Origin of the sequence: Rhodoferax mekongensis (assembly GCF_032191775.1) — a bacterium.
Lineage (GTDB): Bacteria > Pseudomonadota > Gammaproteobacteria > Burkholderiales > Burkholderiaceae_C > Allorhodoferax > Allorhodoferax mekongensis.
The window spans coordinates 1,098,469-1,213,482 of record NZ_CP132507.1 but is presented as its reverse complement, the minus strand read 5'-3'; the positions used below and the strand labels follow the sequence as shown (position 1 = coordinate 1,213,482).

The following is a 115,014-nucleotide window of genomic DNA, read 5'->3' as shown; positions in this document are numbered from 1 at the left end:
GAAAGATCCGCCCTCTGGGGAGCAGCACCGAGGAGGCTGTGGATGTGCGATTGGTCAGCGCCACCCACAAAGATTTGGCAGCAGAAGTGGCAGCCAACACGTTCCGCCAGGATCTTTATTACAGACTCAATGTCATCGACATCCATTTGCCTCCTTTGCGGGAGCGCAAAGACGATCTCGAAGCCCTGTGCGGTGCCATACTTCAACGCATATGCGCTGAAACCGGAAGCCCCATCCCGGTGATATCAGCATCCATGCTGGAGCAACTAAAGAAGCACCCACTCAAAGGCAATGTCAGAGAGCTGGAGAACCTGCTACACAGGGCCATGGCGCTGTCGGATGGTCAAGCCCTCGAAATGGATGCCGCATATGCAGACACAGGACCTGCTTCGCTGTCCGCCACCTCAGAGATGCCATCTGTGGATACTGTGATGCCTGATATCAACGAGCAAGCAGAGGCCCGCGCAGAGCAGTCTTTGCCGCCTGCACCACCGGCTATACCCAGTGACCTACAAAGCCACCTGGACGCCCAGGAGCGGGACATTCTGGTTCGCGTGCTAACAGAAACACGTTTCAACCGCACTGCGGCTGCTCAACGCTTGGGGATCAGCCTGCGCCAGATTCGTTATCGCATGGAGCGCTTGCGCATCGACGTGCCAGGGGAAGACCGTGACAAAACAGACTGATAAATCACCGTCTCACGCGACCGAATGGAGCGCAGGTTGGTGGCACGAAGCCCAGCGCGTAACGTCCCCCAACTTCGGCCCCAGACCCCCGGGGACCATCGTAGATTTGGTGGTTATCCATTCGATATCGCTGCCTCCGGGGGTATATGGAGGCCCTGAAGTGCAGCAACTTTTCACCAACACCCTCGACTGGGATGCGCACCCATACTTCCAAAGCATACGAGGCATGGAAGTTTCCAGCCACTTCTATCTACAGAGAACGGGAGCAATCCTTCAATTTGTCAGCTGTAACGATCGGGCATGGCATGCAGGTAGATCTCACTACCTGGGTCGGGACAATTGCAACGACGACTCGATCGGTATTGAACTGGAGGGAACGGACGAAGACAGGTTCACTGCATCTCAATACGAAAGCCTCCACCGTTTGTGCAGGGCGATTTCAGGGAGTTACCAGATCCGACACATTGCCGGCCATGAACACATTGCACCGGGCCGAAAAACCGACCCAGGGCCTGCATTTGAGTGGTCCGCTCTGTCCAAATGGCCCGAGATTTCAGGATGGCGCTTTCCCAGTTGAGTGCTATTGAACGACAACACTCGACCTGACATGGCAGGTTACAAAAAAAATTTCCAGCCCCCGGGGGTGCACCTGAACAGTGCGCATGCAGAACCGGCGCGCGATTCCCGTTGAAATGCGCTCGCGAAGCGCGTCAATACTCGCTAAGCAGCCCCAGATCAACAGAAATCAAGGCTCTGCCGTACCGTGAAAGCATGGGATCATCCGCGCCCTCGGGTTTGCGCGGACCCGAAGCCCGCACAAGGGCAGATACACTACCGGTAGTGGCTTGTCACCACCTCAGACCCCAGATATAGTGTGCCTTGATTGTTGCGCATGGACATATGGCGTCACCGTGACAACCATGACTGCCACCAGATCACCACAAAAAAACACCGATTTAGACGAGGAAATCATGCAATCCATCTCTACTGCAATACCCAGCACTGCAGCTCCCCTGTTGTCTCCCGTCCCGGGCACTGAAACATCCCCGACGAACACGTTCGCGCATTACCAGATCATTCGCCGCAATGGCGCGGTGGTGCCTTTTGAGCCCAACAAAATTGCTGTCGCGATGATGAAAGCGTTTCTTGCTGTACACGGTACACAAGGTGCTGCATCCGCCAGCGTGCGGGAAACCGTGGATGGCCTGACCCAGCAAGTCATCCGTGCCTTGGTCCGTTCACGCCCCGGCGGCGGAACTTTCCATATTGAGGACGTACAAGACCAGGTCGAGTTGGGCCTGATGCGCGGCGGCCACCATGAAATTGCACGCGCATATGTGCTTTACCGTGAACGCCGCACCCAAGAGCGTGCCAAACAAGTGGCTACAGAGGCTCCTGCAGCGCCCGTCATTCACGTCATTGACAACGGCCAGCGAGTGCCCTTGGATCTGGCGCAACTCCAATCCCGCATCGAGACCGCATGCAGCGGTCTGGGAGCCGACGTCAAGGCGGCCCCCATCCTGGCAGAAACCATGCGTAATTTGTACGACGGCGTGCCCTTGGATGAGGTCTACAAGGCGGCTATCTTGGCAGCCCGCACCCTGATCGAAAAAGATCCGGATTACACCTACGCCACTGCGCGTTTGCTGTTCCACACAATCTCCCGTGAAGTGTTGGGCCGCGATGTTGCACAAGCGGATATGCAAGAGGCCTACGCGGACTACTTCCCCGGCTTTATCAAACGAGGCATCGCTGCGGAACTTCTGGACGAGAAGCTCCAGCAATTCGATCTGAAGCGCTTGGGCAATGCGCTTAAGGCCAGCCGCGATTTGCAATTCGACTACCTGGGTCTGCAAACCTTGTATGACCGCTACTTCCTGCACGAAGGCAAGACCCGCATCGAGTTGCCCCAAGCGTTCTTCATGCGCGTGGCAATGGGCTTGTCCCTGAACGAAATTGACCGTGAAGCCCGCGCGATCGAGTTTTACGAAGTGCTGTCCAGCTTTGACTTTATGTCCAGCACACCGACCCTTTTTAACAGCGGTACTTTGCGCTCACAACTGTCCAGCTGCTACCTGACTACGGTGCCTGATGATCTGGATGGCATCTACGAATCCATCAAGGAAAACGCACTCTTGTCCAAGTTTGCGGGCGGCCTGGGAAATGACTGGACACGCGTACGTGCACTGGGCTCCCACATCAAGGGAACCAATGGCGAATCTCAAGGGGTGGTACCGTTCCTGAAAGTGGTGAACGACACTGCCGTGGCTGTGAACCAAGGTGGCAAGCGCAAAGGTGCTGTTTGTACTTACCTCGAAACATGGCACTTGGACATCGAAGAGTTCCTGGAGCTGCGCAAGAACACCGGTGATGACCGCCGTCGTACCCACGACATGAACACTGCCAACTGGATCCCGGACTTGTTCATGCGTCGTGTGATGGAAAAGGGTACCTGGACGCTGTTCTCTCCATCCAATGTGCCCGACTTGCACGACTTGTTTGGTGCGGAGTTTGAAAAAGCTTACGTGGCTTACGAGGAGAAGGCTGCCCGCGGCGAGATCAAGCCCTCCCGTACCGTTCAAGCCAGTGACCTGTGGCGCAAGATGCTGACCATGCTGTTCGAAACCGGTCACCCATGGATCACTTTCAAGGATGCATGCAACGTGCGCTCCCCGCAACAGCATGCCGGCGTGGTGCACTCATCCAACCTGTGCACAGAAATCACGCTGAACACATCTGACACAGAGACAGCGGTATGCAATTTGGGCTCTGTGAATCTGCTGCAGCATTTGAAGGATGGCGCCCTCGACCACGAGAAGCTCAAGCGCACCATCTCCACCGCCATGCGCATGCTGGACAACGTGATCGACATCAACTACTACGCGGTGAAAAAGGCGCGTGACTCCAACATGCGCCACCGCCCTGTCGGCCTGGGCCTGATGGCGTTCCAGGACAGCTTGTATGAGCTGCGCATCCCTTACGCGAGTGAGGCTGCCGTTGAATTCGCAGATCGCTCCATGGAAGCGATCAGCTACTACGCTTACTGGGCCTCTACGGATTTGGCGCGTGAGCGCGGCAAGTACCACAGCTATAAGGGCAGTCTGTGGGACAAAGGCGTGTTGCCACCGGACACCTTGGACATGCTGGCAAGCGCCCGTGGCGGCTATGTGGAAGTTGACCGCTCGTCCACACTGGACTGGGATGCTCTGCGCAACAAGATCGCGATGGATGGCATGCGGAACTCCAATTGCGTGGCGATTGCACCCACTGCAACGATTTCCAACATCATTGGTGTGGACGCTTCCATCGAGCCCTGCTTCGGTAACTTGTCGGTCAAGTCCAACCTGTCCGGTGAGTTCACCGTAATCAACAGCTACCTGGTACGCGACCTCAAGCGCTTGGGCTTGTGGGACGATGTCATGGTCATGGACCTGAAGCATTTCGACGGATCCCTCGCTCCAATCGATCGCGTGCCGCAAGAAATCAAGCAGCTTTATGCCACGGCATTCGAAGTGGAGACACGGTGGTTGGTCGAAGCGGCAGCCCGTCGCCAAAAGTGGATAGACCAAGCCCAGTCTCTCAACATCTACATGGCTGGCGCATCTGGCAAAAAGCTGGACGAGACCTACAAACTGGCTTGGCTGCGTGGACTGAAAACCACCTATTACCTCCGCACCATGTCAGCGACGCACGCAGAAAAATCAACCGTCTCTGCGGGACGCTTGAATGCCGTGTCTTCCGGCAACGATGCGCCTGGCTCGACCAAAATGTCCAGTGCTCTGGAAGCTGCTGCAGCTGCGGCACAAGCCCAGATGGAGTTGGCCAGTAATGCTGCAACAGACATCAAATTCTGTGGCGTTGATGACCCGACCTGCGAGTCCTGTCAGTGATTTCAATAGCGTCGCGATACAAATTGCGATGCTATTGAACAACACAAATATTCAGTGAATTGCGTGATTACTTTTCAATTCAATTCACTGCTCACATAATCTGCAAATTGGAATCACCTATGTTGTCCTGGGACGAAGAAGTCAAGCCCGCATCGCCGTTGAATTACGCGCGCAATCCGTCTTTGAATGACGCACTAGCGCAAGTACCGGTGTCTTCTGTTTTTGTTGCTCAAGCACCTCAGACTACGCCGATGGAAGCATCACCGGTGACCAAGGCCATCGCGAGCGGCCACCGGGTCAAGGCATCCGACAAACGCATCATCAATGGACAAACTGACGTAAACCAACTGGTTCCGTTCAAGTACAAATGGGCTTGGGAAAAGTACCTCGCCACTTGTGCCAATCATTGGATGCCCCAAGAAGTCAACATGACGCGTGACATCGCGTTGTGGAAGGATCCCAATGGTCTCACCGAGGATGAGCGTCGCATCGTTAAGCGCAACCTCGGGTTCTTTGTAACTGCAGACTCTTTGGCTGCCAACAACATCGTGTTGGGCACCTACAGACACATCACCGCACCGGAATGCCGCCAGTTCCTGTTGCGTCAGGCTTTTGAAGAAGCGATTCATACCCACGCATACCAATACATCGTAGAGTCCTTGGGCCTGGACGAGAGTGAGATTTTCAACGCGTACAACGAAGTTCAATCCATCCGTGACAAGGATGAGTTTTTGATTCCCTTCATTGAAGCGATCATGGACCCGAACTTCCATACGGGCACCCCTGAGACGGATCAAAAGCTTTTGAAGTCCTTGATCGTTTTCGCGTGCTTGATGGAAGGCCTCTTCTTTTATGTAGGCTTCACCCAGATTCTTGCTCTCGGGCGGCAAAACAAAATGACCGGGGCTGCAGAACAGTACCAGTACATCTTGCGTGACGAGTCGATGCACTGCAATTTTGGTATCGACCTGATCAATCAGCTCAAGTTGGAGAATCCGCACCTCTGGACACCGGACTTCAAAGCCGAAATCAAAGCCCTCTTCGAAAAGGCGGTCGAACTCGAATACCGTTACGCCGAGGACACCATGCCGCGTGGCGTGCTGGGCATGAATGCCTCAATGTTCAAAGGCTATTTGCGCTACATCGCGAATCGCCGCGCCACACAAATTGGCCTGGAGCCGCTTTTCCCTAACGAGGAAAACCCGTTTCCGTGGATGAGTGAAATGATTGACTTGAAGAAGGAACGCAACTTCTTCGAAACGCGTGTTATCGAGTACCAGTCCGGCGGCGCGCTGTCCTGGGATTAAACCACTCGTCATGCCGATCCAGTTTTCGCCCCTGTTCTGCTGCTGTTCAATCAGTGCGATGGGTGTGCGACCCCGAGTTCATGCCGCTGGGAATGCGCCCAGCGGCATGAATCACTTTCTGCCAGATACGCAGCGGAAAGTGCTCTTTGCACCTTGATCAAGGAGAACATGATGGCAACTGCAAAAAAACCGGCCGCTAAGAAGGCCGCTCCCGCGAAGAAAGCTGCTCCTGCCAAAAAGGCCGTAGCAGCGAAGAAAGCCGCTCCCGCCAAAAAGGCTGCAGCTCCTGCTAAAAAAGCAGCAGCTCCTGCCAAAAAGGCCGTAGCAGCGAAGAAAGCCGCTCCCGCCAAAAAGGCCGCAGCTCCTGCTAAAAAAGCAGCAGCTCCTGCCAAAAAGGCCGTAGCAGCGAAGAAAGCCGCTCCCGCCAAAAAGGCTGCAGCTCCTGCTAAAAAAGCAGCAGCTCCTGCCAAAAAGGCCGTAGCAGCGAAGAAAGCCGCTCCCGCCAAAAAGGCTGCAGCTCCTGCTAAAAAAGCAGCAGCTCCTGCCAAAAAGGCCGTAGCAGCGAAGAAAGCCGCTCCCGCCAAAAAGGCTGCAGCCGCGAAAAAGGCCGCTCCTGCCAAAAAAGCTGCCCCAGCCGCCAAGAAGCCTGCTGCCAAGAAGGCTGCAAAAGCACCCGCTGCCAAGCCTGCCGCTGCCCCTGCAGCACAGACCACGTTGAATCCTCAAGCTGCGTGGCCTTTCCCTACTTCCAGCAAGCCTTAATCGGCCTGTCTGAAGTAGAAAAGCCCGGCGCTCACGCTCCGGGCTTTTTTATTTGCGCAATCAACAGATCAGGGATAGAAAGCAAGCAGCCTGTATCCTGAGACCCGTTCTGCCGGATTGCCTGTTTTCAGAGCAATCGGAAGCACTGCCGAAAACTCTGCGCCGGGCTCCAAGGTTGCGGATTTGAATCCGATATCTTGCGGCTTCAAGACACGGCGTATCAGGCTTTGGTCCTGCATATCTGTGAGTGTTAACTCCAATGCTGGGGGCGCCACAGGTACAGGACCAATATTTTTCAAAGCGACATTCAGCCGGTAAACATCGGTACGGACCTTCGTAAACGATGAACTATCAATAACCACCGCCTCGATATTGCGCAATGGGCTCACATTACACTCCGCCACCTCACACAAGACATCGAGTGCGGGGCGCATGGATGGTTCGTAAGCAGCCCATCGGTCCCGCTCATGGATGGCAATCTGCACAGCCCAGCCTGCGATCAAGGTCACGCCCGAAATTCCAAGAAGAACACGCACACCCGTCTTGTGCCAAATGCTGCCCCCGCGCCCTTTGTGCATGAATGAAGGTTGTTTGACTTCATCCCTGTCTGCGACTTTCACCTGGGCTTGCGTGTAACGGGGCGCAGGACCAGACAACGTTTCAAGCGGGAGGGCCGCAGGCGCGTCTAGTGGCGGCGTCTCGTGATCCTCACCCGGGGTCTGCGCAAGGACTTTGGGACTTTGCGACAGAAAATCATCGAATCCCCGGTCAGACGACTCAATGCTGATAGTGTCGGCCGGTGCAGCGTCTTCAGGATGCACGGGGTCATGAACTGTTACGCCGGTCGGTTCAGGAGTAATCGACACATCGGTAGCAAGCGCCTCTGTCGCCCCGGGGGATTCCTCAGACGCGAATCGCAAAGATGCCGCCCAGTCAGGATCCGGGCTGGTGGTGGCTACAGCTGCGCGCGGCTGCTCCGGCTCCAGAGATACTGGAACAGGCTCTGAATGGAGGTTTGCATTCGCGTCAAAGACTTCATCACACTGACCGCAACGAACCCAACCATCGGATATACGCAACTGGTCCGGCACGACTTTGAACATCGTGGAGCATGCCGGGCATTGGGTAATCAGACTCATTGCGTCACATTGTAGGGGGCGCAATCACCTCAATCAGACTGAGGCGGTCATCAAGATCCAGCCGTCCTCGGTGTCTGCGACAGACAGTGTGCAGTACGGCGCATAAGCCGCCTTGAGCTCGTCTGCCTGCCGCTCCAGAATCCCGGCAAGCACGAGATGGCCACCTGCCTTCACATGCGCACATAGCAGCGGAGCAAGCACTTTCAAGGGCGTGGCCAAGATGTTGGCGAGCACCACATCGAATACCCCCTGAGCTGCCTCAGGCAGTCCGGACACCAATGTGACGTGATTTGCTTCGGCATTCAAGACTGTGGAATCCACAGCGGCCTGATCAATGTCAACAGCAATCACCTCCGTAGCGCCGAATTTGGCTGCACCTATGGCCAGAATGCCTGATCCGCAACCATAGTCCAGCACCCGACCGGAACCGCCATTACGCGCAATCCATCGCAAGCACATGCGGGTAGTGGGGTGCGTACCCGTGCCGAACGCCAATCCCGGATCCAGACGAATCACCTCTTTGGCCTGCTCAGGCGGCTCGTGCCAGGTCGGCACGATCCAGAACTCGGGGGTGATCTCTACCGGCGCAAACTGCGACTGCGTCAAACGCACCCAGTCTTGGTCCTCAAGCACCTCGATACCCAAGATACGGCACCCCACAAAGAAGTCTTGGGCCGACAACAGCTGGGCCGCTTCATCCGCTTGGGCACGATCCGAAAACAATGCAATCACACGGGAACGCTGCCACCCGTCTTTGGGGGGCGGCATTCCGGGTTCACCGAACAAGGCTTGCTCGGCATCCGTTTGGGCATCAGCATCTTCCACACTGACACTCAGCGCATCCAACGCGTCCAGGGCATCACTCAGGTTTTCGACCCGGTCTTCGGGACACATCAAACGCAATTCAAACATGCAAAGCCTTATCGCTTGTGTTGTTCCAGCCAATGCTCAAGATAGTGGATATTGGTACCACCGTCCATAAACTTGGCGTCCACCATCAACTCGCGGTGCAAAGGGATGTTGGTACTGATACCTTCGACAACAGTCTCGGCCAGTGCGGTACGCATGCGTGCCATCGCCTGCTCACGGGTATCGCCATGAACAATGATCTTGCCAACCATGGAGTCGTAGTTCGGAGGCACGAAATAGTTGGTGTACACATGGGAGTCCACACGCACGCCGGGACCGCCGGGTGCATGCCACATGGTGACGCGCCCTGGGGACGGAATGAACTTGTAAGGATCTTCCGCATTCACACGGCATTCGATGGCGTGACCACGCACTTCGATTTGACGCTGGGTGAATGGCAGTTTTTCGCCGGCCGCCACCATGATCTGGGTTTTGACGATGTCAATGCCCGTCACCATCTCCGTCACCGGGTGCTCCACTTGCACACGGGTATTCATTTCAATGAAATAGAACTCGCCGTCTTCATAGAGGAACTCAAACGTGCCCGCACCGCGGTAGCCGATCTTCTTGCAGGCAGCCACGCAACGCTCGCCGATACGCTCAATCAGCTTGCGATTGATGCCAGGCGCGGGAGACTCTTCGAGCACTTTCTGGTGGCGACGTTGCATGGAGCAATCGCGCTCACCCAGGTACACCGCGTTCTTGTGCTTGTCTGCCAGGATCTGGATTTCAATGTGCCGCGGGTTCTGGAGAAACTTCTCCATGTACACCGCCGGGTTGTTGAACGCCGCGCCCGCTTCGGCCTTGGTCATCTGCACCGCATTCACCAGCGCCGCCTCGGTGTGCACCACTCGCATGCCGCGACCGCCACCACCGCCGGCAGCCTTGATGATCACCGGGTAGCCAATGGCCTTGGCAATGCGCTTCATCGCCACCGGATCATCGGGCAGCTCGCCTTCAGAGCCGGGCACGCAGGGCACGCCCGCGCGGATCATGGCCTGCTTGGCAGACACCTTGTCCCCCATGATGCGGATGGACTCGGGTGTAGGACCGATGAACTGGAAACCGCTCTTCTCGACGCGCTCAGCAAAGTCCGCGTTTTCACTCAAAAAGCCGTAGCCGGGGTGAATGGCTTCCGCGTCGGTCACTTCCGCGGCCGAAATGATGGCCGGCATATTGAGGTAGCTCAAACCTGACGGCGCCGGACCGATACACACCGCTTCTTCCGCCAATTTGACGTACTTGGCTTCGCGGTCCGCCTCGGAGTAGACCATGACCGCCTTCACACCCAACTCGCGACAGGCGCGCTGAATACGCAACGCAATCTCGCCCCGGTTGGCGACCAGTATTTTCTTGAACATGGGTACTGCGTCTTATTCGATGATGAACAAGGGCTGACCGTATTCCACCGCCTGGCCGTTGTCGCTCAAGATCTTGGTGACCGTACCCGACTTGTCCGCCTCGATCTCATTGAGAATCTTCATCGCCTCAATAATGCAGATGGTGTCGCCTTCCTTGATGGAGTCACCCACCTCCACGAACGGCTTGGCGCCCGGGGCTGAAGAACGGTAGAAGGTACCTACCATCGGAGACTTTACGGTGTGGCCGGCGGGCGCAGCGGCTTCTGCAGGAGCAGAAGCTGCGACGGCAGCGGGAGCAGCTGCAGGTGCGGCAGCCGGAGCAGGTGCTGCATACACGGGAGCGGGCGCATAGCCCTGAACCACTGCACCACCACCCTTGACGATACGGACCTTGCCTTCGGCTTCGGTAATTTCCAGTTCCGACACATTGGAATCAGACACCAGATCGATCAGGGTTTTGAGTTTGCGTAAATCCATGGAATCTCCAACAACCGACATTAGTAAAGCGGCGAATTTACAGCAAATTGCCGCCAAAAAACCATATCTCCGCCCAAAACAAGGGAAAAGATCAGAAAAATGTCTAGATAAAAATGCCCCGAAGGGGCTTGAGACAGTGGATTCAGACCGAATCCGCTAGGTAGGAGCCTCTATTTTACCGCAACCCAAGCAGCGAGGTCCGACTCGGTCACCCGCCCCATTTTCCGCTGCGCAATGGATCCATCCGAAGCCACCAACACCGAGAACGGCAAACCACCTGTGATGTTGCCCAAGGCCCGCCCGAGATCTGCACCTGACAAACCGGCCATGGCGACCGGAAAACTCAAAGGCAGCTTCTTGAGAAATGGCACCACCGCTTCCTTGCGATCGATGGCCAACCCCAGCACCTGTATACCGCGGCTGCCTTGCTCCCTGTAAAAACTGTCCAAAAGAGGCAACTCATCCACGCAAGGCGGGCACCAGGTCGCCCAGAAGTTAATCAAGACTGGCCGCCCCTTGAGTTCAGCCATGGCCAACGTAGTGTCATGCGGGGTTTGCCACTGCTGCGCCCAGAAGCCCGGCACAGGGTCGACCACAGCCAAAGCGGCGTCTTTGGCATGGCGCAGCGACAACCCGATCCCCGCAGCCCCCGCCAAGCCTGCAGCAACACCCCAGAGAACCGTGCGCCTGCGAGAAGAGGAGGATTGCGCCAAATTCTTACTATCTGTCACGAACTTCTCCCAACAACTTTTGAACTGCAGCCAAATTTCCACGCGGCGCCCTGCCCTTTCCATCCGGCTGCAAGGCACCCCGCACGTCATCCAGGTCGTTGATCAACAAATGCACACCCACATGCTCACCCAAGGGCTGGCACACGGCGTGAATACTCAGGGCGTCCACCATATCCCCTTGCAAACCAGGCACAGAGCGCACCTCAAAGCGAACGCCCTTGTCAATCAGGCTGATCTCCGCCGATTTGGGGTCATCACAAAACAATTGCAGATAAATGTCGGACCGCCGTGTGGCCGTTCCGCGCCACACGGCACCGCCCAGGTGGGGCCGGAAGGCTTCCAGCCGCAGCATCCATTGCACGGCAAGCTCACGCAGGGCCTGCAACTCCTCTGCCTGGCTCTCGGCACAGAAGATCGCAATGTATTCCTCAACCGCAGTCTCTACCTGATCGTTATCCGGCAGCGCAGAACGCGGTGGCACACCCAGCTGTTTGACCGCGCGGCGCTTGGCCGGACCGTATTCCAGCCCCTCTTCCACTACCAAACGCGCCGCCGTGGCTGCGATTTCTTCTTTCAAATCATCCATCACCAGATTGTGCCTGCCCGCTGAAAGCCCTGCTACGCGCCTATTTGCTACGTTATTGATAGCTGTCCGCGCACATTCCACGTGCGCCAGAGCCATAAATCAAGCCAAATCACGATAGGTAGAGTGCCCCGTAGAATACCTGCCATGCATATTCATATCTTGGGCATTTGCGGCACCTTCATGGGAGGCCTGGCCGCGCTGGCACGTGAAGCCGGCCACAAAGTGACCGGCTGCGATGCCGGCGTCTACCCCCCCATGAGTGACCAGCTCCGGGCCTTGGGTATCGAACTGATCGAAGGTTTTGGCGCTGAACAAATGGCCTTGCAGCCTGACATGTTCGTCATCGGCAACGTCGTCAGCCGCGCGCGGCTCGCCGACGGAACCCCAAAGTTTCCACTGATGGAAGCCATTCTGGACGCGGGCGCGCCCTACACCAGTGGCCCGCAATGGCTGGCTGAACATGTGCTCCAAGGCCGCCATGTGCTGGCCGTCGCCGGCACCCACGGAAAAACCACCACCACCAGCATGGTGGCTTGGGTGCTGGAATACGCCGGACTGCAACCCGGCTTCCTGGTAGGCGGCGTCCCACTGAATTTCGGAGTATCGGCAAGACTGGGCGGAGGGGCGTCTGCGCCCTCTGTGCAGGTCAAGGAGGAGCCCGCAAAGCGGGCGGGGGATACGGAGCAGAGGGCGCAGACGCCCCTCCGCCCCGCCTCCGAAGCGAAACTCTTCGTGATCGAGGCCGACGAATACGACACCGCCTTCTTCGACAAGCGCAGCAAATTCGTGCACTACCGCCCGCGCACCGCCATTCTGAATAACCTGGAATTCGACCACGCCGACATCTTTGACGACCTGGCCGCCATCGAGCGGCAGTTCCACCACCTGGTGCGCACCGTGCCCGGTACCGGGCGCGTGGTGGTGAATGGACTAGAAGAAAGCCTGACGCGCGTGTTGCACCAGGGCTGCTGGAGCGAAGTGCGGAGCTTTGGCGCAGCGGTCAGCGACTTCTCAGCCGTCGGCGAGCCCCACGACTTTACAGTCCAACACCACGGCCGCGAAGTCGCACGGGTGCAATGGGCCTTGGGCGGGGTGCACAACCAACTCAATGCGCTGGCCGCCATCGCCGCCGCAGAGCATGTGGGCGTGTCGCCCGCCGTCGCCGCAGAAGCCTTGGGCCAGTTCGTGAACGTCAAGCGCCGCATGGAAGTGCGTGCCACCGCTCCATTGGCTGGACAACCGGGCAGCGCCCCCGTCACCATTTACGACGACTTTGCGCACCACCCCACCGCCATCCGCACCACCGTCAACGGCCTGCGCCGCCAAGTCGGGACCGGGCGCATTCTGGCCGTGTTCGAGCCGCGCTCCAACACCATGAAACTCGGCGCCATGAAAGCCCAGCTGCCCTGGAGCCTGGAAGAAGCCGACCTCGCCTTCTGCCACAGCGGCGGTTTGGGCTGGGACGCAGCTGAAGCGCTGGCCCCCATGGGCGCACGGGCGCAGGTGGGCGACACCATTGATGCCGTGCTGGCCCAAGTGGCCGCCGCCCTGCAGCCGGGCGACCACGTGCTGTGCATGAGCAATGGAGGCTTCGGCGGCATCCACGCCAAACTCGCCAACTTGCTACAAACTTCATAGCTGCTCGCGCACTATCTATCGGCGCCAACAGCATATTCGACCCACAACCCCATGCAAACCGATCCGAACTTTCAACTCCGCCTGCCCGAAGGCGCCCAATTCACCGACCTGAAGCTGCGCCGTTGCGACGCCGAAGCCATCGACATGGACATGGACCTCATCGAGCGCATCTGCCAACTCAACCAGTGGGATGTAGCCAAGGTCCGCGAGAACCCCGGCCCGGTGATCAGCACCATCCTGAGCGTCTGGTACAAAACCCACTTGGCTGCTGGCGGCACGCCGGACGCGGTGATGGAGTCCCTGCGGGCCCCTGCTCCGCTGCAGTAAGGCACAAAAAAGCGGACACAGAGGTCCGCTTGGGTAATGCAAGCCGGAGTGATCACTCCGGCTTTTTTCATGGCGCTATCAAGCAGCGCGGCGCGCCTTGACGGCGGCAGACAGCACTTCCAGCGACTCCACCGAATCGTCCCAGCCCAGGCAGGCGTCGGTGATGCTCTTGCCGTATTCCAAGGCAGATGCATCGTCCTTGCCGGGGGTGAACTTCTGGGCACCGGCGTTCAGGTGGCTTTCCACCATTACACCGAAAATGCTCTTGGAGCCGCCGCTGATCTGGCCGGCAATGTCTTTGGCCACGTCGAGCTGCTTTTCGTGCTGCTTGCTACTGTTGGCGTGGCTGCAGTCCACCATCAGGGTTTGGGGCAGCTTAGCCTTGGCGAGGTCCGCACAGGCGGCGGCCACGTTGGCTGCGTCATAGTTGGGCGCCTTGCCACCGCGCAGGATGACGTGGCAGTCCGGGTTACCGTTGGTTTGCACAATCGCCACCTGGCCGTTTTTGTGCACCGACAAGAAGTGGTGGCCACCGGCTGCAGCTTGAATAGCGTCCGTTGCGATCTTGATGTTGCCGTCCGTGCCGTTCTTGAAGCCAATGGGCGCGGAGATGCCGGAGGCCAACTCGCGGTGCACCTGGCTCTCGGTGGTGCGCGCACCGATGGCGCCCCAGGAAATCAAGTCGCCCAGGTACTGGGGCGAAATGACGTCCAGGAACTCGCTGCCGGCGGGCATGCCCAAGCGGTTGATCTCGATCAGCAGCTGGCGGGCGATGCGCAGGCCTTCGTCGATGCGGTAGCTTTCGTCCAAGTAAGGGTCATTGATCAGGCCCTTCCAGCCCACGGTGGTGCGGGGCTTCTCGAAGTAGACGCGCATCACGATTTCCAGCGTGTCTTTGTACTTCTCACGCTCCACTTTCAGGCGGCGGGCGTAGTCCAGCGCAGCGGCGGGATCATGGATGGAGCAGGGTCCGATGATGACCAGCAGACGATCGTCCTTGCCGGCCATGATGTTGTGGATGGTGCTGCGGGTGTCGGAAATCAGAGTCTCCACCGCGGATCCACGGATAGGGAAAAAACGGATAAGGTGCTCTGGAGGGGGCAACACGGTGATGTCCTTGATGCGTTCGTCGTCGGTTTTGCTGGTGCGGTCGGCGGGCTGGGCTTGTCCGTACCACTCACCGGTTGCAGAGGCTTTAGCGTTCATGTCAGGTCTCCAGAGTCCAAGTTGCGAAAAACAGGTTGAAAAAGGCATAAAAAAACCGCCGGGGGTGCCGGCGGTTTTTGGGAAGATTCAGGACGTTTCTTTTGGGTACGTTCAGATCTCTCGACCGCCGGATGCGCGTGAGAACCAAAAGTAGCTAAAAAAGAAACGTGCGGAATGCATGGGGTTCAATGTAGCACAGGTTTCTGACAGCGGCTTACGCTTGCCACTAGGCAGTTCCACCTACGGTCAAACCATCGATGCGCAGCGTAGGCTGACCCACACCCACAGGCACGCTCTGGCCCTCTTTGCCGCAGGTGCCCACGCCGGGGTCCAGCTTCATGTCGCTGCCGATCATGGAGACGCGCTTCAGGCACTCAGGGCCGCTGCCGACAAGCGTCGCGCCTTTGACGGGGTATTGGATCTTGCCGTTTTCCACCCAATAGGCTTCGCTGGCAGAAAACACAAACTTGCCGCTGGTGATGTCCACCTGGCCGCCACCGAAGTTGGGGGCGTACAAGCCCTTTTTGATACTGGCGATGATTTCTTCCGGCGCCTTGTCGCCGCCCAGCATGTAGGTGTTGGTCATGCGGGGCATGGGCAGGTGGGCGTAGCTCTCGCGGCGGCCGTTGCCGGTGGGCTTCACGCCCATCAGGCGGGCGTTCATGCTGTCCTGGATGTAGCCCTTCAAGATGCCGTCTTCAATCAGTACGTTGCGCTGGCTGGGGTTGCCTTCGTCATCCACGTTGAGCGAGCCGCGGCGGTCGGCAATGGTGCCGTCATCCAGCACCGTCACGCCTTTGGCGGCGACGCGTTGGCCGATGCGGCCGCTGAAGGCACTGCTGCCCTTGCGGTTGAAGTCGCCTTCCAGCCCGTGACCTATGGCTTCGTGCAACAGAATGCCGGGCCATCCGGCCCCCAGCACCACGGTCATTTCACCAGCAGGGGCAGGACGGGCATCGAGGTTGGTCAACGCGGCGTGCACGGCCTGGTCCACATAGTCTTCAAGCTGCGCATCGGTGAAATACGCCAGCCCGAAGCGGCCACCGCCGCCACTGGAGCCTACTTCGCGGCGGCCTTTTTGCTCGGCAATCACCGTCACGCTCAGGCGCACCAGCGGGCGCACATCGGCGGCCAGCGTGCCGTCCGCGCGGGCGACGAGCACCACGTCGTATTCAGCAGCCAGACCGGCCATCACCTGGATGATGCGCGGGTCTTTGGCACGGGCCAGCTTCTCCACCTTGCCCAGCAGCTCTACCTTGGCGGTGCTGTCCAGGGTGGCAATCGGGTCCAGGCCGGCGTAGAGCTTGCGGCCACCTGCTATCTTTGGTGTAGCAGCTTTCGCACGCTTGTTCTGGGCCGCAGTCGAAATGGTGCGCACGGTGCGGGCCGCATCCAGCAGGCTGGCCTCGGAAATATCGTCGGAATACGCAAAGGCGGTTTTCTCACCGCTGACCGCACGTACGCCCACGCCCTGGTCAATGCTGAAGGAACCAGTTTTGACGATGCCTTCTTCCAGACTCCAGCCCTCGGAGCGGGTGTACTGGAAGTACAGGTCCGCCTCGTCCACCTGGTGCGCCTTGATTTCGTTCAGCGCGCGGGTGAGATGACTCTCATCCAGGTCGAAAGGCGTGAGCAACAGGGATTTGGCCGTGGCCAAGCGTTCGATAGTGGGTTCGCGGGAGATCATCCGGCCATTTTAGGCCGCTGCAGAAACTCCAGCAGAGCCGCATCGTCCAGCCCTTCCAAACCTGCGGCTACTGCGGCTGCAAACAAGGCAGAAGCATGGACACCCAGGGGGCCGGAAAAGCCAACTTGCGATGCCGCGTCCAAGGCGAGTTGCGTGTCTTTGGCCAGCAAGGTCATGTGGGCGCGCGGAGCCAGATCGCCCGCAATGGCGCGACGCATGCGGTCGCTGCCGATCCAGCTTTGACCACTGGACTGTTCAATGACATCCAGCGTGCGCCTCTGGTCCAGCCCCAAACGGGCGGCCAGCGCCATGACCTCGGCTGCCCCCACGAGGTTGATACCCGCCAACAGGTTGTTGACCAGCTTGGTCCGTGCGCCATCACCCGGCCGGTCGCTGATATGAAACAACTTGGCCGACAGCGCTTGGAGCAACGGTAGGCAGCGTTCCCACGCCGCCGCAGGGCCGGCCACCATCAGGCTCATGCTGCCCTCCCTCGCACGGGCAGGGCCGCCTGACATAGGGGCATCCAGCGTGAGTACACCGGTGGTCGCCAGCTGCGCTGCAATGTCTTCCGCATCCTGCGGTCCAATGGTCGGGCACAGGATCACCACATGCCCGGCAGGCAGATGCGGAGCCAGCCCTCCGGGGCCGAACAGCACTTCACGGGTCTGGTTGGCATCGACCACGCATATGATGGTTGCTATGGATTCAGTAGCTGCCCGCGCAATATCCGCAAGCGCTAGAGCCCCGAAATGCACCACACCCTGCACCTTGCTCGCATCGATGTCGTGCACCCATGGGGTCCAGCCCAGTGCGCAAAGGCGTTGCGCCATGGCGCCGCCCATATTGCCGACGCCGATCACGGTCACCGGCAAAGGCGCACTCATGACTGGACCAGGCGCTTGGAGTTGGAGATTGACATCAGGATGCCCAGCGCCAGCCCCAATGTCACCATGGCTGTCCCGCCGTAGCTGATGAAGGGCAGAGGCACACCCACCACCGGCAGAATGCCACTGACCATGCCCATGTTCACAAACGCGTAGGTGAAAAAGATCATGGTGGCTGCACCTGCCAACAGTCGGGAAAACAGGGTCGGCGCCTCCAGCGCAATGGCCAAGCCGCGCAGAATCAGGAAGATGAAGGCGCAGATCAGGAAGGTGGTGCCGATCAGGCCGAACTCCTCCGAATAGGCTGCGAAGATAAAGTCAGTCGTCCGCTCGGGAATGAACTCCAGGTGCGTCTGCGTGCCCTTCATGAAACCCATGCCGGTCACACCGCCCGAGCCGATGGCGATCATCCCCTGAATGATGTGGAAGCCTTTGCCCAGTGGGTCGCGAGTAGGGTCCAGCAAGGTGCAGATGCGTTGCTGCTGGTAGTCGTGCAGCACCGGCCAGCGTACGCCGTCAGCACACAACTGCGGCTCAAAGACCACGATCAGGAAGATACCGATCACTCCGATCGCCAGGGGCGGAATCACCAGTTTCCAGCTCATGCCGGCAAAAAAGATCACCGCCATGCCGGCCGCAAGCACCAACAACGAAGTACCCAAATCCGGCTGCTTCATGATCAGGCCCACAGGAACGGCCAGCAGCACTCCAGCCACCACAAAGTCAAGCGGTCGCAACTGGCCTTCGCGTTTCTGGAACCACCAGGCCAACATCAGCGGCATGGCGATCTTGAGAATTTCACTCGGCTGAATCACCACGCCGACATTGATCCAGCGTTTGGCGCCCTTTTTGGTGATTCCGAAAATGGCAACCGCTATCAGCAAGGCCACGCCCACGGTGTACAGCGGAACTGCAACGAGCATCAAGCGCTGGGGTGGAACTTGGGCCACCACAAACATGATGGTGCCCGCGATGAGCATGTTACGGGCATGGTCCTCAAACCGGGTGCCATGGTCAAAGCCGGATGAATACATGGTCAGCAGCCCGGCACAGGCCAGAATGAAGACTGCAAAGGCTAACGGCCCGTCAAACCCCGAAAACCAGGGCGCAATGCGCTGGCGCAGGGGGACTTTTCCAAATTGGTACGACATGGGGGTGATTATCCCCAAGCTACTGCGATCTCCACCGAGGTTTCACCCGGCCGGCTGCGCAATTGCAGTTGCGCCCCCAAGGATTGGGCGCGTTGGCGCAGAGTCTGCAGCCCGCGTTGGCCTCCGGATTCGACGTCAAACCCACGGCCGTTATCAATGATGGTGACGACCGCGAGTGCCGCCTCCTGGTGAGCTCGGATACGGATCTCTGAAGCCTGCGCGTGTTGCAGCACATTCGAAATGCACTCGTACACCATGAACTGCAACTGCCGTGTGGCTTTTTCATCCCAGCGACTGATCAATGGTAGCCAGTCCACATCCCAAGCCACGCTGATGCCTGAGGACACCAGACGCGGCTCCATCCGGTATCGCACATTGGCTAGCACCGAATTGATATCACCCGCCGGCAGATGCATGGAATCTATGGAAAGTTTGAGCTGATCCATGGACTCCTGCAATGTCTGCAACACGTCCTCCTTGGGGGACAGGCCACCTTCCAGCTGGCGGATCGCTGCACTGATGTGGGAACCCACACCATCGTGCATGTCCCTGAGGATTCGGGTCCGCTCGGCAACCCTCGCTTGCTCTTTGGATTGTTCGGTCAACTGGGCGTAACTGGCACTCAATTCGGCCTCTTTGTCCCGGACGCGCTGCTCCAAAGTCTGCAGCAGCTCCCGTGCTCGGGCACTGGCACTGCGAAAGCGTGCGATCACGATGTAGCCAATCACCATGCCGAACAACATGGAGGAGTAATAAAGCGCCGACACATCCCCCGTGCCTGCACTGGTTCGCAAACGCACCAGATCGGCAATGCCCACCGCCGCGTTCAGCAGAACCGCCCCAGCCAATAAACGGCCCGCCAGCGTGCCACCCCGTCCGAAGCTGCGCTTGGTAAACACCATGCTGAAGACCAGAAAGGTTAAGCCAGTCAGGGCGTACCACACTGTCACCAACGCAGGCACGCCCCACACCAATCCCCAGGTCACCATCACCACCCCGGCCAGCATCAGGCAAGCCATCCAAGCGCGCAAGGCCGGTGCCCACCGGGCGTTCCGCCATCGCACCACCTCCATGCAAAAAAGCGCCGTCAGGCAACCCCAGGCACCCAAAGCTAGGACAGGTACTGTGCCCCATACCGGCCAGGGCAAAGGGGGAGTAGCGATCAATGAATCTGAAACACGCAGCGCCCAACAAAATTCAGCCAAAGCGCTGAGCAGGTACAAGGGGTCGCGCCGCTCCTCCATCCCACCCAAATAGCCGGGTTGCGTCAGCCACAGTGCAAAGCAAAGGGTTCCGATCAAGAGGTTGAAGATGACGACGGCGATCAGGCCCAGCGTACGGAACCGCCAGTATTGCCAATACTGAGCCTGCGTCTCCGTCCATCCGCCAAGGACCACTGTACTTACCCCCGCTTTTCGGCCACTATCAGCACGCACGCGGATGTTCAGAACATTGTGGGACCTGACGAGCTCGTCGGGCACAGCAATCAGGCGCGGGCCTTTCCCAGTGTCCTCGCCACCATACTGTTCCATGCTACCGTCGTGGTCAATGACGGCACCATTGAGTGTGACTACGTAAGCGGTGCCAATCTTCGGCAAGTACAAGCCCCAGGGCGCCGGCGGCAACTGAGCCTTCATGAATTCAAACTCCAGATTGGCGTGGCCGGCATGCCCGGGATATTGCAAGTCCCAGCGAAACGGCAAAGTCACCACGTCCCTCGCTGTAACGCCCTCCATCATCGTGGTAATTGTCGCGTTGTCAAAACGTACTTCCTGCGCACGTACAGAGTGCAGCAAAAGTACGCACGCCAGAAACGCCCATTTGCATGCCCGAATGAATGCCGTTTTTGTCACAGCAAGCCCATCCGGGTTGCTTCAAACACAGCCGCATTCTTGGAATTCACACTCAATTTTGCATAGAGCTTTTTGATATGCGTTTGCACGGTGTGTACGCTGGTACCGCGCAAACGGGCGATTTCTGCGTACGAAAACCCGCGGGCGATCAGGCCCAAAACTTCCTGTTCGCTGGGGGTCAATATCACCTCATCCGCTATCTTTTCAGGAGCTGCTTGCGCAGATGTAACCGGCGACAAGACCGGATTGGGCACCAAAGACGAAGCGTTGCCCCGGAAACGCGCCAGCACACGGCGAGCGATCATGGGTGAAATCGGAGACGCTCCCGCGCGCATGTCCAGAATCGTCTGGGCTACGTCCGCGGGAGCTGAGTCTTTGTGGATATACCCAAGAGCACCGGCCTCAATGCTGGCCAATACATTGTCTTCATCACCGAACATGGAAATCACCAGAGGTTCACAGGCCGGGTTCAGGGTGCGTACCAGACGTATCACCTCCAAGCCGCTTCCATCGGGTAGGCCCAAGTCCGTCAAGAGCACATCGATGGAGGGCGAATGAGCTACCAGCCACTCCCTAGCCTGAGCGACCGAGGCCAAGGCAGCCGCCAAGCGCAACTCCGGGCAGGCGACGACACTCCGCGCAAAGAAGTCACGGGTTGACGGGTCGTCTTCAACGATCAGAACACGCCACACGGGTCGTACGCTCCAGCAAGCCAAACGGAGGCTTGAGCATAGCGCGATGCAGGCGTCGCTGGAATCACATATTCATGGGATATCAAAAAGCAGCAGAAGCCGGAAAACTCAAAGCTACCGATTTCAACCACGGAGCTTCCATGTCCCGACTTTTTCGATCGAAAGTATTTGCATTGAACCTACTGAGCGCCCTTGTATTGGCGGCATGTGGTGGAGGTGGGAGTGGTAGTGGTAGTGGTAGTGGAGGTAGCTCTACCTCTAGCAGTACATTGACAGGTACGGCGGCAGTCGGCGCAGCCATTTCCGGAACGGTTTACGCGATCGACGTGAACGGGAAAATCTCACCAGCTGCAACGACAAGCGGCACGGGGGCATTCACAGTGGATGTGTCCGGGATGGCTGCTCCGTTTATCTTGAGTATCACGGGCACATCAGGGGGCAAGCAGATTGTCCTAACCTCCGTGGCGACTTCAGTGGGCCAAACCGTCAACATCACTCCGCTCACAGACCTTATTGTTTCCACCGCCGCAGGTCGCCCGGCAGGTAGCACCTTGAGCGACCTTTGTACGCCCGTCTCACCATCAACCACAGCGCCTGCGGCCTGTCTGACGGCACTGAGTGACGCGGCAAACAGCAGCAAGCTGAACGCCGCCGTGAGCGATGTGATGAACATGATCAGCACCATCAACCCGGGAAACGCAAACCCCCTCACGGGCGCCTTCACCGCTAACGGCACGGGCATGGACAAAGTGCTGGACCAGATTTCCGTGACTCCTGCCACCGCACAGTCGGACATGGCGACCGTCACCCTGATTGCAACCAACACCCAAATTGGAAGCGTCACCTTACCAGCAACTGCCGGGGCTACGGCGACCACAGCTCCAACGCCGGCCTCTTCCACCGAGGCAACTGCAGCGGATGCCGCCAATACCGCACTTTCTGAAATCAAGACCTGCTTTTCAGCCTTTAACGCTTTGTATGCAGCGCCCCTCTCTGCGCCATCGCTCAGCAGGGTGACCGAATTTTTGGATGCTACCTTTACGCATGCGCAATTGACACAATCAAGCTTTGCGTCTGCCTTTTCTGATGGCGGCTCACAGGTCATCGAGGGGTTCAAACTGGACGTCGCCGGGTTTGCGCCCAAAGACATGTCGCCCTTCAGCGCAGGCGAAATCAGCCAGATTGACACCAGTAACAACAATGCCAATTTCGGAAGCTCTCAGCGGACCATCTTTAACAGCCGCAGCACTACCGCCTATGACAGTGCCAGTGGCTCGGCGTGGATCAAGGTCCGGGCATCAGGGGATGCGGGTACTTGGCTCATGAAGATGATCAAGGGTAGTGCTTATTCAGGATGCGCGGGTGGTTGGAAAATGGCGGGCAGCCAGAGTCAAGCCGCTCCGCACATGAACGCACGCATCAACCGCAACGCGAATGGCACCTACACACGCAGTTGGCCGTTCCATATGGAAAAAGCCAAAGCCATCGCTGTGGGAGGTGCCAACGCGTTTGTGACAGTGCGTGGGGCAGGACTGGCTGTTTATAGCGGCAACGCCAGCACCCCGGTAGGTGCATCGACCCGGGTCAAACTGGTTCAGAATCCCAACACCGCTGCTTTGGTTCTGGCAGAGGGGCAGGCTTACTATGGGACTGGAAGTGATGCCATAGAAAGTTGTCAGGATTTGGCCGCTTTGACAACACCACCAGCCGCAGGCACACCTTGCATAGACGAAACGCAGACCGCTCCGGGAAAAATATACCTCTGGACCGTATCCAGCAACTCGACCACTGTCGTGAGCGTTTTCCCGTTCCAGACAAGCGCAGTCCCCATTTCGAAGACGTTTGCGCAAAGCAATGCCAGCAATATCTTCGCCACGTTGGGAGCAACCACCCCGTCTAGTTTTGCCAGCGTGCAGGCATTGCACGACACAGACCTTACCGGGCAAATCACCTTCAATTACACACAGGGAAGCGCATATGGCTCACGCGTGGAACATTGCGGGATTCAGGTATGGAATGGCAACACCCCCATCCTGGGGGCAGAACAACCTCCCATCGGAGCCAGCAGGGAGACCACATGTACCTTCAACGCACCTGAATCTATTGCATCCAACTTTGGCAACAACGGGTTTGGATACTCTGGATCTGCCACAGCGGCATACATCCGGGTAGTAACGACGGCACTCGGCAATCAGGCGGTTTGGACCAAGCAACTCCCCTGACACGCGGCGCCCACCCCACAAGTACCGGCCCCGCAGCTGCGGGGCTTTTTTTCGCCCTTACCATCTCGGGCATGTCCACTGCGTCCGTCACCCACCTCCTCTACCTTCACGGTTTCCGCTCGTCGCCTCATTCGCACAAAGCACAGGCCATGGCGGCGTACATGGCGCAGCAGCACCCGCAGGTGCATTGGTGGTGCCCGCAGCTGCCCCCCTCACCAAGGGCAGCGATGGAGCTGTTGTTGAACGGTATTGCGGATTGGCCGCGCGACAGCATGGCGGTCGTCGGCTCCTCGCTGGGTGGCTTCTATGCCACCCACATAGCCGAGGCCACAGAATGTCGGGCCATGCTGATCAACCCGGCAGTGGACCCTGCACGGGATTTGGGCAAATACATAGGCGAGAACCGCCAATGGCATGCCCCTGAGGAAAGCTTTTTCTTTTTGCCCGAATATGTAGACGAGCTGCGCACCCTGCAGGTCGGCGAATTGCAGCACCCACAGCGCTACCGCGCCCTCCTGGCCAAAGGGGATGAGGTACTGGACTGGCGCGAAATGCATGCCCGCTACGGCCACACGCAGGTCACGCTGCTGGAAGGCGGGGACCATGCCCTGACCGGTTTTGAGGAATACCTGCCGGATTTCGCCCGGTTTATGGGGCTGCCCCCGAACAAATGAGGGGTGCAAGCCCCTGCATCCGGAGCGGGTAGTTTTGCGGGGACAATCTCCCCCTATGTTTGTACTGTTTGAAGAAGCCGGAAAATTCATGGCCGGCCGTGTCCTGTCCGAGGCGGAAGCCTCTGCGCAGGTGGAGCTGGATTCCGGCAAGCGCGTCAAAGTCAAGGGCGCCAACATCCTGATCAAGTTTGAAAAGCCCGCTCCGGCGGAGTTCGTTGCGGCCGCCCAAGCGCAGGCAGCCGGCATCGAGCTGGATATGGCCTACGAGTTCGCGCCCGACGAAGAGTTCGGCTTCGCGGACCTGGCCAAAGACTACTTTTCCGCCCAAGCCAGCCAGGCGGAGCAGGCGGGCATGCTGTTCAAGCTGTTCGACACCCCGCACTACTTCCGCCGTGCTGGCAAAGGTCGCTTCAAAAAGGCGCCTGCCGAAATCATTGCCCAGGCTTTGGCTGCGATTGAGAAAAAGCGCCTGATTGCCGAGCAAATCAACCATTGGGCCCAAGAGCTGGCTGCGGGCAGCTGCCCGCAGGCTATCAAGGACCAGCTGTACAAGATCCTGTTCAAGCCGGACAAGAACGCCCCTGAGTACAAGGCCGTGGTCGAGGCCAGCCGGACCACCCACATTGCGCCTCTTGATCTGCTGCAAAAGGCCGGTGCGATTGCTTCGCCCTACCTGTTCCACTGGAAACGCTTTTTGCTGGAGAACTTCCCCAAGGGCACCGGCTTTCCCGCCATTAGCGCACCCGCCATTGCCGACGAGTTGCCGGTGGCGGCCTTACAGGCCTTTTCGATTGACGATTCCCAGACCACTGAAATTGACGACGCCCTGAGCGTGCAAGGCCTGGGCTCCGGCACCGTGACCGTGGGCATCCACATCGCCGCGCCCGGCCTGGCCGTGCAGCCCGGCAGCCCGGTGGACGTGCTGGGCCGCGCCCGCCTGTCCACGGTGTACATGCCGGGCTACAAGGTCACCATGTTGCCCGACGAGGTAGTGCAGACCTACACCCTGATGGAAGGGAGGGATTGCCCGTCCGTCTCGCTCTATGTCACCTTCAACGAGGAGACGCTGGAGATCACCAACAGCGAGACCAAGCTGGAACGTGTGCCGATTGCCCACAATCTGCGCCACGACCAGCTCGACAGCGTGGTCACCGAGCAGTGGCTGACCGACGCGTCGTTTAACCATGACAATGACGTCCAGCCCGCAGCAGGTCTGCGCGAGCAGCTATCATTTTTGCACCGCTTGGCGCGCGACCTGAAAGCCAAGCGCGAGATCGTGCGCGGCAAACCCGAGACCTTCAACCGCCCGGACTACAACTTCCGCCTGCAAGGCAACGACGGCGCTGAGCCGCAAGGCGACGAGACGGTGCTCATCAGCATCCGCCAGCGCGGCGCCCCGCTGGACCTGATCGTGGCCGAAGCCATGATTCTGGCCAACAGCACCTGGGGCAGCTGGCTCGCCGAGATGGGCGTGCCCGGCATCTACCGAAGCCAGGCATCGCTGGCACCCGGCGTCAAGGTACGCATGGGCACCAAGGCCTTGCCGCATGCGGGTATCGGCGTCAAAGCGTATTCGTGGGCGACCTCGCCACTGCGCCGCTACACCGACCTGGTCAACCAGTGGCAGATCATTGCCTGTGCCCGCCATGGCAAGACGGCGGCTTTGGTCGCCCCCTTTAAGCCTAAGGACGCGGAGCTGTTCGCCATCATCTCGTCGTTTGATGCGGCCTACAGCGCCTACAACGGCTATCAGGGCGCCATGGAGCGGTTCTGGACCATGCGTTACGCGCAGCAGCACGGCATCACCGAGCTCACCGCCAGCCTGTTCAAAGACGGCATGGTGCGCGCGGACGACATTCCGCTGGTGCTGCCCGTCCTGGGTGCGCAGGGACTGCCCCGCCACGCCAAGGTGCGCGTCAAGCTGGGGGAGATGGACCTCATCACCCTGGATGTGCAAGGCACGGTGCTGGAACGTCTGGATGCTCCGGTGGAAGCCGACAACCAGGACGAAGAGGACGACGGCGACGACGAGGTGGCCGGCCCGATCGCGATTGCGGTGGATGTGAACGAAGCGCCTGAAGCCGGCGGCGATAATCCCACCCCGTGACGCTCCCCAAACTCACCACACTTCAATGGGCCCTGGGTGTATCCATCGCGATACACGGAGTGCTGCTGACAGTGCGCTTTGTGGATCCGGAGGCTTTCAACCGCGTGTTTGAAGACAAGCCGCTGGAAGTCATCCTGGTCAATGCCAAGAGCAACGAGAAACCGGACAAAGCGCAGGCCATCGCCCAGACCAATATGGCCGGCGGCGGCGATGTGGAAAAAGGCCGCGCGACCAGCCCGCTGCCCCCGTCCGCGCTGACGGATATCGGCGACTCGCTGGAAGAAGAAAGCGCCCGCAAGCTCCAAAGCCTGCAGGAGCAGCAGAACCTGTTGCTCGCGCAGGTCAAAAACCAGCTCGCCGCCCTGCCCCCACCCGACCCCAGCAAGCTGGCCGACAAGGCAGAGGCCGCCGAGCGGGAAGAAAAGCGCAAACAGCTCATCAAGCTGCTGGCCGAGATTGAGCGGCGCATCAACATGGAAAATTCACGGCCCAAAAAGCGGTATGTGAGCCCAGCCGTGCGTGAAGAGGTGTATGCGGTGTACTACGACCAGCTGCGCCAGTCCATTGAAGAAAAAGGCACCGAGAACTTTCCGCAAAGCGGCGGCAAAAAGCTCTACGGCGAGCTGACCATGATCGTCACCATCAACTTCGATGGGCGCGTACTCGACACCGAAGTCGTGCAGAGCTCCGGCAATCCGGTGCTCGACAAGCGGGCGCAGGCTATTGCGCGGTCTGCAGGCCCCTTCGGGAACTTCAATGCAGCCATGCGCCGCCAGGCCGACCAGATTCTGGTGGTGTCCCGCTTTAAATTCACCCGCGAAGAGACGCTGGAAGCAAAGGTCTCGTCCTCAACCTCACAATGAAGCAGGTGCTGCGTTTGGTCGTGCTGTGCGCGCTGGCTTTTGTAGCGCTGCAGTTGTACTTCGTGGGCCGCATTGCCACCATGGTGGTCTTAGACCCGCAGTCCACCGCCTTTGAGCGCTCCGAGGCGTACCGGGTCACGACCGAAACCGGCGCCTTGCGATGGCGGCAGGAATGGATGCCTTATGACCGCATCTCTGACAACCTGAAGCGCGCCGTCATTGCCTCTGAAGACGATGGTTTCAGCCAGCATGATGGCGTCGACTGGGATGCCCTGGAGAAGGCCTGGGCCAAAAACGCCAAGGCGGAACAGCGTGCCGAGCAGCGCAAAACGACCAAGCCGCCCAAGATTGTGGGCGGCTCCACCATCACCCAGCAGCTGGCCAAGAACCTGTTTTTGTCGGGTGAGCGGACACTGCTTCGTAAGGGGCAGGAGTTTGTGCTCACCATGTTGCTGGAGCATTTGCTGAGCAAGCAGCGCATCCTGGAGATTTACCTCAACAGCGTGGAATGGGGTGAAGGCGTATTCGGTGCAGAAGCTGCAGCCCAGCACTATTTCCGCAAGCCCGCCAGCAAGCTCAGCGCCTACGAGGCGGCCCGTTTGGCCGTGATGTTGCCACGCCCCAAATTTTTCGAGAAGACACCCAACTCGGGCTACCTGAGCAGCCGCGCCGGCACCATCGTGGCGCGGATGAAGGACGCGCAGTTGCCCTAAGTCTTGTTTGACCTGAGGTGCTGTTGCACATGCCCGCAGCGGAACAGGGGTGAGCCCCGCCGCTCGTGTCCCCCGGCCTTCGGCCTCCGCCTTGACCTCGCTGTGGGACTCCCCCCTGTTCCACTGCTGGAATCGAATGCGAACCTGCATTTAATGCCCGACTCTGTCCAGACCATCGGAAGCTGTGGGCGGGGTGTTCTGCATAGTGAGGTCAAGGAGGAGCGCGCAGCGCGGGGGACACGAACGGCGCAGAGCATCCCGCCCACAGCTTCCAGCGCCAACCAACCATTCTCGCTTGACAGTCACACCAAGCACCAGAAGCGACACATCCGCTCTGTATCATCCCCGCCATGCTTGCCAAGTTGATGAGTTACTTTCTGTTGGGCCTGATCCGCTTCCTCACCGGCGCGCAAGCGCGCTGGCACGGATGCCCTCCCAAGGCCGAACAGCGCATCTATTTCGCCAACCACCAGAGCCATGCCGATCTGGTCATGATCTGGGCTGCACTTCCCAAAGAGCTGCGTCACATCACCCGCGCCATTGCCGCGAAAGACTATTGGACCAAGTCGCCCTTCAAAAAATGGCTCACCACTGAGGTCTTCCACGTGATCTACGTCTCCCGCGACCGCAGCTCTGAGGAAGACCCCTTGGAACCGCTGATCGAGGCGCTGGCCAATGGTGATTCCATCATCCTGTTCCCCGAAGGCACCCGCGGCCACACCGGCGAACCACAGCCCTTCAAGGCCGGACTCTACAACCTGGCCACCCGCTTCCCGAACGTGGTGCTGGTCCCCGCGTGGATCAACAATGTGCAACACGTGCTGCCCAAGGGCGAGGTGGTGCCGGTGCCGGTGCTCTGCTCGGTCACCTTTGGCGCGCCCATGCAAGTCGGAGAAGGCGAAGAGCGCCGAGCCTTTCTGGACAGAGCGCGCAGCGCAGTCGTAGCCCTGCGGGACGTGTAAAACAGCTATGTATTTCTATCTCAAGAATCTCGGCCCCACACAGCAGGTCGGAGCCCTCTTCATCATCGTTTTCGGTTTGCTGCTGCTGGCCAGCATCGTGGCCTTCGTCATGTCGCTGCGCGAATACGGGGATGATGAAGCCGGCGACCGCCGCCGCGGTGAGCTGAAAAATCTGGACGGCATCATCCGCACCAGTTGGTTCATGGTGTTTGTGTTCTGGATCGGCTGGCTCAGCGGCCCGCTGGTCGCACTCACCCTGTTTGGCGGCGTATCGTTCTTTGCGCTGCGCGAGTTCATGACGCTGTCGCCCACCCGGCTGGGCGACCATCGCAGTCTGGTGCTGGCATTTTTTGTCGTGCTGCCGCTGCAGTACTGGCTGGTGGCTACCGAACATTTCGACATGTTTGCAGTGTTCATTCCGGTCTATGTATTCCTGGCCTTGCCGGTCGCCAGCGCACTGGCCAATGACCCGCTGCGCTTTCTGGAGCGCAATGCCAAGCTGCAGTGGGGCATCATGGTGTGCATCTACGGCATGAGCCATGTGCCTGCGCTCTTGATGCTCAAGTTCCCTGGCTACGACCACAAGAACGCATTCATGGTCTTCTTCCTGGTGCTGGTGGTGCAGTTCTGCATGGCAGTGCAGCACCTTGTGTCCCGCAAGCTCAAGCTGCCACCGGCAGCACCTGCCATCAGCCAGAGCTTCAACTGGCCCAGTTGGTGGATAGGCGTGTTTGTGGCAAGCCTTTTCGGGGCGCTGTTGGCCGGCATCACGCCTTGGGTACCTGGTACCGCATTTGCGTTTTCCTTCATCGCCTGCGTGGCGGGTTCCATGGGGCATTTTGTAATGAAGGCCCTGAAGCGCGACCGCGGCATTCCCAGCTGGGGCGGGCCGGTGCGCTCTGTCACAGGTGCCGGTGGACTGCTGGACCGGGTGGATGCCCTGTGCTTCGCGGCACCGGTTTTCTTCCACTCCGCCAGATGGTATTTTGACCTCTAGCGCACGTATATATTGCGCGAGCAGCTCCTGATTTCATAGCATGCGAATCCTTGGCATTGACCCCGGCTTGCGCACCACCGGCTTCGGCGTGGTGGACGTGGTGGGCGCCGATGTGCGCTATGTGGCCAGCGGGACCATACGCACTGAGCACTTGGATACGCGAGCACTGCCGGCGCGTCTGAAGATTCTGTTTGACGGCATCGGCGAAGTCGTGGAGCGCTACCAGCCCACCTGTGCCTCAGTGGAAATTGTGTTCGTCAACGTGAACCCGCAGTCCACCCTGCTGTTAGGCCAGGCCCGTGGCGCGTTGGTGACCGCACTGGTGTGCGCAAACCTGCCCGTTGCGGAGTACACCGCGCTGCAGATGAAACAAGCCGTGGCTGGACACGGACGCGCGCACAAGGACCAGATTCAGGAAATGGTGAAGCGCCTGCTGCACTTGCCCGGACTGCCCGGCCCTGATGCCGCGGATGCGCTGGGCCTCGCCATTACGCACGCCCATGCCGGAAAGTCCATGGCCTTGTTGGCGGGAGCCAACGGTGTGGGGGGCAACGGAAAAATCCGCTACCGGGATGGTCGTAGCCAATAGAATTTCCGGATCAGGCACCTTTACAGATTACGGTCCATGCAGCTCACAGCGCTCTTACGTCGGATTGCCTCCACTGCACTGTGGGCATTGGCAGCGATGGGGGGCTTGCAAGCCCAGACACTCACCGGCTACACCGAGCAGTGGCCACCCTACAACTTTGAGGAGTCTGGCGAAGTCAAGGGCATTGCCAGTGATGTGCTCAGAGCGGTCTGTGCAGATGCCAAGCTGACTTGCAAGCTCAATCTCGTACCGTGGGCTCGCGCTTACAAGATCGTGAGCAATCTGCCGGACACGGTACTTTTCACTACGGCGCGCAAGGCGTCACGTGAGAAAGAGTTTCTCTGGGTCGGCCCCCTGCTCCCGCGCAGCACCTGGGTGTATGTCAAAACCGTGCCGGACAAAGGAAGCGTCGCCAACCGGGAGATCAGCCAGCTCCGTTTTGGCGTCGTGCGGGATGAGGCCGCCCGCCAGGACCTGATTCAAGCCGGGGTACCCGCAAGCTCCATGATTGAGGACAGCTCCAACGCGGCGGTGCTGCGCCTGCTGTTGGCCGATGCAGTAGACGCCATGGTGGATACCGAAGTGGGAATGGCTTGGAGCCTGCGCAGTGCCAACCTGCCGCCCGGCACTATCACCAGACTCTCCAAACTCAGTGAAGACGGTGCTTACTACTTCGCCCTGAACCTGCAAACCGACCCGGCCGTGGTGCAGCGCTTACAGGCATCACTGGACAAGCTGCGGCGCAGCGGGCGCCTGGACGCGATTACCCGCCAGTATTCCAGCGGCCTTTGAGAGGGTTTAGACCTTGGTGTCCAGCAGGGCGCCAGCCATTTTGTCTTGGGTCTTGAATACCGCCAGATTGGCGATAAAGCTGTTTTTGGCTTGCAACTGGGTCACCACGTCCTGCTCCAAGGCATTCCCTGCGGTACTGGCCTCTCGCACGCTGGTAGTCACTCCACCGCCGCTCTGTGCGGTTTGCACGGTTTCCTGGCGCTTGAAGCCTTCGGTCGCGAGATTGGCCACGTTATGGGCGCTCGCATTCAAGCTGGTTTGGGCCGCATTCAAACCGGACAAAGCGATAGAGGAAATGGAATTCATGGGCAACTGCCTCGGGCTATTTCCCGCGGGAATCAGGATGTCCCATTATCGGCAGCGGATGAGCGCAGGCAAGCGCTGACCGGATAAACGGCAGGGTTACCAGGCGCGCGCGGGCTGGGCAAAGCCCTGCGGGGCCTGCTTGACGTCTTCAAACGTCACGACCTCCCAGGCTTCCGGGTGGGCCTGGAGTTCGCGCAACAGCTTGTTGTTCAAGGCGTGGCCGGAGCGGCGTGCGCTGTAGGCGGCCAACAGGGGTTTGCCCACGATGTACAGGTCGCCGATGGCGTCCAGAATCTTGTGCTTCACAAACTCGTCGTCGTATCGCAGGCCGTCGGCATTGAGGACCTTGTAGTCGTCCATCACGATGGCGTTGTCCAAGCCGCCCCCCAGGGCCAAGCCGTTGGATCGCATCATTTCGACATCTTTGGTAAATCCGAAGGTGCGTGCACGGGCAATGTCGCGCGAGTAGCTGTCGGTGCTGAGATCAAACTCTACCTTCTGGCCGGTGGAATCCACGGCGGGATGGTTGAAGTCGATCTCGAAACTCAGTTTGTAGCCGTGGTACGGGTCCAAGCGGGCCCACTTTTCATTGGCACCTTCGCCCTCGCGGACTTCGACCGGGCGGGTCAAGCGGATGAAACGTCGTGGGGCGTTCTGCAACTCGATGCCCGCGCTTTGCAGCAGAAACACGAACGATGCCGCAGAGCCGTCAAGGATGGGCACTTCTTCGGCCGTGATGTCGACGAACAGGTTGTCCACGCCCAGACCGGCGCAAGCCGACATCAAATGCTCCACGGTATGCACTTTGGCGTTGCCGCAGGACAGGGTGGAGGCCAGGCGCGTATCCGTCACCGACTCCGCTGACACCACGATGTCCGGTGCATTCGGCAAGTCCACCCGTCTGAACACGATGCCCGTATCCGGAGCAGCAGGGCGCAAGGTGATCTCGACACGTTGGCCGCTATGCAGGCCCACGCCGACGGCGCGGGTCAGGGATTTGAGTGTTCGTTGTTTCAGCACAGGTCTATTGTAAAAGTAGCGCAAATAACCTCCGGAGCGCGTGCCTCAGCCCAGAAACACCGTGGAACCGGCTCAGCCGGGCCACAGGTGTTGCCCCCTGCAAGGGGGGAGCGGCCACACGCAGTGGGCAAGCCGGGGGGTGTGCCCCATTTCCCCGCCGGGCCGTCCCAAGGGGAAACGCGCCCCCATGGGGGGCAGCGACCCGCTCAGCAGCGGAGCGTGGGGGCAGTATCAATCCGCCTGCTTGCGCAAGAAAGCAGGGATCTCGTAGTCATCCATGCCGCCGCTGGAGAGCGCATCCACCTTGGCTGCCGCCTGCGTGCGGTTGGTACGCCACACGCTGGGGGTTGCCATGCTGCCGTAGTCAGGTTGTGCCACGGCTGCACCGGCGTTGCCCATCGAAGCGGTAGTTCCAGCGGGGCTGGCAATCGTATTCAGGGTCGGCACATGGAAGGGCACATTGTCGGTACCGGTACGCAGCACTTGCAGCGGAGGCGCGGTGCGGCGGGCACCGCCTTGGCGGCTCAGTCCGGTAGCGATCACGGTCACGCGAATCTCGTCGCCCAACTTCTCGTCGTTGGCAGTGCCGTAAATGACATGCGCGTCCGGAGATGCGCAGGCACGGATGGTCTCCATGGCCATCTTGGACTCCTTCAGCTTCAAGGAACCCTTGCACGCAGAGATCAGCACCAGCACGCCCTTTGCGCCGGACAAGTCCACGCCTTCCAGCAGTGGGCACGCCACGGCTTGCTCAGCAGCAATGCGGGCACGGTCCGGGCCACTGGCCGTCGCGGTACCCATCATGGCCTTACCGGGCTCGCCCATCACGGTGCGCACGTCTTCAAAGTCGGCGTTGATTTCACCCTTGACGTTGATAATTTCCGCAATGCCGCCCACGGCGTTCTTCAGCACGTCGTTGGCATGGGCAAAGGCTTCGTCCTGGGAGACATCGTCGTCCAGCACTTCCAGCAGCTTTTCGTTGAGCACCACGATCAGGGAGTCCACATTGGCTTCCAGCTCGGCCAGACCGGAGTCAGCGTTGCTCATGCGGCGGCCGCCTTCAAAATCGAAAGGCTTGGTCACCACGCCCACGGTCAGGATGCCCATTTCCTTGGCCACTTTGGCGATCACAGGTGCTGCGCCGGTACCAGTGCCGCCGCCCATGCCTGCAGTGATGAAGAGCATGTGTGCGCCTTCGATCGCTTGGCGGATGTCGGCCTCTGCCTGCACAGCGGCTTCGCGGCCCTTGTCGGGCTTGCTGCCGGCGCCCAGGCCGGTTCCGCCAAGCTGAATGGTTTTGTGAGCAGAGCTGCGGCTCAGAGCCTGCGCGTCGGTGTTGGCGCAAATGAATTCCACACCGCCCACCGAGGTGGTGATCATGTGCTCCACAGCGTTACCGCCGCCGCCGCCCACGCCGATGACCTTGATTTGGGTGCCTTGGTTGAAGGCTTCTTCTTCGATCATTTCGATGCTCATGTTGTTACTCCTGAAAACTTTTTAGAAACTGTTTGAATTGGTATACGGGTCAAAAGGCAAGTGTTCATTTACGAAGGCGGCCCCCCTCTTGCTGACCACCATGAACCTTCTGTGCGGGCGTGCGCACACGCGTTGTGCAGTTGCAGATACTTCATGGTCAAAAGTTCCCCACAAACCAGTCCTTGACAGAACTGAACGCTGACTTCATGGTGCCGGACTTCTGCGCGACCTTGTAGCCGCGCATGCGGGCAATGCGGGCTTCTTCGAGAAGGCCCATCACCGTGGCCGCACGGGGCTGCGCCACCATGTCGGCCAACGCACTGTTGTATTTGGGGATGCCGCGGCGCACGGGCTTGAGGAAGATGTCCTCTCCCAGCTCCACCATGCCGGGCATGATGCAGCTGCCGCCGGTTAGCACTATGCCGCTGGACAGCACTTCTTCATAGCCGGACTCGCGCATCACCTGATTTACCAGGGAGAAGATTTCCTCCACCCGCGGTTCAATCACACCGGCCAGGGCCTGACGGCTCAGCATGCGGGGGCCACGGTCCCCCAGACCGGGCACTTCCACCTGCGTCTCGGGGTCCACCAGCAACTGCTTGGCGTGGCCGGACTCCACCTTGATGTCTTCTGCGTCCTTGGTGGGCGTGCGCAGGGCCATGGCAATGTCACTGGTAATCAGGTCACCCGCAATCGGGATCACAGCGGTGTGACGGATCGCCCCATTGGTGAAGATGGCCACATCGGTGGTGCCGGCGCCAATGTCCACCAAGGCCACACCCAACTCGCGCTCGTCTTCGGTCAATACCGACAGGCTGCTGGCCAGCGGGTTGAGCATGAGCTGCTCGACTTCCAGGCCGCATCGGCGCACGCACTTGATGATGTTTTCGGCCGCACTCTGCGCACCGGTCACGATATGCACTTTGGCTTCGAGGCGGATGCCGCTCATGCCGATGGGCTCGCGCACATCCTGGCCGTCGATGATGAATTCCTGAGGCTCGACCAGCAGCAGGCGCTGGTCGGTCGAGATGTTGATGGCCTTGGCCGTTTCGACCACACGGGCCACGTCGGCCTGCGTCACTTCGCGGTCCTTCACCGCTACCATGCCGCTGCTGTTGATGCCGCGGATGTGGCTGCCGGTGATGCCGGTGTACACCCGGGTGATCTTGCAGTCGGCCATCAGCTCGGCCTCTTTGAGCGCCTGCTGGATGCTGGCGACAGTGGCATCAATGTTGACCACCACACCGCGCTTGAGCCCATTGCTCGGCGCCACGCCGAAACCGGCCAGCTTGAGCTCACCACCGGGCATTACTTCAGCGACCACCGCCATCACCTTGGCAGTGCCGATGTCCAGCCCGACGACAAGATCTTTGTATTCTTTAGCCATAGTTGTACCCTGCTTCGTTTCCGCTATTTCTTGGTGCTGTCCGCTGCCAGCGTGGTAACGCCGCGCAGCTTGACCGCATATCCGTTGGCATGCCGCAAGTCCGCCGATTCGACCGAAGCCGGGGCCCGGCCGTAGCGGGTGGTGACCTGCGTCAGCGTTCTCAAAAACCGTTGGAGGCGCTCAGTGACTTCCTCTGGCGTTCCGCGCCCGAGCTCGATCATGGCGCCCCCGTCCAGACGGGCGCGCCAACTGCCACGACCTGACAAATCCAGCTGCTCCAGCGGCAGCTCCATACCGGCAAACAGAGGGGTCAACGTGCGGTACATCGCCAAGACCTCACCGCTCTGGCCGTCGGGCCCACTGAGCTTGGGCAGTACGTCCTGCTCCACTTCGCCCACGTTGGCTTCAAACACTTCGCCATAGCTGTTGAGTAAGCGCAGTTCCGGCTCGGCACCCCAGTAGGCCACCGCCACATGCTCCTGCAAATCCACCCGCAAGCGGTTCGGAAACTCGCGGCGCACCACCGCGTGGCGCACCCATGGCACCGCCTCAAAAGCGGAGCGCACACGCGCCAGGTCGACCGTGAAAAAAGTGCCATTCAAGCCGGGAGCCACATTGGCCCGCAACGTAAGCGGGCTGTTGTGGTTCATGTCGCCGGTTACCGTGATGCCCTGGATGGAAAACATCGGCAAACGCCCCAGCCAGCGGCCACCGGTCACCACTGCGAGAACGACAAAAGTCATGAACAGGAGCACAGCGGTCCCGTTCATGAGCTTGACGTCCAGCGGAGTGGCGACAGTGGAATTCACGCGTCGGCCTTCCCATCTGTGGCGGTGCTTTGCAGCAGGCGCACACACAGTTCTTCGTAGCTGATGCCGGCTGCACGGGCAGACATGGGCACCAGGGAGTGGCCGGTCATGCCCGGTGAGGTGTTGATTTCCAGCAGGTAGGGTGTGCGGGTCTTGGCATCAATCATGACGTCAGCCCGTGCCCAGCCGCGGCAGCCCAGCACCTGGTAGGCCTTGCACACCAGCGCCTGGATGGCTTCCTCTTCGCCGGCAGGCAAGCCAGCGGGGACCAGGTATTGGGTGGTGTCAGTGAAGTACTTGTTCTGGTAGTCGTAGTTACCTTCGGGCGCCACGATGCGGATCACCGGCAGCGCCTCAGGCGCAGAGCTCGGACCCCACACCGGGCAGGTCACTTCATCACCCGCAATGAACTGCTCGCACAGCACATGGCTGTCGTGTTTGGAGGCCAGTGCATATGCGGCATCGCACTGGTCCGCGCTCATCACCTTGGTGAATCCGATGGAAGAGCCTTCACGTGCGGGCTTCACGATCATGGGTGCGCCCAGCGCCGCAAACGCTGCCTGGGTTTCCGCGGCACTTTTGACCTGCTGCCATGCAGGGGTGGACAAGCCTTCAAAGCGCCAGATGCGCTTGGTCATGACCTTGTCCATGGAGATGCTGGAGGCCATCACGCCGGAGCCGGTGTAAGGAATACCCAGCAATTCGAGCGCGCCCTGCACGGTGCCGTCTTCGCCGAAGCGGCCGTGTAGCGCGATGAAGCAGCGATCAAAGCCCTCGCGCTTGAGTTCATCAAGCGCACGCTCAGAGGGGTCGAAGGCATGGGCGTCCACGCCTTGCGAACGCAGTGCCTTGAGCACGCCACTTCCCGACATCAGCGACACCTCGCGCTCTGCCGAGGCGCCGCCCATCAGCACAGCCACCTTCCCGAGATTCAGATTATTTTGGCTCATAGCGCCCGTCCCTGCTGCGCGAGCAGCTCCTGATTTTGTAGCAATTCAACAATTTTTCCGGGCACGGCGCCAATCGATCCGGCACCCATGCACATCAGCACATCGCCATCGCGCGCGTTGTCGATGGCGGCTTGAGGCATGGCGGCGATGTCGTCCACAAACAGGGGCTCCACCTTGCCGCCAATGCGCAGAGCACGCGCGAGGGACCGGCCGTCTGCCGCCACGATGGGCGCTTCACCGGCGGCATACACCTCGGCCAGCAGCACCGCGTCGGCACCGGCGCCAATGACTTTCACAAAGTCTTCAAAGCAATCGCGCGTGCGGGTGTAACGGTGTGGCTGGAAAGCCAGGACCAGACGCCGCCCGGGGAAGGCGCCGCGTGCGGCTGCCAGCGTGGCGGCCATCTCGACGGGGTGGTGACCGTAGTCATCAATCACCGTGACCGTGCCACCCTGGGGTAAAGCGAGGTCTCCATAGCGCTGGAAGCGGCGTCCCACGCCTTTGAACTCGGCCAGCGCCTTGACGACGGCCGCATCTGGAATGTTCAGCTCCACGGCTACTGCAATGGCCGACAGCGCGTTGAGCACGTTGTGCAGGCCGGGCAAATTCAGCACTACCTCCATATCGGGCAGGACTACACCGTTGCGGCGTTGCACGGTGAAGTGCATCTGGCCGCCCACCGCACGCACATTCACAGCGCGCACTTCAGCGTCTTCGTTGAAGCCATAGCTGGTGATCGGGCAGGTGACCTGCTCGCAGATGTCGCGCACTGCGGGGTCGTCGGTGCACAGAATAGCGGCGCCGTAGAAAGGCATGCGGTGCAGGAAATCGACAAAGGCTTTCTTGAGCTTGCCGAAATCATGCCCGTAGGTTTCCATGTGGTCGGCGTCGATGTTGGTTACCACCGCCATCACGGGAAGGAGGTTCAGGAAGGAGGCATCCGATTCATCGGCCTCGACCACAATGTGGTCGCCGCTGCCCAGTCGCGCATTCGCGCCTGCGCTGTTGAGGCGGCCACCGATCACAAACGTAGGGTCCAAACCGGCTTCTGCCAGCACGCTCGCCACCAGGCTGGTAGTGGTGGTTTTGCCGTGGGTACCGGCGATCGCAATCCCCTGCTTCAGGCGCATGAGCTCAGCGAGCATCAGCGCACGGGGCACGATGGGGATTTTCATCTCGCGGGCGCGGAGAACTTCGGGGTTGTCAGACTGCACCGCCGTGGAAGTGACCACGGCGTCCGCACCGGTCACGTTCTCTGCCGCGTGGCCCACGTAGGTCTTGATGCCCAAAGCGGCCAGGCGGCGGGTGGTGGCGTTATCAGCCAGGTCGGAGCCGGAGATCTCGTAGCCGAGGTTGCTCAGCACTTCGGCTATGCCGGACATACCGGCGCCGCCCACGCCGACGAAATGAATGTGTTTGACTGCGTGCTTCATGTCGCAAGCTCCTCGCAGGCGGCCACCACGGCTTCGGTGGCGTGTAGTTTTTGCATCTTTTTGGCTCCCAGCGCCCGCTGCATCAGCGCGGACCGCTCTGTTTTCAATAGCATCTCAGCCAACACTTCGGGGCTCAGGGTGGCTTGCGGCAACAGCCAGCCACCGCCCTGGTCGACCAGAAAGCGGGCATTGAAGGTCTGGTGGTCATCCACCGCAGCCGGAAACGGCACAAACGCCGCAGCCGCGCCCACGGCGGCCAACTCGGTCACCGTGCTGGCGCCAGCCCGGCAAATGACCAGATCGGCATCGGCAAAAGCCTGCGCGGTGTTGTCAATGAAAGGGGTGATAGTGACCCCCACGCTTGTCGCTTCGCGTACTACGCTGCCCCCATTACCGGAGGGGTCGCTGCGCACCGGGACCTTCGCGTCTTGGGGCTTCCCGGCGACGCTCATGTGGACCGCAATACCAGCCGCTGCATAGTTGGCCCGCAACTCGTCAATCTGTTTTTCGCCAGCCTGGTGCGTCACCACGGGGCGCTGGGCTTCGGGAATCAGCGCCAGGGCTTGGGGGACCACGGTATTGAGTGCACGGGCACCCAGGCTGCCACCCACCACCAGCACCTTGAGCGGGCCGCTGCGGCCGGCAAAGCGCACTTCAGGCGCAGGCAGGTTCAAGAACTCAGCGCGCAAAGGGTTACCTACCCATTCCGCCTTGGGCATGGCGTTCGGGAAGGCCGAGAACACGCGGTCTGCCACACCGGCCAACACCTTGTTGGCCATGCCGGCCACCGAGTTCTGCTCATGCAGCACCAAAGGTTTGCCGCACAGCACGCCCATCATGCCGCCGGGGAAGGTGATGTAGCCGCCCAGGCCCACCAGCACGTCAGGCTTCACACGGCGCACCACCAGCAGGCTTTGCCAGAAGGCGCGCAGCAGCTTGAGCGGCAGCAGTGCCAATGTCTTGATGCCTTTGCCGCGCACGCCACCAAACTCCACCAACTCCAGCGGAATGCCGCGGATCGGCACGATGCGGCTTTCCATGCTGCCGGGGGCACCCAGCCAGTGCACGCGCCAGCCTTTGTCCCGCAGCGCTTGGGCCACGGCCAGCCCCGGGAAAATGTGCCCACCCGTACCGCCGGCCATGATGAGAGCGACTTTTTGCGTCATACCCGCCCCCCATGCATCAACCATGTCGCATTCGCGCCCTGCAACGCTTGCGCGTTGTGCCGGTTTTGCCGAATCAGACAACTCATACACGGCCTCCGTGCATGAGTTGTCTGTTTTCATAGTCCACACGCAAGACCACGGCGATGGCGACGAGATTGATCAGGATGGCGGAGCCGCCATAGCTCATGAGTGGCAGGGTCAGGCCTTTGGTGGGTAGAGCACCCAGATTCACGCCCATGTTGATGAAGGCCTGAAAGCCCATCCACACGCCCACACCTTGGGCCACCAGACCGGCAAAGACGCGGTCCAGCGCGATGGCCTGGCGGCCGATATGCATGATGCGGCGGGTCATCCACAAGAACATTCCAATCACGGCGACCACCCCGACCAAGCCGAACTCCTCGCCGATCACGGCCAGTAAAAAGTCGGTATGCGCCTCGGGCAGCCAGTGCAGTTTTTCCACACTACCACCCAGACCGACACCGAAGATTTCGCCCCGACCGATGGCGATCAGGGAGTGGGAGAGCTGGTAGCCCTTGCCCATGGAGTACTTGTCGTTCCATGGGTCGAGATAGGCAAAGATGCGCTCCCGGCGCCATTCCGAGAAGGCGATCATCAGCCCGAAAGCCACCACGATCACCGCCGCAATCAGGAAGAACATGCGGGCGTTTACGCCGCCCAAAAAGAGGATGCCCATGGCGATGACGGCAATCACCATGAAGGCGCCCATGTCAGGCTCTGCCAACAGCAGCAAACCGATGACCGCGACTGCCACGGCCATGGGTGCCACCGCGCGGAAGAAGTGCTCTTTCACTTCCATCTTGCGGACCATGTAGTCCGACGCATAGAGCAGCACCGCGAACTTGGCGAGCTCAGAAGGCTGGAAGTTCATCACCCCCAGCGAGATCCAGCGCTTGGCGCCGTTCACACCGCGGCCCACGCCCAGCACCAGAATCAGCAGCACCAGGGAGACCACAAACAACCAGGGCGCAAGGCGCTCCCAGGTCTGGACTGGCACCTGGAAGGCAATCAGTGCCGCCACAAAGGCCACCATCATGGACATGGCGTGACGGGTCACGAAATGGGTGTGGGAATAGAAGGTGAACTTGGGGTTGTCCGGCATAGCGATGGATGCGGAATACACCATCACCAGCCCCCAGAGCAGCAAAGCCACCGTGACCCAGACCAACGGCTGGTCGAAACCCTTGACCTGCGCCGGAGTGGTACTGGCAGAGAACGAGCCACGTCCGCCCAGACGCACAGGAAGGGCACCGGCAGCCTCAGCTTCCTTGGGCGCAAACCAACCCGCGACGAAGTTGGGCATGAACTTCATGGAAGCTGCTCCAACTCAGTGCCGTTGGACAGGGCCAGTTCTTTCACTGCGTCGCAGAACACCTGCGCGCGGTGCTCGTAGTTCTTGAACATGTCAAAGCTGGCACAGGCGGGGGACATGAGCACAGCGTCGCCCGCGTGGGCTTTGGCATTGGCCAGCGTGACGGCGGAAGCCATGCTGTCAGCATCCACCAAAGGAATGCCGGTCAGTTCCAGGGCTGCGCGGATCAGGGGGGCGTCCCGGCCGATCAGCACCACGGCGCGCACATAGCGCTCCACCGGGGCAGCCAAAGGCGCGAAGTCCTGACCTTTACCCTCACCGCCCAGAATGACGACGATGCGGCGGTCAGCGCCCAGGCCCTGCAACGCTGCCACGGTGGCGCCCACGTTCGTACCCTTGCTATCGTCAAAAAACTCGACGTCATTGATGATGCCGACAGGCTCCACGCGATGCGGCTCACCGCGGTACTCGCGCAGACCGTACAAAATGGGGGCCAGCGCACAACCGGCGGAGGCGCACAGTGCCAAAGCTGCCAAGGCATTGCTGGCGTTGTGGCGCCCGCGGATGCGCAAGGCGTCCGCCGGCATCAGGCGCTGGATGTGGATCTCTTCCTCTTCATCCTTGCGGCGCTTGCGCGTTTCGTCTGCTTCCAGCGCACGCACCAGCCACACCATGCCGTTGACGTCTTCGATGCCGAAATCGCCTGGACGTTGGGGCATGTCGGTGCCGAAGGAAATGTAAGCGCGCTCTTGCGGCTTTTGCAGACGCACACGCACAGGCTCCGGACGCATGGCCATGACGGTGGCGTCTTCGCGGTTCAGCACCATCATGCCGCGCTGGCCGAAGATGCGGGCCTTGGCCCCCGCGTAGGCTTGCATGCTGCCGTGCCAATCGAGGTGGTCTTGCGTCACATTGAGCACCACGGCAGCCGTAGGCTCGAAACTCCCTGCAGCATCCAGCTGGAAGCTGGAGAGCTCCAGCACCCAGACGTCTGGCAGGGTGTCTGCTTGCAAATGCTGCGTCAGCGTGTCCAACAACGTGGGGCCGATGTTGCCGGCTACCGCAACGGTTTTGCCCGCATGGGCGATCAGTTGCCCGGTCAGCGAGGTGACAGTCGTCTTTCCGTTGGTGCCGGTAATGGCCAACACCGCGGGCTGGTAAGCACGCACAGTACGCAGCGCGTCCAAGGCCATGGAATACAAGCTCAACTCGCCGCCAACGCTTATGGAATATGCGCTAGCAGCTCCTAAAACAGGAGCAATTTCTTCAGGACTCAAACCTGGCGACCGGTACACGGCGTTCAGGTCGCGCCCTTCCACCAAGGACTCAGAAAACGGACCGGCTACAAATTGCACTTGGGGCAGCTCCTGCTGCAACACGGCCAACTGAGGCGGGGTTTCGCGGGTATCGGCCACCGTCACTTGCGCCGCACCCGTTAACACGCACCAACGGGCCATGGCCAGACCCGAGGCACCCAGTCCCAGAATCAACACTTTGTGACCGGCCAGCGGCGCAAAGACGTGCTCGGCTGCGGGCACTTCTTCTGCCACCGCTTGGTCAACGCTGACCTCCACCACCGTCGACTCTGCCTCTGCAGCCTCTGTTTTTTCCGCCTCGGTTTCCGCGAAGATGCGGGCCACAAACTCGGCAGCCTCTTTGGCAGCGGTCAAGGTCGTGGGCAAGGCCTTGGGGCCGGCGGACGCTGGTGCAGCAGGCAGGTTCTCCACATCCACTGCAGGCACCACCGGCTGAACCTCTTGCGCCATAGGGGCGTGTTGCACCACACCAGCGTCATCGGCCGGTGTCTGCAGGTTTTCAGGCGAAAGGTGCTGCTCGGGCGTAGTCATCGCAATTTCAGGGTGGACAGGCCGACCAGGCAGAGCAGCATGGTGATGATCCAGAAGCGGACCACGACCTGGGTCTCTTTCCAGCCGGACTTCTCGAAGTGGTGATGCAGCGGCGCCATCTTGAGCAGGCGGCGGCCTTCACCGAATTTCTTTTTGGTGTACTTGAACCAGGTGACCTGCAGCATGACCGACAAGGCCTCAGCCACAAAGATGCCCCCCATGATGGCCAACACGATTTCCTGGCGAACGATGACGGCGATGGTGCCCAAAGCGCCCCCCAGTGCCAAGGCACCGACGTCGCCCATGAACACCTGCGCAGGATGGGTGTTGAACCACAGGAAGGCCAGGCCTGCTCCGGCCATGGCGGAGCAGAAAATCAACAACTCGCCTGAGCCGGGAATGTAGGGGAAGAACAGGTACTTGGAGAACACCGAGCTGCCTGTTACGTAAGCAAACACACCCAGCGCGGAACCCACCATTACGACCGGCATGATGGCAAGGCCGTCCAGTCCATCAGTCAGGTTCACCGCATTGCTGGAACCCACAATGACCAGATACGTCATGAGCACAAAGCCCAACACGCCCAGGGGATAGCTCACCTCTTTGATAAAGGGCAGCAACAGGCCGGCTTTGGGGGGCAGGTTCACATCAAAGCCCGAGCGCACCCAATTGAAAAACAGCTCCAGCACCCGCAGGTTGGAACTCTCGGAGATGCTGAACACCAGGTACAGCGCGGCCAGCAGGCCGATCAGGCTTTGCCAGAAATATTTTTCACGGGAGCGCATGCCCTCAGGGTCTTTGTGCACCACCTTGCGCCAATCGTCGACCCAGCCGATCGCACCGAAGCCCAGGGTCACAATGAGCACAATCCAGACAAAGCGGTTGGAAAGATCTGCCCACAGCATCGTGGAGGTGGCAATGCACAAGAGGATGAGTACGCCACCCATGGTGGGCGTACCGCTCTTGGCCAAGTGGGTTTCCATGCCGTAACCACGGATGGGCTGGCCGATCTTCAGGGCGCGCAGACGACGGATCACGGCAGGACCGGCAGCCAGACCGATCAGGAGTGCGGTCAGCGCAGCCATCACGGCACGGAAGGTGAGGTACTGAAATACCCGGAACACGCCGAACTCGGGCGACAAACTTTGCAGCCATTGGGCCAGGCTCAGCAGCATGAAATTTCTCCAAACAAATTAGGCATGACCCGCCACCTCCTGCGCGGGGCGGGCCGACAGGGCCTCCACCACACGTTCCATGCGCATGAAGCGCGAGCCTTTGACGAGCACGCTAGCCACCGCAGGCGCCAAGGCCAAGGCAGCAGCGTTCAGGTCGGCCACATCCTTGAAATGCCGGGCACCCGGCATCTCTTGCACGGCATGGGCACTGGAATCCCCCAGAGCCAACACATGCTCAATGCCTGCATCACGCGCATAGCGACCCGCTTCCGCGTGGAAGGCAGGACCCTGCTCGCCTACTTCACCCATGTCACCCATCACCAACAAGCGCGGGACGGGCAAATCCGCCAGCACATCGATGGCAGCGCGCATGGAATCCGGATTGGCGTTGTAGGTGTCATCCACCAAGGTGAAGTCCAGCGCGCCTTGGCGCACTTGCATGGCGCGGCAGCGGCCCTTGACGGGCACAAAGGCCTCCAGCCCACGTGCCACCGTGATAGCAGGCACGCCAGCGGCCAGCGCGCAAGCCGCTGCGGCCAAGGAATTCTTCACGTTGTGGCGACCTGCTATGGCCAAGCGGTAACGCAGCTCGCCTTGGGGCGTGCCGGCCACGACCTGCCAGGCACCATCCCGCCAGCTTGCGCTGCGCACCACGCAATTTGCGCCAGCGTCACCGCCGGCAAAAGTCGCGACAACACGGCCGGCAGACAGCTCGTGCCATAGAGGGGCGTAATCATCATCCGCAGGAAACACCGCGGTGCCTGTTTCAGGCAAAGAAGACAGTACGCTGCCGTTTTCACGCGCCACCGCTTCAATGGTGTGCATGAACTCCAGGTGCTCACGCTGCGCGTTATTCACCAACGCGACGGTGGGTTGGGCCATGGCCGCCAGCACGGCGATCTCGCCGGGATGGTTCATACCCAGCTCCACCACCGCGATGCGATGCGTTGCACGCATGCGCAAAAGCGTCAATGGTACGCCGATGTCGTTATTGAAGTTACCCACTGTTGCAAGCGCAGCGCCATCGGGCGCGTGTGCATGCAAGATGCTGGCAATCATTTGCGTGACGGTGGTTTTGCCATTGCTGCCGGTCACGGCAATGACGGGCAGATCGAATTGGGCGCGCCAACCTGTGGCCAGGGCCGCCAAGGCCAACTTGCTGTTGTTTACTTCGATACGCGGCAAGCCAGCGGGATAAGCGTTGGCCGTCAGACCTGCATGGCACAGCACGGCGGCTGCGCCCTTGGCCAAGGCTTCATGCAACATGTCGTTGGCATCGAAGCGCTCGCCTTGGAGCGCCACAAACAGGTCGCCAGGTTCAATCGTCCGGGTGTCGGTGTGTACGCGGTGAATGGACGTAGATCCATCGCCTACCAACGTAGCGCCCGGTATCAACTTGAGCGCGTGAGACAGGGTCATCATGGCGCTCATCGCATGGTCTCCTCATTGGGACTGCGCAAGGCCAGAGCGGCCCGGGCGTGCGCCATGTCGGAGAACGGGGTTTTCACACCGGCGATTTCCTGGGTTTCTTCATGACCTTTGCCGGCCAGCAGAATGACGTCTTGTGCATCGGCGCTGCAGATGGCGTCGGCAATCGCCACGGCGCGATCCACCTGCACATCCACATGGGGGCACTCCACCATGCCCAAGAGAATTTGCGCCACGATGGCTTCCGGCTTTTCGCTGCGAGGGTTGTCGCTGGTCACGACCGTATGTTCCGACTGGGCTGCGGCGACGGCTCCCATCAGGGGGCGCTTGGACGCATCGCGGTCACCCCCGCAACCGAACACGCACCAGAGTTTTCCTCCGCGGGCTTGGGCCACCGGCTGCAATGCGCGCAAGGCTTGCGCCAGGGCATCCGGCGTATGGGCATAGTCCACCGCCACCAGGGGAGCAGACTCTCCGCCTATGCACTCCATACGACCCGGTACCGGCAACAGGGTTGCGCAGGCTTGCACCGCAGACTGCAGGGGGATGCCCACCGTGCGCATGGCTGCAATCACCCCCAACAAGTTGGACACGTTGTAGCTACCGATAACGTGCGACTGCAGACGGACAGTCTCTCCGCCTTCCACGACATCGAATGCCAGGCCTTGCGCCGAATGGGTGATGCTGCGAGCCATCAAGCGCGCGTCACCTTGCACGGCGACTGTCCATACATTCAGGGAAGTATCCGCAAGCTCTGCCGCCAATTCGGCGCCCTTGTCGTCATCCACATTCACCACAGCGGCCTTCAATCCATCCCAAGAGAACAGCGCTCGCTTGGCGGCCCAGTAAGCCGCCATGCTGCCGTGGTAGTCCAGATGGTCTTGCGTGAAATTGGTGAAGATGGCGGTGTGGATGACCGTGCCGGTCATGCGCAGCTCTTCAATGCCGATGGATGAAGCCTCCATCGCGCATGCCTTGAGCCCTTGCTGGACGAAAGCGCGCAGGGTCTTCTGCAAGAGAACCGGATCTGGCGTCGTGAAGCCAGTGGCCTTCAATGCAGGCGGGCGACCAACGCCCAGCGTGCCAATGACGCCACACGGCATAGCCTCTTTGCCCCCCACTTGGGCCAATGCTTGGGCGAGCCACCAGGCCGTACTGGTTTTTCCGTTGGTGCCGGTCACCGCCATCACGGCCAACTCGCGGGAAGGCATGCCGTAAAACGCTGCTGCTATCGGCCCGGAACCGGCCTTGAGTCCGGAGTAAAAGCCCGTGCGATCGGAATCCAATTCGAAAGCCTCTGCACCCGACTGCTCCGCGAGGCAGGCGAGAGCGCCTTTCGCCAGTGCGGGCGCAACAAAGCGCCGTGGATCGGTCGCGGCACCCGGCCAGGCAATGAATGCATCCACGCTGGTGGCTTCGCGACTGTCTGTCGTAAGGCCCTGAACGCCGCAGGAGCGCAGCCATTCCACGGCCTGCACGGGGGTGGTGAAGGTGGCCATCAGAAGCTCTCCTCCACCGCATCCGCGACGATATGCGGCTGCACGGCCATGTCAGGCTGAACCCCCAACATGCGCAGGGTTTGTTGCACCGTCTCACTGAATACAGGCGCGGCAACTTCACCGCCGTAGTACTTGCCGGCACTGGGCTCATCGAGCATGACGCCCACAATGATGCGCGGCTGCTCGATGGGCGCCATGCCCACAAACCAGCTGCGGTACTTGCGGTTTCCGTCGCTCCCGTAGCCCTTGCCGATTTGCTTGTAGGCGGTTCCGGACTTTCCACCCACCGAGTAGCCGATGGTCTGGGCCTTGGGTGCCGTGCCTCCCGGTCCAGCGGCCATTTTCAGCATATGGCGGACCTTGGCAGCGGTCTGCGCGGAGAACACCTGCACACCGACGGCCGGCTGGCTGGTTTTCAACAGCGTGGCAGGAATGATCTGCCCATCATGAGAAAACACGGTATACGAGCGCACCATCTGAAACAGGGATGCAGACATGCCATAGCCATAAGAAATGGTGGCCTGTTCGATGGGGCGCCAGGATTTGTAGGGCCGCAGTCGCCCCGACACTGCGCCGGGAAACTCGATTTGCGGTTTTTGGCCGAAGCCCGCTTGCGAAAAGGTTTGCCACATTTCGCTGGCCGGCATCTGCATGGCCAGCTTGGTCGTACCTACATTGCTGGAGACCTGAATGACCTGCTCTACCGTCAGGGCGCCATGAGGGTGCGAGTCGCGGATAGTGGCCCCCGTGATGGTGATGGAGCCCGGGGCGGTATCGATCACGGTAGACGGCTTGGCACGACCAGATTCCAGCGCAAGGCCCACTGTGAATGGCTTCATCACAGAACCGGGCTCAAAAGTATCTGTCAGGGCCCGATTGCGTAACTGCTCACCGGTGAGGTTGTGGCGCTTGTCCGGTACGTAGCTGGGGTAGTTGGCCAGTGCCAGCACCTCGCCAGTGATGGCGTCGAGCACCACGACGCTACCTGCTTTGGCTTTGTGGGTGACTACCGCGTCACGCAGCTTTTGGTATGCAAAAAACTGCACCTTGCTGTCGATGCTGAGCTGCAAGTCGCGCCCCGGGACGGGAGGTACCATCTCACCCACGTCTTCCACCGCGCGGCCCAATCGGTCCTTGATCACATGGCGCATGCCCGGACGTCCGAGCAGCTCCTTGTTGAACATCAACTCCACGCCTTCCTGACCGTTGTCTTCGACGTTGGTAAAGCCCACGATGTGCGCAGCCGCTTCGCCTTCCGGATACTGGCGCTTGTATTCCTTGCGCTGATAGATGCCTTTGATGTTCATCTCGGCAATCTTTTTGGCAATGTCCGCATTGACCTGGCGCTTGATCCAGACAAAAGATTTGTCTTCGTCCTGAAGCTTCTTTGCAATGTCGGCCGCTGGCATTTCCAGTAACTTGGCCAGCTGCGCCAGCTGTGTCTTGTCCAATTCCACGTCTTCAGGAATGGCCCAGATACTGGGCGCGGGGACACTGGAGCCCAGTATCAAGCCATTGCGGTCCAGGATGCGCCCACGATCCGCAGGCAAATCAATCGTCCGCGCAAAGCGCACTTCGCCCTGGCGTTGGAAGAAATCATTGGCATACACCTGGATATAGGCGGCACGCGCCACCAAACCTGTAAACCCGAGGGCAATCGCGCCCACCACAAACTTGCTGCGCCATACCGGCGTGCGGCTGGCCAGCAAAGGACTGGAGGTGTACTGAATACCCCGACGTGTCACTGGGCGCCTTTCCTTGCTGCAGATGCGCCGGCTTGAGGCATAGGTGCGCTGTAGGTGACATAGCTGGTGATGGCGGGCGTCACTTGGCGCATTTGGAGCTTTTCACGTGCGAGCTGCTCCACGCGGGCAGACGTCGCCTGTTCGCGCTTGGCAACCTGCAAGCGGCCGAACTCTGTTTCCAGCCGGCGGGAATCGGCGCGCGCCTTGTCCAACTCAGTAAACACGCGGCGCGACTCGTACTGAATCCCCACCAGATATAGCGCACTGCAGACCACCGCCACCAAGAGAACCAAGTTAATGCGCATCATGCCGGCATCCTTTGCGCCACACGCAGAATCGCACTGCGTGAGCGAGGGTTGGCTGCCACTTCTTCTGCGCTTGGCTTGATGCGCCCCAATGCCTTGAGCTTCATGACCTTGGGAGCCGCAAAGGGCGCGCGGCGGTCGTACTCCTCCTTGGAATGCTTGGCGATGAACTGCTTGACGATGCGGTCTTCCAGAGAGTGGAAGCTGATCACAGCCAGACGCCCGCCGGGCTGGAGGACTTCCAGACTGGCGTCTAGCGCCTGTTGCAACTCCTCAAGCTCGGCGTTGATGAAAATCCGAAAAGCCTGAAATGTGCGCGTTGCAGGGTTCTGGCCCGGCTCGCGGGTTTTGACCGTGTCAGCCACGAGTTGGGCCAACTCGGAGGTGGTTGAAATTGGGCCCCGTTCCTGTCGGCGAGCAACAATCGCCTTTGCAATTGACCCAGCAAACCGTTCTTCACCATATTCACGTATCACCTCCGCGATTTGATTGATCTCGGCCGTTTCCAGCCACTGGGCCACACTCTCACCGCGCGTGGTGTCCATGCGCATATCCAACGGGCCGTCGAAGCGGAAGCTGAAGCCCCGCTCCGGGCTATCGATCTGTGGGGAACTCACACCGAGGTCCATCAGCACGCCACCCACGCTGCCAGACGGCAAGACGCCGAGGTTCGAGAAACCTTCGTGGCGAATGGAAAAGCGGGGATCCGTAATGAGCGCTGCCTGGGCCACGGCCTCAGGATCGCGGTCAAAGGCGATCAGCCGGCCGGAAGGATCCAGGCGCGAGAGAATGCTGCGAGAGTGGCCGCCCCGGCCGAAAGTCGCATCCACGTAGGTGGCTTGCGCAGCTGCGTCAAAGGGGGTGCCGCCATCACTGAACAAGGCATCTACCGCTTCGTTCAACAATACGGTGGTATGGGTCCGAGGAGCTTCCACCGTGTGGCCTTAAAAAGAGAAGTCCTTGAAGACGTCGGGCATTTCACCCTGCATGGCCTTCGCCTCTTGCTCGTCGTACGTGGCCTTGTCCCACAGTTCAAAGTGGTTGCCCATGCCCAGCAGCATGGTGTCTTTGGCGATGCCGGCAGACTCACGCAATTCCGGTGAAATCAGCACACGGCCGGTGCCATCCATCTCCACGTCCATGGCATTGCCCAGAAAAATCCGTTTCCACCACTGGGCGGACATGGGCAAAGCCGCAATCCGTTCACGGAATTTTTCCCACTCAGGGCGCGGGAACACCATCAAGCAACCATGGGGGTGCTTGGTAATCGTGAGCTGTCCGGCAGCCGTCGCACTCAAGACGTCACGATGCCGTGTCGGCACCGACAGGCGACCCTTGGCATCAAGACTGAGAGACGAAGCCCCTTGGAACACGAAAAAACACCTTTTTGCTGCAGCAGTGTTGAAACAGCAATTTGGCGGCACTTTTCACCACTAAATTGCACTTTTTTGCACTGTATCAGCAAATCGAACGCTCGCAACAGGGCTTGCGCGAAAATTTTCCAATGAAATCAACGACTTAGACGCGTTTTCGAAGGCTTCACTAGCTTAAAAAGCGTTCTAAATTAAGCACTTAGCAGAGGCTCTGAAAGTGATGCTTGAAGCAGCTACCGTTTATCCGGTCCTTGCGCGCTTACAGGATGAATCGTGACAAATCTTCGTCTTGACTCAGGGCTGCCAAACGCTGGTCGACATAGGCTGCGTCTATATGAACCGTTTGCCCGACCAATGAAGTGGCGTCAAAGCTCACCTCATCGAGCAGGCGCTCCATGACGGTGGACAAGCGGCGGGCTCCAATATTCTCCGTACGCTCGTTCACATCGAAGGCGATCTGGGCCAAGCGGGTAATGCCGTCATCGGCGAAATGCAGTTGCACGCTTTCTGTCGCCAATAGCGCCTGGTATTGCTTGATCAGGGAAGCATGGGTTTGGGTCAGGATGGCCTCGAAGTCTTGAACCGAGAGCGACTGCAACTCCACCCGAATGGGAAAGCGCCCTTGAAGCTCAGGAATCAGATCGCTGGGCTTGCTCAGATGGAACGCACCGGATGCCACAAAGAGAATGTGATCCGTCTTTACCATTCCGTATTTTGTGGACACCGTGGTGCCCTCCACCAGAGGCAAAAGGTCCCGCTGGACACCCTGACGGGAAACCTCTGCGCCACTGCCTTCACTGCGCGAGGTGACCTTGTCGATCTCGTCAATAAAGACAATGCCGTTCTGCTCAAGCATTTGGATGGCCTGAGTCTTGACGTTTTCCTCATTGACCAACTTGGCAGCCTCTTCATCGGCGAGCAGCTTGGCGGCATCCTCAATACGGAGCTTGCGGGTTTGCTTCTTGCCCTGCCCCATTTGACCGAACAAACCGCGAATCTGTTCGGTCATCTCCTCCATTCCGGCTGGCCCCATCACGTCCAGGCTGGGCGCGGGCGCAGCCACTTCCAACTCTATCTCGCGGTCTGCCAATTGCCCCTCACGCAGCTTCTTGCGAAAAGCCTGGCGTGTAGCATTTTCTGGAGTCTCAGCCGTAGAGAGAGAACCGAAGTCTGCCCGCGGCGTTGGAATCAGGATATCCAGGATGCGGTCTTCAGCAGCATCTTCGGCCCGCGCGCGGACCTTGGCTTTTTCTGACTCGCGCGTCTGTTTGACTGCAATCTCTGCAAGATCGCGGATGATGGCGTCTACGTCCTTGCCCACGTAGCCGACTTCGGTGAACTTCGTCGCTTCCACCTTGATGAAGGGTGCGTCGGCCAAACGGGCCAAGCGTCTGGCAATCTCGGTCTTACCCACGCCAGTAGGACCAATCATCAGAATGTTTTTGGGCGTGATTTCCGTGCGGAGAGTGCCCTCCACCATCTGCCTGCGCCACCGGTTGCGTAACGCAATGGCGACGGCGCGCTTGGCTTGCGCCTGCCCGACAATGTGTTTATCCAATTCGGCAACAATGCCTTGAGGCGTAAGTGTTTGCATAAAAATTGAAAGCGGCAACCCTGCTTAGAGGGTTTCAATGGTGTGGTTCATGTTCGTGTAAATGCACAACTCGCCGGCAATTTCCAGGGAGCGCTTCACAATGTCGGCAGCCGACAATTCCGAGTGGTTAAGCAAGGCCACGGCCGCTGCTTGCGCATAAGCGCCACCGGAACCAATTGTCACAATCCCGTTTTCAGGCTCCAGCACATCCCCGTTGCCGGTAATGATGAGCGACGCATCTTTGTCTGCCACCGCCAGCATCGCCTCCAGCTTGCGCAAGACGCGGTCAGTGCGCCAATCCTTGGTGAGTTCAATGGCCGCACGCACCAAGTGCCCTTGGTGCTTTTCAAGCTTGGCTTCAAAACGTTCAAACAAGGTGAATGCGTCAGCCGTGGCACCCGCAAATCCCGCCAAGACCTTGCCGTGGTAAAGCTTGCGTACTTTACGGGCCGTACCCTTGATCACAATATTGCCAAGCGTCACTTGCCCGTCGCCACCGATGGCCACTTGCATACCGGTTGGGGTCTGACGACGCACACTGATGATGGTCGTTCCGTGAAATTGTTCCATGGCGGATAAATGAGGATGGTTGCAAGAAAAGCAAGCCGGGCACTCGCCGGCTTGCTGCGTTCGCCTTAGAGCGAACGGGGAATGACGCGTGCGTGCTCGCTGATACCGATCACGTTGAAGAACGCGGCTACAAGCCGGTGTACATCCTGGAATTGCACCATGCAGCCCTCGGCTTGGCGCATGGCAACCCAATTGAGAATGCTGCCGGCAGCAGAAAAATCGACCCGCACAAGGTAGCGGCAGGACACGGCAATGCTGTTGGACGCATCACGCGCGCCATCGATGCCCGCCAGAACGGTCATGGCATCCCCAAGCACTTCGCCACGAAGTTCCTGACTGGAAATCGTGACCGAATCCAACCCCATGGGTACCGTGGCAATAAAGTCCGATGTCGACCGTGCGACAGAGGGCGCAGCCCATACCGCGTAGTTGCATTTGGCAGGCTCACATGCGGGCGGCGAAACCTCATAGGTCACACAGTAGTCAAGTGCCACCAATTCAAACTCATCGAGCAACTGCATGGCACGCAAGGCATTGAGGCGAACCGTCCACCACGCAGAATCCACCGCTCGGTCACCGGATGGAGTCAGGTTGCGCAAGGCCTGCAGGAGCTTCTCAGCACCGCCAAAGCGCAAGGACACCGGTTCGTCACACAAACTCGCAAAGAGCCCTGAGAGCAAAGGCATGGCTTCGGATTCGATGCGCTGTAGCCGCCCCCACGTCAATGTCCACGGCATGGGATTGCTGGACAAGACCATGCGCAGGGACTCCATGCCATCCACGGTCAAGACCGAAGGACTATCCCACATGGCGGCCGCAGGTCCGAACTCACCCTCTACAGGCTCAGGGACAAACGGTGCCGCAGCGGTCGTATCCATGCCTTGATTGGCGTCAAGCTGCAATACCTCCCAACCCGGCACCCGACCATTCCAAAGATGCGCATATTCCACGGTGGCCCAATCAAACCGGTCCCGATTCTGGGTGGCGCGGTACAGGTCCATAAGCGCAGCGGCCCAATTGAAAGCGACCTCTGCATCCGGATGACCTCGGCCCAGCGCTTGTATGAGACCAGCTTCTGCACCAGCGTCATCTCCATTGGCGAAGCGTATGGCCGCTTCTTCCAACTCCGGATCAGTGGTCATATCCGCCACGTCCATGGCAAAAAGCTTGGAGGTGGAAAAGCTCAATTCGGAAGGATCTGCCGTGATATGGGTTACTGGGCCCTTCACCACCGGCACCAAGGGAACATGGGAAGACATGGGCGGCATGCCGGAGCCCATCTCAGTTGGGGCATATTCGGTGGAGGGCGCCGGATCTCGGACGGTGTTCAACACCCTCAAACCAGTGGATTCTGTCGACTCAAACACAGAAGGAATTGAGATCGGTGCATCCACAGACGTATGCGATCCCGGGCTAGAATCTGACGGGAAGGAAGTCGGGATGCTTTGTGGTGCTGTCGGTCCTGCGCCCTGCATAGCCGCAGCCTCTTGCTTGCCTTTCCACCACTGCTTGGACATCTGGGCTTCGATTTCATCAATCTTCTTCAGCGTCACCGCACGTCCATCGGGGTCGGTCGGGATACTACTCTGGAAGAATGACGGACGAGCCAGATTGGCCGCCGCAGAGGGGTCGCGATTACGCAGCTTTCGCAGTTGATCGAACTCTCGCTTGCGGACGAAATCATTTTGCCGCTTGCGCTCAATCATGGCCTTCAAGGCCTGTTTGTCATAGCTGCTATCCGGCTCGGTTTCCGTACGGGACAACTCCGACCAGTCTTTGGTCGGATTGCGAACGAACATCGCCACCTTGGAAAGTAAGCCTGGTCGTTCGTCTTTGGTTGCCATAGCGGATAAGGATGTGCGCAGTAATCGGGACTTCAGTCCCCGAACATCTTCTGCTTGAGCTCTCGGCGCTGCTGCGCCTCCAGCGACAAGGTCGCCGTGGGACGTGCCAACAAGCGGCCTACGCCGATGGGCTCACCGGTTTCATCGCAATAACCGTAATCGCCTGCATCAATGCGTGCAATCGATTGTTCGATCTTCTTCAGCAACTTGCGTTCACGGTCGCGGGTACGCAACTCCAGAGCATGCTCTTCTTCAATGGTGGCGCGGTCTGCAGGATCTGGGACCACAGAGGTATCTTCCCGCAGGTGTTCCGTGGTTTCGCCAGCGCTGGTCAGGATGTCGCGCTTGAGGTTGGAGAGCTTCAGGCGGAAATACGCAAGTTGCACCTCATTCATGTATTCCGAGTCAGGCATCGCCAACAACTCGGCGTCCGACAATTCGGCAACCGTTTTGCTTTTCCAGTTGTTGGCTAATTTGGCGTCTTTTTTCACGATGGCAGGTATCACAGGAGCAATGACTGGGGAAGACATGGTTTGGTTATAACTCGCTTTTGCAGCTGTGGAAGCTACAGTTTGCGCCATCGACGGGACCGTCAGCTGGGCCAGACGGGATGAAGGCCGTCCTGCTTTGGCTGGAACTGTTGAGACGGCAGCCACCGCGGGCGCAGCACGCACGGGAGTTGCGGGCAATTCTTTGGTCACTTCGACGGACTTCGCCACCGACTTAGCTGTCGCAAGCTTGATTTTACTTGTCGCAGCGACGGGCGCTTTTTCCAATGCTTTAGCGGTGGACTTGGCGACTGCAGGAGCGGTCTTGGAGGGCGCTTTGGCAGCGGCTTTGGCGGGAGTTTTCACAGGGGCAGAAACCACGGTTTTGACAGCGGCTTTGCTGCTCGATTTGGTAGCGATAGGGGCTTTTGCAGCTGCTTTTACAGCTGGTTTGGCAGGAGTTTTGGCTGCAGCAGCCTTGGTGGCAGCTTTGGCAGTGGCAGCCTTTTTCGCAACAGGTTTAGCTTTGCTGGGGGCTGGTTTCACCTTGCTATCTTTCCCGGATTTCGCGTTCACTTCTTGTCTCCTGGCAGGTTCGGCCTGCACATGGTCGCTGGTGGCTGCAGTCGCTTTGCGCCCTTTGAGGGGCTTGTCAGAGCGGGTTTCTTCGGCGCGCGAGTGTACAGGCTTACCCATGGGAAAACCCATTAGTTGCAAAAGCGAGACAAACATAAGGCGCCCTACCCTCTCGACTTTGAGCCGTTACACCAAGGATTGCTCCATGCCTTGCAAGAAGATGTCTTTGGGCAAGTCGATGCCGATAAACACCATCTTGCTCATTCGGGCCTCCCCCTCCGCCCAGGCGGGTCCCAGATCGCTGCCCATCAATTGGTGTACGCCCTGGAAAATTACCTTGCGCTCGGTACCCTTCATATAGAGCACGCCTTTGTAGCGGAGCATGCGCGGGCCATAGATGTTGACGATGGCCCCCAGAAAATCTTCCAGCTTGGCGGGGTCAAACGGACGATCCGACTTGAACACAAAGCTCTTCACATCGTCTTCATGATGGTGGTGGTGCCCGTGGGCCGCGTGGTCGTGAGCGTGGGAAGGGTGATCACAGTGCTCGCCATGTTCATGGTCATGGTGGTGGTCGTCATCCTTCAGGAAATCCGGATCGATGTCGAGCTTGGCGTTCAGATTGAAGCCGCGCAGATCAAACACCTCTTTGATGGCCACCTCGCCGAAGTGCACCGCTTTTTGCGGAGCACGCGGGTTCATATGCTTGATGCGGTGCATCAGGGCATCCAGCTCCTCTTTGGACACCAGATCCGACTTGCTGATGAATATCTGGTCCGCAAAACCGATCTGGCGGCGCGCTTCCTGGCGGTCATTGAGCTGCTGCACGGCATGCTTGGCGTCTACCAGCGTCAGAATGGAGTCCAGCAGATAAGTCTCCGCGATCTCGTCATCCATAAAAAAGGTCTGGGCGACCGGGCCGGGATCGGCCACGCCAGTGGTTTCAATCACGACGCGCTCGAAGTCCAGCTCACCCTTGCGCTTTTTTTCAGCGAGGTCTTTCAGCGTGGTTCGCAAGTCTTCGCGGATGGTGCAGCACACACAGCCATTGCTCATCTGGATGATCTGCTCGTTGGTGTCACTCACCAGAATGTCACTGTCGATGTTCTCTTCACCGAACTCGTTTTCGATGACGGCGATCTTCTGACCGTGGGCCTCAGCCAGCACGCGCTTGAGCAAAGTGGTTTTACCGGAACCCAGAAAACCGGTCAGGATGGTGGCGGGAATCAAGCTCATCGTTCAATTTCCAAAAATGGTGCAGCGCAAAAGAAGCAACTGGGGAGTGTAGTCAGCAATTCAAGACTTGTCGGTGTCAGGCTTGTCGCCGCATCACGACCAAGCCCTTAAGGTACTCGCCTTCCGGGAAGGCGATGGTCATCGGATGGTCCGGAGCTCCGCCCATGCGCTCAGTGATAAAGCCGTCCACACCCGCGTCGGAGCCTGCCCCGGCAATGATTTTGTGGAACAAGTCCGCACTGATGCCTCCCGAACAGCTGTAAGTGAACAGCACGCCGCCCGGCTCCAGCAGCTTGAAGGCCAGCCGATTGATGTCCTTGTACGCCCGTGCCGCACGCTCAGCATGCGCCACGGTCGGCGCAAACTTGGGCGGATCCAGAATGATGGCGTCAAAGGTGCGCCCCTCGGCCGCAAAAGCGCGCAGTGAGGCATTCACATCCGCATCCATAAAAGTGGTACGCGCCGCATCAAAGCCATTCAGTGCGACGTTGGCCTTGGCTTTTTCGATGGCCGGGCCACTGGAATCGATCGAGGTCACGTGCCCGGCGCCGCCTGCCAGAGCCGCCACCGAGAATCCGCCGGTGTAGCAGTAGCAGTTCAGCACCCGCTGGAAACCGAGGCGGCGGGTGTACTGGGCAAATTTGTGCCGGCTGTCGCGCTGGTCCAGATAAAAGCCGGTTTTGTGGCCTTCGGCGATGCTCAGGGCCAACTTCCAGTCATGCTCGCGCAACACCAGGTCCGTCGCCCCTTCGCCACGCAACCAGCCGGTAGCCTCGGGCAGGCCCTCCAGGGCGCGGCTGCTGGCATCCGAGCGCTCGTAGAGCTTGGTCAGCCCGGTGGCACTGAGCAAGGCATCCGCAATGGCGGGCTTCCACTTCTCCACACCGGCCGAGGTGAACTGCGCCACCAGCGTGTCACCGTAACGGTCCACGATCAAACCAGGCAATCCATCCGACTCGCCGTGGATCAGGCGCACGCCGTCGCTTTGTATGTCAAATCGGGCTCTGGCGCTGATGGCTTGTGCACAAGCAGCTATAAAAAAGCTAGCATCAATGCGCTGCTTTTCATCAAAACTCCAAACACGCGCCCGGATCTTGGACTGAGGACTGAACGCCGCCCACCCCAGAAAAGCCCCCTCAGCCGACTCGACGCGAACCGTCTCCCCGCTATCTCCGCCGCCTTTGGCGATGGCGGATTCAAAAATCCAAGGGTGGCGGCGCAACAAGGAGCGCTCTTTACCGGCGCGCAATCGAATGGTTTTCATGGGGGCTATTGTCGCTTGGAGGTGCGGGCGGGTCTTGCTCTTGGACAGACTGGCCCGGAAAACAAAAAAGGCCAGCAAACTGCTGACCTTTTTTGAAACCCCTGAGGGTGAATTTGGAGCGGGAAAAGAGTCTCGAACTCTCGACCTCAACCTTGGCAAGGTTGCGCTCTACCAACTGAGCTATTCCCGCGTTACAAGCCCATGATTATATACCGCGTTTTGGCAACTTTCAAGAAACCGAAAACTTTTTAAGAAAAAGAGGTAGCCGCTCATGCTCCACATCAGGGCTGCCGCTTGAGTTTGGCGCGCGGATGCGCAGCGTCGTAGGCCTTGGCCAGATGCTGAAAGTCCAAACGGGTATAGACCTGCGTGGTGGTGATATTGGCGTGACCCAGCAGCTCCTGCACGCCGCGCAAGTCGCCACTGCTTTGCAACACGTGGCTGGCAAACGAGTGGCGCAGCATGTGCGGGTGCACCGGCACATTCAGGCCCGCCAGCTGGCTGCGCCGCTTGAGCCGCTGCCACACACTTTGTGCAGTCAAGCGCGTGCCGTTGCGACCGATGAAGAGCGCGGAGGCTGCATGGGAGCCTGCTGCATCTACAGGGGCCGCGGTGGCGGTACCCGAAGGGCCACGCAACTCCAACCAACGCTGCAAGGCCTGCATGGCCGTGGCACCCACCGGCACACTGCGGCGCTTGGAACCTTTCCCCAGCACATGGGCCTCTGCGGCCTGCATGTCGATCCAGCCCTTGGCATCTTTGCCGGCTACTACATCCAGCCCTACCAACTCTCCGACGCGCAGGCCGCTTCCATAGAGCAGTTCGACGATGGCGGCATCGCGGGCTTCCAGCCACGCGTTGTCATCACTTTCAAAATCTGCAAACTGCACCGCGTCATCCACCGCCAGCGCTTTGGGCAATGGTTTGGGCGCCTTGGGCGAGCGCACATCCTGCACCGGGTTGCTGCTCACCAAGCCTTCGCGGCCCAGCCAGGCATAAAAGCCGCGCCATCCCGACAGAATGAGTGCGATGCCTCGCCCGCTGCGCCCGGCGCTGTGCATCTGGGCAACCCAGCGGCGGATGTGGTGATTTCTGACGTCTCTCAAGGCTACGCCGGCCCGCGTGGCCTGCTCAGACAGCCGCCCCAGATCCAGCGAATACAACTCCACCGTGCGCGCGGCCAAGCGCTTTTCGACGCGGACGAACTCCAGGTATTTCTCCACCAGTGCCGAGTCGTCCGCAGTCATGGCGGGTTGGGAATGGCTTAACGCAGGCGGGACAGCGCAGCGCTGGCGATTTCGCCGATGCGGGCCAGGAAGTCCGTGCCCATGCCGCTGTTGAAACGCTGCGCGTCGCCCGAGGCCAGCACCAGCATTCCGAAGGCGGGCGCCTGACTGCCGGCCATGCCACTGCGCAGAGGGATCAGCGCCAGCGAGCTGACAGTACCCGGCTCTTCCAGCCAGCTCACGGCCTCGAAACCGGTATTCAGGCCGCAGAAAGGTTCATTCAAAGAAGTGGCGAATACCTTGGCATCTTCACTGACCTCCTGGGCCGCCGGCAAAGCAGCAAAGCCCTCAGCCACGCCCCAGACACGCAAGCCCACTTGCGGGACGGCGAACTGGTCCTTGATTTCGCGCACGATCTCCACGGGCAACTCGGCCGGGTTGATGGTGAGGAACAGCGAGCGCGCCCAGCGCAGGATCTTGTCGGACAGCATCACGTTCTCGTTGCCGTGGCGGATCATTTCCATGATGCGCTGCTCCAGCAATTTGATCTTCTCGCGCAGCATCTCGGCCTGGCGCTCCTGCAAGCTCACTGCGCGGTGGCTGTGCGGGCTGGTGAACTGCACCGTGGCCAGCAACTCCGCGTGGCGCTGGAAGAAGTCGGGGTTGTTCACCAAATAGTTGGCAATGTCGTCTTCGGTGATGGGATTGCCCAAGGCTTGGTTCAGAGGTGGAGTCATGGTCTGCGGGTTCAGGTTATTCGGGTAAATCAATTTCGCCACGGAAAACCGTGGTGGCGGGGCCGGTCATGAAAACAGAGGCGCCCATGCCGTCCCAGGCAATGGTCAGCATGCCGCCACGGGTCTGCACATCCACACGTGCGTCCAGCAGGCCGAGACGGATACCGGCCACCACGGCCGCGCAGGCGCCCGTGCCACAGGCCAGCGTCTCGCCCACACCGCGCTCGTACACGCGCAAGCGCACCTGGCTGCGGCTCACCACCTGCAAAAAGCCTACGTTCACACCTTGGGTAAAGCGCGGGTTGGCCTGCACCTGCGGGCCCAGTGTGGCGACAGGTGCAGCATCCACATCAGCCACCAGCGTGACCGCATGGGGGTTGCCCATAGATACCGTTGCTACCAAAAGAGGAGCTGCTTGCGCAGATTCGACGGGCGCCAGAGGCCAATTTCCCCATGAACCCATGGCTTGCAGACTCAGGCCACTTTCGTCAAAAGGAATGTCAGCCGGGTTGAACACTGGTTCGCCCATGTCCACCGTCACGCGGCCATCGGGGGTGAGCAAGGGTTCGATCACGCCCTTCATGGTTTTGACGCGGATGCGGTCTTTGCCGGTCAGGCCTTGGTCGCGCACAAAGCGGGCGAAGCAGCGGGAGCCATTGCCGCACTGTTCAACCTCGTTGCCATCGGCGTTGTGAATCACGTATTCGAAGTCGATGCCCTCAGCGGGCGAAGGGCGCACCGTGAGAATCTGGTCGGCCCCCACGCCGAAGTGGCGATCGCCCAGAAAGCGGTAATGCGCAGAGGTCAGGCCCAAGCGACCCTTGGTTTCGTCGAGCACCACGAAGTCGTTGCCCGCGCCCTGCATTTTGGTGAACTGGATTCGCATCCGTTCATTATCCCCGTTTGGCTGCACAATCCGCCGCATGGCCAGACCCACCCACCTTCTGCCCGGCGAACTCTCGCCGGCCGCCGCCTCGCTCCTTGATGCCTGGCAAACCGACAGACCCGTGCCCCTGATGCGCCATGTAATGCGCCTCACCGCCCCCAACCCCGGCGTGATGACAGGCCCCGGCACCAACAGCTACCTGGTGGGCGAACCCGCCACCGGCTACACCGTCATTGACCCCGGCCCCGCCGACGCCGACCACCTGCAGCGCCTGTGGCAGGCGGCTGCGTTTGAAGACGGCAGTGGCGGCAACATCCTGCGCATTGTGTGCACCCATTCGCACCCCGACCACTCGCCCGGCGCGGCTCCGCTACAGGCCCTGTGCCAGGGCGGCCCGCCGATTCTGGGCCTGCCCTCAGCACCCACCGCACGCGCCGCCAGTGCATTCACCCCGGACCGACCGCTATTAAATCAGGAGCTGCTCGCACATATGCTGCCTGCGCCAGAGGTCGAAACCGCACTCAAATCTGTGCATACCCTGCAGGTGATTTACACCCCCGGCCATGCTGCCAATCACGTCTGCCTGCTGCTGGAGGAGGACGGCCTGCTCTTCAGTGGTGACCACATCTTGAATGGCAGCACCACGGTCATCGACCCGCCGGACGGCAACATGCGGGACTATCTGGATTCACTGGACGCACTGGCCGCTGCCTGCCGCGACTACCAGGCGCAATACATCCTGCCGGCCCACGGCCATGTCATTGACGGAGCGGGCGAGGCCATTGCCAAGCTCAAGGCGCACCGCCTGGCGCGCGAAGCCAAAATTGCCGCTGTCATGCAAGCCAACCCCCAAGGCAGCCTGGACGACTGGCTGCCCCTGGCCTACGACGATGTAGACCCGCGCATCTGGCCGGTGGCCAAACGCTCCCTGCTGGCCCATGTGGAACGCATTTACGCACTGGATAACGAAAAAGGCCGGCCATGACCCGCACCACACTGAAGCTCAAACCGGCCGCCAAGACAGTGCGCAAGGCACCGACTCCACGGCCGCCCCCCTCTGCCGCACGCGCACCTGCCGCCACGGCCCGCACAGGCGCCTCCCGCCCTGCAAGCCCACCCCGAGCAGGAGCACCGCGACCCAGTGCTGCGCGCCCGGCAGGTACCCACACGCCGAACGCCCGACCCGCGCGCTCCGGTGAGGGACCGGTACCACGCCCGCGCACGCCCCCCAAGCCCTTGCCGGATACGGGCGAGCGCCTGTCCAAAAAAGTCATGCAACTCAAAGACTGTTCCCGCAAGGAAGCCGAGCAATACATTGAAGGCGGCTGGGTGCAGGTCAATGGTGTGGTGGTGGAAGAACCCCAGCACCGAGTAGACAGGGAAACCATCACCCTGGACCCCAACGCCAGCCTGATGGAACTCACACCGGTCACCCTGTTGCTGAACAAGCCGGCCGGCCACACCGACGGACTGGAAGAACTAACTCCGCTGAACGCCGGCAGCCCGGCACGCACGGGCGCACCGGGACGCAAAGTGCCTCCGGCAAATGCCCGTGCGCTGCTGACCCCTGCCAACCATTGGGAAGGTGACCCGACTGACACCCGCGTGCTCAAGCGTCACTTCCACCACCTTGAAGCAGATGTGGAGTTGGAGACCGGCGCTACCGGCCTGGTGGTCTTCACCCAGGACTGGCGGACCACCCGCAAGCTCACCGAGGACATGTCCACCATGGAACACGAATTCCTGGTCGAGGTGAAGGGGGAGGTGCAGCCTGATGCGCTCAAGCCTATCGGCTACGCGCTCAAAGATGAGCGTTTGGACCTGCCTCAGGTGAAAGTCAGTGTGAACAGCACCACCCCGGAGTCCAGCCGCCTGCGCTTTGCCATTAAGGGCTCACACCCAGGACTGATTGCCTTTCTGTGCGAAAAAGCCGGGCTGCAGATTCTGGGAATGAAACGCATCCGGCTGGGGCGCGTTGCGCTGTCCGACCTGCCGGTCGGGCAATGGCGGTACCTCGCGGGCTGGGAGAAGTTTTAAGAGCGCGTCAGCTCGCGATGTAGCTCTGCAGCTGGCTGATCGTCTGTTCGTGGTCCTTGATGATGTCATCCATCAAGTCACGGATAGAGATCATGCCCAGCACCTTGGTGCCGTCGACTACCGGCAAGTGGCGGATCTTTTTCTGGCTCATCAAGGCCATGCACTCCTGGGTGCGCGTCTTGGGGCCGACCACCATGACCTGCGAGGTCATGATGTCTCTCACCTTGGTGTCTTTGGAAGATCGGCCAGCCAGTGCGATTTTTCGGGTGTAGTCCCGCTCCGAGAAAATGCCGACCAACTTGTCGCCATCCATCACCATGAGCGCGCCAACATTGCAGTCGGCCAGCATTTCGAGCGCCTGGTAGACGCTGTCATCCGGGTTCAGGCTCCAGACTGAGCCCCCGTGTTTCTCCAACAGTTCCAGAATCGGTCGCATAAAGCCTCCGCCAAAAACACTGTGAAGACTCGACCATACAACAAATAAAGTGTGAAGCCCACCGATAAGCCGGATTCTGTGCATGGGGTTTCCCCCACGTGACCACCATTACTCTGGGCCGCCGGTCACCCGGACGGCTCGATGCTACCTACCCGCACACTCCGGGGGCCCCGTCAACGTGTGCCTACTTGGTATTGCTGCGCGTAGAGATTGCCCGTTTCACCCGAACTGAATCGGCTCGTCTCTGTTGCTCTAATCCTCACCTTAGGGCCTTCCACTTGCGTGGCCGACTTGTCGGTGGACAGCCGTTAGCTGCTACGCTGCCCTATGCAGTCCGGACGTTCCTCCAGTGCTCTGTTTCCAGAATTGCACCAGCGGTGGTCTGGCGGGCTTCACCCCCCGATTATCGGTCCTGCCGGAGCAGGAATATCGATATGCACAAACTGTCGCAAGGAATTCCGCACTTTGCTTCAGAATATTTGGGTTCATACCCCATCACGGAGACACACCATGGCATTCGATAACGTCCTGCAAACCATTGGCAACACGCCCCACATCCGCATCAACAAGCTGTTCGGCAACAGCCACAAGGTGTATGTAAAAAGCGAGCGCACCAACCCGGGCGGCTCCATCAAGGACCGCATCGCCCTGGCCATGATCGAAGACGCAGAACGCAGCGGCGCGCTGCAGCCCGGCGCCACCATCATTGAACCCACCTCCGGCAACACCGGCGTGGGCCTGGCCCTGGTCGCAGCGGTCAAGGGCTACAAACTGATTCTGGTCATGCCCGACAGCATGTCGATTGAGCGCCGCCGCCTGATGCTGGCCTACGGCGCCAGCTTCGACCTGACCCCGCGCGAGAAAGGCATGAAGGGCGCCATCGCCCGCGCCGAAGAACTCAAGGCCCAGACCCCCGGCGCCTGGATTCCCCAGCAGTTTGAGAACCCCGCCAACATCGACGTACACGTGCGCACCACCGCGCTCGAAATCGCCAACGACTTCCCCCAAGGCGTGGACTACATCATCACCGGCGTGGGCACCGGCGGACACCTGAGTGGTGTGGCCCAAGTGCTCAAAGCCAAATGGCCGCAGCTCAAGGTGTTTGCCGTGGAGCCAACTGCCTCCCCCGTGATCAGCGGTGGTGCACCCGCACCCCACCCGATTCAAGGCATTGGCGCAGGCTTTATCCCAAAAAACCTGAAGACGGATCTGCTGGATGGCGTGATTCAGGTCGAAGCCGAAACAGCCCGTGAGTACGGCCGCCGTAGCGCGCGTGAAGAAGGATTGCTGGTCGGCATTTCCAGCGGCGCCACTTTGGCCGCGATTGCGCAGAAACTGCCCGAGATCCCCGCAGGCAGCACCGTGCTGGGCTTCAACTACGACACCGGCGAGCGCTACCTGTCTGTCGAAGGCTATTTGCCCGCCTGACCTTACGCAAAGGGCTGCGGCTTATTTCAGCAGGAAGTTGCCGTGGCCTGCGTTCAGGGCAGTGGCCGCTGTGGCGGTCTCATCTTTGAGCTCCACCCCGGAGAGCTGGCGCTGACGGGATTCGGTGAGCAGAAAGTGCAACTTGTAGGCTGCCTCTCCATACGCCAATCCGGCTGGCCGCACATTGGAAATGCAATTGCGGCTCGCGTCCGTCAGCCCTACGCGGGGCATCCAGGTCAGATACAGGCCCATGCTGTCCGGTGAGCTCAAACCGGGGCGCTCCCCGATCAGCACCACCACCGCCTTCGCACCCAGTGCCTGCCCTATTTCATCGCCGATGGCAACGCGGGCTTGGCGCACCACACACAGGGGCGCGACTTTCCAATCTTCACCCGCCATGCGCTGATGCAAAGCCGCCAAAAACGGTGCCGCGTTTTGCTCAATAGCCAAGGCAGACAGGCCGTCTGCGATCACAAACGCCACATCGAACGGCCGTTCCTCCAGGGTGCCTTTCGAAGGGGCCAACAGATCGCGCGATGCAAGATCCAAACGGCGCCCCAGATCGGGGCGTTGCAGGTAGTGGTTGCGGTCCGTCGCAGCGCTGTGCAGTTGGAGCACGGTGCTAGGCAGACCCGGCCAGGCAGCGCTCAGATGCTCTGATAAGGCCGGGCCATCCAAGCCGCGATGCACGGCGTCGCGTGCCTGGGCATGGGCCAGTTGAAACGCAAGATGCGCGCTCGTGGGCAAGCTCACGCCGGAGCGGCCCAAGGCAATGCGGGCATCGGTGAATTGGCGCAATGCCGCCCACGGGTTGGCGGTGACCGACGATTGTTTTTCAGACATGCACCACCTCAGGCCAAGGGTAACAAGGCTTGTTCGAACGCAGCGGGCAGTCCCGGCGGCAGCACCAAGTCGGCGCCCTGCCCTTGAAAGATGTTCATGCGCTGCAACCAGGCCTCGAATTCGGGCGCAGGCCGCAAGCCCAGCACCTTGCGCGTATACAGGGCGTCGTGGAACGACGTGGTCTGGTAGTTCAGCATGATGTCGTCCGAGCCCGGAATGCCCATCACGAAGTTGCAGCCCGCCGCCCCCAGCAGGGTGAGTAACACATCCATGTCGTTCTGGTCGGCTTCGGCGTGGTTGGTGTAGCAGACGTCGCAGCCCATGGGCAGGCCCAGCAGCTTGGCGCAGAAGTGGTCTTCCAGCCCCGCACGGATGATCTGCTTACCATCAAACAGGTACTCAGGGCCTATGAAGCCGACCACGGTGTTGACCAGCAGCGGCTTGAACGCACGCGCCACCGCGTAGGCGCGCGCCTCGCAGGTTTGCTGGTCTATGCCATGGTGGGCATTGGCCGACAGGGCACTGCCCTGCCCGGTTTCGAAATACATCACGTTGTCGCCCACCGTGCCACGGTTCAGCGAGAGGGCTGCACTGCGTGCCTCGGCCAGCATGGCGAGGTTCAAGCCGAAGCTGCTGTTGGTCGCCTCGGTGCCGCCTATGGACTGGAACACCAAGTCCACCGGCGCACCGCGCTCAATCGCCTGGATGGTATTGGTCACATGGGTGAGCACACAGCTTTGGGTCGGGATGTCGTAGTGCGCGATGACATCGGCCATCATGTGCACCAGCTTCATCACCTGGGCCACGTTGTCGGTCGCGGGGTTGATGCCGATCACGGCGTCCCCGCTGCCGTACAGCAAGCCGTCCAGCAGGCTGGCGGCGATGCCGGTGGCGTCATCCGTGGGGTGATTGGGCTGCAGGCGCGTCGCCATGCGGCCGGGCAGGCCGATGGTGTTGCGGAATGCCGTCACCACCCGGCACTTCTTGGCCACCAGAATCAGGTCCTGGTTGCGCATGAGCTTGCTCACGGCGGCGGCCATTTCGGGCGTGATGCCGGGTGCCAGTGCCGTGAGGGCCTGCGTGTCTGCCGCATCACTGAGCAGCCAGTTGCGGAAATCCCCCACCGTGAGGTGGCTCACCGGCGCAAACGCTTGCGCACTATGGGTATCCAGAATCAAGCGGGTAACTTCGTCTGATTCGTAGGGCACCAAGGCCTCGGTCAGGAAGATGCGCAAGGGCAGCTCTGCCAAGGCCATCTGGGCAGCAGCCCGTTCCTGCGCCGTGTGCGCAGCCACCCCGGCCAGCAAGTCACCTGAGCGCAAGGGCGTGGCCTTGGCCATCAGGTCTTTGAGGTCCCGAAAACCATAGACATGGCTTGCGACGGTGTGCTGGTATGGGTGGCTTGGCACGTCAGTGATTCAAAGAAGTGGCAGGTAGCAAAGGTGCAGTGATTACTTGGCGGCAGGGGCGCTCATGCCTTGGGGCATGGCATCTGCACGTTGCTGTCCGGTCATCTTAAAGTAGACGTACCCCAGCACCAGGAAGCCCACAAACAAACCGAAGATCAAGGGGTTGTAGTAGATCATGGTGGCCATGCACACCAGCGCGCCGAACAGGGCAAACGCCGGGAAGAAGGGATACAGCGGTGCACGGAAAGGACGTGCCATGCCGGGTTCGGTACTGCGCAGCTTGAACAGGCTGAGCATGCTGAGGATGTACATCAGGATGGCGCCGAACACTGACATGGTGACGATGTTCGCGGTCAGGGACTGGCCGCCAATAGTGATCAAAGAATCACTGTAGATGGCCGCAATGCCGACCACACCACCAGCCAGGATGGCGCGGTGCGGTGTCTTGAAGCGGGGATGCACTTTGGCAAAGTACGAAGGCAGGAAGGCCTCGCGGGACAAAGCGTAGATCTGGCGTGAATAGCCCAGGATGATGCCGTGGAAGGACGCCACCAGACCGAACAGGCCCAACCACACCAGCATGTGCAACCAACCACTGTTTTCACCCACGATGAGCTTCATGGCTTGGGGCAGCGGGTCATTGATGTTGGCCAGCTTGGTCCAGTCACCCGCGCCGCCGGCAAACACCATGACGCCCACAGCCAGCACCACCAAGGTCAGGATGCCGGTGATATAGGCAATCGGGATGGAGCGCTTGGGATCCTTGGCTTCTTCGGCTGCCATGGCCACGCCTTCAATCGCCAGGAAGAACCAGATGGCAAATGGAATGGCGGCAAACATGCCGGGGATCGCAGCCCAGCTGAAGTCGTCCTGTCCGGACCAGCCGCCCTTGGTGAAGTTGGCCATGGAGAAGCCGGGCGACACCACGCCGATGAACACCAGCAATTCAAAGATCGCGATGATGGTGATGAACAACTCGAACGTGGCAGCAATCTGCACGCCGACAATGTTGAGCGTCATGAACACCAGGTAGGCGCCCAAAGCTGCCAGCTTGGGGTCCAGCGACGGGAACTGCACGTTCAGGTAGGCACCAATCGCCAATGCAATGGCGGGCGGTGCAAACACAAACTCCACCAGGGTGGCCGCTCCGGCCAAGTAGCCGCCGGTGGGGCCGAAGGCACGTTTGCTGTAGGCGAAGGGGCCGCCGGCATGGGGAATGGCCGTGGTCAGCTCGGTGAAGCTGAAGATGAAGGTGGTGTACATCGCCGCGATAAACAGGGCGGTGACGGTGAAACCCAAAGTACCGGCAGAGGCCCAGCCGAAACTCCAGCCGAAGTATTCGCCGGAAATCACCAGCCCGACTGCGATGCCCCAGAGCTGCAAGGTGCTGAGCACAGGCTTGAGCGCATGGGCGCCCGATGAGGGTTGTGACGTTGACATGTGGTTCCTCCAACATGGATTGAGAAAGTGCACCCATGCGCGCCGGCATGGGGTTTGCTAGCGGTGAATGTAGGCAGTCGGATGGCAAGCCGGTATCAAAAATCGGCAAACCTGCATTGCGCACCTTCACGGTGCGACTGCCTTGGTCTACATTCCGCACACATTCATCGCCCGCCCATGCAGTCGCCGCCATTGCCCACCACCGCCCTCCGTGTCATCGAAGCACGCGATGCGGACGAGCACGCCGGCAACCTCACCAACTGGGAGCAGTGCTACGACCAAACCACCCCGGGCACCTTCCACGGCTTGCTGGAGGAAATGCAATTGCCGGACATGCAGGTCTTCCGGGAAAGCACCAGCCAGGGCATGCGGCAGACCTGCTGCGTCTGGCCGGATGCCCTGTGGTTCGGCCTGCCCTACTCAGCCCAGGCTACGCGCATCAACGGCCGCACCGCAACACCTGACAGCGTGCTGGTGCGCCCGGGACACTGCGAATTCGAGCTCGTCACACCGGCGGACTACACCATCTTTGGGGTGGTGGTGCGGCAGGATGCCTTGCGCGATGCCGCACAACGCATGGGCTTTGAACTCGATTGGGAACGCCTGAGCCGTGCCGAAGTGGTCCAGGCCTCACCGGCCGCGCGCCGCCAATGCCTGCACACATTGCACGCACTGTTGGCAGGCGATGCCGTATCTGCGACGGACCCGCAGCATCTGGCCCTGGACGCTTTGCTGCCATTGCTGGACACCGGCGTGGTGGACAGTGCGGTGCGCGACAGCCTGGCGCGCCGCCAGCGCATCGTCGCCAAAGCACGCGACTACCTGCTGGCCCACCATGACCAGACCATCACCGTGCCCGACCTGTGCCAGCGCCTGTTCGTGAGCCGTCGTACCCTGCAGTACTGCTTTGAAGACGTACTGGGCATGACGCCGGTGCAATACCTGCGCATCCTGCGGCTCAACGGAGCGCGCAGAGACCTGCTGCGCAAACCGGACAGCGCCGTACGCGACGTGGCGGCCGACTGGAGCTTCTGGCACTTCAGCCAATTCGCCAGCGACTACCGCAAGCTTTTCGGACATAGCCCCTCGGAGGCGCGGCAGCACGGCCCGCACTGAGTCGGCGCGTAAAATCGCGGCCTTGCTTGATAACCACGAGCCGCCATGATCCGCATCACTGAACTCAAACTCCCCCTGTCTGCCCTTCCCGTCGAGGAGCGCCGCGCCTCCGATGCACCTTCGGAAACCGAGGCTGATCGCGCGCCTGTCGCCCACCCTGTAGAGGCGCTTCAACGGCTGTGCGCCCAAGCGTTGGGCATTGACGTAACGGCCATAGCGAACCTGCAAGTTTTCAAACGCAGCTTCGATGCGCGCAAGGTGGATTTGCTGGCGGTCTACATCGTGGACCTCACGCTGGCAGACGCATCTCTGGAAGCTCATTTGTTGGCCCAGCACGCAGGCCATCCGCACATCGGCCCCACCCCCGACATGAGCTACCGCATGGTGGCGCAGGCCCCTGTCGATTTGAAAGAGCGCCCCGTGGTGGTGGGCTTTGGCCCCTGCGGCATGTTTGCAGCGCTGGTACTGGCGCAAATGGGCTTCAAGCCCATCGTGCTGGAGCGCGGCAAAACGGTGCGCCAGCGCACCAAAGACACCTGGGGCCTGTGGCGCAAAAAGAACCTGAACCCCGAAAGCAATGTGCAGTTCGGTGAAGGCGGTGCCGGCACTTTCTCGGACGGCAAGCTTTACAGCCAGATCAAAGACCCGCGCTTTCTGGGCCGCAAGGTGATGCATGAATTTGTGCAGCACGGCGCACCGTCAGAGATCCTGTACGAGGCACACCCGCACATCGGCACCTTCAAACTCGTGAAGGTGGTGGAAGGCATCCGTGAGCAGATCATCGCGCTGGGCGGCGAAATCCGTTTTGAGCAACGTGTCACGGATGTGTTGCTGGGCGAATCACTATCAAATCAGGAGCTACCCGCGCAGACTATACGGGCGCTAGAGGTTGAAAACCTTGTGGATGGCAGCCGCTACCAGCTACCGGCAAGCCACGTGGTCATGGCGCTGGGCCACAGTTCGCGCGACACCTTTGCCATGCTCTACGAGCGCGGCGTGGCCATGCATGCCAAACCGTTTTCGGTGGGCTTCCGCATTGAGCACCCGCAAAGCGTAATTGACCGTGCGCGCTGGGGCCGCCATGCAGGACACCCGCTCTTGGGCGCGGCGGACTACAAACTGGTGCACCACGCAGCCAACGGGCGGGCCGTGTACAGCTTCTGCATGTGCCCGGGCGGCACGGTGGTGGCGGCCACCAGTGAGCCCGGCCGAGTAGTCACCAACGGCATGAGCCAGTACTCCCGCGCCGAGCGCAATGCCAACGCCGGCATGGTGGTGGGCATTGACCCGCCCGACTACCCGGACGACGAGGCCGCCTTTGTGCATGCCTTCGGCGACGAGAGAGGCAAGCGCTATGCGGCAGAAGCCACCGCCATGAAAGCCAACGACCCGAAGGCTGCACACCCTATGTCAGGCATTGCACTGCAACGGCAGCTGGAAAGCGGTGCGTACACCTTGGGTGGCGGCACTTATGAAGCGCCCGGCCAGTTGGTAGGTGATTTCATTGCGGCCAAGCCTTCCAGCGAATTCGGCAGTGTCACGCCGTCGTACAAGCCTGGTGTGAAACTGGGTGACCTCGCCCCTTCATTACCCGCCTATGCGATTGAGGCCATGCGAGAAGCTCTGCCGGTGTTCGGCCGCAAGATCAAGGGCTTTGACATGGCAGATGCCGTGCTTACCGGGGTGGAGACACGCACTTCCAGCCCCATCAAGATTCCGCGCGGTGAAGACCTGCAGTGCACCAACGTACGCGGCCTGTACCCGGCAGGCGAAGGCGCTTCGTATGCCGGCGGCATTTTGTCGGCGGGCGTAGACGGCATCAAAGTGGCCGAGGCGTTGGCCTTGGACATGCTGAGCCAAGCGCGCACTCCCTGAGGGCAGCGGCACTTGCGTGGCCACTGTTGCGCGCGCACCCCAATCAGGTTTTTTAAGCTTTTGGGCTTCCCAGTTGTCACGACTGGGCTTAGCATGTGCTTACAAAAAACAGGGAGGGCGCCATGCAAACATTTGGCTCTTGGAAAGTCAGCACCAAGCTGGCCGCAGGCTTCGGTCTGCTCATCGCACTGCTTCTGGCCATCAGCGGCACATCCATTTACCGGATAGGCAACATCAATGACAACGTCAATCACATCGTAGATGAAAGCGCGGTCAAGGTGATACTTGCCTCCCAGCTGCAACTAGGCATCAATGTGCAGGTTCGCAATATGCGGGCTGCCGTAGTGGGGTTGGCGATAGGCAATGCGGAAGAAGCGACTTACACCGTAAGCCGGATCGCCCAAGGCCAGAAGGCTGCGGATGATGCATTTGAAAAGCTAAAGAAAACCATCGTCAGCGCCAAAGAGCAGGAGCTCTTAAAGCCTGTTGAAGAAGCGTTGATTGCCTTCAATGCTGTCAGAGAAGAAGCCGTAAAGCGCATACAGACGGGCAATACGCAAGAGGCTGGTGAGTATTTGGTCAAGAATGTGCGGGGACCACTCAGCAAGCTGACCGCCGCCTCCGATGCCATGCTGGAGGCTCAGTCAGACACGATAGTCTTGGAGGGCCAGCTCGCCAAAGCGCAAGGCGCTGCGGCTATCCAGACTACCTTGTTGTTCTCTGTCTTTGCCGTCATCGCAGCCTTGGGCGTAGCCATAGTGATCACCCGCAGCCTGACCCGTCAACTGGGGGGCGAGCCGGGTGAAGTGGTCCGGGTGGCCAACGCGATTGCGGAGGGCGACCTGACGGTGGTGATTCCAGCGCACCAGCAACAAACCGACAGCGTGGTGGCTGCGATGCTGCGCATGAAATACAGCCTCACCCACATGGCGGGACTGGTCCATGAATGCAGCGAGCAGGTGGCTTCTGCGTCAGAGCAGATTGCCTCCGGCACCGCAGACCTGAGTGCACGCACCGAGGAACAAGCCAGCAACCTCGAAGAAACTGCCGCGTCTACGGAAGAAATTGCCAGCGCCGTCAAGCTCAATGCCGAGCACACGCGAGAAGCCAGCGCCATGGCCAATGAAACGTCCGGTGCGGCGCTGGAAAGCGGGCAGCACGTAGACGCCATGGTGCACACCATGCAGTCCATCGCCCAGTCATCCAAGAAGATCAGCGAAATCATCGGGGTGATTGACGGTATCGCCTTCCAGACCAACATCCTCGCGCTGAACGCGGCGGTGGAGGCCGCGCGTGCAGGAGAACAAGGGCGGGGTTTTGCCGTCGTGGCCTCTGAAGTGCGCAGCCTGGCACAGCGCAGTGCGGAAGCTGCCAAGGAGATCAAAACGCTGATCGGCGACAGCATCAGCCGGGTGGCCACCGGCGAGCAGCAAGCCCAACTGGCCGGAGCCTCAGTGCAAGGCATCGTGGGCCGGGTGCAACGCGTGAACGAGCTGATGAACCAGGTTTCTGCCGCCACCGCCGAGGAGAACGCAGGCTTCACCCAGATCAGCGAAGCCATCATGCAGCTGGATCAGGTGACGCAACAAAACTCCGCACTGGTGGAGGAAAGCGCCGCCGCTGCGGACAGCCTCAAACAGCAAGCAGCCCGTCTGAAAGAGGTGGTCAGCAAGTTCCGGATTGAACAGAACCGCTTGCCCGGGTCGGGGGCCCCTCTACAGCTGGCCTTTTGAACGGTCTGGCCTGCGAAATCCAGCCTTTGCAGGCAGACAGTCAAGTCGTCCGCTTGAACAGCGCCAACAGGGTGCCGGCTGCCACAAACAAGCCGCCGAACACCCGGTTCATGGTGCGCAGGTGTGACTCGGAATGGAGTGCGCGCAGCACTTTGGCTGCCAAGGCCGTGTAGCAGCCCATGACCACCAGATCAGTAAAAGCCAAAGTGGCGGCGATGATCAGATACTGCGGCGCCAGCGGCTGTGCCAAGTCTAGGAATTGCGGCACCACAGCCAACAAAAACACCGTGCCCTTGGGGTTCAGCGCATTGATGACCCAAGCTTTGAAAATTTGTGTGCGCACACTCGCCGGCACAGCTTCATCTGCCTTTGCAGCGAGAGGAACGGCGGGTGCACGCCACTGCTGGATACCCAGCCACACCAGATAGGCCACCCCTGCCCATTTGATGACCAGAAACGCCGTGCTACTGGCTGCTACCACGGCACCCAGCCCCACTCCTACCACGAGGATCTGGGTCCAAATGCCCAACACCAAACCGATGGTGGTGATGTAACCGCGCCGGAAGCCGTGATTCAGGCCGGCGCTCATGGCGGCTATCGCGCCGGCGCCGGGCGAGATGCTGATGGCCCAGGAAGCGGCGAAGAAGGCGAGCCAGGTAGAAAGTTCCATAGTGCAGAGGCTGAAACGCAAACCGCGGTTGTAGCACGCCACAAAAAGAGAACCCCTGGCCGCACTCAGCGGCAAGGGGTTCGCTCAAGACACGCAGCGCAGTGCGCTGCAGGGCTTACTGCCCGTTGTTCGCCTGCAGGGCAGCAATGCGCTGCTCAATGGGTGGGTGGGTCGAAAACAACTGACCGATACCACCTGCAATGCCCATGGCCGCCACACTCTTGGGCAACTCACCCGGAGTCATGCCACCCAGGCGGGCCAAGGCGTTCATCATGGGCTGCTTGCGGCCCATCAGCTGGGCGGCGCCTGCGTCCGCACGGAACTCGCGCTGGCGGCTGAACCAGGCCACCACCATGGCAGCGGCAAACCCGAGCACGATGTCGAGCACGATGGTCGTCACGTAATAACCGATGCCGGGGCCGCTGTTCTGCTCATCGTTCTTCCGCAAGAAGCTGTCCACGGCGTAACCGACTACACGGCTGAGGAACACCACGAAGGTGTTCATCACGCCCTGGATCAGGGTCATGGTGACCATGTCACCGTTGGCAATGTGGGCCACCTCATGGCCGATAACGGCTTCAATTTCTTCGCGGGTCATGCCACGCAGCAAGCCGGTGGACACTGCCACCAAGGCGCTGTTTTTGAAGGCGCCAGTAGCGAACGCATTGGGTTCACCTTCAAAAATGCCGACTTCCGGCATGCCGATGCCGGCTTTGTCCGCAAACCTGCGCACGGTGTCCACAATCCAGGCCTCGTCGGCGTTCTGGGGCTGTTCGATGATCTGCACGCCAGATGTCCACTTAGCCATGGGCTTGCTGATTAGCAACGAAATAATGGCGCCGCCAAAGCCCATGATGAGCGCAAAGCCCAGCAAGGCACCCAGGTTCAGGCCGTTGGATGTCAAGAACCTGTTGACACCGAGCAGGCTGGCCACGACGCCCAGCACCGCCACCACCAACACGTTGGTCAATACAAACAAAAGAATGCGTTTCATAGTTGTCTCAGAAAAGAGCACCCGCTCCGGGCGAATTAAGCCGAATGGTAGGGGCGCGAGGGCTGAATTCAAGCATTCAGGCGCTTGAACCCATGAAGTTTATGGCCTTTCCACCGCCACAACTTGTTACAAGTGAGGCCCGTGGCCTCCCCTGCTTTGGCTGGGAAAATGCCCGATTCAAAGTGAAATACGATGAGGCTCTTGATGAAAAAAATGGATCGCCGCCAGCTTCTCACCTGCATCGCCGCAGGCACCTTAGCCGGGATGGCCGCGCCGAGCTGGGGACAAGCAGCCAAAGCACCTGCCTCAAAACCCAAAGCAGCCGCCAAACTCGCATCCAAATTGCGAATCGTGATCCCGGCGAACGTCGGAGGCGGTTGGGACCAGACGGGCCGAGCCCTGGGTACGGCCATGATTTCCGCCGGAGTTGTGGATGAAATCGACTATGAAAACAAAGGCGGCAAAGGCGGCACCATCGGTCTGGCCTACTACGCCGAGAAATATGCGGCCGACCCGAACACGCTCATCATGGGCGGTACCGTGATGGTCGGTGCCGTGGCGCTGCAAAAACCTGCGATTGATATGGGAACGCTGGCGCCCCTGGCACGGCTCACGAGTGACTATTTGGTCATGGTGGTGGCGGCCAACTCGCCCATCAAGAATGCCTCTGACCTCTCAGCCGCCATGAAGGCCAATCTGAAGGCGGTCACCGTGGCAGGCGGGTCCGCGGGTGGTGTGGATCACATCTTCTCCGGGGTGTTTGCCCGCGCGACCGGCGCGAACCCCGACGATTTGACCTATCTGCCTTTTGCGGGTGGAGCGGAAGTAGTGTCTGCTGTACTGTCCGGCAAAGCGATGGTAGGGATCTCTGGCTACAGCGAATTCAGCTCGCAGCTCGCCGGCGGGCAGCTCAGGGCCATCGGGGTGTCATCACGAAAAGCCTCTTTCGGTATTCCGTCCATTCGCGACCAGGGCATGCAAGTAGACATGGCCAACTGGCGCGGCGTATTCACCGGGAAGTCGGTCCCGGCAGAGCGCCAAGCCGCGATGGTGGAGGCGGTACGGCAGGCCACTTTGCATGAGAGCTGGAAATCCGTACTCAAACAAAACCACTGGGATGCCTCCTGGCTGACAGGCAAAGACTTCAATGAGCAAATTGACTTTGACCAGACCACGGCACGGGTCATGGTGCACTTGCTCAAGCTCAAGGCCTGACAACGCGTGACAGCAGTGAGGTGCTAACCAGCCGCTGACCGGGGTGCACGGAAGACGCTGGCGTCTGCGTAGAAGTCTGTCGACTCATTCTCCGGCCACCAGCCGGGTACACCGAGCACCGGCAAGTGGGCAAAGGGCTTGGCTGCCAGCATGGGAGCACTCAGCGTGGCTGCCAGCCAGGCATCCATATCCGCTATCGAATTCGTAGCTGCCCGCGCACGGAATACGTGCGCTGTGATGGGTTTTCGTGGGTAAACCAGTTTTTCCAGCAGTGCATGGCCGAACAGCACCAGTGTGGCGTGAGCCCACATCGGGCGCAGCGGGCCGAACAGCGTCTGCCAATCTTTGGCAGCCAAAGCGTCCCACAAGGCATCCGGCGCCATGAGGAGCGCGGCGTTTTCGTCAAAAACGGTCAACGCATCGCGGGCGGGGCCGCGCACCGGCTGGATGCCGGTTTGCGCAATTTGCTGGGCCTGCAAGAGATTGAGCTTCTTCTTGGCCTGTGGGAACTGCATCCAGCACAGACCATTGAAAAAATCGTGCAAACCGTCACGGGTCGGGACGCACCCCGTGTCGTAGATGTGCTGCTCGTAAGCGCTGCCCGCTGGCAACTCGCTTTGGGGGATGAAGCGCACCGGAGCCATGCCGGGCGCATTGAGCGCCTGCGCCACCGTCAGGCCAGCTTCAACCTGCAGAGCCAAGCCCTCCCCCGCATCGCGCCACGGGTCAAGCCACGGCACGGACCAGTTAATCGCTTCTAGACCAAACGCCACTGCAGTGCTTCGCCCGCGGCCAGGGGTTTGAGCGTGGTTTCGCCGAAGGCGTAGCTCTCGGGTGGGGTCCAGCTTTCGCGCGTCAAGGTGATGGTGCCCCGGTTGCGTGGCAAACCATAGAAGTCTGCACCGTGGAAACTGGCAAAACCCTCTAGCTTGTCGAGGGCACCTGCAGCGTCAAATGCCTGGGCGTACAGCTCCATGGCAGCGTGGGCGGTGTAGCAGCCTGCGCAGCCCGAGGCATGCTCCTTGAGGTGAGCGGGGTGTGGTGCGCTGTCGGTACCCAGGAAAAACTTGGGGGAGCCGCCGGTCGCCGCTTGTACCAGGGCCTTGCGGTGCGTCTCACGCTTCAAAACCGGCAGGCAGTAGTAGTGCGGCCGGATGCCGCCGGTGAAGATGGCATTACGGTTGTAGAGCAGGTGGTGGGCGGTGATGCTCGCCGCGGTAAAGCGGTCTGCAGCGGCCACGTACTGAGCAGCTTCCAGCGTGGTGATGTGCTCGAACACGATCTTCAGCTCGGGGAAATCCCGGCGCAAGGGAATGAGCTGGGTGTCGATGAAAACCGCTTCGCGGTCAAACAAGTCAATGTCGCTACTGGTGACTTCGCCGTGTACCAACAAGAGCAAGCCGGCTTTCTGCATGGCTTCCAACGTTTTGTAAGTCTTGCGCAGGTCGGTGACTCCCGCATCGCTGTTGGTGGTCGCCCCTGCGGGGTAGAGCTTCGCAGCCACTACACCGGCGTCCTTGGCACGCGCAATTTCATCAGCGGGCAGGTTGTCGGTGAGGTAAAGCGTCATCAACGGCTCAAACTCCACACCCGCCGGTACCGCGGCCTGAATGCGGGCCTTGTAAGCCAACGCCTGCTCGGCGGTGGTCACCGGTGGCTTGAGGTTGGGCATGATGATGGCGCGGCCGAACTGGGCTGCGGTGTGCGGCACCACGGTATTGAGGGCAGCGCCGTCGCGCACGTGCAAGTGCCAGTCGTCCGGGCGGGTGATAGTCAGTGTCTGGGGGGTGGCTGTGGAGGTCATGGCCCTATTGTCCCAAAACCGCAGCGCACCCCGCTATGAGAGCGGAGTCGCTTAAAACGGCACGAAATCGCTGGGGTATTTCCAGAAGTCCCGGAGCAGGTAGCTCACGGGCAGATTCAGCGCTTTGTCGTTCGGCGGAATGGGCTTCAGAAACCATTTGTCGTAGATCGGCTGAATCTCTTTACTGACGATCAGGCGACGCATTTCTTCGTCGATCAGCTTCTTGAACTCGGGATCGTCTTTGGACAGCATGATGGCCAGGGGTTCTGTGGTCAGGAACTTGCCGACCACGCGCAACGATTCAGGCTTGGGCCGGTTAGACGCCAAGCCATACAAAAGCACATCATCCATCACGAAAGCTTCCGCCTCACCTTTCTCGACCATGTCGACCGCTTTCGCATGGTCGGAGGCTTCGAGGATGGTGATGCGCAACAACCGCTCACGGTTGGCCTGCTCCGCAGCCTTCAACGGGGTCGTGCCTTTGGTGGACACCAGCTTTTTGCCTTCCAGGTCTTCGATCCGTTCTATCTTGCTGTCAGCCCGTACCAACATGCGGGCCCCGGTGATGAAGTGAGGGATGGTGAAAGCCACCTTCTGGCGCCGCTCTGCGTTATTGGTGGTCGATCCGCATTCGAGGTCTGCCTTGCCTTCGGCCACCATGGCGATGCGGTTGGCAGGCGTGACCTGCAAAAAATCCACCTGCATGTTCTTGGCACCGGTCTTCTTGCGCACCGCCTCTGCCAACTTCAGGCACAGCTCTACGGCATAGCCCACGGGTTTCTTGTCAGCATCTACATAGGAAAACGGAATGGACGACTCGCGGTGCGCTATCACCAACTTGCCGCCACTACTGACACGCTCCAGAACACCCGTCGCAGCGGCCGGGCTGTGACCTGCCAAGGCAAGCAGGGTGCCAAGCAAAAAAAACACCGCACGACGGGGTGCAGCTGCATATGTGTTTGTCATCACTTCTCCAACGACGGGGTCTGACTGAATTTGTGACTCTAGCCAGCCCCTTGCACCGCCGCCAATGCCTATTCATTGGGCCGGTATGCAAAACCGTTATGCAACAACTATGCCGCTGCGCTCGCCCGGGAATGCAGATAGTCCCACAATGCCTGGGCTGAGCCCTTGGGCGTGCGGGTCTGCGCCCGCTGCGCCGCGCTCAAGCTGCGGCCGGCTTCCCGCACGGCCAGGCGTTCGCGGTAAGCGCGCACTTCCATGGTGATCTGCAGCGACTTCATGTGATTCGGCAAGGCGCTCACCAGCTTCTTGGCACGCAGGTCTTTCTTTACCGCGCTATGCGGCAGGAAGGCCACGCCATGGCCCTCCAACGCCATTGCCTTCAGGCCTTCGGCCATGTCGGTCTCATACACACGATCGAAATGGACGGGCACTTCGGCTTGCTTCAAGATGAGCTCCACCATCTGGCCCAAGTAAGCGCCCGGCGCATAACCCAGGTAAGGCAGAGGCTGACCGAGTTTGCCGGGAAGGCTGAACATGGGGTTGCCATCCGCATCCGGCTTGGAATAAGGTGCCACCACTTCCTCACCCAGACTGACCATCTCATAGCGGTCCGCATCCAGCTGGTAGGGCTGCGAGGGATGGTGATAGGCAATCAGCAAATCGCAACTGCCTTCGACCAGACGCATCACCGCGTCATGCACATTGAGCGCAATCAGGCGGCTTTTGAGCGGCCCGAATTTCTCGCGCAGCTCGGACACCCACGCCGGAAAAAAAGTGAACGCCAAGGTGTGCGGCACCGCGAACTCGACCACGTCTTGCGCTGCGGTGGTATGCCCGCGCAGCATGGCTCGGGTGCTTTGCAAGGCTTGAAGCACCTCCAGAGACTGGTCATACAGCGTCTCGCCTGCCGGGGTCAGCCGGGTGGGGTAACTGCTCCGGTCCACCAGATCGGTGCCTGCCCACGCCTCCAACGACTGGATGCGCCGCGAAAACGCGGGTTGGGTTACGTGACGCAGTTGCGCTGATCGGCTGAAACTCCGGGTTTCAGCCAGAGACACAAAGTCTTCAAGCCATTTGGTTTCCATGGGCGCGCATTATGCGCGAAACGCATGGATTTACCTTCCATCCGGCGATCCGCCCCTACAAGCTGCAGGAGATCAAATAGTGAAGTGCAAAGCTATCTAGACTTCATCTGGTACAAAAGTAGCTTCAATCGCTTCAGATCAACATGACGACGTCCGTCCAAAAACCCTCAGCAAACAAAAGTCAACCACAACGCGTGGTCGAAAACATTCAGAGGCGGATACTTAACGGGGAATTGAAGCCCGGTGAACGCATCCCAACCGAGCCTGTATTGATGCATGAGTTCAGCGTTAGCAGGACTGTAGTGCGCGAAGCCATGTCCAGCTTGCAAGCGAGTGGATATGTAAAAACCCGGCACGGGAGCGGTACATTTGTACTAGAACGACTGGCCCCCAATGCGCTGCTCTCGACCAGTCAGTACAACCTTAACTCCACACAGATAATGGCTTTGCTGGAAATGCTAATCAGCTTAGGGGCTGAAGCTGCACACCTCGCTGCTAATCGGCGCACCGAGGAACAACTGGCATCCATGCATGAAGCCCTGCAAAACAGTCGGTTCACTTATCAAAAAGAGAACGATGGTGAAGAACCCGATTTCAGATTCCATACTGAAATTGCTGCCGCCACCCAAAACCCGTACTTTGTGGAAGTTATCGGAAACCTGCTCAGTACCTTAATCCGCACAGATTTAGGGGCGACATTGAATAACAGAGGCCCCGAGCCAGCAGAAGGTTCATCCGGCAAAGTGCGCCTGTCCCTACCTGAAGTGGGGTTCAATATACGGTTAGAGCATGAAACCATATTTGATGCGATCACACGAAAGGATGCCGCATCTGCCAAGGCGGCCATGTTTATTCATTTGAACAACTTTGCTGTGCGACACCAACAGAAGTTCGTCTCTGCTTAAACGTTGCTAGACAGACTCACCAAACGTTAGCACCATGGATTCAACTAGACACCGACTGGCCCGCCAAAGAGAGATAGGCATCGCGTGTCTCGAGGCTGACTGACTGCAATACCTGTTGATAGGCAGTCTTGTGCCGCGCCAGCAAACGTGCTGAAGCCACGGTCTTGGAGCGGCAATACCAGTGGCAGGTGTGCTGCATCAAAAAGAGTTCTGCAGACAGGGTGAAAGCACGGCGCTTGGGCGACAGACCTGCCTGGTTTTCAATCACCGACGCGATGCCACGCGCGTGGACTGCAAACGCTTCACGCACGTCAAAGCCGGCGGACGGCCACCAGCGGGCCGCATACGGAAGGGCCACCGGCAAACGGCTCACCCGCGTGGCAGCTGCATCCTGCGTTGCGAATTCGGTGGCGAAGGCAGTGAACTGTTCGCTCAGCGTTTGTTCCTGCACTTCCAGGTAGCTCCAGACCTGGGTCTGGCGCTCCGCGTCTTCCTCGCCCAAGGCGCGCAGATACCCGTCCGTGAGGCTTTCCATCAGCTTTTCGATGTCAAAGCGAGTGAGCACGTTTCCCAACAGGGCAATGCGCTCGCTCTGGTCTTTCCTCTTGGCCCAAGCAAATCCAAGGGCTGCCGCCAACAACAGCAACATGTCCATGACCTACTCCCCGCTTTGCTGCAAGGCCCACATGGACGCGTAACGCCCATTGGCCGCCAATAGTTCGGCATGGTTGCCGCGTTCAATGATGTGACCTGCATCCATCACCAGTATCTCGTGAGCGTCCACGACCGTGGACAAGCGGTGCGCAATCACCAGCGTTGTCTTGTTGCGGGAAACGCCTTGCAGCTCCGCCTGAATGGCGCGCTCGTTGGCACTGTCCAGCGCGCTGGTGGCTTCGTCAAAGATCATGACCGGAGGGTTCTTGAGCAAGGTACGGGCAATCGCTACCCGCTGCTTCTCTCCGCCGCTGAGCTTCAGCCCCCGCTCGCCCACCATGGTGTCGTAACCTTTGGGGGCTGCCGCAATAAAGCCATGAATGTGGGCTGCTTTGGCCGCAGCCTCTACCTCGCCACGGCTGGCACCGGGTCGCCCGTAGGCGATGTTGTATTCCACCGTGTCGTTAAAAAGCACCGTGTCCTGCGGCACGATGCCGATGGCCTGACGCACGCTGCTTTGGGTCACATTGCGGATGTCCTGCCCGGCAATGGTGATGCGGCCCTGCTGCACATCGTAAAAACGGAAGAGCAAGCGCGCCAGCGTCGATTTGCCTGAACCACTGGGCCCCACCACAGCGACGGTTTTGCCCGCAGGAATCTCGAAGCTGATGTGGTGCAAGATGGTGCGCGCCTCGATGCCTGCAGCCGCCTTGCTGCCTGCGGGGTCGTAGCTGAAAGTGACATTCTCAAACCGCACGCTGGCGTCCGAACCATCGGCCGCCAACTGCAAGGGCGGTGCCTCGGGCGCATCGGCGATCTCGCGCTCACGCTCCATCAGGCTGAACATTTTCTCCAGGTCGGTCAGGCTTTGCTTGATCTCCCGGTAGATCACACCCAAAAAGTTCAGCGGAATGTAGAGCTGGATCATGAAGGCGTTGACCATGACCAGGTCCCCCAGCGTCATGCGCCCGTCCACCACGCCCTGGGTCGCACGCCACAGCATGGTGACCAGTGCACTGGCGATGATGAGCTGCTGCCCGCTGTTGAGCAGACTCAGCGTGCGCTGGCTCTTGACGGCGGCGCGCCGGTAACGCTCCAGGTTTTCGTCGTAGCGCCGGGCTTCGAATTCTTCGTTGTTGAAATACTTGACTGTCTCGTAGTTCAGCAGCGAATCGATGGCGCGGCTGTGGGCAGTGCTATCCATCTCATTCATTTTTTTGCGGAACTGGGTGCGCCACTCGGTGACCGTGACCGTGAAGGCGATGTACACCACCAGTGCAATGCCAGTGATCCAGGCGAACCAGACGTCAAACTTGACCGCCAGCAGCGTGAGCACCAGCGTCACCTCGATCAGGGTGGGCACGATGCTGTAGAGCGAATAGTTGATCAGCGAATGCACGCCACGGGTGCCCCGCTCGATGTCACGCGTCATGCCCCCGGTCTGGCGCTCGAGGTGGAAACGCAAACTCATGGCATGCAAATGGCGGAACACCTGCAGGCTGATGGACCGCGCCGCACCCTCGGTAGCTTTGGCAAACACCAGCTCGCGCAGCTCACTGAACACAGACGTGCACAAGCGCAAGGCGCCGTATCCCACCAGCAATGCCACCGGCACCGCCAGCACCGCCGCCGCATCACCGGGCTTGAGGGTCATCGCATCCACCAGGTTTTTCAGCAGCAGGGGCACGCCCACATTGGCGAGCTTGGCGCCCACCATGAACGCCAACGCTGCCAACACCCGCCATTTGTAGGTCCACAGGTAGGGAAACAGGCGCTGCAGAGTGCTCCAGTCGGATTGGGGCTGCATGTCAGGGGCAGAGGGGATCGCAGCGGGAGCTGCTGCGGGGAGACCGGAGGGGCGCATGGGGGACAATTCGGATTAGTTTCAGTTCAGGATTGTGCCCATGTCTACCGTTTCAAGTTCCAGCCACGTTCAATTGCCTACCGACCAGGAGCTGGTCCTCAAAGTCATCCCCATGCCGGGCGACTGCAATGCCAACGGCGACATCTTCGGCGGCTGGGTCATGGCCCAGGTCGACTTGGCCGGATCGGTGCTACCCGCGCGCTACACCCAGGGGCGTATGGCCACAGTGGCGGTGAACGAGTTCATCTTCAAGCAACCGGTGCGGGTGGGCGACATCCTGAGTTTCTTCAGCAAGGTGAGCCGCATCGGCCGCACCTCCATCACCGTCAAAGTCGAGGTGTATGCCGAGCGTTACCGCTCACAAGGGCAGTACACCAAAGTCACCGAGGCGTCACTCACCTATGTCGCGATTGACGACCAGGGACGCCCCCGCCCCATACCAAAAACCAACGAATAACGCTATTATTTTAATAGCTACTAGCGCACATTCCATGGGCGCCAGAGCGCAAAAACACTTCAAGCCTGCACTGCAGATGCCCTGCAGAATTGAGGGGACTTCCTAGGGTCAACGAGATCAGTGGGAACCCTATCGGTGATTGGGGGACACAACGCTATAACCGGACTGCACTTACCAAGGAGACAACGTGCAGTTCCTTCAATTGCTGATCAGCGGCGTGGCACAGGGGTGCATCTACGGCCTGATCGCGCTCGGCTTTGTTTTGATCTACAAAGCCACCGAAACCGTGAGCTTCGCCCAGGGCGAACTGATGATGCTGGGCGCCTTCGGCGGACTGGTGGGCATGACCATGCTGGGCATACCCTACTGGATTGCCGTACCCAGCGCGATTTTGGGCATGGCCATCTTCGGCGTGTTACTGGAGCGCCTGGTCATTCGCCCCATTTTGGGGCAGCCTGCTTTCTCGATCGTGATGCTCACCATCGGCATCGGCTATGTGGCGCGCGGCCTGATCACCATGATCCCCGGCATCGGCACCGACACCAACGCCTTACCTGTGCCCTACAAAGACGAAATCCTGAAGTTCGGCGGCAATGAAATGGGCATTGGCGCTTTGGTGCTCAACGTAGAGCACCTGGTCATCATCGGCGCCACCGGCGTGCTGTGCGTGCTCTTGTTTGCACTGTTCCGCTACACCAAGCTGGGCATCGCCATGCAGGCCGCTTCACAGAACCAGCTGGCGGCCTACTACATGGGCATCCCTGTTCAGCGACTCAATGGTTTGGCCTGGGGCCTTGCGGCTGCGGTTGCTGCGATTGCCGGCATCCTGCTCGCGCCCATTACCTTCGTGCACGCCAACATGGGCTTTATCGGCCTCAAGGCCTTCCCTGCTGCGGTGGTGGGCGGCTTCGGCAGCCTGCCCGGCGCCATTGTGGGCGGGCTGGTGATCGGCCTGGTGGAGTCGTTTGCCGGCTTCTACCTGCCTGATGGCTTCAAGGACACAGCCGCCTACGTGGTGGTGCTCGTCATGCTGATGGTCAAACCCAACGGTTTGTTCGGCGAAAAATTGCGGAAGAAAGTCTGATGCGTTTCATATTCAAGACCGATTACGCGCAGGACATCAACCTCGCCAAGCATGGCGGCCATGTGTTCTGGTACAGCGCACTGGTAGTACTGCTGGTGGCCGCTCCATGGCTGCTCACCGAATACAGCCTGGCCCAATTGAACCTGGTGCTGATCTACGCCATTGCGGGCCTCGGGCTGATGCTGCTTGCCGGCTTTACCGGCCAGTTCTCGCTGGGGCATGCCGCCTTCCTGGGCGTAGGCGCCTATGCACAGGCTTACTTCACCAATGCCGGCGTTCCCTTTGTGGTTTCACTGGCCCTCTCGGGTACCCTGTCGGCGCTCATGGGCATCGTCGTGGGCTTGCCAGCGCTGCGGCTCAAGGGCATCTATCTGGGTATGGCCACTTTGTCCTTCGGCTTCATCATCGAAGAAGTGTTTGCCCGCTGGGAGTCGGTCACTGGCGGAAATGCAGGCAAAGCAGTCGGCGTGATCAAAATGGCTGGTTACGAACTGGGCAGCGGCCAAGGCTTCTACTTCGTGTGCCTCACGGTGACCGTGTTGTGCACACTGGGCATTCTGAACCTGCTGCGCTCCCCGACAGGCCGGGCTTTTGTGGCCATCCGCGACTCCGAAATTTCGGCGCAGAGCATGGGCATCCATCTGGCGTACTACAAGACACTCTCGTTCTCCATCTCAGCCGCATTGGCAGGCATGGCCGGGGCCTTGTATGCCCACAACCTGCGCTTTATCTCGCCCGACCAGTTCAACCTGCTGCAGTCGATCGACTTGCTGCTGATGATTGTGATCGGCGGCCTGGGCTCGGTGCACGGGGTGTTTCTGGGTGCCATCTTCCTCATCATCCTGCCCCAAGGTATTTCGATGGGCAAAGAGTTTCTGCCTGAATTCATCGGCCAGGCTCCGGGCCTCAAGAGCGTGATTTATGGCTCTGTGCTGATCGCCTTTGTGCTGTTTGAGCCCATGGGCCTGTATGGCCGCTGGCTCAAGGTGCGCACCTATTTGCAGATGTTCCCGTTCTACCGCAAGGGCATGTTCAAGCGGCAGAAATCCTTCCAGAAATCGGACCGGTTGAAATGAACTCCGACACACTTCTCTCGGCCAAAGACCTGAGCGTGCGCTTCGGCGGCGTGCTGGCGGTCAACAAAGTCAGCTTCGATGTCAAGCAAGGCGAGGTCTTCACCCTCATCGGGCCCAATGGCGCCGGCAAGACCACGGTGTTCAACCTGATCAGCCGCATCTACACGCCCACTACCGGCAGCATCACCTATGCGGGCCCGCAGGGTCCGCTGCAGCTCACCGAACAGGCCCCGCAAAACGTGGCCTCACTGGGCATTGCGCGCACCTTCCAGAACATTGAGCTTTTCGAGCACGCCAGCGTGCTGCACAACCTGCTGATCGGCCGCCACACGCACCGCAAAACCTCGCTGTGGCAAGACCTGCTGTTCACACCCGCCGTTCGCGAGGCGGAACTCAAGGCCCGTGAAAAAGCCGAGGAAGTGATTGAGTTCCTCGACCTGCAGCACTACCGCGACTCGCTGGTGGCAGGCCTGCCCTACGGCGTGCGCAAGGTGGTAGAGATGGCGCGAGCCCTGTGCACCGAACCCAAGCTGCTGCTGCTCGACGAGCCGTCCAGCGGCTTGAATGTGGAAGAAACCGACGACATGGCTTTCTGGATCCAGGACATCAAAAACGAGCTGGGCATCACGGTGCTGATGGTGGAGCACGACATGAGTCTGGTCTCCAAAGTCTCGGACCGTGTGCTGGCCATGAACCAGGGCGAAGTGCTGGCCATGGGCAGCCCGCGGGAAGTGCAAACCGACCCCGCCGTGGTGGAAGCCTATCTGGGCTCCATTGACGATGTGTCCTCATTACGCCGGGAAATGAGCGCCGACGGGCCGCCCCTAGGCGCGAGGGCCCCCTTGGGGGGCAGCGCAGTACGCGAAGCGACAAGCGTGGGGGCAAAATCAGCATGAGCACCTTGCCTCCCCCCATCAGCGACCAGCCTGTGCTCAAGCTGCTGAATGTCGAGAGCTCCTACGGCCCCATCAAGGCCATCCGGGGCGTGAGTTTGCAAGTGCGCCGCGGCGAGATTGCCACCGTGTTGGGCTCCAACGGTGCGGGCAAGACCACCATTTTGAAAACCATCTCCGGCATCATCGATCCGCGCAAAGGCTCAGTGGAGTTCAAGGGGCAGGACATCACGGCCCGCGATCCGGCCTACATCGTGCAGGAGGGCCTGAGCCATGTGCCCGAAGGGCGCGAAGTGTTCCCTCTGCTCAGCGTGCATGACAACCTGCTCATGGGTGCCTTCACCCGCGCAGACCGCGATGGCGTCGCCAAGGACCTGGCGACCGTGTATGGCTACTTCCCCATCCTCAAGGAACGCGCCGCGCAGGATGCCGGTTTGCTCTCGGGCGGACAGCAGCAGATGCTGGCGATCAGCCGTGCGCTTATGGCAGACCCCGACCTCATCCTGCTGGACGAGCCCAGCCTGGGTCTGAGCCCGAAGCTCACCAAAGAGATTTTTGAGATCGTGGTGCGCATCAACCGCGAACGCGGCACCACCATCCTGCTGGTGGAACAAAACGCCAACATGGCGCTCAATGCTTCGGACTACGGCTATGTGCTGGAGAACGGCCGCATCGTCATGGAAGACACCTGCGCCAACCTGCGCGAAAAAGACGACATCAAAGAGTTTTACCTTGGCATGAAGGAGGACGGAGTGCGTGGGGAACGTCGTTGGAAAAAGAAGAAAAACTGGAGATAGCAGCATGAACGGACTCTGGGATACCAGCGACATCCAGCCACAAAGTGGCATCGCCATGGCGGGAGAGACGATTCCGGCCATGTTCTGGAACGCCGTGGCCGCACGCGGCCCCGACATCTGGCTGCGCCAGAAACACCTGGGCCTGTGGCGCAGCTGGACCTGGAACCAAACGGCCGACGCCGTGCGCGAAATCGCCGGCGGCCTGATCAGTCTGGGCTTTGAGCAAGGCCACACTGCATCCATCCTGGCCAACACCGTGGTGGAGTGGGTGTGGGCAGACTTGGCGGTACTGTCGGCCGGTGGTGTGTCCAACGGCATTTACCCCACTGATGCACCCAGCCAAGTGCAGTACCTGTGTGAGGACTCCGGCACCCGCTTCCTGTTTGTGGAAGACGACGAGCAACTCGACAAGGCGCTGGAAGTCCGGGCGCAGTGCAGCACCCTGCAAAAAATCATCGTCATGGACATGGAAGGCCTGCGTGGGCTGGATGACCCTGACGTTCTCAGCCTCGACGCCCTGCGGGCTCTGGGCCGCACCTACAACGCAGCCAACCCCAATGCAGTGCCCCAGCGCAGTGCGGCCTGCAAACCCGAAGACCTGGCCATTCTGGTCTACACCTCCGGCACCACGGGCAAGCCCAAGGGCGCCATGCATTTGCACCAGGGCATTGTGTATTCAGTGCGCGGGTACAACACCTTGATCGCCCAGGACGCCAGCGACGAGCGCATGTGCTTTCTGCCGTTGTGCCACATTGCCGAGCGGCTGGGCGGCGAGTACTTCTCACTCTACACCGGCGCCAAGCTCAACTTCGTGGAGAACCCGGAAACCATCCCCGAAAACGTGCGGGAGATTGCCCCCACCGTGTTCACCGCCGTGCCGCGGGTGTGGGAGAAGTTTTACTCCAGCGTGATGATTGCGCTCAAAGAGTCCGGCAAGTTCCAGCAGTTCGTGTACGGCTGGGGCATTAACGTGGGCACCCGGATCGCCGACAAAGTGCTGGCTGGCCAGCCGGTGGAAGCGTCTCTGAAACTGCAATTCAAGCTGGCCCAGGTGCTGGCACTGAACAATGTGCGCAAGCTGATCGGCATCCACCGCTCGCGCTTCCTGATCACGGGCGCAGCGCCCATCTCGCCCGACCTGGTGCGCTGGTATCTGGCCTTGGGCTTGCCCATGCTGGAGGTCTGGGGCATGACGGAAACCTGTGGTGCGTCCACTGGTGTGCCAGTCAACAAGATCAAGCCCGGCTCCATCGGCCCTGCGGCCAGCTTCAATGAGGTCAAGCTGGACCCGGCCACTGGCGAGATCATGGTGCGCGGCAAGAACGTGTTTGCCGGCTACCTGAACCTGCCTGAGAAAACCGCAGAAACCATCACCCCCGATGGCTGGCTGCACACCGGCGACGTGGGCGTGGTGGATGAGGACGGCTACTTCCGCATCACCGACCGGATGAAGGACATCATCATCACGGCGGGCGGCAAGAACATCACGCCGAGCGAGCTGGAAAACGACCTGAAGTTCTCGCCCTACATCACCGACGCAGTGGTCATCGGCGACAAACGCCCCTACCTGACGGTGATCATCATGATCGACCAGGAGAACGTGGAAAAGTTTGCCCAGGATGCGGACGTGCCCTTCAGCAACTACGCATCCCTCACCCGCGCACCAGAGGTGCAGGCTCTGATCCAGGCGGAGCTGGACCGGGTGAACAAAAAATTTGCGCGCGTTGAACAGATCAAAAAATTCTTCCTGCTGGAAAACCAGTTGACCGCGGAAGACGAGGAACTCACTCCCACCATGAAGCTCAAACGCAAGCTGGTGGAGAAGAAATACGAAGCCCGTATAGAGGCCATGTACCGATAGCAGCCCTGCTGCCCCCTTTTGCAAAGAGAACCAACGAGGAGACACAACCATGAAACTGCGTACCGCCATCGCACTGGGCACCCTGGCCCTGACCGCGACATTTGCCAGCGCCCAACAAGGCGTGAGCAAAGACGAAATCCTGCTGGGCTCCATCCAGGACCTCTCCGGTCCCTTGGCCGGCTTCGGCAAACAGGCCCGCGCCGGCATGCTGCTGGCGGTGGACGAAATCAATGAGCAAGGCGGCGTCAATGGCCGCAAGCTGAAACTGCTGGTGGAAGACTCCGGCTACGACCCCAAAAAGGCGGTGCTCGCTGCCCAGAAGCTGGTCAACCAGGACAAGATTTTCATGATGGTCGGCCACATCGGTACCGCCCAAAACATGGCGGCTATGCCCGTGCAGTTCGAGAAGAACGTGATCAACTTCTTCCCGATCACCGCCGCCCGCGAAATGTATGAGCCCTTCCACAAGCTCAAGTACTCGTTTGCCGCACCGTATTACGACCAGATGCGACTGGCCGTGCCCAAGCTGGTGAAAGAAAAAGGCGCCAAAAAGGTCTGCACCTTGTACCAGGATGACGACTTCGGTCTCGAAGTGCTCAAGGGTGGTGAAGACGGCCTGAAGACCATCGGCATGGAATTCGCCGAGAAGACCTCCTACAAGCGTGGAGCCACTGACTTTTCGTCCCAGGTCTCCAAAATGCAGGCCAGCGGTTGCGACTTTGTGGTGCTGGGCACCATCATCCGCGAGACCATCGGCGCCATCGGCACCGCCCGCAAGCTGGGCTACAACCCCACCTTCATCGGCTCCAGCGCTGCCTACACCGACCTGATCCACAAGATCGGCGGCAAAGCCATGGACGGGCTCTACGCCACCATGACCGTGCAGAACCCCTACACCGATGAGCAAACCCCTGGCATCCGCTTCTGGGCCAACAAGTACAAGACCAAGTTCAATGAAGACCCCACCGTCTTCTCGGTCTACGGCTACATGATCATCAACACCTTTGCCTCAGCAGCCAACAAGGCCGGTAAGAACCTGACCACGGATTCGTACATCAAGGTCATGGACAGCATGACCATTCCGGCAGACATGTTCGGTGCACCGGTCCAAACCTTCACCGCCACCAAGCGTCTGGGCAGCGGAGCATCCCGCCTGTCCCAGATTACCGATGGCAAGTGGAAGGTCATGTCTGAGTACGTGAGCGACGCGCCTGCCAAAAAGTAAGCACCGCCAGCTACCCATGAAAAAGGCCACCTTCGGGTGGCCTTTTTCATGGGCTTTGGATTTTGCCAAGTTGTTGATGCGACAAGAACAGAAACCCAAACGTGTTTCAGGCTTCCAGATGTTTGTGGGGCAGCTTCAGGCGGCGGATTCAACCGGTCGATGCAACACACTAAAACCTGCGCGAGCAGAAGGAGTGTTGCAGATGAAGTATCGAACGCGAACCTACTACACAGACAGTCAGAAGGCGCTCATGTGGGAGCGCTGGAAGCAAGGGTGGACGCTGCACGAGATTGGCAAGCTATTTGATCGCCACCATGGATCGGTGCGCCAAATCCTGGCAGAGACAGGTGGAATCCGCCCACCAGAGCGTCGCCGTTCCTGTCTTGCACTGACGTTGGCAGAGCGTGAGGAGATTTCGCGTGCGGTGGTGGCTGGCTTGTCGATTCGAGCGATAGCGACGACGCTCGGACGTGCCCCTTCGACTGTCAGTCGTGAAATTAAGCGTAACGGCGGCCAAGAGAACTACCGCGCGAATCAAGCCGACCAAGCTGCATGGAATCGGGGGCATCGCCCCAAGGTCTGCAAGTTAGTGCATAACCGTGCCTTGGCTCGCATCGTGGCAATGAAGCTGCGGATGCTCTGGTCACCGGAACAGATCGCAGGCTGGCTCAAGCATACTTATCCGTGCGACGAAAGCCATCACGTGTCACACGAGACCATCTACCGCAGCCTGTTCATCCAAGCACGTGGCGCCTTGAAGAAGGAGCTTTTGGCCCATCTGAGGCGTACTCGTGGCATGCGTCGGTCTCGTCACTACACGCAGAAGACGGCAATCCACGGACAGATCATCGACGCTGTCTCGATCAGTGAGCGGCCACTCGGCGTTGAGGATCGAGCAGTACCTGGTCACTGGGAAGGGGACTTAGTCTTTGGCAGTGGCAATAGCCAGATCGCAACACTGGTTGAGCGTCAGACGCGGTACGTGATGCTAGTCAAACTCGATGGAAAAGACTCGCAAACAGTTGTCAGCGCGCTAATCAAGAACGCTCAAAAACTGCCGCAAGAGCTCTATAAGTCATTGACTTGGGACAGGGGTACGGAAATGCATGGACACAAGAAGTTCACCGTAGCCACCGACATCCAAGTCTACTTCTGCGATCCGCAAAGCCCATGGCAACGTGGAAGCAACGAGAACACGAATGGGTTGCTAAGACAGTACATGCCAAAGGGCATGAACCTCTCGGGTTTCTCTCAGGTTCAACTCAATGCAATTGCCAGACAATTGAATGAGAGGCCGCGCAAAACGCTCGGCTTCCATACACCCGCTGAAATGTTCAGCGAATGTGTTGCATCGACCGGTTGAATCCGCCGCTGATAGCTGACTTTGCCACCGCCCGGAAGGAGTCACTCAATTGGCACGTCAACGTTGGAGGCAACCGGACGCAGACCAGCACGCATAGCCTGCTAGGCTGCGGTCCGTGTTGGCCGACTTGTTACACAGCTTCGCGTGGTGTAGGCATTTCAATCGCTACTGCATAAAGTAAGCATGCCTATGCACAGAAGCGGCAATAGCGACGGTGGCACAAGGCGACACCAGTATGAGTCCTGCCTCCCATGTTTTCAGCGGCTTGAGGAATGGAATAAATAACAGGAAGAAGAATGGAACTAGCACGAAGACGGGCAGAACTTTCCGGACCTCCGCTGCGAACAGATGCGTACCCGAGGAATTTCCGCCATGAGCTTCGAGAGCGCGATTAATGCGCCTCCACTGCTCAGAGGAGATTGCACTACCCGGAGTCTCGTCGAGGATCTGCTTAGCGCTAGCAGGCCAAGCATCAGTGTTTATCCCGACTCCGCCACTGACGCCTAAGAAGGATATCAACAAGGCAACCAAAAGAGCGCCAACGGAAAGGAAGGCCGCCTTTACTAAAGCAACCGAACGCGGGGTTTGTTCCTGGGAGTTCACAGTTGTTTTGATGTCTAACGTGGAAGTAAGCGGACGCCGGAGCGCGAAGCGCGGAGGAAACCACAAGCGCAGCTTGTGGCGGTCCGCTTGAGTGATGGGATGGACTCCCCCGTCTTTTTGCGCAAGAGTTGCGTACTGGTCGTCATGGGGATGGGGATCAGATCTTTCAACGTAAGGAGTCCGACATGAATGCTACTACCGTTGCAGTCGATCTTGCAAAGTCCGTCTTTCAACTCGCAGTTGCCGATGAGCACTGGTGCGTGGTGGAAACCCAGCGCCTCACGCGCACCCAGTTCGAGCGCTGGTTTCTCAACCGGGAAGTGAACCTCGTTGTCATGGAAGCCTGCGGCTCAGCCCACCACTGGGCCCGCTGGCTCAATGGCCTAGGCATTGAAGTTCGCCTTCTGCCTGCTCAGTACATCCGTGCCTACGTCAAACGCAACAAGACTGATGCCACCGATGCTGCGGCGTTACTGGAAGCTGCTCGCTGCGCCGATATTCGCCCGGTTCGGGTGAAGTCTGTTGAACAACAAGCACTGCAAGGCATGCACCGCATCCGCAGTCTGTGGATGGGAACGCGCACTTCCCGTATCAATGCTTTACGGGGCTTCTGCCGGGAATTCGGGATTGCGATTCCTGTGGGCGCGCGCACTGGCGTGGAGTCAATCAGCCGGGTACTGGCCGATCCCAACACGGCGGTGCCCGAGCTGATCCGGGGTACTGCCAAACTGCTGGTGGAAGAAATTCATTTGCTGGAGGCACGCATTGCCCAACTGGAACGCGAACTGGCTCGTCTGGCCAAGCTCAGCCCAGCTTGCACCACGTTGCTGTCGATTCCTGGCATTGGATTGCTTACGGCTACTGCGCTGGTGGCGGCAACATCAGGTGATGTGAGCCACTTTCAGGATGCGCGGCATTTCTCCAGTTGGTTTGGCCTGACGCCCAAGGAGTACAGCTCGGGCAATAGCCGTTATCTGGGACGCATCTCCAAGAAGGGGGACCGCTACCTGCGCATGCTGCTCACGCACGGGGCCAGGAGTGTACTGCGCTCAGCCAAGGTAGCCGAAGGCGCAGGCAAGGAGGTGTGTGGGGTCCGTCGCTGGGCGCTGGATGTGCAGTTCAGAAGCAATCACAACAAGGCTGCGTGCGCGCTGGCCAACAAGCTGGCGCGGATTTGTTATGCCACGCTCAGAGACAAGGAGCCGTTTGGCGAACAAACCGTGCGGCTATCCAAGAAGGTCAACAGGGAGACTTTCGTGATGCCGGTTTGACTGCCAACATCCAAAACAGCCGTCAACAAGAAGAAGCTTTGAAAACCCATCACGCGTTGCGACGAGATTGATCGACCATCATGGCCAACCGGGTTCACCCCACACCGATAGACGCCGATAACTCTTCCGGCAGCTTGCCTGCCGCTTGTAGCGTGTGGCGCATCGGTGACGCAGATTCCATGTCGGCACGGACCACAACAGAGTCCACTTTAGATGCCGGATATACGACTGCAGGCGCTTCCCCAACAGCCAAACTATCGATCAGTTTCTTGCGCTTGTGGGGGAGTCCATATATGTAGGGTTAGAGCGCTGAAGGCTCATCATCTGACGGTTTTGAAAGAATGGGTTGCCACGCACGAAACCAGTCTGTTGCCTCTGACTCCCACGGCCAAACACCCGATGTATTTGGAAAGACGAGCTGGACGACATCGAAGTGTGGCCCTTCATAGAACCACAGTGATTAGCCAAAGTACTCTTTGTAGTGAGATTGGTGGACCGTCGCGACCTCCATCTCAAAGTCGCCGATGAAACCAGAGTACCTTTTACCCGGTATGAATTTCTCGCCTTCTCGTACTCGCTTGTTGTACTCATTGACGACGAAGTGAGCCATGTCTCTTTTTAAGCCGATGACGACTACTTCGGGTGCACCACTCGTCTTTTGAATCCCGACGGAGTAGGCGAACGGAGGCAGCTCATCTTCCTCCGAGATGTGCATGACCTGACATCCGAACTTCTCGATGTTCTCTAGGAGCCTGCGATCAGATTCGTCCATGTGTTGCGCTCTAACGTAATGTATGCCGCAAAACCTGCGGGAAATTCTGGAGGCTGCGGGATAAACAGGACGCAAATTGCGCTGGAAAGCCTTTATTAGTCTCGATCTCCGAAATTTTCATATGCGTTGGTATAGGTATAAAAAATCTGACAAACCACGCACTTTGTAAGGAATGAGGTGAGCCAGTGATTTCACGATTTTTGCGCCTCAGAACCAGATTGAACATCCCCCAATCGGGTGTTTTTGTGAACGGCTGTTGCCGCTACAGATCAGGCGTTCACTTCACACCGTCCTTAAATCGAAAAACTGGCCTAAGCTACTTGCGCAACCAATGAAACATACAAGCTTCACAGCTGGCATATTTCTTGGTCATTTATGCCCCTAGCGCCCATGGAATATGCGCGAGCTGCTCCTGAAAATATAGCAAATCAGGAGACGATATATGCCGCAGACCCCGTGGACAACAGCTTGCCATCCGCGCCCAGAAACTCCATTCGGGTAGACGCCACGCGTGAGCCCAGGCGCATCACCTCGGCGTGCAGCTCGAACTGCTCGCCGATGCCGGGGCGCAGGTAGTCCACCCGCAAATCGATGGTGCCCAGTTTGGCAAAGCGGTGCAGGCGCTGCGAAGGCGCTTCGTCCATGTGGCGTGCGCCTATGGCCGCCATCACTGCCAAGCCACCCATGGCATCCAGCCCTGCGCTGATCACGCCGCCGTGTATGCGGTTATAGGCATAGTGCCCCACCAGCTCCGGGCGCATGGCAATACTGGCCTTCACTTTGTCAGGAGTGATGGAGGTTATCTTCAAGCCCAGCATCTGGTTGAAGACGATGCTCACTTCAAAGATGCTGGTCAGGCCTTCAATGAACTCAGCCTCAAAAACGATGGGCACTGCGGCTGACTCTGCATGGGGGGTTTTAGGCATGCCGCATTCTCACAGGCCGAGCTGACGGCTTGCCAACTCTTTCATGATTTCCTCAGCGCCGCCGCCGATCATCATCACCTTCACTTCGCGGTAAATACGCTCACAGGCCGTGCCCCGCATGTAGCCCATGCCACCCAAAATCTGCACGCCCTGGTCGGCGCAGAACTGCATGGTCTGGGTCGCATGGTTCTTTAGCAGGCACACCTGTGCCACCCACTCTGCACCTTTGGCCGACTTGTCGCCGCGGTCACCGGCGTCCGCCCGGGCGGCCACCGCATGCAGCCAGGCGCGGGTGGACTCGATGCGCATCTTCATGTCCATGAACTTGTGGCGGATCACCTGGTGATCAATCAGCGCGGTACCAAAGGTTTTGCGCTGCTGAGCCCAGCTCAAGGCTTCGTCGTAACAGCACTCCGCAAAGCCCAGCGCCATGGCTGCCATGGACAAGCGCTCGCCGTTGAAGTTGGTCAGGATGATCTTGAAACCCGCACCCTCCTCGCCCACGAGGTTGGAGGCCGGCACCCGCACGCCGTCAAAGCGCAGTTGCGCGGTGTCCGAGCAATGCCAGCCCATTTTTTGGAGAGGGCTGCGCGACAGGCCGGGCGCGTCGCCGGGCACCATGAGCATGGAGATGCCCATGGGACCTTTGTTCTTCAGGTCGGTGCGCACCGCCACCGTGATCCAGTCAGCGCGCATGCCGGAGGTGATGAAGGTTTTTTCACCATCCACCACGTACTCGTTGCCCTCCAGGCGGGCCGTGGTTTTGAGTGCCGAGACATCGGTGCCACCGCCGGGCTCGGTAATCGCCAGTGCGGCAATCTTGCGGCCGGCCAGCACATCGGGCACCACCTGCTGCTGCAGGGCCGCAGAGCCATGCCGCAGCACCGGAGGCAAGCCGATGTTGAGGCTGAACAGGCTGGCCATCAGGCCGCCACTGCCCCCGTTGCGGGCGAGCGCAATCGTGAGCGCGTTGCGCAGTGCCCAGGGTGCCGGTGTGCCACCAAAGCGCTCCGGGTATCCCAGCCCCAGCCACCCCAGATCGGCAGCGCGCTGGTACAGGCTGCGGGGGAACTCGCCCGCCTCTTCCCAGTCCGCCAGATGCGGGGCCACCTCGGTCTGGATGAAGCGGCGCGCCGCGTCTTCGACGGCAGCCACATCTTCCGGGCCGAGCTCCTGTGCCAATTCAGGGAGCGCGCTCATGACTGAAACACCTTGGGCGTGCTGGCGCGATGAAAGCCGTTGAAAGGCTTGATGGCATCGCGGGCTTGCGCCTTTTCGTCCGCCACGCGCATGGGCCAGCCCATGCGCACTTGGGGCCGTGCACCGTCGATGCGCAGCGTGGTACCGCTGATAAACGCCGCTGCAGGGCTCAGCAAAAACACAATGCCGGCGGAGGTTTCGGCCTCGGTGCCAAAGCGGCCCAAGGGCACCGTCTTGGCCATTTCGCGGAGCATGGGGCCCATTTCGGGCGGATAGTGGTCCATGCCGCTGGAAGCGATGTAGCCCGGCGCGACGGCGTTCACCCGCACCCCACGGCCTGCCCACTCGGTGGCTGCAGTCTCGGTAAAGCTCACCATACCGGCGCGCGCGGCACCACTGTGCCCCATGCCGGGCATGGAGCCCCACATGTCGGCCACGATGTTGACGATCGCGCCGCCATGCTTGCTCATGCTTTGGCTGAAGCACTCGCGTGCCATCAAGAAGCCGCCGGTCAGGTTGGTGTTGATGACCGCCTCCCAGCCCTTGGCGCTGATGGCTTCCAGCGGCGTCATGTACTGGCCGCCGGCGTTGTTCACCAGGCCGTCAATACGGCCGTGCTCGGCCACGATGGCAGCCACGCAGGCCTTCACGGCGTCTTCATTGCGGATGTCGCACACATGCTGGCTGACTTTGCCACCGTCCTCGGCGATCTCGGCTGCCGCTTTCTCCAGCTTTTCGGGCTTGCGGCCTATGAGCGCCACAGTGGCGCCCAAGGCCGCCAGCTCATGGGCTGTGCAGCGGCCAATGCCGGAGCCGCCTCCGGTAATCACCACCACTTTGCCGGCGAACAAGCCGGGCGCGAAGACAGAACCGTAATGCATCACACCTCCTGAATGAACATGGCCACGGCGTGTTCGCCGAGCGCTTCTACCGTGGCCCCTTTGGCGGGGTCGAACCATTGCACCGACCAGTTGAGCGCGCCCAGAATCAGCAGGCGCGCCACGCCCACCGGCGCCTTGAGCTGGCCACTGTTCTGCAGGGCTTGCAGCACCGGCATCCAAAGGGCCTCGTAGTCGGCAATCAGTTTGTGCAGCACCTTGCGCTGCGGGCGCTGCAAGGAGCGCCACTCGTACAGCATGACCGGCACAAAGTCATTCCCCGGCCCGAGCAGCACCTCAAAGTGCGCATGGACGAGGCGGCGCAGTTTGTCGGCCGGACTCAGTGCGGCATAGGCCGCGTCACCCAGCACACGCTGCTGGTTGGCCAGCGCCGAATGCATGCCCGCCTCCATGACGGCGAACAAGAGCGCGTCTTTGCTTTTGAAGTGGTAGAACGGCGAGCCGCTTTGCATGCCAGCCGCGTTGGCGATGTCGCGGGTGGTGGTAGCGGCGAACCCTTGGCGGCGGAAGAGCTGGGCTGCAGCTTTGAGCAGCTCGTGGCGGCGGTTGCCGTCATCACGCTCGTCTTCGGTTTTGCGGGGACGGCCGCGCGGGCGTTTGGCCTCAGGTGGCGCGACATCTTCAGCAGGCGCGGCAGGCAGGGTCTCGGTAGGGGTCATGTGTCGACCATACCAGCCTCATCTATTTTCAGCAAGCGCTTGCTTGGCAAAAATACTCAGGGAAAACGCGAGTGTCTTGGCGCTTTGTGGCTGAGGTGCAAAGGCAGCACCTCAGCTTCAGATTGCTATTATTTCAGGAGCTGTTCGCGCATATGGAACGAGCGCTAGCAGCCAAAAACACTTGAAAGTCAGACCTTGCTGAAGTCTGGCTTTCTTTTTTAGCGAAAGCGTAAACCACGCTCCGCGTGCAGCCTTCGGCTGTCGACTTCAGACTTTGCTGAAGTCGGGTTTACGCTTTTCCATAAACGCGGTGAACGCCTCTTTGGCAGAAGGTTCACCCAGCATGCGGCCGAAGCTCACGGCTTCTTCGTCGATGCGGGCCAGCACGTCAGCCAGTTGGCCTTTCTTGAGCAGGTGCTTGGTTTCGATCAGCGAGGCGATGGGCTTGGCGGCCAGCTTGCGGGCCTGGGCCTGGGCCACCGCATTGGCTTCGGTGGGCGGTACCACACGGTTAGCCAAACCTACTTCCAGAGCAGCTTCGGCCATGAAGGGCTCGCCCATGAGCAAGGCCTCGGCGGCGCGGTGGTAACCCATCATCTGGGGTACCAGCAGGCTGGAAGCCGCTTCCGGGCACAGGCCCAGGTTCACGAAGGGCATGGAGAAAGCTGCGTTGTCACCGGCGTACACCAGGTCGCAATGGAACAGCATGGTGGTGCCGATGCCCACTGCCGGGCCGCACACCGCCGCAACGATGGGCTTGGGGAATGCCGCCAGAGCCCGCAAAAAGCGAAACACCGGTGCGTCCTGCGCCTTGGGCGGTGCGCCCAGAAAGTCGCCGATGTCGTTGCCGGCGCTGAACACGGTGGCATCGCCCTGGAACACCACCACGCGCACGGCAGCATCGTCACGCGCAGCGTCCAGCGCATCGGCGCAGGCTGCATACATGGCCTGGGTAAAGGAGTTCTTTTTTTCGACCCGGTTCAGGGTGATGGTGGTGATGCCGGCGTCGGTGTGAATCAGGATGTCTTGCATGGTCGCTCGCTCAAATTTGGATGCGTGATTGGATCACTGTTTGTAATAGACGATCTGGTGCGTGGTCACCAGCAGCACGCCAGCTTCGTTCCAGAGCTGGCTGCTCTGGTCAAAAAAGCCATTGCGGAAGGCCTGCGCTTGCGCCTGCCCCAACAGGTAACCGGTGCCGGTCTGGGCCAGTTGCTCGGTGCTGGCGTGGAAGTACACCGTCAATGACACGGTGCCCACAGGCACGTGGGTGGCCCGGCGGATGAACACCCGGGGAAAGAAAACATCGGAGATGCAAGCCAGCGACGCAAAGTCCAGGGGGCGTGGCGGATTGTCCCGCACCCAGATTTGCGTGAGGCTGCTGTGGCCGCTGCCATCCCACACGGCAGGCAGCTGGCCGGTCACCGGGAGCTGCTCATAACGCTTCACAAACTCCATGGGCGCCATGACCTGCGGCGGCGGTACTTCGGCGGGTGGCGGGCACAGGGGCATGGGTTCTTCGTCCACACCCCAGGTCTCACGTCGCACGGCGGTCACCGCCGTGCCGGTCATGACAATCGCATCCCCCTGCTGAATCTCGATGGTCCAGTGCTGGGTCGACCGGTTGGTGCGGGCCGCACGCGCCATGACGGTGAAGGGGCCGTCGGTCAGCGCCGCGCAAAAATTTACCGTTAGTGACACCGGGTCGCCTAATCGCTCCGGGTGCTGCAGCACTCCGTTCAGGGCCTGTGCTGCGGTGATGCCACCAAAGGGCCCCACCATATTGGCGTAGGCCGGGTGGGTGTGGCCTGTCCAGCTGCCATCCGGCTGCGCCTGCAGCGCAATGGCTTCATCAAAAACGTGGGTACTCATTCAAGCGATCTCCAGATGGCTGCGGAGCATACAGCCCCATGCAAAAGGCCACCCGAAGGTGGCCTTGGTGTGACGCGCCTTACACGCGTTCAAAGATGCCGGCAGCGCCCTGACCAGTCCCTACGCACATGGTGACCATGCCGTACTTCAGGTTGTGGCGGCGCAGCGCGTGCACCACCGTGGCTGCACGGATGGCACCGGTAGCGCCCAGCGGGTGACCCAGCGCAATCGCACCACCCATGGGGTTGACCTTGGACGGGTCCAGACCCAGGGTGTTGATCACGGCCAGCGACTGGGCCGCAAAGGCTTCGTTCAGCTCGAACCAGTCGATGTCAGAGTGCTGCAGACCGGCGTAGCGCAGGGCGGCAGGGATGGCTTCAATGGGGCCGATACCCATGATTTCGGGTGGCACGCCACGGGCCGCAAAGCTCACAAAACGGGCCAAGGGGGTCAGGCCGAACTGCTTGACGGCTTTTTCGCTGGCCAGAATCAAAGCGCCTGCGCCATCGCTGGTCTGCGAGCTATTACCGGCAGTCACGCTGCCGCGTGCAGCGAACACGGGCTTGAGCTTGGCCAGGCCTTCGATAGAAGTGTCTGGGCGTGGGCCTTCGTCGAGGTTCACGGTGCGGGTGCGGGTGGACACTTCGCCGGTTGCCAGGTTGGGAGTGCGCTCGATCACATCGATGGGCGTGATCTCGTCGGTGAACTCGCCGGCTTGCTGGGCCTTGATGGCACGCAAGTGGGATTCAAGGGCGAAGGCGTCTTGCATTTCGCGCGTCACTTTCCACTGCTGGGCGACCTTTTCTGCGGTCAGACCCATGCCGTAGGCGATGCCGACGTTTTCGTCGCGGGCAAACACTTCGGGGTTGAACGAGGGCTTGCCACCGCCCATGGGCACCATGCTCATGGACTCGGCACCACCGGCGATCAGCACATCGGCCTCGCCCACACGGATGCGGTCTGCCGCCATCTGGATAGCGGAAATGCCTGACGCGCAGAAGCGGTTGACGGTGATACCGCCCACGGGGTGGTCAAAAGCCAAGCCCACGGCCACGCGGGCCATGTTCATGCCCTGCTCGCCCTCGGGGAAAGAGCAGCCAATGATGGCGTCTTCAATCGCCTTGGGGTCCAGGGTGGGGACTTGCAACATGGCGCTGCGCAGGGCAGACACCAGCAACTCGTCAGGGCGGGTGTTACGGAAATAGCCGCGGCCGGAACGTCCGATGGGCGTGCGCGTGGCGGCAACGATGTAAGCGTCTTGGACTTGTTTCATGAGGAAACTCCTTTATTTTTTCGGGGTGGGTATCCACGCCCAGATGAATTCACATTGGATGGGCTGTTCGCCCGATTCGTCGCTGACCAGCACCGGCACGCTGACCTCGCCTTTGTCGCTTTGCTGCATGAGCTGGCGCTGCGCATCCGACAAGGTGGCCACTGCGCGCATGGCGCCTTGAGCACGACGTTTGAAGTCGATGCGCATGGTCTTGGCCAGGGGCAGGCAGTCGTCACGCACATTCATGCCCACCACCATGCCAGTGGCCGTTTCAGCCAGCAATGCCATGGCAGCGGCATGCACGCCTTGAATGTGGTTTTGCACGCGGCGCACATTGGCCACGGCAATCTCCACACGTTCAGGCGCCATGTGCGCAAAGTCCAGACCTGCGGTGCCGGTGAAAGGCACTGCACGGCCCATGACCTTGTTGCGCAGCCAGGGGCGCAGGGCCGCAGGCACGCGGTCCAGCTTGGCGACCGAGCGTGCCAAGCGGTTGGGCCGGGCAGTCGATGCGTGGTCAGCGAGCATCGTCATGGCGCCAATCAGTTACGCACCGGCTTGCCGGTGGACATCATGCCCATGATGCGTTCTTGCGTCTTGGGGTGGGTCAGCAGGCTGCAGAAGGCCTTGCGTTCCATGGCCATAAGGTATTCCTCCGTCACCAGGGTGCCGGCATCCACTTGGCCGCCACAGACCACCTCTGCAATCAGCAAGCCGATATGGAAATCGTGTGCGCTGATGAAGCCGCCGTCGCGCATGTTGACCAGCTGGGCACGGATGGTGGCAATGCCACTGCGACCGGCCACGGGGAAGCTGCGCTTGTGCGGTGCACGGTAGCCGGAGGTGTACAAAGCTTTGGCCTCGTTGATGGCCACAAACAAGAGCTCGTCTTTGTGGGCTACCACTACGTCGCTCTCCAGCAAGTAACCCAGCTTGCGGCTTTCGAGCGCGCTGGTGCCTACCTTGGCCATGGCCGCAGCGGTGAAGCCTTCGGTCAGGAAAGGCAGCACGTCCTTGGAGGTGGACAGTGCCATGTTCTCTGCAGCGCGACGTGCGATGTAGGTCAAGCCGCCGGCACCGGGCACCAGGCCCACGCCGACTTCCACCAGACCGATGTAGCTTTCCATCGCCGCCACGCGCTTGCTGGAGTAGATGGCCAGTTCGCAACCACCGCCCAGCGCCAAACCGCGAATGGCAGAAATGACGGGCACGTTGGAGTAGCGCAGCTTGAGCATGGCGTTTTGCAGCTCGGCTTCTGCGCCTTCGATGGCTTTGGCGCCACCGATCATGAAGGCGGGCATCATGCCTTGCAGGTCGGCGCCGGCAGAGAACATTTCGTCCGGCGACCAGATCACCAGGCCTTGGTATTCCTTCTCGGCGAGCTCTTGGGCTTGCAACAGGCCTTCGATCACACCGCCACCGATGGCGTGCATCTTGGTTTTGATGCTGGCAATCAGCACCTGCTCATCGAGCGTCCACAGGCGGATGGACTCGTCTTCAAAAATGGGCTTGCCTGCGGTCTCGGCCTTGGGCGCGTTGGAACCCAGCACGCTCTCGGGGAAGTGCTGGCGCTCGTACACGGGCAGCTTGCGCACCGGTACAAAGGTGCCTGTGGTGGGGTTCCAGGAGCCTGCAGCGGTGTGCACACCCCCAGCGTCGGCCACGGGACCTTTGAACACCCACTCGGGCAGAGGCGCTTTGCACAGGGCCTTGCCGGCGGCTATGTCTTCCTGAACCATCTTGGCCACTTCGAGCCAACCAGCCTCTTGCCAGAGCTCGAACGGGCCTTGCTTCATGCCGAAGCCCCAGCGCATGCAGAAGTCCACATCGCGGGCGTTATCTGCAATGGACGCCAGGTGAATGGCAGCGTAGTGGAAACTGTTGCGCAGGATGGCCCACAGGAACTGCCCCTGCTTGCCTTCGGCATTGCGCAAGAGCTTCAGGCGCTCAGCGGCTGGCTTCTTGAGCATGCGGGCGTAGACCTCGTCGGCCTTCTCGCCGCCGGCCACGTATTCTTTGCTTTCACCATCGAAGCGCAGCACATCGCGGCCGACTTTCTTGAAGAAACCGGCTTTGGACTTCTGGCCCAGGTTGCCCATCTCCAACAGGGTCTTCAGCACCACAGGGGTGGCAAAGCTCTCGTAGAAGGGATCGGTTTCGATGCTGAGCGTGTCCTGCAACGTCTTGATGACGTGGGCCATGGTGTCCAAGCCCACCACGTCTGCCGTGCGGAACGTACCGGAGGATGCGCGACCCAGTTTCTTGCCGGTCAGGTCATCGACCACGTCGTAGGTCAGGCCGAAGTTTTCCACTTCCTTCATGGTGGCCAGCATGCCGGCGATACCGACGCGGTTGGCGATGAAGTTCGGGGAGTCCTTGGCACGCACCACACCCTTGCCCAGGGTGCTGGTCACGAAGCCTTCGAGCGCATCGAGGTAATGGGCTTCGGTAGTGGGGGTATTGATCAACTCCACCAGCGCCATGTAGCGGGGCGGGTTGAAGAAGTGGATACCGCAGAAACGGGGCTTGATGTCTTCAGGCAGCGCTTCCGACAGTTTGGTGATCGACAGGCCGGACGTGTTGGACGCAACAATCGTGTTGGGACCGATGAAGGGCGCGATCTTTTTGTAGAGGTCCAGCTTCCAGTCCATGCGCTCTGCGATGGCCTCGATGATGAGGTCGCAGTCACGCAGCTGTTCGAGGTGTTCTTCGTAGTTGGCCTGACCGATCAGAGCAGCATCATCCACCACGCCCAGAGGGGCGGGCTTGAGCTTCTTGAGGTTCTCAATGGCACGGGTGACGATGCCATTCTTGGGGCCTTCTTTGGCCGGCAGGTCAAACAGCACCACCGGCACTTTGACGTTGACGAGATGGGCCGCAATTTGTGCACCCATGACGCCGGCACCGAGCACAGCGACTTTACGGACTTGGAAGCGGGACATAGTTTTTCCTGAAATGATTACTGGATACGGGTCCAGGTTTGGGTTCGGCCGAAGAAGGCGATGGAACCGCGCATCTCCAGTTTTTTGCCACCCTCGATGGGGGTCAGGCGGGCGTTGTATTCCTTGCCCTCAGCAGGGTCCAGGATCTTGCCGCCATCCCATACGTCTTTGCCTTCCACTTTCTTGACTCCGCGGATGATCTCAAGACCCACGATGGGCTTGCCCTTGCGGTCGTCCTTGCATTCATCGCACTTGTCGTCCGGCTTGGCAGCGGGGTCTAGGCGCTTTTCGATGCGCGCAATGACTACGCCGTTCTCTTCAACAATCCGGATCTCCGACTTGGCCAGACCGGTTTTGTCGTCCACTTGGCGCCAGAGCCCCACGGGACTCATTTGCGCCATGGCGGCGGTAGCTGTCAGGCTGAGAGCAATTACGAGCGTGTTGCGAATCATGAAAGTCTCCTGTCGTTAAAAAAGTGGAAGGGGAAACGCAGTACTTTTTTAAGCCAAGGCGGCGTCGGTGTCCATCAAAACCTTGGAGCCGGTGCGGGCTGTGCGCATCAGGGTCGCGGTCTCGGGGAACAGCTTGGCGAAGTAGAAGCGTGCGGTCTGCAGCTTGGCGGTGTAGAACGGGTCGGTGCTACCGGCCGCAATTTCACGCAGTGCCACCTGGGCCATACGGGCAAAGAAGTAGCCGAACACCAAGTGACCTGCCACACGCAGGTAATCCACTGCAGCGGCGCCCACTTCGTCGGGGTTCTGGAAACCCTTGAAGCCGACTTCGGTGGTGAACTTGGTCATCTGGTCGCCCAGAATCGCCACCGGGGTGATGAACTCGGACATCTTCTCGTTCACGCCCTCTTCTTCCACCAGCTTGCCGATGAGTTTGCCGAACTTCTTGAGCGTGGCGCCGTTGTTGCCCAGCACCTTGCGGCCCAACAAGTCCAGCGACTGGATGGTGTTGGTGCCTTCATAGATCATGTTGATGCGGTTATCGCGCACAAACTGCTCCATGCCCCATTCCTTGATGAAGCCGTGGCCGCCGAAGACCTGCATGCAGGCGTTGGTAGCAATGTGGCCGTTGTCGGTCAGGAAGGCTTTGGCAATCGGGGTCAGCAAAGCGAGCATTTCGCCTGCGTCTTTGCGCACCTTTTCATCGGGGTGGTTGTGCTCTTTTTCCAGCAGCATGGAGCAGTAGACCTGCAAGGCACGACCGCCGTCAGCGTAGGCACGAGCAGTCATCAGCATCTTGCGCACGTCGGGGTGCACGATGATGGGGTCAGCAGGCTTGTCTTTGGCCTTGGTACCGGAGAGGCTGCGCATCTGGATGCGATCTTTGGCGTAGGCCAAGGCGCTCTGGAATGCGACTTCGGTGAGGCCCAGGGACTGGTTGCCTACGCCCAGGCGTGCGGCATTCATCATCACGAACATGCCTTGCATGCCCTTGTTGGCCTGGCCGACGATGGTGCCCACAGCGTTTTCCAAGACCATCTGGCAGGTGGCATTGCCATGGATGCCCATTTTGTGCTCCAGGCCGCCACAGTAAATGCCATTGCGCTCGCCAAGGGAACCGTCTGCATTCACATGGAACTTGGGCACGATGAAGAGACTGATGCCTTTGATGCCAGGAGGCGCATCGGGCAAGCGGGCCAACACCAGGTGGATGATGTTGTCGGTCATGTCGTGTTCGCCGGCGCTGATGAAGATCTTGTTGCCGGTGATTTTGTAGGTACCGTCGGCCTGAGGCTCAGCCTTGGTGCGCATCAGACCCAAATCGGTACCGCAGTGGGGCTCGGTCAGGCACATGGTGCCGGTCCATTCGCCGCTGGTCATCTTGGGCAGGTAGGTGGCTTTTTGCTCAGGGGTGCCGTGGGTTTCCAGTGCGGCATACGCACCGTGGGTCAGACCGGGGTACATGGTCCAGGCCTGGTTGGCGCTGTTGAGCATTTCGTAGAACATGCCGTTGACCACATAGGGCAGGCCTTGTCCGCCGTACTCGGGGTCGCAGGCCAACGCTGCCCAACCGCCGTCGATGTACTGGCGATAAGCTTCTTTGAAGCCCTTGGGGGTGGTGACCTTGTGGGTGGTCTGGTCGATCGTGCAACCTTCGGTGTCACCGCTGATGTTCAGGGGGAAGGCCACTTCGGCAGCGAACTTGCCGCCTTCTTCCAACACCGCGTTAATGGTGTCTGCATCGATGTCCGCGTGCTTGGGGATTTGTTTCAAGTCATCCGCCACTTTGAGCACTTCGTGCATCACAAACTGCATGTCACGGATCGGGGGGGTATAGGTGGGCATGGTGAGTTCTCCTAGGTAACTGGGGGTGAAGATGGGTTCTGGCGCTTACACGGAGGTGATTGCGTAGCGCGCAAGGATGTTGGAAAAACCACGGTTCGCGCGCTCAATGGAACCGGGGTTTTTGAGGAAACGGGCTTCGTAGTGCAGGGCCAGGATGAGGCCGTGGATTTCAAAGGCCATCTGTTGTTCATCTGCTTCCGGACGCAGGTGGCCGCATTGCTTGGCCAGCACGACAGCGCGGTACAAGGCGCTGAGCCAGGTTTGTACGGAAGAGGCCAGAGCGTCGCGCACCGGGCCCGGGCGGTCGTCGAATTCGACGGCGCCGCTGATGAAAATGCAACCGGACTGGATTTCCACGGCGACGCGCTTCATCCAATTGCCGAACAAAGCTTCCACGCGTGGCAGTCCGCGGTCCGCATGCAGGGCTGGATAAAAGACTTCCTGCTCAAAGCGATTGAAGTATTCGCGGATCACGGAGATCTGCATTTCCTCGCGGGAGCCGAAGTGCGCAAACACGCCGGACTTGCTCATCTGCGTGACTTCCGCCAGCGCACCGATGCTCAGGCCTTCGAGACCGATCTGGGTCGCAAGGCCCAGCGCAGCTTCCACAATGGCCGCTTTGGTTTGCTGCCCTTTTTGCATGGCGCGGCGTGCGGGTGCGCGTTTGGCACCAGCCTCTGCAGGCACAGCTTCTAGAGCGTTTTCAGTGACAGACGACATAAGCGAAATACCATCCAAAATAGAACGATCGTGCTATTTTGCAGCATTTCACCGAGTGCTGTGAAGTATCCGCCCCCTCTAGAGGGTCACTTCTAAGGAAATCTAGGGTTTACCCGAGGATGAGGGCAAGTGCCGGCTCCAGGTGTTCCGAGGGCGAGCGCTTGAATCCGGAACGGGCATAACGCTGCAAGCGCCCGGCCACAAAAGCCACCACGGCCGCGGCTTGCACTTGCGGGTCCGGCCTGGGCCCGGATGCGGGCGTATGCAAGGCCGCATCGCGCAGGCACTGCTTGATGGTGGACTCCACTTTGTCGAACAGCGCGTTCATGCGTTGCTGCAGGCGCTCGTGCTCCAACACCAGGGCATCGCCCACCATGACGCGGGTCATGCCGGGGTTCTTTTCTGCAAACTGCACCAACATGCCTGCGATCCGGCTTGCCTGACGCGTGCCGGTTGCGGGGCCGACGTCAGCAGCCTCTTTCTCGACGATCTGATTGATCAGTGAAAAAACAGTTTGCTCGATGAAGTCAATCAGTCCCTCGAACATCTGGGCCTTGCTCGCAAAATGGCGGTAAAGCGCAGCTTCACTCACCTCCAGACGCGCGGCCAGTGCAGCGGTGGTAATGCGTTCCCCCCTGGCTGCTCCAACATGGTCGCGAGCATTTGGAGGATCTGAACCCGGCGCTCACCCGGCTTGGGCCGCTTGCGCGCGGGTGCCGCGTCGTCGGGTTGAGCCGAGGTGTCAGGGGTGTCGGTCGGGGCAGCCGAGGAGTCAGACATAGGTTGCTCTGCAGAACGTTGAAGTTAGTGGCCACTCAAATTTTCGCACACGCCAACAGGCCACTTTGAATTTCAGGCCGGGGGGAATCGAAGCCCTACACACAGACCCCGCCCCGCTCCGCCGGGCTTGAGCTCCAGCTGACTGCGATGGACCAGCGCAATTTCATTGGCAATCGCAAGCCCCAGACCATTGCCCTCCACGGCCGTACCCGCAACCCGGTAAAAGCGTTCCAGCACACGCTGGTGCTCAGCCTCTGGCACGCCGGGGCCGTCGTCTTCCACCTCCAGAAACGCATAGCGCCCCTGGCCGCAGCGGATGGTGACGTGCCCGCCTGAGGGTGTGTACTTGATCGCGTTATCGACCAGATTCACCAGCAATTCGCGCAACAACCACTCTTGCCCGCTGATGTGCACCGGGCTGGCATCAAGCCCCAAGTCTATGTTTTTGTCCATCGCCGCATCCAGTTGCGACTCCAGTACCGCCTCGCACAGTTGCTGCAGATCGATGCGTTGCAACGGCTGCACATTGGCGCTGCGCGCATCAGCCCTTGAGAGGGCCAGCAACTGGTTGGCAAGCTGGGACGTCCTGCGGGCAGCGTGGCGCAAGCGCAAGACCTGATCCGCTCCTAAAGTGATAGCAGCTTGCGCAGATCCGGCGGGCGCTGATGCCGTATTTTTATCGGAAGTCTGGGCATCCACCGCTTGGGCCCAGGCTTCTACTTGGGCCTGTAGTCCGGCTAGCGGCGTACGCAGTTGGTGCGCCGCATCCGCCACGAAACGGGCCTGGCTTTCGGCCTGGGCATTCACCAGACCGAACAGCCGGTTCAAGGACACCACCAACGGCCTCACCTCATCGGGCGAAGCGTCCGGGTCCAGGGCCGACAAATCGCGCGGGGAACGCCGCTCCAAAGCATCCCGCAGTTCCAGCAAGGGGCGCAGTGCGGTGCCCACTGCCCAACGCACTGCAAAAAAACCGGCGAAGGCGAGCACCAGGTTCGGCAGCACCACCTTCAACGCGAGCAAGCGCAGCCATTGCTGGCGGGGGTCTGAACCATCCGCCAAGCGAACCACCAATTCACCCGCCACGGTCTGTACCCGTTGGCTGACGATGCGGTAAGTTACCCCCTCAAACTCTTCACTGGAAAATGCGGGTTCTTTAGTCGTGGGCGGGGCCCCTGAAAGCCAGTCTGCTCCCACGCGCACCACGCCATCCAAGCCAGCGACGGCAATTGCTGCAGCGCCCGGCCGACTGTTCAAGAACTCTTCCACAGGTGGTGCGGTGAGCAATACAGGAACCGCGGCCGCCGTATCGCCCCGGGCGACGATGGAGTCAGCCAACAAAGGCACCAGGCTGAGGAGCTGACTGTCTTGCTGCAGCGCTGCGCTGTCTGCAGAGCGGTAGTCGAACCACGCATTCAACAAAGCCAGTACAAATAAAGGCAACAAGAGCAGAAGCAACAGGCGCCGCTGCAAACCGGTGGACATGCCGGCGTTCACCATTCAGGCTGCGATGAGTTCCAGGCGGTAACCGAAGCCGCGAATGGAGCGAAGCGCCACGCCATGCGGCTCCAGTTTGCCGCGCAGCCGGGAGATGTACACCTCCACGGCATTCGGGGTGATTTCTTTGTCCCAGCCAGTGAGTGCTTGCAAAAGCTTGTCCTTGTTGGCAGGCTTGGGCGCTTGCAGGAGCAGGTATTCCATTACGGTCCATTCGCGGGGGCCCAGCTCCAATGGAGTGGCAATCAGTCCATCACCACGGATACAGGCCACGCGCTGGGCAGTATCCAGCTCCAGGGGGCCAAAGCTCAGGATCGATGAGGTTGCAGCCTGCGAGCGGCGCAAAAGTGCACGCAAGCGGGCCAGCAGCTCAGGCAGCTCGAAGGGTTTGACCATGTAGTCATCTGCGCCCATATCGAGACCCTGCACGCGGTCCTGCAATGCATCTCGCGCCGTGAGAATCAGCACCGGCATGGTCTGGCCATTTTTGCGCAGGGAATGGGTCAAGGCCAAGCCATCCATGTGCGGCAGCCCGATGTCCACCACCGCCACATCAAAGGACTCCGTCTGGGTGACTTCGAGCGCACGCTCTGCGCTACCCACCCAATCCACGGCATAGCCGGCATCGGTCAAGCCCAGCTTGATGCCGCTAGCCACCATCACATCGTCTTCAACCAACAGGAGTCGCATCAAAACCCTCTCTGGCGCACTACCGTTATGCGCGAGTAGCTACAAAATAGATAGCAAATGGATTACTGCGACCGGATCATGGTGCCAAAGGCCTGATCAGTCAGAATCTCTAGCAACAGCACGTGCGGGACACGGCCGTCAATGATGTGCACCGAGTTCACGCCGCTCTTGGCTGCATCCAGTGCGCCGGCAATCTTGGGCAGCATGCCGCCGCTGATCGTGCCGTCGGCAAACAGTTCATCAATACGTTTTGCGGTCAGGTCTGTCATCAGGACGCCTTGCTTGTCCAACACGCCACTGATGTTGGTCAACATCATGAGCTTCTCGGCCTGCAACACCGTAGCGAGCTTGGCTGCCACCACGTCGGCATTGATGTTGTAGCTTTCATTGTTCTCGCCGAAGCCGATGGGGCTGACCACAGGAATAAAGGCGTCATCCTGCAGGGCCTTCACCACACTGGGGTCTACGCTGACGATATCGCCCACCTGGCCGACGTCATGCTCTTTGGTCGGGTCTGCACTGTCCACCATCTTGAGCTTTTGGGCCCGGATCATGGCGCCATCGCGGCCCGTCAGGCCCACGGCCTTGCCACCAGCCTGGTTGATCAGCCCGACAATGTCCTGCTGCACCTCACCACCCAAGACCCATTCAACCACTTCCATGGTTTCGGGGTCGGTCACGCGCATGCCCTGAATGAACTCCCCTTTTTTGCCGAGGCGCTTCAGCAAGCCTTCGATCTGGGGACCACCGCCGTGCACAACCACAGGGTTGATGCCCACCAACTTGAGCAACACCACATCCTCCGCGAAGGCTTTTTGCAAGGCCGGGTCCGTCATGGCATTGCCGCCGTACTTGATCACCATGGTCTTGCCGTGAAACTTGCGGATGTAAGGCAAGGCACGAGCCAGAATTTGGGCTTGATCGAACGGGGCAATGGTGATGGCGGTCGTAGCGTCTGTCATGAAGGGCACCCAATGGGGGATAAGTCGGAGAAAGTGTTCAGGACCAAATTGTGCCGCATGTGTGCACCGGCCATACCGTCCTCGGTATCAGGCCGGCTGGTAGCCCTGAACGTGCTTTTGCATAAACGCCTTGATGGCGAACATATCGTTACGTTCTGCAGCCACATACAGCGCATCGAGCTCCGGCTTGAGTTGCTCCCAGGGCACATAAGGCTCATGCGCCTTCATGATTCGGGGGTGTTCCGTCGGTTGTGGGTTGTCGCCAATCAGCAACTCCTCGTAGAGCTTTTCACCGGTACGCAGACCCGTTACGGCAATTTCAATATCGCCATCCGGATGTGCTGCATCCCGGACAGAAAGCCCTGAGAGTTGGATCATGCGCCTAGCCAGGTCCATGATTTTCACCGGCTTCCCCATGTCCAGCACAAACACATCACCGCCCTGCCCCATGGCGCCGGCTTGCAACACCAACTGGGCCGCCTCCGGAATGGTCATGAAATAGCGGGTTACCTCTTCATGGGTCACTGTGAGCGGGCCGCCTTCGGCCAGCTGTTTGCGGAATAGGGGCACTACGCTACCGCTGGAGCCCAACACATTTCCAAAGCGGACCATGGAAAAGCAGGTTTCCGGGTTGTTTGCCGCCAAGGCCTGCAGCACCAATTCCGCCACGCGCTTGGTTGCGCCCATCACGTTGGTGGGGCGAACCGCTTTGTCCGTACTGATGAGGACAAAACGCTTCACACCCGCTTGCGCTGCCGCACGCGCAAGATTCAGGGTCCCGAAGATGTTGTTGCGCACCCCTTCCCCGGGGTTGTCTTCCACCATGGGAACGTGCTTGTATGCGGCAGCGTGATAAACCACTGAGGGCCTGTGAGTGGTCAGAACATCGCGCAAGCGCTCCTCATTCGACACGCTGCCCAAAAGGGGCACCAACTCTACGGAGACTCCATGCTCCGAGTGCATGGTTGAGAGCTCTTGATGGGTGGAATACAAGCCGAATTCATTGTGATCCAGCAAAATCAAGTTGGCCGGCAATTGCGCGCAAATCTGACGCGCAAGCTCCGAACCGATGCTTCCGCCCGCACCGCTTACGAGAACGACTTTCCCATTCAACTCACGGTTCAGCAGCGCTTCTGACGGTGGAACAGGATCCCTACCCAACAAATCTTCAATGTCGAGTTCCCGAATATCCTGAACCGTCACTTTTCCGCTGGCGAGATCGGACATGCTTGGAAGCGTGCGCACATGCACCGGTATCCCGTCAAGCGCTGCGATGATCTGGTTCCGCCGCTCGCGCGGTGCGTTGGGCATGGCGAGCAAAATGTCAGTTATCGCCTCTGATGACACCAGCCGGGACAAGGCCTTTGCGGAGTAGACCGGCAGGCCATTCAAACTGCGCCCGGCCATGGTTTCGTCATCATCCACGAAACCGACCAGATCATATTGGCGCGCCACGCCCAAAGCCGCAGCAGTTTGCGCGCCTGCATTGCCTGCGCCATAAATCAACAATCGGCCCGATGAGCCGCGGGCCTTTGCATCCATTTCAGCCAGCCAGAAACGCGCAAAAGCGCGGCTTGCGCCGACCAGAACCAGAAACACCATCGGCTGAAGCAAACCCAAACTGCGCGGCACCATGGGCCATTGGTGCCACATTAGCAGCGCGGACAAGAAGAGTGCATAGAGAGCGACCGCTTTACCCGTCGCAATCAATGCCGCCTGACCGGTGTACCTGAAGATCGCGCGATACAAGCCGAAACGAATGAAGATGGGAATCGCCAATACCGGTGCAATGCCATAGACCCACCACTGAGCCTCAGCAGGCCGGTGCAATCCCTCCAACCGCAACGAATACGCAATCCACGTGGAAAGAATCGCAAGCACTACATCGAGTGCAATCACGATCAGTCGCTTGGCCGAACGCGGCCAAGCGAGTAACTTACTGTGCATTGATCGCGAATGATTCCTTGGACTGGCCTTGTGCGATCAAGGAGGACAACCATTTGGGCGTCAAACCACGCCCCGACCAAGTTTCTCCATTGGGGCCGCGGTATTTGGCAGCCACTGCCACACCCGCTTTTTTGGAGGTCTTCTCAGTTTTGGCAACGGCTGCAGGTTTTTTGCCGCGGATAGCTTTGGAACCTTTCGCCGGCTTGGCATTCTGCAGATCTTTCACCGTGATCCCGAATGCTTGCATTTTTGCCAAGATATCCTGGACAGTGCTGTTGAATTCTTTGGCTTTGATCTCATTTGCCTGCTTCTGCAGTTTTTCGATTTGAGATTGAATATCGATCAGATTGCTCACACGCTTCTCCTTTATGCAGAACGCAATCAGTGGGTAACACTTTCCCGTTTCAAGACTTTCACTATAGTAAGGGCAATTATCTTCAAATCCAAACCCAGGGAATACTGTTTCAAATATTCTTCGTCCAACGCTACTTTGTGGGGAATGGGTAATTCGTCGCGCCCATTGATTTGCGCCCAGCCCGTCAAACCGGGAACCAGCATATGGACTCCTTTGCTAGTCCGCAAACTTATCAAATCCTGCTGATTGAACAGTGCAGGGCGCGGACCAACAAAACTCATATCGCCGCTCAAAATGCACCACAGTTGCGGCAATTCGTCCAAACTGCTTTTGCGCAGAAACGAGCCTATAGGTGTCAGCCACTGGTCTGGGTTTTCTAATAAGTGGGTCGCCACGGCCGGCGTGTTGACACGCATGCTGCGGAATTTGGGCATTTTGAACAAGCGGTTATTCCGCCCCACCCGATCACTCCAGTACAAGACCGGCCCCGCAGAGGTCAAACGAACCGCAACGGCGGTGAGAAGTATCGGGATTGCCAGCAACAGACCTCCCATTAGGGCCAGTATTACGTCCAATAATCGTTTCATTTTCGAAACTCTCCTGCGGCAAGCCAGAGCCCTTCATCCACGGTCAGCGGCGGGGTCCATTCCAATAATTGCCGGGTTTTGCTGATATCGACCTGCAAAGAACCGCAGAGCCGATGGTAAATATTCGTTCTACGCATCAACCGTGCGCCGATTTCCAGCCAGGCCAGTGGTACGGCCGGCAAACGCACCGAGGTTTCCAAGGCACGCCCCATGCGCCGCAGCAATTCCGCAGTGGATAAATCCTCGCCATCACTGGCGAGAAAAATGTGATTTGCGGCGGCGGGATGGTGGGTGCACAGCATGGTCAGATCCACCAGATTGTCCAGCGCCACAAAACTGCGCCGGTTATGCGTCACCGCGCCCAAGGGCAATGGAATGCCCCAGGACACCCAGCGCATCATGGCGGCGAAATTAGCCTTGACCCCTGGGCCGTAGACCAGGGGAGGACGGATGATGACCACCTCCATGCCGGTTTCCTGGGCGAGCCGTAGCAGCCCCTGTTCGGCCTCCCATTTGGAGATGCCATAGGCATCCTCTGGCGCTGGTAGGGTGTCTGCTGCAAATGGGGCGTCAGGGAAGGTTCGCTCGCCAAGTGCTTTCACCGAGCTCATGAACACAAAGCGCCGAACTCCAGCCTCGGCCGCCCAGCGC

The 115,014-nt window shown here is 59.9% G+C and carries 101 protein-coding genes, 1 tRNA gene, 1 other RNA gene and 3 pseudogenes (2 of these 106 cut by a window edge); 33 read left to right on the top strand and 73 right to left on the bottom strand.

What is annotated here, in order from left to right:
• From RAN89_RS05740 to RAN89_RS05720, 5 genes are all read left to right on the top strand, one after another.
• Positions 1-686 carry the final stretch of a sigma-54-dependent transcriptional regulator gene (locus RAN89_RS05740; protein ID WP_313868653.1) on the top strand. The gene continues 826 nt to the left of window position 1, outside the view, so the window shows 686 of its 1,512 coding nt (coding positions 827-1,512); its start codon lies off the left edge, out of view; its stop codon occupies positions 684-686.
• The gene (gene ampD, locus RAN89_RS05735; RefSeq protein ID WP_313868652.1) at positions 670-1,263 is read left to right on the top strand and encodes a 1,6-anhydro-N-acetylmuramyl-L-alanine amidase AmpD; all 594 of its coding nucleotides are present in this window, start codon (positions 670-672) and stop codon (positions 1,261-1,263) included. The genes RAN89_RS05740 and ampD overlap by 17 nt, the downstream gene beginning before the upstream one ends.
• Positions 1,264-1,657: 394 nt before the next feature.
• The gene (locus RAN89_RS05730) at positions 1,658-4,576 is read left to right on the top strand and encodes a ribonucleoside-diphosphate reductase subunit alpha (protein ID WP_313868651.1); all 2,919 of its coding nucleotides are present in this window, start codon (positions 1,658-1,660) and stop codon (positions 4,574-4,576) included.
• Between the two features lie 119 nt (positions 4,577-4,695).
• The gene (locus RAN89_RS05725; RefSeq protein WP_313868650.1) at positions 4,696-5,883 is read left to right on the top strand and encodes a ribonucleotide-diphosphate reductase subunit beta; all 1,188 of its coding nucleotides are present in this window, start codon (positions 4,696-4,698) and stop codon (positions 5,881-5,883) included.
• Between the two features lie 171 nt (positions 5,884-6,054).
• Entirely contained in the window at positions 6,055-6,645 is a 591-nt protein-coding gene (locus RAN89_RS05720; protein WP_313868649.1) for a histone, read from the top strand.
• A 68-nt stretch (positions 6,646-6,713) separates the two neighbouring features.
• Here RAN89_RS05720 and RAN89_RS05715 read toward each other — a convergent pair whose 3' ends face one another.
• The 6 genes from RAN89_RS05715 to RAN89_RS05690 all read right to left on the bottom strand — a co-directional run bounded on the left by RAN89_RS05715 (position 6,714) and on the right by RAN89_RS05690 (position 11,848).
• Positions 6,714-7,784: a zinc-ribbon and DUF3426 domain-containing protein gene (locus tag RAN89_RS05715; RefSeq protein WP_313868648.1), complete on the bottom strand. Its 1,071-nt coding sequence runs from the start codon at positions 7,782-7,784 to the stop codon at positions 6,714-6,716.
• A gap of 33 nt (positions 7,785-7,817) precedes the next feature.
• On the bottom strand, positions 7,818-8,696 hold the full coding sequence (gene prmA / locus RAN89_RS05710; protein WP_313868647.1) for a 50S ribosomal protein L11 methyltransferase: 879 nt from the start codon (positions 8,694-8,696) through the stop codon (positions 7,818-7,820).
• 8 nt (positions 8,697-8,704) lie between these two features.
• Complete coding sequence (accC, locus tag RAN89_RS05705; RefSeq protein ID WP_313868646.1) at positions 8,705-10,054, bottom strand: acetyl-CoA carboxylase biotin carboxylase subunit; 1,350 nt, start codon at positions 10,052-10,054, stop codon at positions 8,705-8,707.
• Positions 10,055-10,066: 12 nt separating this feature from the next.
• Positions 10,067-10,531: an acetyl-CoA carboxylase biotin carboxyl carrier protein gene (gene accB / locus RAN89_RS05700; RefSeq protein WP_313868645.1), complete on the bottom strand. Its 465-nt coding sequence runs from the start codon at positions 10,529-10,531 to the stop codon at positions 10,067-10,069.
• Positions 10,532-10,701: 170 nt separating this feature from the next.
• Entirely contained in the window at positions 10,702-11,244 is a 543-nt protein-coding gene (locus RAN89_RS05695; RefSeq protein WP_313868644.1) for a TlpA family protein disulfide reductase, read from the bottom strand.
• Between the two features lie 7 nt (positions 11,245-11,251).
• Positions 11,252-11,848 carry a hypothetical protein gene (locus tag RAN89_RS05690; protein ID WP_313868643.1) on the bottom strand — a complete coding sequence of 199 codons (597 nt, stop codon included), beginning with the start codon at positions 11,846-11,848 and terminating at the stop codon, positions 11,252-11,254.
• A 144-nt stretch (positions 11,849-11,992) separates the two neighbouring features.
• Here RAN89_RS05690 and mpl point away from each other — a divergent pair, with 144 nt between their 5' ends.
• Together mpl and RAN89_RS05680 are read left to right on the top strand one after the other, a co-directional pair.
• Positions 11,993-13,486 (top strand): UDP-N-acetylmuramate:L-alanyl-gamma-D-glutamyl-meso-diaminopimelate ligase, encoded by a 1,494-nt coding sequence (mpl, locus tag RAN89_RS05685; protein ID WP_313868642.1) that lies wholly within the window; start codon positions 11,993-11,995, stop codon positions 13,484-13,486.
• Between the two features lie 51 nt (positions 13,487-13,537).
• A complete protein-coding gene (locus RAN89_RS05680; RefSeq protein ID WP_313868641.1) occupies positions 13,538-13,813 on the top strand; it encodes a hypothetical protein in 276 nt (91 codons plus the stop codon).
• Between the two features lie 78 nt (positions 13,814-13,891).
• On the opposite strand, the gene RAN89_RS05675 is transcribed toward RAN89_RS05680, so the two are convergent.
• From RAN89_RS05675 to RAN89_RS05650, 6 genes are all read right to left on the bottom strand, one after another.
• Entirely contained in the window at positions 13,892-15,019 is a 1,128-nt protein-coding gene (locus tag RAN89_RS05675; RefSeq protein WP_313868640.1) for a 3-deoxy-7-phosphoheptulonate synthase, read from the bottom strand.
• Positions 15,020-15,245: 226 nt separating this feature from the next.
• Positions 15,246-16,706, bottom strand: a complete 1,461-nt coding sequence (tldD, locus tag RAN89_RS05670; RefSeq protein ID WP_313868639.1) for a metalloprotease TldD — start codon at positions 16,704-16,706, stop codon at positions 15,246-15,248.
• A complete protein-coding gene (locus RAN89_RS05665; protein WP_313868638.1) occupies positions 16,703-17,593 on the bottom strand; it encodes an NAD(P)-dependent oxidoreductase in 891 nt (296 codons plus the stop codon). The genes tldD and RAN89_RS05665 overlap by 4 nt, the downstream gene beginning before the upstream one ends.
• Entirely contained in the window at positions 17,590-18,744 is a 1,155-nt protein-coding gene (rodA, locus tag RAN89_RS05660) for a rod shape-determining protein RodA (RefSeq protein WP_313868637.1), read from the bottom strand. Before rodA ends, RAN89_RS05665 begins: the two co-directional genes overlap by 4 nt.
• An 8-nt stretch (positions 18,745-18,752) precedes the next feature.
• The gene (locus RAN89_RS05655) at positions 18,753-20,540 is read right to left on the bottom strand and encodes a sensor histidine kinase (RefSeq protein WP_313868636.1); all 1,788 of its coding nucleotides are present in this window, start codon (positions 20,538-20,540) and stop codon (positions 18,753-18,755) included.
• Positions 20,541-20,593: 53 nt separating this feature from the next.
• Positions 20,594-21,289: a response regulator gene (locus RAN89_RS05650; RefSeq protein WP_313868635.1), complete on the bottom strand. Its 696-nt coding sequence runs from the start codon at positions 21,287-21,289 to the stop codon at positions 20,594-20,596.
• A gap of 461 nt (positions 21,290-21,750) precedes the next feature.
• On the opposite strand from RAN89_RS05650, the gene RAN89_RS05645 reads away from it, so the two are divergent.
• From RAN89_RS05645 to RAN89_RS05605, 9 genes are all read left to right on the top strand, one after another.
• A complete protein-coding gene (locus RAN89_RS05645) occupies positions 21,751-23,511 on the top strand; it encodes a hypothetical protein (protein WP_313868634.1) in 1,761 nt (586 codons plus the stop codon).
• Between the two features lie 71 nt (positions 23,512-23,582).
• The gene (locus RAN89_RS05640; protein ID WP_313868633.1) at positions 23,583-24,185 is read left to right on the top strand and encodes a YqiA/YcfP family alpha/beta fold hydrolase; all 603 of its coding nucleotides are present in this window, start codon (positions 23,583-23,585) and stop codon (positions 24,183-24,185) included.
• A gap of 55 nt (positions 24,186-24,240) precedes the next feature.
• A complete protein-coding gene (locus RAN89_RS05635; RefSeq protein WP_313868632.1) occupies positions 24,241-26,292 on the top strand; it encodes a ribonuclease catalytic domain-containing protein in 2,052 nt (683 codons plus the stop codon).
• Positions 26,289-27,155, top strand: a complete 867-nt coding sequence (locus tag RAN89_RS05630; protein ID WP_313868631.1) for an energy transducer TonB — start codon at positions 26,289-26,291, stop codon at positions 27,153-27,155. The genes RAN89_RS05635 and RAN89_RS05630 overlap by 4 nt, the downstream gene beginning before the upstream one ends.
• Positions 27,152-27,868, top strand: a complete 717-nt coding sequence (mtgA, locus tag RAN89_RS05625) for a monofunctional biosynthetic peptidoglycan transglycosylase (RefSeq protein ID WP_313868630.1) — start codon at positions 27,152-27,154, stop codon at positions 27,866-27,868. The genes RAN89_RS05630 and mtgA overlap by 4 nt, the downstream gene beginning before the upstream one ends.
• A 350-nt stretch (positions 27,869-28,218) precedes the next feature.
• Complete coding sequence (locus RAN89_RS05620; protein ID WP_313868629.1) at positions 28,219-28,830, top strand: lysophospholipid acyltransferase family protein; 612 nt, start codon at positions 28,219-28,221, stop codon at positions 28,828-28,830.
• Between the two features lie 7 nt (positions 28,831-28,837).
• The gene (locus RAN89_RS05615; protein WP_313868628.1) at positions 28,838-29,827 is read left to right on the top strand and encodes a phosphatidate cytidylyltransferase; all 990 of its coding nucleotides are present in this window, start codon (positions 28,838-28,840) and stop codon (positions 29,825-29,827) included.
• A gap of 40 nt (positions 29,828-29,867) precedes the next feature.
• Positions 29,868-30,416, top strand: coding sequence for a crossover junction endodeoxyribonuclease RuvC (ruvC, locus tag RAN89_RS05610; RefSeq protein WP_087496304.1), 549 nt, complete (start codon positions 29,868-29,870; stop codon positions 30,414-30,416).
• A gap of 36 nt (positions 30,417-30,452) precedes the next feature.
• Positions 30,453-31,208: a substrate-binding periplasmic protein gene (locus tag RAN89_RS05605; RefSeq protein ID WP_313868627.1), complete on the top strand. Its 756-nt coding sequence runs from the start codon at positions 30,453-30,455 to the stop codon at positions 31,206-31,208.
• Positions 31,209-31,214: 6 nt separating this feature from the next.
• Here RAN89_RS05605 and RAN89_RS05600 read toward each other — a convergent pair whose 3' ends face one another.
• The 27 genes from RAN89_RS05600 to dapF form a co-directional block, all read right to left on the bottom strand.
• Positions 31,215-31,514, bottom strand: a complete 300-nt coding sequence (locus RAN89_RS05600; protein WP_087496302.1) for a flagellar basal body protein — start codon at positions 31,512-31,514, stop codon at positions 31,215-31,217.
• 96 nt (positions 31,515-31,610) lie between these two features.
• Entirely contained in the window at positions 31,611-32,534 is a 924-nt protein-coding gene (gene lpxC / locus RAN89_RS05595) for a UDP-3-O-acyl-N-acetylglucosamine deacetylase (RefSeq protein ID WP_087496301.1), read from the bottom strand.
• Between the two features lie 231 nt (positions 32,535-32,765).
• Positions 32,766-34,010, bottom strand: coding sequence for a cell division protein FtsZ (gene ftsZ, locus RAN89_RS05590; protein WP_087496300.1), 1,245 nt, complete (start codon positions 34,008-34,010; stop codon positions 32,766-32,768).
• A gap of 157 nt (positions 34,011-34,167) precedes the next feature.
• On the bottom strand, positions 34,168-35,397 hold the full coding sequence (gene ftsA / locus RAN89_RS05585) for a cell division protein FtsA (RefSeq protein WP_087496298.1): 1,230 nt from the start codon (positions 35,395-35,397) through the stop codon (positions 34,168-34,170).
• Between the two features lie 23 nt (positions 35,398-35,420).
• Complete coding sequence (locus tag RAN89_RS05580; protein ID WP_313868626.1) at positions 35,421-36,206, bottom strand: cell division protein FtsQ/DivIB; 786 nt, start codon at positions 36,204-36,206, stop codon at positions 35,421-35,423.
• Positions 36,203-37,156 (bottom strand): D-alanine--D-alanine ligase, encoded by a 954-nt coding sequence (locus tag RAN89_RS05575; protein WP_087496296.1) that lies wholly within the window; start codon positions 37,154-37,156, stop codon positions 36,203-36,205. The genes RAN89_RS05580 and RAN89_RS05575 overlap by 4 nt, the downstream gene beginning before the upstream one ends.
• A complete protein-coding gene (gene murC / locus RAN89_RS05570) occupies positions 37,153-38,589 on the bottom strand; it encodes a UDP-N-acetylmuramate--L-alanine ligase (protein WP_313868625.1) in 1,437 nt (478 codons plus the stop codon). The genes RAN89_RS05575 and murC overlap by 4 nt, the downstream gene beginning before the upstream one ends.
• The gene (locus RAN89_RS05565; protein ID WP_313868624.1) at positions 38,586-39,755 is read right to left on the bottom strand and encodes a UDP-N-acetylglucosamine--N-acetylmuramyl-(pentapeptide) pyrophosphoryl-undecaprenol N-acetylglucosamine transferase; all 1,170 of its coding nucleotides are present in this window, start codon (positions 39,753-39,755) and stop codon (positions 38,586-38,588) included. Before RAN89_RS05565 ends, murC begins: the two co-directional genes overlap by 4 nt.
• Before the next feature lie 82 nt (positions 39,756-39,837).
• A complete protein-coding gene (gene ftsW, locus RAN89_RS05560) occupies positions 39,838-41,079 on the bottom strand; it encodes a putative lipid II flippase FtsW (RefSeq protein WP_313869349.1) in 1,242 nt (413 codons plus the stop codon).
• Between the two features lie 5 nt (positions 41,080-41,084).
• Positions 41,085-42,935 (bottom strand): UDP-N-acetylmuramoyl-L-alanine--D-glutamate ligase, encoded by a 1,851-nt coding sequence (gene murD / locus RAN89_RS05555; protein ID WP_313868623.1) that lies wholly within the window; start codon positions 42,933-42,935, stop codon positions 41,085-41,087.
• Positions 42,932-44,110 carry a phospho-N-acetylmuramoyl-pentapeptide-transferase gene (gene mraY / locus RAN89_RS05550; protein ID WP_313868622.1) on the bottom strand — a complete coding sequence of 393 codons (1,179 nt, stop codon included), beginning with the start codon at positions 44,108-44,110 and terminating at the stop codon, positions 42,932-42,934. Before mraY ends, murD begins: the two co-directional genes overlap by 4 nt.
• A gap of 18 nt (positions 44,111-44,128) precedes the next feature.
• On the bottom strand, positions 44,129-45,532 hold the full coding sequence (locus RAN89_RS05545; protein WP_428984499.1) for a UDP-N-acetylmuramoyl-tripeptide--D-alanyl-D-alanine ligase: 1,404 nt from the start codon (positions 45,530-45,532) through the stop codon (positions 44,129-44,131).
• 5 nt (positions 45,533-45,537) lie between these two features.
• Complete coding sequence (locus RAN89_RS05540) at positions 45,538-47,037, bottom strand: UDP-N-acetylmuramoyl-L-alanyl-D-glutamate--2,6-diaminopimelate ligase (RefSeq protein WP_313868620.1); 1,500 nt, start codon at positions 47,035-47,037, stop codon at positions 45,538-45,540.
• A complete protein-coding gene (locus RAN89_RS05535; RefSeq protein ID WP_313868619.1) occupies positions 47,037-48,782 on the bottom strand; it encodes a peptidoglycan D,D-transpeptidase FtsI family protein in 1,746 nt (581 codons plus the stop codon). The genes RAN89_RS05540 and RAN89_RS05535 overlap by 1 nt, the downstream gene beginning before the upstream one ends.
• Entirely contained in the window at positions 48,779-49,090 is a 312-nt protein-coding gene (gene ftsL / locus RAN89_RS05530; RefSeq protein ID WP_313868618.1) for a cell division protein FtsL, read from the bottom strand. The genes RAN89_RS05535 and ftsL overlap by 4 nt, the downstream gene beginning before the upstream one ends.
• A complete protein-coding gene (rsmH, locus tag RAN89_RS05525; protein WP_313868617.1) occupies positions 49,087-50,022 on the bottom strand; it encodes a 16S rRNA (cytosine(1402)-N(4))-methyltransferase RsmH in 936 nt (311 codons plus the stop codon). Before rsmH ends, ftsL begins: the two co-directional genes overlap by 4 nt.
• A 9-nt stretch (positions 50,023-50,031) precedes the next feature.
• On the bottom strand, positions 50,032-50,460 hold the full coding sequence (gene mraZ, locus RAN89_RS05520) for a division/cell wall cluster transcriptional repressor MraZ (RefSeq protein ID WP_087496285.1): 429 nt from the start codon (positions 50,458-50,460) through the stop codon (positions 50,032-50,034).
• 259 nt (positions 50,461-50,719) lie between these two features.
• A complete protein-coding gene (hslU, locus tag RAN89_RS05515; RefSeq protein WP_313868616.1) occupies positions 50,720-52,054 on the bottom strand; it encodes an ATP-dependent protease ATPase subunit HslU in 1,335 nt (444 codons plus the stop codon).
• 24 nt (positions 52,055-52,078) lie between these two features.
• Positions 52,079-52,624 (bottom strand): ATP-dependent protease subunit HslV, encoded by a 546-nt coding sequence (gene hslV, locus RAN89_RS05510; RefSeq protein WP_087496283.1) that lies wholly within the window; start codon positions 52,622-52,624, stop codon positions 52,079-52,081.
• A gap of 65 nt (positions 52,625-52,689) precedes the next feature.
• The gene (locus tag RAN89_RS05505; protein WP_313868615.1) at positions 52,690-54,468 is read right to left on the bottom strand and encodes an STAS domain-containing protein; all 1,779 of its coding nucleotides are present in this window, start codon (positions 54,466-54,468) and stop codon (positions 52,690-52,692) included.
• Positions 54,469-54,500: 32 nt separating this feature from the next.
• Positions 54,501-55,337 carry an RNA polymerase-binding protein DksA gene (dksA, locus tag RAN89_RS05500; protein WP_428984498.1) on the bottom strand — a complete coding sequence of 279 codons (837 nt, stop codon included), beginning with the start codon at positions 55,335-55,337 and terminating at the stop codon, positions 54,501-54,503.
• Between the two features lie 381 nt (positions 55,338-55,718).
• Positions 55,719-56,768: a CobW family GTP-binding protein gene (locus tag RAN89_RS05495; protein WP_313868613.1), complete on the bottom strand. Its 1,050-nt coding sequence runs from the start codon at positions 56,766-56,768 to the stop codon at positions 55,719-55,721.
• A gap of 76 nt (positions 56,769-56,844) precedes the next feature.
• Positions 56,845-58,032, bottom strand: coding sequence for a class I SAM-dependent rRNA methyltransferase (locus RAN89_RS05490; protein ID WP_313868612.1), 1,188 nt, complete (start codon positions 58,030-58,032; stop codon positions 56,845-56,847).
• A 114-nt stretch (positions 58,033-58,146) separates the two neighbouring features.
• Positions 58,147-58,222: transfer RNA gene (locus RAN89_RS05485), tRNA-Gly, on the bottom strand.
• Between the two features lie 91 nt (positions 58,223-58,313).
• Positions 58,314-59,279 (bottom strand): tyrosine recombinase XerC, encoded by a 966-nt coding sequence (locus tag RAN89_RS05480; protein ID WP_313868611.1) that lies wholly within the window; start codon positions 59,277-59,279, stop codon positions 58,314-58,316.
• 17 nt (positions 59,280-59,296) lie between these two features.
• Positions 59,297-59,995: a DUF484 family protein gene (locus RAN89_RS05475; protein ID WP_313869348.1), complete on the bottom strand. Its 699-nt coding sequence runs from the start codon at positions 59,993-59,995 to the stop codon at positions 59,297-59,299.
• A 16-nt stretch (positions 59,996-60,011) separates the two neighbouring features.
• Positions 60,012-60,881 carry a diaminopimelate epimerase gene (gene dapF / locus RAN89_RS05470; protein ID WP_313868610.1) on the bottom strand — a complete coding sequence of 290 codons (870 nt, stop codon included), beginning with the start codon at positions 60,879-60,881 and terminating at the stop codon, positions 60,012-60,014.
• A gap of 103 nt (positions 60,882-60,984) precedes the next feature.
• Between dapF and RAN89_RS05465 the strand changes: the two are divergent.
• Positions 60,985-61,866, top strand: a pseudogene (locus RAN89_RS05465) (MBL fold metallo-hydrolase); the annotation flags it as partial.
• On the top strand, positions 61,863-62,918 hold the full coding sequence (locus RAN89_RS05460; RefSeq protein WP_313868609.1) for an RNA pseudouridine synthase: 1,056 nt from the start codon (positions 61,863-61,865) through the stop codon (positions 62,916-62,918). The pseudogene RAN89_RS05465 and the gene RAN89_RS05460, both read left to right, overlap by 4 nt.
• A 7-nt stretch (positions 62,919-62,925) precedes the next feature.
• On the opposite strand, the gene RAN89_RS05455 is transcribed toward RAN89_RS05460, so the two are convergent.
• Both RAN89_RS05455 and rnpB read right to left on the bottom strand, forming a co-directional pair.
• On the bottom strand, positions 62,926-63,354 hold the full coding sequence (locus RAN89_RS05455; RefSeq protein ID WP_313868608.1) for a CBS domain-containing protein: 429 nt from the start codon (positions 63,352-63,354) through the stop codon (positions 62,926-62,928).
• Positions 63,355-63,403: 49 nt separating this feature from the next.
• Positions 63,404-63,748, bottom strand: an RNA gene (gene rnpB, locus RAN89_RS05450) — RNase P RNA component class A.
• Positions 63,749-63,864: 116 nt separating this feature from the next.
• On the opposite strand from rnpB, the gene cysK reads away from it, so the two are divergent.
• Positions 63,865-64,782, top strand: coding sequence for a cysteine synthase A (gene cysK, locus RAN89_RS05445; RefSeq protein WP_313868607.1), 918 nt, complete (start codon positions 63,865-63,867; stop codon positions 64,780-64,782).
• Positions 64,783-64,803: 21 nt separating this feature from the next.
• On the opposite strand, the gene eutC is transcribed toward cysK, so the two are convergent.
• The 3 genes from eutC to eat form a co-directional block, all read right to left on the bottom strand.
• Positions 64,804-65,625 (bottom strand): ethanolamine ammonia-lyase subunit EutC, encoded by an 822-nt coding sequence (gene eutC / locus RAN89_RS05440; protein ID WP_313868606.1) that lies wholly within the window; start codon positions 65,623-65,625, stop codon positions 64,804-64,806.
• Between the two features lie 8 nt (positions 65,626-65,633).
• The gene (locus tag RAN89_RS05435) at positions 65,634-66,965 is read right to left on the bottom strand and encodes an ethanolamine ammonia-lyase subunit EutB (RefSeq protein WP_428984497.1); all 1,332 of its coding nucleotides are present in this window, start codon (positions 66,963-66,965) and stop codon (positions 65,634-65,636) included.
• Positions 66,966-67,076: 111 nt separating this feature from the next.
• On the bottom strand, positions 67,077-68,474 hold the full coding sequence (gene eat, locus RAN89_RS05430; protein WP_313868604.1) for an ethanolamine permease: 1,398 nt from the start codon (positions 68,472-68,474) through the stop codon (positions 67,077-67,079).
• 177 nt (positions 68,475-68,651) lie between these two features.
• Here eat and RAN89_RS05425 point away from each other — a divergent pair, with 177 nt between their 5' ends.
• The 3 genes from RAN89_RS05425 to RAN89_RS05415 all read left to right on the top strand — a co-directional run bounded on the left by RAN89_RS05425 (position 68,652) and on the right by RAN89_RS05415 (position 73,198).
• On the top strand, positions 68,652-69,590 hold the full coding sequence (locus tag RAN89_RS05425; RefSeq protein ID WP_313868603.1) for a helix-turn-helix domain-containing protein: 939 nt from the start codon (positions 68,652-68,654) through the stop codon (positions 69,588-69,590).
• 45 nt (positions 69,591-69,635) lie between these two features.
• Entirely contained in the window at positions 69,636-71,465 is a 1,830-nt protein-coding gene (locus tag RAN89_RS05420) for an NAD(P)/FAD-dependent oxidoreductase (protein WP_313868602.1), read from the top strand.
• 122 nt (positions 71,466-71,587) lie between these two features.
• The gene (locus tag RAN89_RS05415; RefSeq protein WP_313868601.1) at positions 71,588-73,198 is read left to right on the top strand and encodes a methyl-accepting chemotaxis protein; all 1,611 of its coding nucleotides are present in this window, start codon (positions 71,588-71,590) and stop codon (positions 73,196-73,198) included.
• Between the two features lie 40 nt (positions 73,199-73,238).
• On the opposite strand, the gene RAN89_RS05410 is transcribed toward RAN89_RS05415, so the two are convergent.
• Both RAN89_RS05410 and htpX read right to left on the bottom strand, forming a co-directional pair.
• Positions 73,239-73,868 carry a LysE family transporter gene (locus tag RAN89_RS05410; protein ID WP_313868600.1) on the bottom strand — a complete coding sequence of 210 codons (630 nt, stop codon included), beginning with the start codon at positions 73,866-73,868 and terminating at the stop codon, positions 73,239-73,241.
• Positions 73,869-73,983: 115 nt separating this feature from the next.
• Entirely contained in the window at positions 73,984-74,862 is an 879-nt protein-coding gene (gene htpX, locus RAN89_RS05405) for a protease HtpX (protein ID WP_313868599.1), read from the bottom strand.
• A 204-nt stretch (positions 74,863-75,066) separates the two neighbouring features.
• Here htpX and RAN89_RS05400 point away from each other — a divergent pair, with 204 nt between their 5' ends.
• Complete coding sequence (locus RAN89_RS05400; RefSeq protein WP_313868598.1) at positions 75,067-76,077, top strand: Bug family tripartite tricarboxylate transporter substrate binding protein; 1,011 nt, start codon at positions 75,067-75,069, stop codon at positions 76,075-76,077.
• A gap of 23 nt (positions 76,078-76,100) precedes the next feature.
• Here RAN89_RS05400 and RAN89_RS05395 read toward each other — a convergent pair whose 3' ends face one another.
• The 4 genes from RAN89_RS05395 to RAN89_RS05380 form a co-directional block, all read right to left on the bottom strand.
• Positions 76,101-76,817 carry a DUF3025 domain-containing protein gene (locus RAN89_RS05395; RefSeq protein WP_313868597.1) on the bottom strand — a complete coding sequence of 239 codons (717 nt, stop codon included), beginning with the start codon at positions 76,815-76,817 and terminating at the stop codon, positions 76,101-76,103.
• A 17-nt stretch (positions 76,818-76,834) separates the two neighbouring features.
• On the bottom strand, positions 76,835-77,881 hold the full coding sequence (gene pyrC / locus RAN89_RS05390) for a dihydroorotase (protein WP_313868596.1): 1,047 nt from the start codon (positions 77,879-77,881) through the stop codon (positions 76,835-76,837).
• Between the two features lie 51 nt (positions 77,882-77,932).
• A complete protein-coding gene (locus RAN89_RS05385) occupies positions 77,933-78,847 on the bottom strand; it encodes an amino acid ABC transporter substrate-binding protein (protein WP_313868595.1) in 915 nt (304 codons plus the stop codon).
• Positions 78,848-78,954: 107 nt separating this feature from the next.
• On the bottom strand, positions 78,955-79,932 hold the full coding sequence (locus tag RAN89_RS05380) for a LysR substrate-binding domain-containing protein (protein WP_313868594.1): 978 nt from the start codon (positions 79,930-79,932) through the stop codon (positions 78,955-78,957).
• A gap of 143 nt (positions 79,933-80,075) precedes the next feature.
• On the opposite strand from RAN89_RS05380, the gene RAN89_RS05375 reads away from it, so the two are divergent.
• Positions 80,076-80,837 carry a FadR/GntR family transcriptional regulator gene (locus RAN89_RS05375; protein WP_313868593.1) on the top strand — a complete coding sequence of 254 codons (762 nt, stop codon included), beginning with the start codon at positions 80,076-80,078 and terminating at the stop codon, positions 80,835-80,837.
• Between the two features lie 40 nt (positions 80,838-80,877).
• Here the strand turns inward: RAN89_RS05375 and RAN89_RS05370 are convergent, their stop codons facing one another.
• Together RAN89_RS05370 and RAN89_RS05365 are read right to left on the bottom strand one after the other, a co-directional pair.
• Positions 80,878-81,492 (bottom strand): hypothetical protein, encoded by a 615-nt coding sequence (locus RAN89_RS05370; RefSeq protein ID WP_313868592.1) that lies wholly within the window; start codon positions 81,490-81,492, stop codon positions 80,878-80,880.
• 3 nt (positions 81,493-81,495) lie between these two features.
• Positions 81,496-83,355: an ABCB family ABC transporter ATP-binding protein/permease gene (locus tag RAN89_RS05365; RefSeq protein ID WP_428984480.1), complete on the bottom strand. Its 1,860-nt coding sequence runs from the start codon at positions 83,353-83,355 to the stop codon at positions 81,496-81,498.
• Positions 83,356-83,395: 40 nt separating this feature from the next.
• Here RAN89_RS05365 and RAN89_RS05360 point away from each other — a divergent pair, with 40 nt between their 5' ends.
• The 9 genes from RAN89_RS05360 to RAN89_RS05320 all read left to right on the top strand — a co-directional run bounded on the left by RAN89_RS05360 (position 83,396) and on the right by RAN89_RS05320 (position 93,985).
• Entirely contained in the window at positions 83,396-83,812 is a 417-nt protein-coding gene (locus RAN89_RS05360; RefSeq protein WP_313868591.1) for an acyl-CoA thioesterase, read from the top strand.
• A 187-nt stretch (positions 83,813-83,999) separates the two neighbouring features.
• The gene (locus tag RAN89_RS05355) at positions 84,000-84,896 is read left to right on the top strand and encodes a branched-chain amino acid ABC transporter permease (RefSeq protein WP_313868590.1); all 897 of its coding nucleotides are present in this window, start codon (positions 84,000-84,002) and stop codon (positions 84,894-84,896) included.
• Positions 84,896-85,972, top strand: coding sequence for a branched-chain amino acid ABC transporter permease (locus RAN89_RS05350; RefSeq protein WP_313868589.1), 1,077 nt, complete (start codon positions 84,896-84,898; stop codon positions 85,970-85,972). Before RAN89_RS05355 ends, RAN89_RS05350 begins: the two co-directional genes overlap by 1 nt.
• On the top strand, positions 85,969-86,868 hold the full coding sequence (locus tag RAN89_RS05345) for an ABC transporter ATP-binding protein (RefSeq protein ID WP_313868588.1): 900 nt from the start codon (positions 85,969-85,971) through the stop codon (positions 86,866-86,868). The genes RAN89_RS05350 and RAN89_RS05345 overlap by 4 nt, the downstream gene beginning before the upstream one ends.
• Positions 86,865-87,662: an ABC transporter ATP-binding protein gene (locus RAN89_RS05340; RefSeq protein WP_313868587.1), complete on the top strand. Its 798-nt coding sequence runs from the start codon at positions 86,865-86,867 to the stop codon at positions 87,660-87,662. Before RAN89_RS05345 ends, RAN89_RS05340 begins: the two co-directional genes overlap by 4 nt.
• Before the next feature lie 4 nt (positions 87,663-87,666).
• Complete coding sequence (locus tag RAN89_RS05335; RefSeq protein ID WP_313868586.1) at positions 87,667-89,523, top strand: AMP-dependent synthetase/ligase; 1,857 nt, start codon at positions 87,667-87,669, stop codon at positions 89,521-89,523.
• A 49-nt stretch (positions 89,524-89,572) separates the two neighbouring features.
• A complete protein-coding gene (locus RAN89_RS05330) occupies positions 89,573-90,748 on the top strand; it encodes an ABC transporter substrate-binding protein (protein ID WP_313868585.1) in 1,176 nt (391 codons plus the stop codon).
• 202 nt (positions 90,749-90,950) lie between these two features.
• Entirely contained in the window at positions 90,951-92,111 is a 1,161-nt protein-coding gene (locus RAN89_RS05325; RefSeq protein ID WP_313866236.1) for an IS30 family transposase, read from the top strand.
• 788 nt (positions 92,112-92,899) lie between these two features.
• Positions 92,900-93,985 carry an IS110 family RNA-guided transposase gene (locus tag RAN89_RS05320; protein WP_313868584.1) on the top strand — a complete coding sequence of 362 codons (1,086 nt, stop codon included), beginning with the start codon at positions 92,900-92,902 and terminating at the stop codon, positions 93,983-93,985.
• A 301-nt stretch (positions 93,986-94,286) separates the two neighbouring features.
• On the opposite strand, the pseudogene RAN89_RS05315 reads toward RAN89_RS05320, so the two are convergent.
• The 21 genes and pseudogenes from RAN89_RS05315 to RAN89_RS05215 all read right to left on the bottom strand — a co-directional run.
• A pseudogene (locus RAN89_RS05315) lies at positions 94,287-94,757 on the bottom strand (DUF4262 domain-containing protein).
• Between the two features lie 428 nt (positions 94,758-95,185).
• A complete protein-coding gene (locus RAN89_RS05310; RefSeq protein WP_313868583.1) occupies positions 95,186-95,683 on the bottom strand; it encodes a thioesterase family protein in 498 nt (165 codons plus the stop codon).
• 9 nt (positions 95,684-95,692) lie between these two features.
• Positions 95,693-96,883: an acyl-CoA dehydrogenase family protein gene (locus tag RAN89_RS05305; protein ID WP_313868582.1), complete on the bottom strand. Its 1,191-nt coding sequence runs from the start codon at positions 96,881-96,883 to the stop codon at positions 95,693-95,695.
• Complete coding sequence (locus RAN89_RS05300) at positions 96,880-97,764, bottom strand: SDR family oxidoreductase (protein ID WP_313868581.1); 885 nt, start codon at positions 97,762-97,764, stop codon at positions 96,880-96,882. The genes RAN89_RS05305 and RAN89_RS05300 overlap by 4 nt, the downstream gene beginning before the upstream one ends.
• Positions 97,764-98,441 (bottom strand): TetR/AcrR family transcriptional regulator, encoded by a 678-nt coding sequence (locus tag RAN89_RS05295; RefSeq protein WP_313868580.1) that lies wholly within the window; start codon positions 98,439-98,441, stop codon positions 97,764-97,766. Before RAN89_RS05295 ends, RAN89_RS05300 begins: the two co-directional genes overlap by 1 nt.
• Before the next feature lie 267 nt (positions 98,442-98,708).
• Entirely contained in the window at positions 98,709-99,473 is a 765-nt protein-coding gene (locus tag RAN89_RS05290) for an enoyl-CoA hydratase (RefSeq protein WP_313868579.1), read from the bottom strand.
• A gap of 33 nt (positions 99,474-99,506) precedes the next feature.
• A complete protein-coding gene (locus RAN89_RS05285) occupies positions 99,507-100,313 on the bottom strand; it encodes an acyl-CoA thioesterase (RefSeq protein ID WP_313868578.1) in 807 nt (268 codons plus the stop codon).
• 79 nt (positions 100,314-100,392) lie between these two features.
• Complete coding sequence (locus RAN89_RS05280) at positions 100,393-101,586, bottom strand: acetyl-CoA C-acyltransferase (RefSeq protein ID WP_087496236.1); 1,194 nt, start codon at positions 101,584-101,586, stop codon at positions 100,393-100,395.
• Between the two features lie 12 nt (positions 101,587-101,598).
• Positions 101,599-102,114, bottom strand: a complete 516-nt coding sequence (locus tag RAN89_RS05275) for a DUF4442 domain-containing protein (RefSeq protein ID WP_313869346.1) — start codon at positions 102,112-102,114, stop codon at positions 101,599-101,601.
• Between the two features lie 14 nt (positions 102,115-102,128).
• Positions 102,129-104,528: a 3-hydroxyacyl-CoA dehydrogenase/enoyl-CoA hydratase family protein gene (locus RAN89_RS05270; protein WP_313868577.1), complete on the bottom strand. Its 2,400-nt coding sequence runs from the start codon at positions 104,526-104,528 to the stop codon at positions 102,129-102,131.
• Between the two features lie 17 nt (positions 104,529-104,545).
• On the bottom strand, positions 104,546-104,980 hold the full coding sequence (locus RAN89_RS05265) for a DUF2147 domain-containing protein (RefSeq protein ID WP_087496233.1): 435 nt from the start codon (positions 104,978-104,980) through the stop codon (positions 104,546-104,548).
• Positions 104,981-105,028: 48 nt separating this feature from the next.
• Positions 105,029-106,825 (bottom strand): acyl-CoA dehydrogenase C-terminal domain-containing protein, encoded by a 1,797-nt coding sequence (locus RAN89_RS05260; RefSeq protein WP_313868576.1) that lies wholly within the window; start codon positions 106,823-106,825, stop codon positions 105,029-105,031.
• A gap of 45 nt (positions 106,826-106,870) precedes the next feature.
• On the bottom strand, positions 106,871-107,467 hold the full coding sequence (locus tag RAN89_RS05255) for a TetR/AcrR family transcriptional regulator (protein WP_428984496.1): 597 nt from the start codon (positions 107,465-107,467) through the stop codon (positions 106,871-106,873).
• A gap of 187 nt (positions 107,468-107,654) precedes the next feature.
• A pseudogene (gene slmA, locus RAN89_RS05250) lies at positions 107,655-108,325 on the bottom strand (nucleoid occlusion factor SlmA).
• 72 nt (positions 108,326-108,397) lie between these two features.
• Complete coding sequence (locus tag RAN89_RS05245; RefSeq protein WP_313868574.1) at positions 108,398-109,810, bottom strand: sensor histidine kinase; 1,413 nt, start codon at positions 109,808-109,810, stop codon at positions 108,398-108,400.
• Between the two features lie 15 nt (positions 109,811-109,825).
• Positions 109,826-110,512 (bottom strand): response regulator, encoded by a 687-nt coding sequence (locus RAN89_RS05240; protein WP_313868573.1) that lies wholly within the window; start codon positions 110,510-110,512, stop codon positions 109,826-109,828.
• A gap of 62 nt (positions 110,513-110,574) precedes the next feature.
• Complete coding sequence (argB, locus tag RAN89_RS05235) at positions 110,575-111,474, bottom strand: acetylglutamate kinase (RefSeq protein ID WP_313868572.1); 900 nt, start codon at positions 111,472-111,474, stop codon at positions 110,575-110,577.
• A gap of 87 nt (positions 111,475-111,561) precedes the next feature.
• Positions 111,562-113,421 carry a polysaccharide biosynthesis protein gene (locus RAN89_RS05230; protein ID WP_313868571.1) on the bottom strand — a complete coding sequence of 620 codons (1,860 nt, stop codon included), beginning with the start codon at positions 113,419-113,421 and terminating at the stop codon, positions 111,562-111,564.
• Positions 113,411-113,776 (bottom strand): H-NS histone family protein, encoded by a 366-nt coding sequence (locus RAN89_RS05225; protein WP_313868570.1) that lies wholly within the window; start codon positions 113,774-113,776, stop codon positions 113,411-113,413. The genes RAN89_RS05230 and RAN89_RS05225 overlap by 11 nt, the downstream gene beginning before the upstream one ends.
• A 26-nt stretch (positions 113,777-113,802) precedes the next feature.
• The gene (locus RAN89_RS05220) at positions 113,803-114,363 is read right to left on the bottom strand and encodes a sugar transferase (protein WP_313868569.1); all 561 of its coding nucleotides are present in this window, start codon (positions 114,361-114,363) and stop codon (positions 113,803-113,805) included.
• On the bottom strand, positions 114,360-115,014 hold the 3' portion of the coding sequence (locus RAN89_RS05215) for a UDP-glucose 4-epimerase family protein (protein ID WP_313868568.1). Its footprint extends 296 nt past the window's final position; 655 of the gene's 951 nt are visible here — the last part of the coding sequence; its start codon lies off the right edge, out of view — the gene reads right to left on this strand; the stop codon is at positions 114,360-114,362. Before RAN89_RS05215 ends, RAN89_RS05220 begins: the two co-directional genes overlap by 4 nt.

What these genes read in the sequence shown, in the direction of transcription:
- RAN89_RS05460 (WP_313868609.1), top strand. Translation starts at nt 61,863, where the DNA reads ATGACCCGCACCACACTGAAGCTCAAACCGGCCGCCAAGACAGTGCGC.
- RAN89_RS05230 (WP_313868571.1), bottom strand. Translation starts at nt 113,421, where the DNA reads ATGCACAGTAAGTTACTCGCTTGGCCGCGTTCGGCCAAGCGACTGATC.
- RAN89_RS05600 (WP_087496302.1), bottom strand. Translation starts at nt 31,514, where the DNA reads ATGAATTCCATTTCCTCTATCGCTTTGTCCGGTTTGAATGCGGCCCAA.
- RAN89_RS05435 (WP_428984497.1), bottom strand. Translation starts at nt 66,965, where the DNA reads ATGGCCAAGGCCACGCCCTTGCGCTCAGGTGACTTGCTGGCCGGGGTG.
- RAN89_RS05290 (WP_313868579.1), bottom strand. Translation starts at nt 99,473, where the DNA reads ATGCAAGACATCCTGATTCACACCGACGCCGGCATCACCACCATCACC.
- RAN89_RS05575 (WP_087496296.1), bottom strand. Translation starts at nt 37,156, where the DNA reads ATGAGCCAAAATAATCTGAATCTCGGGAAGGTGGCTGTGCTGATGGGC.
- RAN89_RS05420 (WP_313868602.1), top strand. Translation starts at nt 69,636, where the DNA reads ATGATCCGCATCACTGAACTCAAACTCCCCCTGTCTGCCCTTCCCGTC.
- RAN89_RS05295 (WP_313868580.1), bottom strand. Translation starts at nt 98,441, where the DNA reads ATGACCCCTACCGAGACCCTGCCTGCCGCGCCTGCTGAAGATGTCGCG.
- RAN89_RS05425 (WP_313868603.1), top strand. Translation starts at nt 68,652, where the DNA reads ATGCAGTCGCCGCCATTGCCCACCACCGCCCTCCGTGTCATCGAAGCA.
- RAN89_RS05565 (WP_313868624.1), bottom strand. Translation starts at nt 39,755, where the DNA reads ATGACGCAAAAAGTCGCTCTCATCATGGCCGGCGGTACGGGTGGGCAC.
- RAN89_RS05715 (WP_313868648.1), bottom strand. Translation starts at nt 7,784, where the DNA reads ATGAGTCTGATTACCCAATGCCCGGCATGCTCCACGATGTTCAAAGTC.
- RAN89_RS05340 (WP_313868587.1), top strand. Translation starts at nt 86,865, where the DNA reads ATGAGCACCTTGCCTCCCCCCATCAGCGACCAGCCTGTGCTCAAGCTG.
- RAN89_RS05220 (WP_313868569.1), bottom strand. Translation starts at nt 114,363, where the DNA reads ATGAAACGATTATTGGACGTAATACTGGCCCTAATGGGAGGTCTGTTG.
- RAN89_RS05335 (WP_313868586.1), top strand. Translation starts at nt 87,667, where the DNA reads ATGAACGGACTCTGGGATACCAGCGACATCCAGCCACAAAGTGGCATC.
- RAN89_RS05540 (WP_313868620.1), bottom strand. Translation starts at nt 47,037, where the DNA reads ATGGCCACCTTCACCACCCCCGTGCAGGCCGTGGAATGGCTGCGCTCC.
- rodA (WP_313868637.1), bottom strand. Translation starts at nt 18,744, where the DNA reads ATGTCGTACCAATTTGGAAAAGTCCCCCTGCGCCAGCGCATTGCGCCC.
- mraY (WP_313868622.1), bottom strand. Translation starts at nt 44,110, where the DNA reads ATGCTGCTGAGCCTGGCCCAATGGCTGCAAAGTTTGTCGCCCGAGTTC.
- RAN89_RS05370 (WP_313868592.1), bottom strand. Translation starts at nt 81,492, where the DNA reads ATGGACATGTTGCTGTTGTTGGCGGCAGCCCTTGGATTTGCTTGGGCC.
- accB (WP_313868645.1), bottom strand. Translation starts at nt 10,531, where the DNA reads ATGGATTTACGCAAACTCAAAACCCTGATCGATCTGGTGTCTGATTCC.
- RAN89_RS05270 (WP_313868577.1), bottom strand. Translation starts at nt 104,528, where the DNA reads ATGTCCCGCTTCCAAGTCCGTAAAGTCGCTGTGCTCGGTGCCGGCGTC.
- RAN89_RS05675 (WP_313868640.1), bottom strand. Translation starts at nt 15,019, where the DNA reads ATGAACGCTAAAGCCTCTGCAACCGGTGAGTGGTACGGACAAGCCCAG.
- RAN89_RS05480 (WP_313868611.1), bottom strand. Translation starts at nt 59,279, where the DNA reads ATGACTGCGGACGACTCGGCACTGGTGGAGAAATACCTGGAGTTCGTC.
- RAN89_RS05360 (WP_313868591.1), top strand. Translation starts at nt 83,396, where the DNA reads ATGTCTACCGTTTCAAGTTCCAGCCACGTTCAATTGCCTACCGACCAG.
- RAN89_RS05245 (WP_313868574.1), bottom strand. Translation starts at nt 109,810, where the DNA reads ATGTCCACCGGTTTGCAGCGGCGCCTGTTGCTTCTGCTCTTGTTGCCT.
- RAN89_RS05285 (WP_313868578.1), bottom strand. Translation starts at nt 100,313, where the DNA reads ATGAGTACCCACGTTTTTGATGAAGCCATTGCGCTGCAGGCGCAGCCG.
- eat (WP_313868604.1), bottom strand. Translation starts at nt 68,474, where the DNA reads ATGTCAACGTCACAACCCTCATCGGGCGCCCATGCGCTCAAGCCTGTG.
- RAN89_RS05635 (WP_313868632.1), top strand. Translation starts at nt 24,241, where the DNA reads ATGTTTGTACTGTTTGAAGAAGCCGGAAAATTCATGGCCGGCCGTGTC.
- eutC (WP_313868606.1), bottom strand. Translation starts at nt 65,625, where the DNA reads ATGTCTGAAAAACAATCGTCGGTCACCGCCAACCCGTGGGCGGCATTG.
- RAN89_RS05260 (WP_313868576.1), bottom strand. Translation starts at nt 106,825, where the DNA reads ATGCCCACCTATACCCCCCCGATCCGTGACATGCAGTTTGTGATGCAC.
- mtgA (WP_313868630.1), top strand. Translation starts at nt 27,152, where the DNA reads ATGAAGCAGGTGCTGCGTTTGGTCGTGCTGTGCGCGCTGGCTTTTGTA.
- RAN89_RS05310 (WP_313868583.1), bottom strand. Translation starts at nt 95,683, where the DNA reads ATGCCTAAAACCCCCCATGCAGAGTCAGCCGCAGTGCCCATCGTTTTT.
- RAN89_RS05350 (WP_313868589.1), top strand. Translation starts at nt 84,896, where the DNA reads ATGCGTTTCATATTCAAGACCGATTACGCGCAGGACATCAACCTCGCC.
- mpl (WP_313868642.1), top strand. Translation starts at nt 11,993, where the DNA reads ATGCATATTCATATCTTGGGCATTTGCGGCACCTTCATGGGAGGCCTG.
- murD (WP_313868623.1), bottom strand. Translation starts at nt 42,935, where the DNA reads ATGACTACGCCCGAGCAGCACCTTTCGCCTGAAAACCTGCAGACACCG.
- RAN89_RS05415 (WP_313868601.1), top strand. Translation starts at nt 71,588, where the DNA reads ATGCAAACATTTGGCTCTTGGAAAGTCAGCACCAAGCTGGCCGCAGGC.
- RAN89_RS05345 (WP_313868588.1), top strand. Translation starts at nt 85,969, where the DNA reads ATGAACTCCGACACACTTCTCTCGGCCAAAGACCTGAGCGTGCGCTTC.
- ftsW (WP_313869349.1), bottom strand. Translation starts at nt 41,079, where the DNA reads ATGCCCAACTTCGTCGCGGGTTGGTTTGCGCCCAAGGAAGCTGAGGCT.
- RAN89_RS05300 (WP_313868581.1), bottom strand. Translation starts at nt 97,764, where the DNA reads ATGCATTACGGTTCTGTCTTCGCGCCCGGCTTGTTCGCCGGCAAAGTG.
- RAN89_RS05605 (WP_313868627.1), top strand. Translation starts at nt 30,453, where the DNA reads ATGCAGCTCACAGCGCTCTTACGTCGGATTGCCTCCACTGCACTGTGG.
- ftsZ (WP_087496300.1), bottom strand. Translation starts at nt 34,010, where the DNA reads ATGAGCATCGAAATGATCGAAGAAGAAGCCTTCAACCAAGGCACCCAA.
- RAN89_RS05690 (WP_313868643.1), bottom strand. Translation starts at nt 11,848, where the DNA reads ATGGATGATTTGAAAGAAGAAATCGCAGCCACGGCGGCGCGTTTGGTA.
- RAN89_RS05280 (WP_087496236.1), bottom strand. Translation starts at nt 101,586, where the DNA reads ATGAAACAAGTCCAAGACGCTTACATCGTTGCCGCCACGCGCACGCCC.
- RAN89_RS05320 (WP_313868584.1), top strand. Translation starts at nt 92,900, where the DNA reads ATGAATGCTACTACCGTTGCAGTCGATCTTGCAAAGTCCGTCTTTCAA.
- RAN89_RS05615 (WP_313868628.1), top strand. Translation starts at nt 28,838, where the DNA reads ATGTATTTCTATCTCAAGAATCTCGGCCCCACACAGCAGGTCGGAGCC.
- RAN89_RS05620 (WP_313868629.1), top strand. Translation starts at nt 28,219, where the DNA reads ATGCTTGCCAAGTTGATGAGTTACTTTCTGTTGGGCCTGATCCGCTTC.
- RAN89_RS05680 (WP_313868641.1), top strand. Translation starts at nt 13,538, where the DNA reads ATGCAAACCGATCCGAACTTTCAACTCCGCCTGCCCGAAGGCGCCCAA.
- RAN89_RS05720 (WP_313868649.1), top strand. Translation starts at nt 6,055, where the DNA reads ATGGCAACTGCAAAAAAACCGGCCGCTAAGAAGGCCGCTCCCGCGAAG.
- argB (WP_313868572.1), bottom strand. Translation starts at nt 111,474, where the DNA reads ATGACAGACGCTACGACCGCCATCACCATTGCCCCGTTCGATCAAGCC.
- cysK (WP_313868607.1), top strand. Translation starts at nt 63,865, where the DNA reads ATGGCATTCGATAACGTCCTGCAAACCATTGGCAACACGCCCCACATC.
- RAN89_RS05240 (WP_313868573.1), bottom strand. Translation starts at nt 110,512, where the DNA reads ATGCGACTCCTGTTGGTTGAAGACGATGTGATGGTGGCTAGCGGCATC.
- RAN89_RS05410 (WP_313868600.1), bottom strand. Translation starts at nt 73,868, where the DNA reads ATGGAACTTTCTACCTGGCTCGCCTTCTTCGCCGCTTCCTGGGCCATC.
- RAN89_RS05545 (WP_428984499.1), bottom strand. Translation starts at nt 45,532, where the DNA reads ATGATGACCCTGTCTCACGCGCTCAAGTTGATACCGGGCGCTACGTTG.
- RAN89_RS05640 (WP_313868633.1), top strand. Translation starts at nt 23,583, where the DNA reads ATGTCCACTGCGTCCGTCACCCACCTCCTCTACCTTCACGGTTTCCGC.
- RAN89_RS05380 (WP_313868594.1), bottom strand. Translation starts at nt 79,932, where the DNA reads ATGGAAACCAAATGGCTTGAAGACTTTGTGTCTCTGGCTGAAACCCGG.
- RAN89_RS05665 (WP_313868638.1), bottom strand. Translation starts at nt 17,593, where the DNA reads ATGAGTGCGCCTTTGCCGGTGACCGTGATCGGCGTCGGCAATATGGGC.
- dapF (WP_313868610.1), bottom strand. Translation starts at nt 60,881, where the DNA reads ATGCGAATCCAGTTCACCAAAATGCAGGGCGCGGGCAACGACTTCGTG.
- RAN89_RS05725 (WP_313868650.1), top strand. Translation starts at nt 4,696, where the DNA reads ATGTTGTCCTGGGACGAAGAAGTCAAGCCCGCATCGCCGTTGAATTAC.
- RAN89_RS05265 (WP_087496233.1), bottom strand. Translation starts at nt 104,980, where the DNA reads ATGATTCGCAACACGCTCGTAATTGCTCTCAGCCTGACAGCTACCGCC.
- ftsL (WP_313868618.1), bottom strand. Translation starts at nt 49,090, where the DNA reads ATGATGCGCATTAACTTGGTTCTCTTGGTGGCGGTGGTCTGCAGTGCG.
- htpX (WP_313868599.1), bottom strand. Translation starts at nt 74,862, where the DNA reads ATGAAACGCATTCTTTTGTTTGTATTGACCAACGTGTTGGTGGTGGCG.
- RAN89_RS05475 (WP_313869348.1), bottom strand. Translation starts at nt 59,995, where the DNA reads ATGACTCCACCTCTGAACCAAGCCTTGGGCAATCCCATCACCGAAGAC.
- RAN89_RS05255 (WP_428984496.1), bottom strand. Translation starts at nt 107,467, where the DNA reads ATGCAAAAAGGGCAGCAAACCAAAGCGGCCATTGTGGAAGCTGCGCTG.
- RAN89_RS05325 (WP_313866236.1), top strand. Translation starts at nt 90,951, where the DNA reads ATGAAGTATCGAACGCGAACCTACTACACAGACAGTCAGAAGGCGCTC.
- RAN89_RS05375 (WP_313868593.1), top strand. Translation starts at nt 80,076, where the DNA reads ATGACGACGTCCGTCCAAAAACCCTCAGCAAACAAAAGTCAACCACAA.
- ftsA (WP_087496298.1), bottom strand. Translation starts at nt 35,397, where the DNA reads ATGGCTAAAGAATACAAAGATCTTGTCGTCGGGCTGGACATCGGCACT.
- hslV (WP_087496283.1), bottom strand. Translation starts at nt 52,624, where the DNA reads ATGGAACAATTTCACGGAACGACCATCATCAGTGTGCGTCGTCAGACC.
- RAN89_RS05495 (WP_313868613.1), bottom strand. Translation starts at nt 56,768, where the DNA reads ATGAGCTTGATTCCCGCCACCATCCTGACCGGTTTTCTGGGTTCCGGT.
- RAN89_RS05455 (WP_313868608.1), bottom strand. Translation starts at nt 63,354, where the DNA reads ATGCGACCGATTCTGGAACTGTTGGAGAAACACGGGGGCTCAGTCTGG.
- RAN89_RS05305 (WP_313868582.1), bottom strand. Translation starts at nt 96,883, where the DNA reads ATGAGCGCGCTCCCTGAATTGGCACAGGAGCTCGGCCCGGAAGATGTG.
- RAN89_RS05490 (WP_313868612.1), bottom strand. Translation starts at nt 58,032, where the DNA reads ATGAAAACCATTCGATTGCGCGCCGGTAAAGAGCGCTCCTTGTTGCGC.
- accC (WP_313868646.1), bottom strand. Translation starts at nt 10,054, where the DNA reads ATGTTCAAGAAAATACTGGTCGCCAACCGGGGCGAGATTGCGTTGCGT.
- RAN89_RS05400 (WP_313868598.1), top strand. Translation starts at nt 75,067, where the DNA reads ATGAAAAAAATGGATCGCCGCCAGCTTCTCACCTGCATCGCCGCAGGC.
- prmA (WP_313868647.1), bottom strand. Translation starts at nt 8,696, where the DNA reads ATGTTTGAATTGCGTTTGATGTGTCCCGAAGACCGGGTCGAAAACCTG.
- murC (WP_313868625.1), bottom strand. Translation starts at nt 38,589, where the DNA reads ATGAAGCACGCAGTCAAACACATTCATTTCGTCGGCGTGGGCGGCGCC.
- tldD (WP_313868639.1), bottom strand. Translation starts at nt 16,706, where the DNA reads ATGATCTCCCGCGAACCCACTATCGAACGCTTGGCCACGGCCAAATCC.
- pyrC (WP_313868596.1), bottom strand. Translation starts at nt 77,881, where the DNA reads ATGACCTCCACAGCCACCCCCCAGACACTGACTATCACCCGCCCGGAC.
- hslU (WP_313868616.1), bottom strand. Translation starts at nt 52,054, where the DNA reads ATGCAAACACTTACGCCTCAAGGCATTGTTGCCGAATTGGATAAACAC.
- RAN89_RS05330 (WP_313868585.1), top strand. Translation starts at nt 89,573, where the DNA reads ATGAAACTGCGTACCGCCATCGCACTGGGCACCCTGGCCCTGACCGCG.
- RAN89_RS05385 (WP_313868595.1), bottom strand. Translation starts at nt 78,847, where the DNA reads ATGACAAACACATATGCAGCTGCACCCCGTCGTGCGGTGTTTTTTTTG.
- RAN89_RS05730 (WP_313868651.1), top strand. Translation starts at nt 1,658, where the DNA reads ATGCAATCCATCTCTACTGCAATACCCAGCACTGCAGCTCCCCTGTTG.
- RAN89_RS05275 (WP_313869346.1), bottom strand. Translation starts at nt 102,114, where the DNA reads ATGCTCGCTGACCACGCATCGACTGCCCGGCCCAACCGCTTGGCACGC.
- RAN89_RS05365 (WP_428984480.1), bottom strand. Translation starts at nt 83,355, where the DNA reads ATGCGCCCCTCCGGTCTCCCCGCAGCAGCTCCCGCTGCGATCCCCTCT.
- RAN89_RS05505 (WP_313868615.1), bottom strand. Translation starts at nt 54,468, where the DNA reads ATGGCAACCAAAGACGAACGACCAGGCTTACTTTCCAAGGTGGCGATG.
- ruvC (WP_087496304.1), top strand. Translation starts at nt 29,868, where the DNA reads ATGCGAATCCTTGGCATTGACCCCGGCTTGCGCACCACCGGCTTCGGC.